Source organism: Paenibacillus sp. plas6 (assembly GCF_057221655.1).
Window position 1 is genome coordinate 3582716 of sequence record NZ_CM170151.1, and the last position, 115343, is coordinate 3698058.

General features: G+C 40.0%; 104 protein-coding genes and 2 pseudogenes (2 of these 106 running past the window's edge). 74 read left to right on the plus strand and 32 right to left on the minus strand.

Translation table 11 applies throughout. The features are described from left to right. On the plus strand, positions 1-1017 hold the end of the coding sequence (locus AC2TDL_RS15725; protein ID WP_484697015.1) for a hypothetical protein. Its footprint begins 2400 nt before the window's first position; the window shows 1017 of its 3417 coding nt (coding positions 2401-3417); its start codon lies beyond the left edge, outside the window; the stop codon is at positions 1015-1017. A 140-nt stretch (positions 1018-1157) separates the two neighbouring features. On the opposite strand, the gene AC2TDL_RS15730 is transcribed toward AC2TDL_RS15725, so the two are convergent. Beyond that, the gene (locus AC2TDL_RS15730) at positions 1158-1547 is read right to left on the minus strand and encodes a cupredoxin domain-containing protein (RefSeq protein ID WP_484697016.1); all 390 of its coding nucleotides are present in this window, start codon (positions 1545-1547) and stop codon (positions 1158-1160) included. Positions 1548-1737: 190 nt separating this feature from the next. Continuing rightward, complete coding sequence (locus AC2TDL_RS15735; RefSeq protein ID WP_484697017.1) at positions 1738-2094, minus strand: phage holin family protein; 357 nt, start codon at positions 2092-2094, stop codon at positions 1738-1740. A 209-nt stretch (positions 2095-2303) separates the two neighbouring features. Here AC2TDL_RS15735 and AC2TDL_RS15740 point away from each other — a divergent pair, with 209 nt between their 5' ends. The 21 genes from AC2TDL_RS15740 (at position 2304) to AC2TDL_RS15840 (ending at position 22757) form a co-directional block, all read left to right on the plus strand. Continuing rightward, the gene (locus AC2TDL_RS15740) at positions 2304-4664 is read left to right on the plus strand and encodes an endonuclease MutS2 (RefSeq protein ID WP_484697018.1); all 2361 of its coding nucleotides are present in this window, start codon (positions 2304-2306) and stop codon (positions 4662-4664) included. A 26-nt stretch (positions 4665-4690) separates the two neighbouring features. Then, positions 4691-5113: a DUF350 domain-containing protein gene (locus AC2TDL_RS15745; protein WP_484697019.1), complete on the plus strand. Its 423-nt coding sequence runs from the start codon at positions 4691-4693 to the stop codon at positions 5111-5113. A gap of 179 nt (positions 5114-5292) precedes the next feature. Next, the gene (locus tag AC2TDL_RS15750) at positions 5293-5820 is read left to right on the plus strand and encodes a hypothetical protein (protein WP_484697020.1); all 528 of its coding nucleotides are present in this window, start codon (positions 5293-5295) and stop codon (positions 5818-5820) included. 251 nt (positions 5821-6071) lie between these two features. Further along, positions 6072-7361, plus strand: coding sequence for an MFS transporter (locus AC2TDL_RS15755; RefSeq protein ID WP_484697021.1), 1290 nt, complete (start codon positions 6072-6074; stop codon positions 7359-7361). Between the two features lie 5 nt (positions 7362-7366). Then, positions 7367-8287, plus strand: a complete 921-nt coding sequence (cysK, locus tag AC2TDL_RS15760) for a cysteine synthase A (protein WP_484697022.1) — start codon at positions 7367-7369, stop codon at positions 8285-8287. Positions 8288-8416: 129 nt separating this feature from the next. Next, on the plus strand, positions 8417-8629 hold the full coding sequence (locus AC2TDL_RS15765; RefSeq protein WP_484697023.1) for a hypothetical protein: 213 nt from the start codon (positions 8417-8419) through the stop codon (positions 8627-8629). A gap of 29 nt (positions 8630-8658) precedes the next feature. Further along, positions 8659-9042: a spore coat protein gene (locus tag AC2TDL_RS15770; RefSeq protein ID WP_484697024.1), complete on the plus strand. Its 384-nt coding sequence runs from the start codon at positions 8659-8661 to the stop codon at positions 9040-9042. Positions 9043-9333: 291 nt separating this feature from the next. Further along, a complete protein-coding gene (locus AC2TDL_RS15775; RefSeq protein ID WP_484697025.1) occupies positions 9334-9834 on the plus strand; it encodes an Lrp/AsnC family transcriptional regulator in 501 nt (166 codons plus the stop codon). Positions 9835-9849: 15 nt separating this feature from the next. After that, positions 9850-11067, plus strand: a complete 1218-nt coding sequence (locus AC2TDL_RS15780) for an aminotransferase class I/II-fold pyridoxal phosphate-dependent enzyme (RefSeq protein WP_484697026.1) — start codon at positions 9850-9852, stop codon at positions 11065-11067. A 152-nt stretch (positions 11068-11219) separates the two neighbouring features. Next, complete coding sequence (locus AC2TDL_RS15785) at positions 11220-11792, plus strand: cob(I)yrinic acid a,c-diamide adenosyltransferase (protein ID WP_484697027.1); 573 nt, start codon at positions 11220-11222, stop codon at positions 11790-11792. Next, on the plus strand, positions 11792-12886 hold the full coding sequence (locus tag AC2TDL_RS15790; RefSeq protein WP_484697028.1) for an RluA family pseudouridine synthase: 1095 nt from the start codon (positions 11792-11794) through the stop codon (positions 12884-12886). Before AC2TDL_RS15785 ends, AC2TDL_RS15790 begins: the two co-directional genes overlap by 1 nt. After that, positions 12879-13238: an arsenate reductase family protein gene (locus AC2TDL_RS15795; RefSeq protein ID WP_484697029.1), complete on the plus strand. Its 360-nt coding sequence runs from the start codon at positions 12879-12881 to the stop codon at positions 13236-13238. The genes AC2TDL_RS15790 and AC2TDL_RS15795 overlap by 8 nt, the downstream gene beginning before the upstream one ends. 4 nt (positions 13239-13242) lie before the next feature. After that, positions 13243-14472: an aminotransferase class I/II-fold pyridoxal phosphate-dependent enzyme gene (locus AC2TDL_RS15800; protein WP_484697030.1), complete on the plus strand. Its 1230-nt coding sequence runs from the start codon at positions 13243-13245 to the stop codon at positions 14470-14472. Positions 14473-14687: 215 nt separating this feature from the next. Then, complete coding sequence (gene exaC, locus AC2TDL_RS15805) at positions 14688-16208, plus strand: acetaldehyde dehydrogenase ExaC (protein WP_484697031.1); 1521 nt, start codon at positions 14688-14690, stop codon at positions 16206-16208. A gap of 74 nt (positions 16209-16282) precedes the next feature. Continuing rightward, entirely contained in the window at positions 16283-16609 is a 327-nt protein-coding gene (locus AC2TDL_RS15810; RefSeq protein ID WP_484697032.1) for a DUF779 domain-containing protein, read from the plus strand. Between the two features lie 171 nt (positions 16610-16780). Next, positions 16781-17674 carry a 5'-3' exonuclease gene (locus AC2TDL_RS15815; protein ID WP_484697033.1) on the plus strand — a complete coding sequence of 298 codons (894 nt, stop codon included), beginning with the start codon at positions 16781-16783 and terminating at the stop codon, positions 17672-17674. A 174-nt stretch (positions 17675-17848) separates the two neighbouring features. Then, complete coding sequence (locus AC2TDL_RS15820; protein WP_484697034.1) at positions 17849-18307, plus strand: chemotaxis protein CheX; 459 nt, start codon at positions 17849-17851, stop codon at positions 18305-18307. Positions 18308-18447: 140 nt separating this feature from the next. Next, positions 18448-19227 (plus strand): SDR family NAD(P)-dependent oxidoreductase, encoded by a 780-nt coding sequence (locus AC2TDL_RS15825; RefSeq protein WP_484701223.1) that lies wholly within the window; start codon positions 18448-18450, stop codon positions 19225-19227. A 30-nt stretch (positions 19228-19257) separates the two neighbouring features. Further along, entirely contained in the window at positions 19258-20736 is a 1479-nt protein-coding gene (locus AC2TDL_RS15830; protein WP_484697035.1) for a DEAD/DEAH box helicase, read from the plus strand. A gap of 12 nt (positions 20737-20748) precedes the next feature. After that, entirely contained in the window at positions 20749-21513 is a 765-nt protein-coding gene (locus tag AC2TDL_RS15835; protein ID WP_484697036.1) for an ABC transporter ATP-binding protein, read from the plus strand. Then, the gene (locus AC2TDL_RS15840; protein WP_484697037.1) at positions 21513-22757 is read left to right on the plus strand and encodes an ABC transporter permease; all 1245 of its coding nucleotides are present in this window, start codon (positions 21513-21515) and stop codon (positions 22755-22757) included. Before AC2TDL_RS15835 ends, AC2TDL_RS15840 begins: the two co-directional genes overlap by 1 nt. Before the next feature lie 119 nt (positions 22758-22876). On the opposite strand, the gene AC2TDL_RS15845 is transcribed toward AC2TDL_RS15840, so the two are convergent. Then, positions 22877-24184, minus strand: a complete 1308-nt coding sequence (locus tag AC2TDL_RS15845; RefSeq protein ID WP_484701226.1) for an aminotransferase class I/II-fold pyridoxal phosphate-dependent enzyme — start codon at positions 24182-24184, stop codon at positions 22877-22879. 312 nt (positions 24185-24496) lie between these two features. Here AC2TDL_RS15845 and AC2TDL_RS15850 point away from each other — a divergent pair, with 312 nt between their 5' ends. After that, entirely contained in the window at positions 24497-25282 is a 786-nt protein-coding gene (locus AC2TDL_RS15850) for a helix-turn-helix domain-containing protein (protein ID WP_484697038.1), read from the plus strand. 103 nt (positions 25283-25385) lie between these two features. On the opposite strand, the gene AC2TDL_RS15855 is transcribed toward AC2TDL_RS15850, so the two are convergent. From AC2TDL_RS15855 to AC2TDL_RS15885, 7 genes are all read right to left on the minus strand, one after another. Next, positions 25386-26171 (minus strand): phosphatidylserine decarboxylase, encoded by a 786-nt coding sequence (locus AC2TDL_RS15855; protein WP_484697039.1) that lies wholly within the window; start codon positions 26169-26171, stop codon positions 25386-25388. A gap of 133 nt (positions 26172-26304) precedes the next feature. After that, positions 26305-27408 carry a YheC/YheD family endospore coat-associated protein gene (locus AC2TDL_RS15860; RefSeq protein WP_484697040.1) on the minus strand — a complete coding sequence of 368 codons (1104 nt, stop codon included), beginning with the start codon at positions 27406-27408 and terminating at the stop codon, positions 26305-26307. Beyond that, complete coding sequence (locus AC2TDL_RS15865; protein WP_484697041.1) at positions 27368-27859, minus strand: GNAT family N-acetyltransferase; 492 nt, start codon at positions 27857-27859, stop codon at positions 27368-27370. Before AC2TDL_RS15865 ends, AC2TDL_RS15860 begins: the two co-directional genes overlap by 41 nt. A 31-nt stretch (positions 27860-27890) precedes the next feature. Next, a complete protein-coding gene (locus AC2TDL_RS15870) occupies positions 27891-29030 on the minus strand; it encodes a YheC/YheD family endospore coat-associated protein (RefSeq protein WP_484697042.1) in 1140 nt (379 codons plus the stop codon). Beyond that, complete coding sequence (locus tag AC2TDL_RS15875) at positions 29027-30403, minus strand: YheC/YheD family endospore coat-associated protein (RefSeq protein WP_484697043.1); 1377 nt, start codon at positions 30401-30403, stop codon at positions 29027-29029. The genes AC2TDL_RS15870 and AC2TDL_RS15875 overlap by 4 nt, the downstream gene beginning before the upstream one ends. Before the next feature lie 59 nt (positions 30404-30462). Continuing rightward, positions 30463-31596 (minus strand): YheC/YheD family endospore coat-associated protein, encoded by a 1134-nt coding sequence (locus tag AC2TDL_RS15880; protein WP_484697044.1) that lies wholly within the window; start codon positions 31594-31596, stop codon positions 30463-30465. Continuing rightward, positions 31562-32989 carry a YheC/YheD family endospore coat-associated protein gene (locus tag AC2TDL_RS15885; protein WP_484697045.1) on the minus strand — a complete coding sequence of 476 codons (1428 nt, stop codon included), beginning with the start codon at positions 32987-32989 and terminating at the stop codon, positions 31562-31564. Before AC2TDL_RS15885 ends, AC2TDL_RS15880 begins: the two co-directional genes overlap by 35 nt. Before the next feature lie 167 nt (positions 32990-33156). On the opposite strand from AC2TDL_RS15885, the gene AC2TDL_RS15890 reads away from it, so the two are divergent. Together AC2TDL_RS15890 and AC2TDL_RS15895 are read left to right on the plus strand one after the other, a co-directional pair. Then, a complete protein-coding gene (locus AC2TDL_RS15890) occupies positions 33157-33471 on the plus strand; it encodes a hypothetical protein (RefSeq protein WP_484697046.1) in 315 nt (104 codons plus the stop codon). A gap of 187 nt (positions 33472-33658) precedes the next feature. Then, positions 33659-35026, plus strand: coding sequence for a DRTGG domain-containing protein (locus AC2TDL_RS15895; RefSeq protein WP_484697047.1), 1368 nt, complete (start codon positions 33659-33661; stop codon positions 35024-35026). Position 35027: 1 nt separating this feature from the next. On the opposite strand, the gene AC2TDL_RS15900 is transcribed toward AC2TDL_RS15895, so the two are convergent. After that, positions 35028-35306 carry a YtpI family protein gene (locus tag AC2TDL_RS15900; RefSeq protein WP_484697048.1) on the minus strand — a complete coding sequence of 93 codons (279 nt, stop codon included), beginning with the start codon at positions 35304-35306 and terminating at the stop codon, positions 35028-35030. 108 nt (positions 35307-35414) lie between these two features. Between AC2TDL_RS15900 and AC2TDL_RS15905 the strand changes: the two genes are divergently transcribed. Continuing rightward, complete coding sequence (locus tag AC2TDL_RS15905; protein WP_484697049.1) at positions 35415-36176, plus strand: SDR family NAD(P)-dependent oxidoreductase; 762 nt, start codon at positions 35415-35417, stop codon at positions 36174-36176. Between the two features lie 286 nt (positions 36177-36462). Here the strand turns inward: AC2TDL_RS15905 and AC2TDL_RS15910 are convergent, their stop codons facing one another. Continuing rightward, on the minus strand, positions 36463-36975 hold the full coding sequence (locus AC2TDL_RS15910; protein WP_484701228.1) for a sporulation membrane protein YtrI: 513 nt from the start codon (positions 36973-36975) through the stop codon (positions 36463-36465). Next, the gene (locus AC2TDL_RS15915; protein WP_484697050.1) at positions 36975-37304 is read right to left on the minus strand and encodes a YtrH family sporulation protein; all 330 of its coding nucleotides are present in this window, start codon (positions 37302-37304) and stop codon (positions 36975-36977) included. The genes AC2TDL_RS15910 and AC2TDL_RS15915 overlap by 1 nt, the downstream gene beginning before the upstream one ends. Before the next feature lie 187 nt (positions 37305-37491). Between AC2TDL_RS15915 and AC2TDL_RS15920 the strand changes: the two genes are divergently transcribed. The 5 genes from AC2TDL_RS15920 (at position 37492) to pyk (ending at position 45204) form a co-directional block, all read left to right on the plus strand. Next, positions 37492-41127 (plus strand): DNA polymerase III subunit alpha, encoded by a 3636-nt coding sequence (locus AC2TDL_RS15920; RefSeq protein ID WP_484697051.1) that lies wholly within the window; start codon positions 37492-37494, stop codon positions 41125-41127. Positions 41128-41290: 163 nt separating this feature from the next. After that, the gene (locus AC2TDL_RS15925) at positions 41291-41479 is read left to right on the plus strand and encodes a glutamate decarboxylase (RefSeq protein ID WP_484697052.1); all 189 of its coding nucleotides are present in this window, start codon (positions 41291-41293) and stop codon (positions 41477-41479) included. A gap of 37 nt (positions 41480-41516) precedes the next feature. Next, a complete protein-coding gene (accD, locus tag AC2TDL_RS15930) occupies positions 41517-42383 on the plus strand; it encodes an acetyl-CoA carboxylase, carboxyltransferase subunit beta (RefSeq protein WP_484697053.1) in 867 nt (288 codons plus the stop codon). Beyond that, the gene (locus AC2TDL_RS15935) at positions 42376-43356 is read left to right on the plus strand and encodes an acetyl-CoA carboxylase carboxyltransferase subunit alpha (protein WP_484697054.1); all 981 of its coding nucleotides are present in this window, start codon (positions 42376-42378) and stop codon (positions 43354-43356) included. Before accD ends, AC2TDL_RS15935 begins: the two co-directional genes overlap by 8 nt. A 93-nt stretch (positions 43357-43449) precedes the next feature. Next, the gene (pyk, locus tag AC2TDL_RS15940) at positions 43450-45204 is read left to right on the plus strand and encodes a pyruvate kinase (RefSeq protein WP_484697055.1); all 1755 of its coding nucleotides are present in this window, start codon (positions 43450-43452) and stop codon (positions 45202-45204) included. Between the two features lie 220 nt (positions 45205-45424). On the opposite strand, the gene AC2TDL_RS15945 is transcribed toward pyk, so the two are convergent. After that, a complete protein-coding gene (locus AC2TDL_RS15945; protein ID WP_484696305.1) occupies positions 45425-46618 on the minus strand; it encodes an IS256 family transposase in 1194 nt (397 codons plus the stop codon). Between the two features lie 168 nt (positions 46619-46786). Here AC2TDL_RS15945 and AC2TDL_RS15950 point away from each other — a divergent pair, with 168 nt between their 5' ends. The 12 genes and pseudogenes from AC2TDL_RS15950 to AC2TDL_RS16005 all read left to right on the plus strand — a co-directional run bounded on the left by AC2TDL_RS15950 (position 46787) and on the right by AC2TDL_RS16005 (position 62284). Continuing rightward, on the plus strand, positions 46787-48550 hold the full coding sequence (locus AC2TDL_RS15950) for an extracellular solute-binding protein (RefSeq protein WP_484697056.1): 1764 nt from the start codon (positions 46787-46789) through the stop codon (positions 48548-48550). Positions 48551-49100: 550 nt separating this feature from the next. Continuing rightward, on the plus strand, positions 49101-49571 hold the full coding sequence (locus tag AC2TDL_RS15955; RefSeq protein ID WP_484697057.1) for an acyl-CoA thioesterase: 471 nt from the start codon (positions 49101-49103) through the stop codon (positions 49569-49571). 127 nt (positions 49572-49698) lie between these two features. Further along, positions 49699-50088, plus strand: a complete 390-nt coding sequence (locus AC2TDL_RS15960; protein ID WP_484697058.1) for an FxsA family protein — start codon at positions 49699-49701, stop codon at positions 50086-50088. Between the two features lie 69 nt (positions 50089-50157). Beyond that, positions 50158-52257: an RNA degradosome polyphosphate kinase gene (locus AC2TDL_RS15965; protein ID WP_484697059.1), complete on the plus strand. Its 2100-nt coding sequence runs from the start codon at positions 50158-50160 to the stop codon at positions 52255-52257. Positions 52258-52414: 157 nt separating this feature from the next. After that, positions 52415-54208 (plus strand): histidine kinase, encoded by a 1794-nt coding sequence (locus AC2TDL_RS15970; protein ID WP_484697060.1) that lies wholly within the window; start codon positions 52415-52417, stop codon positions 54206-54208. A gap of 7 nt (positions 54209-54215) precedes the next feature. Further along, the gene (locus AC2TDL_RS15975; RefSeq protein WP_484697061.1) at positions 54216-55814 is read left to right on the plus strand and encodes a response regulator transcription factor; all 1599 of its coding nucleotides are present in this window, start codon (positions 54216-54218) and stop codon (positions 55812-55814) included. Positions 55815-55959: 145 nt separating this feature from the next. Further along, a complete protein-coding gene (locus AC2TDL_RS15980) occupies positions 55960-56649 on the plus strand; it encodes a helix-turn-helix domain-containing protein (RefSeq protein ID WP_484696083.1) in 690 nt (229 codons plus the stop codon). Positions 56650-56669: 20 nt separating this feature from the next. Next, positions 56670-57539, plus strand: a pseudogene (locus AC2TDL_RS15985) (IS3 family transposase); the annotation flags it as partial. Between the two features lie 211 nt (positions 57540-57750). Further along, positions 57751-59046, plus strand: a complete 1296-nt coding sequence (locus AC2TDL_RS15990; RefSeq protein WP_484697062.1) for an ABC transporter substrate-binding protein — start codon at positions 57751-57753, stop codon at positions 59044-59046. Positions 59047-59117: 71 nt separating this feature from the next. Then, positions 59118-60029, plus strand: coding sequence for a carbohydrate ABC transporter permease (locus AC2TDL_RS15995; RefSeq protein ID WP_484697063.1), 912 nt, complete (start codon positions 59118-59120; stop codon positions 60027-60029). Between the two features lie 13 nt (positions 60030-60042). Next, entirely contained in the window at positions 60043-60873 is an 831-nt protein-coding gene (locus AC2TDL_RS16000; protein ID WP_484697064.1) for a carbohydrate ABC transporter permease, read from the plus strand. A gap of 142 nt (positions 60874-61015) precedes the next feature. Next, positions 61016-62284, plus strand: coding sequence for an ABC transporter substrate-binding protein (locus tag AC2TDL_RS16005; protein ID WP_484697065.1), 1269 nt, complete (start codon positions 61016-61018; stop codon positions 62282-62284). A gap of 68 nt (positions 62285-62352) precedes the next feature. Here the strand turns inward: AC2TDL_RS16005 and AC2TDL_RS16010 are convergent, their stop codons facing one another. Further along, on the minus strand, positions 62353-63879 hold the full coding sequence (locus AC2TDL_RS16010) for a Ppx/GppA phosphatase family protein (protein ID WP_484697066.1): 1527 nt from the start codon (positions 63877-63879) through the stop codon (positions 62353-62355). A gap of 284 nt (positions 63880-64163) precedes the next feature. On the opposite strand from AC2TDL_RS16010, the gene AC2TDL_RS16015 reads away from it, so the two are divergent. From AC2TDL_RS16015 to AC2TDL_RS16040, 6 genes are all read left to right on the plus strand, one after another. Continuing rightward, on the plus strand, positions 64164-65276 hold the full coding sequence (locus tag AC2TDL_RS16015) for a citrate/2-methylcitrate synthase (protein ID WP_484697067.1): 1113 nt from the start codon (positions 64164-64166) through the stop codon (positions 65274-65276). 62 nt (positions 65277-65338) lie between these two features. Beyond that, entirely contained in the window at positions 65339-66637 is a 1299-nt protein-coding gene (icd, locus tag AC2TDL_RS16020; protein ID WP_484697068.1) for an NADP-dependent isocitrate dehydrogenase, read from the plus strand. Positions 66638-66716: 79 nt separating this feature from the next. Beyond that, positions 66717-68879, plus strand: coding sequence for a DNA helicase RecQ (recQ, locus tag AC2TDL_RS16025; protein ID WP_484697069.1), 2163 nt, complete (start codon positions 66717-66719; stop codon positions 68877-68879). A 37-nt stretch (positions 68880-68916) separates the two neighbouring features. After that, positions 68917-69873 carry a sugar kinase gene (locus AC2TDL_RS16030; RefSeq protein WP_484697070.1) on the plus strand — a complete coding sequence of 319 codons (957 nt, stop codon included), beginning with the start codon at positions 68917-68919 and terminating at the stop codon, positions 69871-69873. Positions 69874-69918: 45 nt separating this feature from the next. After that, positions 69919-70971, plus strand: coding sequence for a type 2 isopentenyl-diphosphate Delta-isomerase (gene fni, locus AC2TDL_RS16035; protein WP_484697071.1), 1053 nt, complete (start codon positions 69919-69921; stop codon positions 70969-70971). Positions 70972-70992: 21 nt separating this feature from the next. Further along, entirely contained in the window at positions 70993-72021 is a 1029-nt protein-coding gene (locus AC2TDL_RS16040; protein WP_484697072.1) for an MBL fold metallo-hydrolase, read from the plus strand. Between the two features lie 117 nt (positions 72022-72138). On the opposite strand, the gene AC2TDL_RS16045 is transcribed toward AC2TDL_RS16040, so the two are convergent. Next, positions 72139-72678, minus strand: coding sequence for a phosphatidylglycerophosphatase A family protein (locus AC2TDL_RS16045; protein WP_484701230.1), 540 nt, complete (start codon positions 72676-72678; stop codon positions 72139-72141). A 124-nt stretch (positions 72679-72802) separates the two neighbouring features. On the opposite strand from AC2TDL_RS16045, the gene AC2TDL_RS16050 reads away from it, so the two are divergent. The 3 genes from AC2TDL_RS16050 to AC2TDL_RS16060 all read left to right on the plus strand — a co-directional run bounded on the left by AC2TDL_RS16050 (position 72803) and on the right by AC2TDL_RS16060 (position 75453). Beyond that, positions 72803-73855, plus strand: coding sequence for a GerMN domain-containing protein (locus tag AC2TDL_RS16050; protein WP_484697073.1), 1053 nt, complete (start codon positions 72803-72805; stop codon positions 73853-73855). Positions 73856-74067: 212 nt separating this feature from the next. Continuing rightward, the gene (rph, locus tag AC2TDL_RS16055; RefSeq protein WP_484697074.1) at positions 74068-74814 is read left to right on the plus strand and encodes a ribonuclease PH; all 747 of its coding nucleotides are present in this window, start codon (positions 74068-74070) and stop codon (positions 74812-74814) included. Next, complete coding sequence (locus AC2TDL_RS16060) at positions 74815-75453, plus strand: XTP/dITP diphosphatase (RefSeq protein ID WP_484697075.1); 639 nt, start codon at positions 74815-74817, stop codon at positions 75451-75453. It abuts the gene before it with no gap. A 190-nt stretch (positions 75454-75643) separates the two neighbouring features. Here the strand turns inward: AC2TDL_RS16060 and asnB are convergent, their stop codons facing one another. Then, positions 75644-77488 carry an asparagine synthase (glutamine-hydrolyzing) gene (gene asnB, locus AC2TDL_RS16065; protein ID WP_484701232.1) on the minus strand — a complete coding sequence of 615 codons (1845 nt, stop codon included), beginning with the start codon at positions 77486-77488 and terminating at the stop codon, positions 75644-75646. Positions 77489-77723: 235 nt separating this feature from the next. Between asnB and AC2TDL_RS16070 the strand changes: the two genes are divergently transcribed. After that, entirely contained in the window at positions 77724-78068 is a 345-nt protein-coding gene (locus tag AC2TDL_RS16070) for a hypothetical protein (RefSeq protein WP_484697076.1), read from the plus strand. A gap of 126 nt (positions 78069-78194) precedes the next feature. Continuing rightward, entirely contained in the window at positions 78195-78782 is a 588-nt protein-coding gene (locus AC2TDL_RS16075) for a P-loop nucleotide/nucleoside kinase family protein (RefSeq protein WP_484697077.1), read from the plus strand. Positions 78783-78881: 99 nt separating this feature from the next. Here AC2TDL_RS16075 and AC2TDL_RS16080 read toward each other — a convergent pair whose 3' ends face one another. Further along, on the minus strand, positions 78882-79532 hold the full coding sequence (locus tag AC2TDL_RS16080; protein ID WP_484697078.1) for a pyridoxamine 5'-phosphate oxidase family protein: 651 nt from the start codon (positions 79530-79532) through the stop codon (positions 78882-78884). Between the two features lie 111 nt (positions 79533-79643). Here AC2TDL_RS16080 and pdxR point away from each other — a divergent pair, with 111 nt between their 5' ends. Beyond that, positions 79644-81146, plus strand: coding sequence for a MocR-like pyridoxine biosynthesis transcription factor PdxR (gene pdxR / locus AC2TDL_RS16085; RefSeq protein WP_484697079.1), 1503 nt, complete (start codon positions 79644-79646; stop codon positions 81144-81146). Between the two features lie 18 nt (positions 81147-81164). After that, positions 81165-81296, plus strand: coding sequence for a hypothetical protein (locus AC2TDL_RS16090; protein WP_484697080.1), 132 nt, complete (start codon positions 81165-81167; stop codon positions 81294-81296). 153 nt (positions 81297-81449) lie between these two features. Here AC2TDL_RS16090 and AC2TDL_RS16095 read toward each other — a convergent pair whose 3' ends face one another. The 3 genes from AC2TDL_RS16095 to AC2TDL_RS16105 are packed head-to-tail and all read right to left on the minus strand — an operon-like array spanning position 81450 to position 84641. Then, positions 81450-82532 carry an ABC transporter permease gene (locus tag AC2TDL_RS16095; RefSeq protein WP_484697081.1) on the minus strand — a complete coding sequence of 361 codons (1083 nt, stop codon included), beginning with the start codon at positions 82530-82532 and terminating at the stop codon, positions 81450-81452. Beyond that, entirely contained in the window at positions 82510-83481 is a 972-nt protein-coding gene (locus AC2TDL_RS16100; protein WP_484697082.1) for an ABC transporter ATP-binding protein, read from the minus strand. Before AC2TDL_RS16100 ends, AC2TDL_RS16095 begins: the two co-directional genes overlap by 23 nt. 2 nt (positions 83482-83483) lie before the next feature. Beyond that, on the minus strand, positions 83484-84641 hold the full coding sequence (locus tag AC2TDL_RS16105; RefSeq protein WP_484697083.1) for a COG1470 family protein: 1158 nt from the start codon (positions 84639-84641) through the stop codon (positions 83484-83486). A 266-nt stretch (positions 84642-84907) separates the two neighbouring features. Here AC2TDL_RS16105 and AC2TDL_RS16110 point away from each other — a divergent pair, with 266 nt between their 5' ends. The 3 genes from AC2TDL_RS16110 to AC2TDL_RS16120 all read left to right on the plus strand — a co-directional run bounded on the left by AC2TDL_RS16110 (position 84908) and on the right by AC2TDL_RS16120 (position 86793). Next, entirely contained in the window at positions 84908-85528 is a 621-nt protein-coding gene (locus AC2TDL_RS16110; protein WP_484697084.1) for an RNA polymerase sigma factor, read from the plus strand. Further along, the gene (locus AC2TDL_RS16115; protein WP_484697085.1) at positions 85512-86327 is read left to right on the plus strand and encodes an anti-sigma factor domain-containing protein; all 816 of its coding nucleotides are present in this window, start codon (positions 85512-85514) and stop codon (positions 86325-86327) included. The genes AC2TDL_RS16110 and AC2TDL_RS16115 overlap by 17 nt, the downstream gene beginning before the upstream one ends. A 133-nt stretch (positions 86328-86460) precedes the next feature. Continuing rightward, the gene (locus tag AC2TDL_RS16120; protein ID WP_484697086.1) at positions 86461-86793 is read left to right on the plus strand and encodes a YolD-like family protein; all 333 of its coding nucleotides are present in this window, start codon (positions 86461-86463) and stop codon (positions 86791-86793) included. A gap of 80 nt (positions 86794-86873) precedes the next feature. Here the strand turns inward: AC2TDL_RS16120 and AC2TDL_RS16125 are convergent, their stop codons facing one another. Both AC2TDL_RS16125 and AC2TDL_RS16130 read right to left on the minus strand, forming a co-directional pair. Then, positions 86874-87395, minus strand: a complete 522-nt coding sequence (locus AC2TDL_RS16125; RefSeq protein ID WP_484697087.1) for a methylated-DNA--[protein]-cysteine S-methyltransferase — start codon at positions 87393-87395, stop codon at positions 86874-86876. 52 nt (positions 87396-87447) lie between these two features. Then, positions 87448-87600, minus strand: a complete 153-nt coding sequence (locus AC2TDL_RS16130) for a hypothetical protein (protein WP_484697088.1) — start codon at positions 87598-87600, stop codon at positions 87448-87450. 223 nt (positions 87601-87823) lie between these two features. Between AC2TDL_RS16130 and AC2TDL_RS16135 the strand changes: the two genes are divergently transcribed. Both AC2TDL_RS16135 and AC2TDL_RS16140 read left to right on the plus strand, forming a co-directional pair. After that, positions 87824-88018, plus strand: coding sequence for a hypothetical protein (locus tag AC2TDL_RS16135; protein ID WP_484697089.1), 195 nt, complete (start codon positions 87824-87826; stop codon positions 88016-88018). Beyond that, positions 88003-88230, plus strand: coding sequence for a hypothetical protein (locus tag AC2TDL_RS16140; protein ID WP_484697090.1), 228 nt, complete (start codon positions 88003-88005; stop codon positions 88228-88230). Before AC2TDL_RS16135 ends, AC2TDL_RS16140 begins: the two co-directional genes overlap by 16 nt. Positions 88231-88248: 18 nt before the next feature. Here the strand turns inward: AC2TDL_RS16140 and AC2TDL_RS16145 are convergent, their stop codons facing one another. Both AC2TDL_RS16145 and AC2TDL_RS16150 read right to left on the minus strand, forming a co-directional pair. Beyond that, on the minus strand, positions 88249-89052 hold the full coding sequence (locus tag AC2TDL_RS16145; RefSeq protein ID WP_484697091.1) for a cytochrome c oxidase assembly protein: 804 nt from the start codon (positions 89050-89052) through the stop codon (positions 88249-88251). 8 nt (positions 89053-89060) lie between these two features. Next, positions 89061-89534 carry a DUF2243 domain-containing protein gene (locus AC2TDL_RS16150; RefSeq protein WP_484701234.1) on the minus strand — a complete coding sequence of 158 codons (474 nt, stop codon included), beginning with the start codon at positions 89532-89534 and terminating at the stop codon, positions 89061-89063. 147 nt (positions 89535-89681) lie between these two features. Between AC2TDL_RS16150 and AC2TDL_RS16155 the strand changes: the two genes are divergently transcribed. Beyond that, entirely contained in the window at positions 89682-90875 is a 1194-nt protein-coding gene (locus tag AC2TDL_RS16155; protein WP_484697092.1) for an MFS transporter, read from the plus strand. Positions 90876-90962: 87 nt separating this feature from the next. Here AC2TDL_RS16155 and AC2TDL_RS16160 read toward each other — a convergent pair whose 3' ends face one another. From AC2TDL_RS16160 to AC2TDL_RS16170, 3 genes are all read right to left on the minus strand, one after another. Continuing rightward, positions 90963-91460 (minus strand): hypothetical protein, encoded by a 498-nt coding sequence (locus tag AC2TDL_RS16160; RefSeq protein WP_484697093.1) that lies wholly within the window; start codon positions 91458-91460, stop codon positions 90963-90965. Between the two features lie 207 nt (positions 91461-91667). Further along, positions 91668-92234 carry an HAD family hydrolase gene (locus tag AC2TDL_RS16165; RefSeq protein ID WP_484697094.1) on the minus strand — a complete coding sequence of 189 codons (567 nt, stop codon included), beginning with the start codon at positions 92232-92234 and terminating at the stop codon, positions 91668-91670. Between the two features lie 109 nt (positions 92235-92343). Next, a complete protein-coding gene (locus AC2TDL_RS16170) occupies positions 92344-94581 on the minus strand; it encodes a glycoside hydrolase family 88/105 protein (RefSeq protein ID WP_484697095.1) in 2238 nt (745 codons plus the stop codon). A 284-nt stretch (positions 94582-94865) separates the two neighbouring features. On the opposite strand from AC2TDL_RS16170, the gene AC2TDL_RS16175 reads away from it, so the two are divergent. The 7 genes from AC2TDL_RS16175 to AC2TDL_RS16205 all read left to right on the plus strand — a co-directional run bounded on the left by AC2TDL_RS16175 (position 94866) and on the right by AC2TDL_RS16205 (position 103221). Next, positions 94866-95876 carry a LacI family DNA-binding transcriptional regulator gene (locus AC2TDL_RS16175; RefSeq protein WP_484697096.1) on the plus strand — a complete coding sequence of 337 codons (1011 nt, stop codon included), beginning with the start codon at positions 94866-94868 and terminating at the stop codon, positions 95874-95876. 161 nt (positions 95877-96037) lie between these two features. Further along, the gene (gene iolD, locus AC2TDL_RS16180; RefSeq protein WP_484697097.1) at positions 96038-97900 is read left to right on the plus strand and encodes a 3D-(3,5/4)-trihydroxycyclohexane-1,2-dione acylhydrolase (decyclizing); all 1863 of its coding nucleotides are present in this window, start codon (positions 96038-96040) and stop codon (positions 97898-97900) included. 14 nt (positions 97901-97914) lie between these two features. After that, positions 97915-98799, plus strand: coding sequence for a myo-inosose-2 dehydratase (gene iolE, locus AC2TDL_RS16185; protein WP_484697098.1), 885 nt, complete (start codon positions 97915-97917; stop codon positions 98797-98799). A gap of 62 nt (positions 98800-98861) precedes the next feature. Then, positions 98862-99872, plus strand: a complete 1011-nt coding sequence (gene iolG / locus AC2TDL_RS16190; protein ID WP_484697099.1) for an inositol 2-dehydrogenase — start codon at positions 98862-98864, stop codon at positions 99870-99872. Between the two features lie 12 nt (positions 99873-99884). Then, a complete protein-coding gene (iolB, locus tag AC2TDL_RS16195; RefSeq protein ID WP_484697100.1) occupies positions 99885-100712 on the plus strand; it encodes a 5-deoxy-glucuronate isomerase in 828 nt (275 codons plus the stop codon). Positions 100713-100715: 3 nt separating this feature from the next. Further along, complete coding sequence (gene iolC / locus AC2TDL_RS16200) at positions 100716-101705, plus strand: 5-dehydro-2-deoxygluconokinase (protein ID WP_484697101.1); 990 nt, start codon at positions 100716-100718, stop codon at positions 101703-101705. A 61-nt stretch (positions 101706-101766) separates the two neighbouring features. Beyond that, on the plus strand, positions 101767-103221 hold the full coding sequence (locus AC2TDL_RS16205; protein WP_484701236.1) for a CoA-acylating methylmalonate-semialdehyde dehydrogenase: 1455 nt from the start codon (positions 101767-101769) through the stop codon (positions 103219-103221). A gap of 209 nt (positions 103222-103430) precedes the next feature. Here AC2TDL_RS16205 and bglS read toward each other — a convergent pair whose 3' ends face one another. After that, positions 103431-104147 carry a beta-glucanase gene (bglS, locus tag AC2TDL_RS16210; protein WP_484697102.1) on the minus strand — a complete coding sequence of 239 codons (717 nt, stop codon included), beginning with the start codon at positions 104145-104147 and terminating at the stop codon, positions 103431-103433. Positions 104148-104570: 423 nt separating this feature from the next. Here bglS and AC2TDL_RS16215 point away from each other — a divergent pair. Both AC2TDL_RS16215 and AC2TDL_RS16220 read left to right on the plus strand, forming a co-directional pair. Next, a pseudogene (locus tag AC2TDL_RS16215) lies at positions 104571-104958 on the plus strand (transposase); the annotation flags it as partial. A gap of 282 nt (positions 104959-105240) precedes the next feature. After that, entirely contained in the window at positions 105241-107802 is a 2562-nt protein-coding gene (locus AC2TDL_RS16220) for a carbohydrate-binding domain-containing protein (protein WP_484697103.1), read from the plus strand. A gap of 206 nt (positions 107803-108008) precedes the next feature. Here AC2TDL_RS16220 and AC2TDL_RS16225 read toward each other — a convergent pair whose 3' ends face one another. Beyond that, positions 108009-108365, minus strand: a complete 357-nt coding sequence (locus AC2TDL_RS16225; RefSeq protein ID WP_484697104.1) for a hypothetical protein — start codon at positions 108363-108365, stop codon at positions 108009-108011. A 284-nt stretch (positions 108366-108649) separates the two neighbouring features. Between AC2TDL_RS16225 and AC2TDL_RS16230 the strand changes: the two genes are divergently transcribed. Both AC2TDL_RS16230 and moaA read left to right on the plus strand, forming a co-directional pair. Beyond that, positions 108650-110689: a methyl-accepting chemotaxis protein gene (locus AC2TDL_RS16230; protein WP_484697105.1), complete on the plus strand. Its 2040-nt coding sequence runs from the start codon at positions 108650-108652 to the stop codon at positions 110687-110689. Between the two features lie 223 nt (positions 110690-110912). After that, positions 110913-111926 (plus strand): GTP 3',8-cyclase MoaA, encoded by a 1014-nt coding sequence (moaA, locus tag AC2TDL_RS16235; RefSeq protein ID WP_484697106.1) that lies wholly within the window; start codon positions 110913-110915, stop codon positions 111924-111926. A gap of 42 nt (positions 111927-111968) precedes the next feature. Here the strand turns inward: moaA and AC2TDL_RS16240 are convergent, their stop codons facing one another. Then, positions 111969-112244, minus strand: coding sequence for a hypothetical protein (locus tag AC2TDL_RS16240; RefSeq protein ID WP_484697107.1), 276 nt, complete (start codon positions 112242-112244; stop codon positions 111969-111971). 382 nt (positions 112245-112626) lie between these two features. Next, positions 112627-114651 (minus strand): methyl-accepting chemotaxis protein, encoded by a 2025-nt coding sequence (locus AC2TDL_RS16245; protein ID WP_484697108.1) that lies wholly within the window; start codon positions 114649-114651, stop codon positions 112627-112629. A 413-nt stretch (positions 114652-115064) separates the two neighbouring features. Here AC2TDL_RS16245 and AC2TDL_RS16250 point away from each other — a divergent pair, with 413 nt between their 5' ends. Beyond that, positions 115065-115343 carry the 5' portion of an IS30 family transposase gene (locus tag AC2TDL_RS16250; RefSeq protein ID WP_484696043.1) on the plus strand. Its footprint extends 681 nt past the window's final position, so only the first 279 of its 960 coding nucleotides appear in the window; its start codon is at positions 115065-115067; the stop codon falls past the right edge of the window.

Below are 115343 nucleotides of genomic sequence, written 5' to 3' on the forward strand. Positions count from 1 at the left end.
CGTGACTTGGAGGAACTGCGTCAGCAGCGTGATCAAGCCTTGCAGCAGTATGAGCAGCTTCAGCAGGTGCATGAGCAAAAACTTAAAGCTTATGAGGACGAGCTAGCTCAGCTTGAGCAAAATAGTCAGCAAAAGCTTAAGCAGCAACAGGAAATGTTTGAAAACGAGCAGCAATTAACGATGCAGTTAATTGAGGAATTGGAAGATAATATTAAGCAATATGAAAGCAAAGCAAAAGAGCTTTCGCTTAAAATATCAGAGCTGGATGCTAAGCTATTGGAACAAGTTGCAGAACGTGAGGAGCTAATCAAGCATAATCAACAGCTAGAGGAGCAACTTGTCCAAGCGAAAGAGCAATATCAGCATTTTGAAGGTAAGCTGCAAGCAATTGTTGAGCAAAAAACGAAGCTTGAGCAGGAGCTTGAAGTTTATATTGAAATTGAAAAAGAACAAGAGGATAAGCTTGCACAACATCAAGCGGCGCTGCAAAGCTTGGAAGCTCAATACAAGTCAGAAATTGAAAAGCTTGATTCTCAATTAAAAGAAGCATTGGCTCGCAATGAGCAGCTACACAAAAAGCAGCTTGATGATGCCGCAAAAGCAGAAGAGCTATTGCAGCTGTTAGAAATGCATGCAGCGCAAGAACGATTGGCAATTAATCAAAATAATATTGCGCAAGAAAAGATAGCAAAACTAGAGCAAAGTTTGTTAGATGTTGAACAATTAAGCAATGAGCAGAAGCAAGAGCTGGCACAGCTTGAAGAAGAGCTTAAAGAGTTGAAGCTTCAAGTGAAGGAATATGAACAGCAAGCTGCAATATATGAACAACAGTTGTTGGCGCTGCAAGAGGCTGCAGCTGCAGCTCAGCAAGAGCAGTCTGCAGTTGATCTTGAACAGTTACAACAGCTACAAGATGAACTGCAAAATGTTAAGCAACAGTATGAGCAGTTGAAGCGGGAATACTCCAAGCTGCAAACTGAATATAACGAATGGATCGAATTAATTGAGCAGAGTTAACAATTAGTTTCTAAGTATTGTTAAACTAATTCGTTCTGCATTAGTAAAAAAGAAGGATGTCAGAACAACAGCGTCTTGCTGAGCGTTCTTGACATCCTTCACTGCTTTACACCATCTTATTATTTCTTACTGCTTAACTATTAAACAACGACAAGTTTTGATATCATCGTACGATGACCAGATCCGCATGGTACAGAGCAACGAATCGTATAAGTTCCAGGCTCTGAAATCGTTACAGCAGTTGGTTTGCCATTAATAATATTGTTGTAGTCAGTGCCAACAATTTCGATTCCGTGAACACCCTCAATAGAGTTGATGTTTACTTGGATCTCCTCACCTGCACGAATCGCATAATATTCTTTATCAAACTTCCAGTTAGATGCTACAATTTCCAACTCGCCTGAAACAATTTCATCCTCAGAAACTTGGATAGGCTCTTCAACGTTGTTATTTTTGTTGTTGCTTGTACCACAAGCGATCAAAACAGTCATCAATGCAAAGGTCAAAAAAAGAACTAGCCATTTCTTCATAAAATAACCCCTTTTGTTGTATACTCTCTAAAATTGTATACTATTCGTAGATGAGTTACCAGTGAATAGCCTATGACAAAGTAATGAACATTTACTGAGAAATAGGAAAGAGGCAACGTGATCAGTCCTATAAGAGTGACTGCCTGTTACCTCTTTAAAAGTGAAACATATTGTTTGCAACGAAAAATGTTTATTTTTTACGATCAGCAGCTTCGTATGGATTTCCAATCGGAATAAACAAGTCAATAATTCCGATTACAAGTGCGGCCAGAATGGCTCCAAGTATAGTAACTTCAACGCCACCAACGATGAATTGAGCAATCCAGATAACTAACGCACTAATTAAAAAGCCAACTATTCCTCGACCAAACGGTGTGACCTTTTTACCAAATATACCTTCAACAATCCAGCCTAACGCTGCGATGACTAGAGCAAGTACTAAAGCACTCCAAAAGCCACCTACTGAGAATTGAGGAACTAACCAACCCACTAGCATAAGCACTAATGCTGATACGATAAATCGCACAACATGTCCTAGAAAGTTCATACAATTACCTCCATGACATTAATGTAGTACATCGAAAATGTACTGAAAAATCTACATTCAGTATTGCCAAATCGCAAAAATATATGTATGGGATAGTACAAGAAGTAAAACTTTAAGCTATAATAAAAAAGCAAGAGGCTGCTTCTTTACGATGAACTATTCATACGCAGCAAATCAAGGATTAATGATAAGTTTAAGGAGTGTTATTGTTGGATTCAAAAGTATTGACAACTCTTGAGTACTCTAAAATTATAGATTGGTTAAAGCAACATGCCGCTACTTCAATTGGAAAATTTAAAGCAGAAGAGCTTACTCCTTCAACTGAGCTTGAGCAGGTAAAAGCTTTACTTCGCTTAACTGATGAAGCTTATGCTGCGGAACGATTAAAAGGAGCAGCGCCTTTTGGAGGAATTTTCGATATAACTTCAGCTTTGCATCGTGCGCGCATTCATGCAACTTTAAATGCAACAGAGTTGCTTGAAGTTGCCTCAACATCACGTGGAGCTCGACGCGTAAAGCGTTATATTGAGCAAGTACATGAGGAGCATGAGATTCCGTCGTTACTTTCTTTTTCCGAGCAGATTAGTGAACATCGTTCGTTGGAGGAAGAGATCTTCTCCTGTATAGACGATCAAGGGGAAGTGATGGATAGTGCCAGTACCGAGCTGGCAACGATTCGTCGTGAAATTCGCAATGGAGAAAGCAGAATTCGTGAAAAACTGGAGTCCATGATACGTTCTAGCTCTGTGCAAAAAATGCTGCAGGAAGTGATTATTACGCTACGTAATGATCGATTCGTTATTCCTGTGAAGGCCGAATACCGTTCAAGCTTTGGCGGGATTGTTCACGACCAGTCGAGCTCAGGAGCAACTTTATTTATTGAGCCAGAAGTAATCGTAACAATGAATAATCGTCTGCGAGAGCTGCGTGTGCAGGAAGTGAAGGAAATTGAAAAAATCTTGCAGCGTTTAACTGCACTTGTTACTGATTGCGTTGATGATTTTTTATATGATCAAGAGCTTATTGCTCAAATAGACTTTGCCTTCGCTAAAGCTGGACTGGCACGCCAACTAAAGGCAGTTTTGCCTAAAATGAATGATCGCGGCTACATAAAAATTAAACGCGGTCGCCATCCATTAATCGATCCTAAGAAGGTTGTACCGCTTGACATTGAGCTTGGTAATCAATATAACTCGATTATTATTACAGGACCCAATACGGGTGGTAAAACCGTCTCGCTAAAAACGGTTGGTTTGCTTAGTTTAATGGCAATGTCTGGTTTATTTATTCCCGCTGAGGAAGGCAGCCAGCTTTGTGTATTTGATAATATTTTTGCTGATATTGGTGATGAGCAAAGTATTGAACAAAGCTTAAGTACCTTCTCCAGTCATATGACTAACATCATTCGGATTTTACAGCAAATGACTTCTAAAAGTTTAGTTTTGCTCGATGAGCTTGGAGCAGGAACTGATCCAGCAGAGGGCTCGGCATTAGCTATCGCCATTCTTGAGCATATTCTTACTCAAGAGTGCAGAGTAATTGCAACGACTCATTATTCAGAATTAAAGGCTTATGCATATAATCGAAAAGGAGTTATTAATGCCAGCATGGAATTTGATATAGCGACATTAAGCCCGACATATCGTTTGCTTGTCGGAATTCCTGGACGAAGTAATGCCTTTGCAATCGCAGAGCGTTTAGGGCTTTCTCCAAAAATTATTGAGCGTGCAAGAGGCGAGGTCAGTGATGAGGATATCAAGGTGGAAAGCATGATTGCTTCTTTGGAGCAAAATCGAATTTCTGCAGAATCTGATCGAGAAATTGCCCAAAAATTGCGACTTGAGCTTGAGCAGCAACGTATAAAATATGAGCGCGAGTTGCAGAAATTTGAGGAGCAAAAAAGAAAGCTATTGGAAAAAGCACAGGCGGATGCTGATGCTGCGATTAATAAGGCTCGTAAGGAAGCAGAGGAAATTATTGCTGATCTTCGTAAGCTGGCAATGGAAGAAGCAACTTCTATTAAAGAGCATAAGTTAATTGAGGCGAAGCGTAAGCTAGATGAAGCTCAACCAGAGCTTGCTGTAAAACCAAAAGCACCTCGCACAGGGAAAAAGCAAAAAATTGTTCCTGGTGATGAGGTTAAAGTATATAGCTTAAATTCTAAAGGCCATGTCGTTGAGCTGCATGGCGATGAAGCTACGGTTCAGCTAGGGATTATGAGGATGAAAGTTAAGCTGGATGATCTAGAGGTATTACAAAGTAAGCCGCAGCAACCGCAACAGCTACAAAAACAAGCTGCAACTGTTAAGCGCACAAAAGATGATAGCGTTAAAATGGAGCTTGATTTAAGAGGTGAATCTCTCGAGGAAGCGCTAATTGAGGTTGACCGCTTTATTGATGAATCTTATCTTGCAGGCATGGGTCAGGTGTACATTATTCACGGGAAAGGTACAGGTGTGCTGCGTTCCGGCATTAGGCAATATTTACAGCGTCACAGTCTTGTAAAATCATTCCGTGACGGTGAATATGGTGAAGGAGGAAATGGCGTTACGGTAGCACAATTGAAATAACCGTGTGCAAGAAGTGAGGGGAAACGATGAATCCACAAATCGAGTGGTTGCTGGACAATGAATATTTGGCATCGGTTGTATATGTGTCCGTTGCGATATTAACATTAATTGTTTTTTTATCGATTTTTGAGCTTGTGACGCGTTATCGCTGCTGGCATGAAATCAAAAGAGGTAATTTGGCAGTTGCGATGGCAACAGGCGGAAAAATATTTGGTATTTGCAATATTTTCCGGTTTTCGATTTCGATTAACAGCTCAATTTATGAACAATTAGTATGGGCAATGTTTGGATTTGTTATTTTGCTCGTTGCTTACTTTTTGTTTGAGTTTTTAACGCCAATTTTTAAAATTGATGAAGAGCTAGCGAACGATAATCGAGCGGTTGGCTTTATTGCAATGCTAATATCCATTTCACTATCTTATGTTATCGGAGCGACGATATTAATTTGATGTATGTAGGGCGGTGTGCTTGCTTTGAAGTATTTACCGAAAGTATTAGCTTTAGTAGCATTTTTGTTTTTTGCACTAGGGATCATTTATGTGATGAATATGGAATAAATTGATTGGATTAAAATGGAATTAAAGGATTTAGTAAAATTCTTGTTCGTAATCTAGAAAGGACGTTAATAATGAAAGAACTAAAAACTGTTTGTCCATGGTGTGAAACTGAAATTATTTGGGACGAGGAAGTTGGACCTGAGCAATATTGTCCATATTGCGATAACGAATTAAGTAATTATCGCACGATCGAAATTGACGGTAGCTATTTAGATGGGGAAGACGATGAAGATGATGAGGAAGCTCATCATAATCATGATGACCATGATCATAACGATGATTGGGAGGAAGATTCAAGCATTCTTCGCTCTACTCGAGAAATCGCTGCGAATAGTCAAATCCAACGATTACTTGATGAGCAATTCGAAATGCCGGAATGCACAAACTGTCGTGAATATATGATTGAAGTAGGAGAACAAACGATTTCAGGTAAAGATCAGTTTGTTCCAGTGAAAGTGCCCAATTCCACTAAGCTGCTTATACCTGAAACAATGAAAGTAGTATGGTATGTATGCCCATCCTGCTATCGCACAGACAGCTATCTAAGCGTACAAGATCGCAAGCATATGCTTGATGCATTGGCGGAAGAGAACGAATAAGAAGGGCAGTCTGAAAACACACTCCAGCGAAGCGAATATAGGTGTCTGGAATAAGCCCTCAAAGGTAATTAAGCAAGCAGTCGGCTTTAAAAAGCGGAAAAAAGACACTATATTTGCGTAGCGCTGAAAAAGCGGTAAGAAAGAACTATATTTGCGAAGCTCCCTATTACTGGAATAATGTATAAGGTATGCGCAATCTAGGCTAAGGGTAACTTATTGTGAGTGATAAAAATTGAAGAGGAGCGATTGACATGCAAAAGACGTTAGATCGACAAACTTGGCTCCTGCTCGCAATCTATGGTTCCTTCGGCTTTGCCAATGCTTTATCAGGAACATTTATTCCTGTGTACTTATGGAAAGCAAGCGGCACTTATTTAACGGTTGCACTATTTGCCTTAGCTCAATACAGCTTTTCCGGTCTCACTTTTTACTTATGTGGCAAATGGATCAAAGAAGGAAATAAGCTAAACTGCCTGCGAGTAGGGTGCCTACTCTCGGGCGTTTTTTATTGCATCGTGCTTTGGTTGAAGCAATCAGCTAGCGAGCTGTCATTTCCACTAGGGATGCTGAACGGTGTAGGTTTAGGATGCTATTGGGTGGCATATAACCTTGTTTATTTTGAAATTACCGAGCCTGATACTCGCGACCGATTTAATGGTTTGCAGGGCTTATTAAGTTCAGGGGTAGGGATTATTGCTCCATGGCTTTCTGGACTGCTAATCAGTTTGCTTGCGGGTGAGCAAGGATATATGTATATTTTTACTGCTTCCCTTTGTATCTTTGCTTGTTGCGGGCTAATTAGCTTGTTTATTCATAAACGGCCACCGCAAGGTTATTATGATTGGCTTTATCCAATTAAGCAATGGAAAGAGCGGTCAAAGCAAAGCAAAGAATGGCGTCTAGCTTTTGCTGCTATAACTGCACAAGGTATTCGCGAAGGTGTGTTTATGTTTTTAATCAATCTAATTGTCTTTATTGCGACAAGTAATGAGGCAAAGGTAGGGAACTATACGTTTATTACATCTTTAACCTCGCTTTTCAGCTTTTGGCTTTGTGGTCGTTTATTAAAGCCGCAAAATCGCAGTATTGTCATGTTGATTGGTGCTCTATGTTTAACAGTATTTCTTGTACCGTTTTTTTGGCAAATTAATTATACAATGCTGCTTATATTTGGGATTGGCACAGCATTGTTATTTCCGCTCTACATTATTCCGATCACGTCAAAAATTTTTGATATGATTGGGGCGAGCAAGCAATCCGTCGAGCGCCGTGAGGAGTTAATTATTTTTCGTGAAATCGCGTTAACGCTCGGTCGAGTAATAGGATTAATTCCTTTTTTTATTTACATTTTATGGATCAATACAGAATCTGGCTTAGTTTGGTTGTTGCTGATCGTTGGTTCTGCGCCGCTTGTAGCGTGGTTATTTATGCGTAAATTGTTTGTTATTCAGCATAAACGTTTTGATGAGCAAGACAAGCGATTGGATGAGCAGGCTGCACCAAAAAGAAATATTCAAGCTAAGCCGCAAACAGAGGTGTAATGAAAATGGTAAAAGTAGTAAATAGCGTATTGGAGCTAGTTGGTGATACACCAGCCGTTGCGCTGCAAAAGATCGTACCAGATGATTGTGCGGAAGTGCTAGTGAAATTAGAGTATATGAATCCGAGCGGGAGTGTTAAGGATCGTGCAGCCTATAACCTAATTGCAGAAGCAGAACGGCAAGGCTTACTTAAGCCAGGAGCAACCATCATTGAACCAACTAGCGGCAATACTGGGATTGGCTTAGCGATGAATGCTGCAGCAAAAGGTTATCGCTTAATCTTAGTAATGCCGGATAATATGACTAAGGAAAGAATTGCTCTGTTAAAAGCATATGGTGCAGAGGTTGTACTTACGGAGGCATCCAAACGAATGCCGGGGGCAATTGCTAAAGCTATAGAGCTGCATGATGAAATTCCTAATTCATTTATTCCAAATCAATTTACTAATGAAGCTAACCCCGATATTCATCGGAAAACAACTGCACTTGAGATTTACGAGCAATGCAACGGCAAATTAGATGGTTTTGTCGCTTCGGCAGGCACAGGCGGAACCATTACAGGTACAAGTGAAGTGCTTAAGCAAAAGCTTCCGTCCCTTTACGTCGCAGTGGTAGAGCCAAAAGGTTCACCCGTGCTGTCTGGTGGTCAGCCTGGTCCACATAAACTAGTAGGAACAAGTCCTGGCTTTATTCCTGAAATTTTAAATACTGCGATTTATGATGAAATTATTACTGTAGCTGATGATGATGCCATTGACACAATGCGTCGTTTAGCAAGAGAAGAAGGGCTGCTCCTAGGTCCGTCATCTGGTGCTACTGTATGGGCGGCAATTGAACTTGGTAAACGATTAGGAAAAGGGAAAAGAGTGCTTTGTATTGCGCCAGACACTGGAGAACGCTATTTAAGCATGAATCTATTTACTTAACGAGATGATATTGCCTGTATAGCTGCTTACTCCAAGAAGCATACTATTGGGGTAGCTACTGCTTCTTACTAGCGTTATGTTTTTATGTTTTAATGCAGAGCTACGTAAAAACTCTGAGGAGGAAGTTCAATGCAAGCGATGACGAACAAAGAGCTTGAGTATTTGATCGACTCAATGTCCAACGAAGATATGCAGATCAAACTCTGTGCGGCTGCGATCGCAGAAGCAACTAATCCAGAAATTAAAGACTACTGTGAATCAATGCTTAAAACACACCAAGCAAACTATGCTACGTTGCTTCAAGCTCTAGAGCAGCATCAATCCGTTGCTCCAACGAACTAACAACTTATGAAACGGAGGCTTTGCACGCTATGGCAAATGCAACATTAAAACTAACGCAGGATGATTTAGTTAGTGCTATACTGGGAGATCTAAAGCGCATGGTGCGTGAATATGCAACTGCTGCAACAGAATCAACTTGTCCTCAAACTCGTAAAATGTTTACTGACCTGCTAATTAGCACCTTGACGTTGCAGGGTGAGTTATTTACAGTGATGTCGAAAAACAATATGTATGAGCAAGCAAGCGTTGCTCCGCTTAAAGAAATTACTAAGCAAATTCAATCGTACACGTCTATGCAGATGCAAACGGCAAATTGGCTGCAGCAAGGTATTCAGCAAGGTGTCTTGCACGGTATTTCTTCAACTCCGCAAGGCATTCCAACTAATTATCAGCAGCAGCAGCCGATCCAATAAAAAGCTAGAAGCTATGGTTAAATAGCCTAATGATTTAGGAGGGTATTATGTTCAACTTTTGAGCATAATATCCTCTTTTTCATTTTTCAGTTTAGGAGCAAAAGCTTCTAAACCTTTTGAAACGTAAAAGCCTTACCAAATATTGAATACGCTACGCATTGCCAACATTTCAATTTCAATCATGCGTCTTTTTATATGTCACTTTTTTGGCTTTGCAGGATTACTATATTAGGTGTAAAATAACGTACATAGCGTTATGCTATGCCACAAATAGTGGGAAGGGGTTATTTCATGACAGGTATATCGGATTTTCAATTAAAAGTACTGGCGCTATTACAAGAAGACGCCAGAATGCAACCAGAGGTACTGGCCACAATGCTAGACGCCTCGGTGGAAGAAGTAAAAGCCGCCATTGAAGAAATGGAAAAAAATCATGTAATTATTAAATATGCGACAATTGTAAACTGGAGTAAGATGCATGATGAGAAAGTAACGGCCTTAATCGAGGTGCAAATTACACCTGAACGAGGACGTGGCTTTGACAGAATTGCAGAGTCCATTTATTTATATCCGGAAGTAAAATCATTGTATCTCATGTCTGGAGCCTACGATTTACAGGTAGAAATCGAAGGCGATAGCTTGAAGGAAGTCGCTTCTTTTGTATCAAATAAATTATCAACAATTGAAGCGGTATTATCGACAAAAACATACTTTATTCTAAAAAAATATAAACAGGATGGCATTATCTTCGAAGAAACTGAAAGTGATCATCGAATGATGGTGTCACCTTAAGAAGGGTGAAATAGGATGACGATTGATTCATCACAACAATCATCCGTATCTGTGCCAACACGTCAAATGTCCGATTATTTAAATCCCAAGGTACGCGATATAAAGCCTTCGGGAATTCGTCGATTTTTCGACCTTGTTAGCACACGCAAGGATGTCATTACGTTGGGAGTGGGAGAACCTGACTTTGTTACTCCTTGGCATGTTCGTGAAGCAGCAGTTATGTCTTTGGAGCGGGGAAAAACCCAATACACTTCCAATGCTGGATTGCCACAATTAAGAGAAGCAATTTGCGATTATTTATATTCTAGCTTCAATGTGCAGTATGATGCTGCCAATGAAGTAATTGTAACGATAGGCGGTAGTGAAGCGATTGATTTAGCATTGCGCGCTTTAATTTCTCCAGGGGATGAGATTTTAGTGCCTGAGCCATGCTATATTTCATATTCACCTATTACAACGATTAGTGGCGGGGTACCTGTTGGTATTGAAACCTTTGCAAAAGATAACTTTAAGCTTACCGCGGAATCTTTACGCAAAGCAATTACCCCGCGTTCAAAAATTTTAATTTTATGTTACCCAAGCAATCCGACTGGCGGCATAATGACTTATGAGGATTGGTTGCCGATTGCTAAAATAGTCGAAGAGAACGATTTAATTGTTATTAGTGATGAAATTTATGCTGAGTTAACGTATGGAACGAAGCATGTAAGTTTTGCTTCAATTCCGGGAATGAAAGATCGCACGATTCTTGTTAGCGGTTTTGCTAAAGCGTTTGCGATGACTGGTTGGCGGTTAGGTTATGCTTGCGGACATCCAGATCTTATTGCTGCCATGCTTAAAATTCATCAGTATACCGTGATGTGTGCACCGACAATGAGTCAATACGCAGCGCTTGAAGCGTTAACAAACGGTCTTGAAGAAAAAGATAAAATGATTGAATCATATAATCAGCGTCGTCGTCTTGTTGTGCAAGGATTAAAGGATGCTGGGTTAGAGTGTCATGAACCACAAGGTGCGTTTTACGCATTCCCTTCAATAAAATCTACAGGTTTAACAAGCGAGCAGTTTGCACAGCGACTATTAGAAGAAGCCAGTGTTGCTGCAGTTCCTGGAGATGCATTTGGACTTGGCGGCGAGGGACATTTGCGTTGCTCCTATGCAACGAGTGTCGCAAATTTAACGGAGGCAATTGAACGAATTGGTCAATTTGTTCATAAGCTGAAGCAAGGCTAATCCATTGGATTTTATAGCTCGTCTTTAAATCCGACCAAGCTGTCGAATCGGCAGAAATTATTTCTAATATTGAGCAGGACGGAAACTTTACCACTTCCGTCCTGTTTTTATTTATAATAAGAGATATTGTTTAAGTATAAGGAGGGATTGGGATGAGACTATATACTCGTGGTGGAGATAAAGGGGATACAAGTGTAATCGGCGGCAGGGTAGCAAAAAATGATGCTAAAATAGAAGCATATGGCACGATCGATGAATTAAATAGTTTTGTCGGATTAGCTGCTGCTAAGGCTGAAAGACATGAGGAAACGAAAGCGTTGAGCGAGCAGTTGTATGTTATTATGCAAGAATTATTTGACGCAGGGTCTGATTTGGCATATGCAAATCCTGATCATCCATTTAAGCTTCAGATGGATGTTGTAGAGCGTTTAGAACGCTGGATTGATGAGCATGATGAGGCTGCACCAGAGCTAGCAAAATTTATATTGCCTGGAGGTTCTGAATTATCGGCTGCACTTCATGTTTGCCGAACTGTATGCCGAAGAGCTGAGCGTCGCACAGTAACTTTAGCCCAGCAAGAAAGCATCAATGAAGCGGTTCTTATTTATTTGAATCGCCTTTCCGATTATTTTTTTGCTGCAGCACGTATTGCTAACGTTCATTTAGGTGTTGAGGATACCGTTTATGAACGTAGTGCCAACGTTTTTAAGGGAAGAGGAAAGTAATGTCAGAGCGTATTCCATGGACTGGAAGAGTAGTAAAGCATCTTCAGGATGGTAAGCCGAGTAAGCAATTTGGAACAGAGGAAAATAAGGAACTGCTTGAGCAATATTACCCACCAATGACGGTTGTTGCAACGGAGCAGGATGAGGGAAAAACGATTCGTGAAGTGCTTGAGCAGGCGTTTGGTGTATCTAGTAAGCTGCTAGCTGCAGCAAGAAAAACTGAATACGGCTTAACGATAAATGAGGAGCGGGTCTATATTTCTGCGCCTGTTAAAGCAGGAGAAGTCGTTCGACTGCGATTGCTGCGTGAGGAATCCGAAGATATTTTGCCGCAACCGATGGAGTTAAATATCGTGTATGAAGATGACTATTTGCTTATTGTCAATAAGCCTGCCGGTCAAGTCGTTCATCCTACTCATGGTCATTATACGAATACGTTAGCAAATGGAGTGGTTGCTTACTGGCAAAGTAAAGGAGAGCGGTATCGTTTTCGTCCGATTCATCGTCTTGATGAAGAAACATCAGGACTTGTTGTTATTGCTAAGAACGGCTATGTTCATCAACAACTGTCCGAACAATTGCAAAAAGGGATGGTGGACAAGCGTTACGTAGCTTTTGTATACGGTGTTCCTCAGCAACTACATGGAATGATTGAAGCGCCGATAGCACGTGATCCAGCTCAGCCGCATTTGCGAACGATACTAGAAGATGGAGCTTATGCAAAAACAGAATATTGGACCGAAAATAGCTTTACCATTAAAATGATAACAGGCGAAAGTCATGGATTGGTTGATGATCAAGCCAAAGAAATTAAAGTTAGTTTGATCCGACTTAAGTTATATACAGGCAGGACCCACCAAATTCGTGTACATATGAGCAGCATTGGTCATCCATTAATCGGAGATAAGCTATATTTGAAGAAGGAAATCCAATCTGAGCATCTGGAACGCCTTATAGATAGGCATGCGCTTCATGCAGAACAAATTGCGTTTTACCATCCGATTAGTAAAAATTATATGTTATGGTCAGCACCGCTGCCTATTGATATGCAAAACCTAAAGTCTTTTTTACAGGGAGAAGAGAAAAATGAGTAAATTAACGATATATGAATATCCAAAATGCAGTACTTGTCGTAATGCTGTAAAGTTTCTAAAGGAGCTGGGCAGAGACTTAGAGCAACGTCATATTATAGAATCTCCGCCAACTGTGGATGAGTTAAAGCAATTAGTGGCGCAAAGCGGCTTAGAACTTAAAAAATTTTTTAATACATCTGGTGACTTATATCGTTCAATGGGCTTAAAAGATAAGCTGGCAAACATGAGTGAAGAAGAGCAGTTAGAACTGCTTTCCCAGCATGGTAAGTTAATTAAACGACCAATCGTAACAGATGGCAGTAAGGTCACAGTTGGGTTTAAAGCAGAGACGTATCAGGAAGTGTGGGGATAAAATCGTGGTAAAGTTACTTTCGCAGCTAGGCTCATCTATTTTTGCTGAGGTTGCAGAGTGGAAACGCAATGCTGTCAGCAAAGGGATTGATGTCATTGATCTTGGAATCGGCAGTCCTGATCGGCCACCTTCATTAAAGGTAAGGGAGGCATTAGCAAGTTTTGCTCTTCGAGAGGATCAATATGCTTATCCTGCATTAAAAAGCGGTTTGCCATTTCGACAGAAGGCTGCTGAATGGATGAAGTATCGTTTCGGCGTAGAGCTTGACCCTGCGCTTGAAATTTGCACATTAGCAGGCTCACAAGATGGCTTAGCGCATCTTGCAATGGCAATTGCTGAACGTGGTTCAATCGCCATCGTCCCAGACCCAGGATATCCGATTTATTCTGCCTCTCTTGCATTGGCAGGAGTTGAGCCATATTTTTTACCGCTTGTAGAGGAAAATAATTATTTGCCGCAGCTTGATAATATTCCCGAGGATGTACTGCGTCGTGCTTCTTTTTTGCTGCTAAATTACCCAAACAATCCAATTACAGCCGTTGCCGATTACAGCTTTTTTGAAAAGTTGGTCGCTTTCGCGAAAGAAAAAAATTTGCTTATTGTTCATGACCTAGCATATTCTGAAATGGGTTATGATGGCTTTAATCCGCCGAGCATTTTGCAAGTTCCAGGCGCAAAGGAAGTTGCTGTTGAGTTTCATTCACTTTCAAAAAGTTTTAATATGGCAGGCTGCAGAATCGGCTTTTTGGTAGGTCAACAGGCTGCAGTAGCAGCGCTAACGACATTAAAGGCGAACATTGACTATGGAGTGTTTGATCCGATCCAAGAAGCAGGCATCGTTGCGCTTGATGAAGCAATGTACGATGAGCAGTTTGTTAAAGCAAATGATGTGTATCAGTCTAGACGCGATCTGTTTATTCCTGCTTTACATGAGCAGGGCTGGGCTGTTGCAGCGCCAAAAGCAACAATGTTTGTATGGGCTAAGCTGCCTAAACTGAAGCTGGAGTATCCTAATGTTTCGACTCTTTCAAATGAGCCTCAAGAACAGCCAAGCAGCTCTCGTTTATTTGCTAAGCGCTGCTTAGAAGAGACTGGTGTTGTTGTCATTCCAGGAGATGCCTTTGGCAAGCAAGGGGAAGGCTATGTAAGAATTGCTTTAGTGGAAAATGAAGCTCGTTTGCTGGAAGCGGCTAAGCGATTAGGACAGTTTGTAAGCAAATATAAAATAGAATAGTAGTGCGTATGCCGCAGATGTCGTCAGTTAGCACAGTATGCTGCTTATTAAATGGATATATTGTCATTGCCACCTTAAAGGTGGCTCTTTTTTATTGGCTTAAAATAATTTCCATAAATTTCGTCATAATTACTCTATTGGATGAGCATAATACACTATAAAATTCAACAATATAACTTTGTATTTGAAGTAAAAACATTGGAGGAATTTTAACGATGATCTATGCTAATCCAAATACTGAGGGTTCGCTTGTACATTTTAAAGAGCGTTACGAAAACTTTATAGGAGGAGAATGGGTACCTCCCGTAAAGGGGCAATATTTAGAAGTAAAATCTCCTTTAACAGGTAAAAAGTTTACAGAGGTGCCTCGTTCGACAATCGAAGATATTGAGCTTGCATTAGATGCTGCTTATGCGGCAAAGGATGCCTGGGCACACTCCTCTGTTGCCTATCGTGCAAACATTCTAAATAAAATTGCAAATCGAATCGAAGAAAATTTAGAGAAAATTGCAGTAGCTGAAACTTGGGATAACGGGAAAGCAGTACGAGAGACATTAAATGCTGATATTCCGCTTGTCGTCGATCATTTCCGCTACTTTGCTGGTGCGATCCGTGCACAACAAGGCGGAATTTCTGAGATTGATGATGATACAGTAGCCTATCATTTTCACGAGCCAATTGGCGTTGTAGGTCAAATAATTCCGTGGAACTTCCCGCTTTTGATGGCAGCTTGGAAGATTGCTCCTGCGCTTGCAGCAGGAAATGTAATCGTAATGAAGCCAGCAGAGCAAACACCAGCCTCGATGATGATTTTACTTGAATTAATTCAAGATATTTTGCCTAAAGGAGTCCTTAACATCGTCAATGGATTAGGGGCTGAAACTGGTAAAGACCTAGCTACGAATCCGCGCATTAATAAAGTAGCATTCACAGGTTCGACAGCAGTAGGTCGATTAATTATGCAATATGCTACTGAAAATATTATTCCAGTAACTCTTGAGCTGGGCGGAAAATCGCCAAATATTTTCTTCCCTGATGTGATGGAGCAGGATGATGAATTTTTGGACAAAGCAATTGAAGGTTTAGTAATGTTTGCTTTGAACTCTGGTGAAATATGTACATGTCCTTCACGTGCGTTAATTCATGAGGATATATATGAGCCGTTTATGGAACGTGCATTAGAGCGTGTAAAAGCGATTCGCATGGGCAACCCATTAGATACGGAGACGATGATGGGAGCACAGGCATCACAGCAGCAATTGGATAAAATTATGTCTTATATTAAAATCGGTCAAGAAGAAGGAGCTCAAATCTTAATCGGCGGCGAGCAAAAAATTCTTGATGGTGATCTAAAGGGCGGTTATTATGTAAGCCCAACAGTGTTTAAAGGTACAAATAATATGCGCATTTTCCAGGAGGAAATTTTTGGGCCAGTATTATCGGTAACAACATTTAAAACATTCGAGGAAGCAATTCAAATCGCCAACGATACAATTTTCGGTTTAGGTGCAGGTGTTTGGTCACGTAATATGGATCAAGTATATCGTGCAGTGCGAGGTATCCAAGCTGGCCGTGTATGGACGAACACATATCATCAATATCCAGCTCACGCAGCATTTGGCGGATATAAGCAATCAGGTATTGGTCGAGAAAACCATTTGATGATGTTAGAGCATTATCAGCAAACTAAATGTATGCTCGTAAGTTATAAGCAATCACCAATTGGTTTCTTCTAAGAAAATAAGCATTATTAATTATAATTTAGAAAAGCCTCCGTCCTTATGGCGGAGGTTTTTTTGGAGGCGTTCTAATGGAAAAATTAGTAGCTACTGACAGAGCTATTGAAATTGTAGAGTTGTTAAAAGAGAAGTATGGAAATATTTTATTTGAGCAGTCATCAGGCTGCTGCGATGGTACTGTGCCGATGTGTTTTCCTGCTGATGGACATTATATTAGCAGTAACAAGATTAAAGTTGGAGAAATTTCGGGCGTTCCTTATTATATCGACAAAAATCAAGATGAATATTTAAGAAATATGCAAATTATCGTAGATGTGGTAGAAGAAAGAGGAGCCTCATTTTCACTTGAAAGTACACTAGGTGTAGGATTTATTATGCATTCTCGGATGTTGGAGTAGGGTGAGAATGGACATCTTTGCTAAGTTCAACACCAATTCCAAGAGATGCCTTTGGCAAGCTAAGGGAAGATTATGATAGAATAGCGTTAGTGGAAAAAGAAGCTTGACTGTTTGGGGATTTTGCAGCGCTTTTAACAGTTTTGAAATAAAGCTAAGATGGGAGAATAGAAAATGAGCGACAAACGTCGATATTTACTAGTGGACGGGATGGCGATATTATTTCGCGCATATTTTGCCACTTCCTTTACAGGGAAAATTAGAAGGACCAGCAGCGGTATACCTGTAAATGGTGTGCATGGCTTTGTTCGTTACTTTGTTGATGCGATATCTACTTATAAGCCAACCCATGTAATTTGCTGCTGGGATATGGGCTCCAGCACTTTCCGTACTGAGCAATATGCAGACTATAAAGGCAATCGACCTGAGGCGCCTGAGGACTTGGTTCCACAATTTGATCTTGTGAAAGAAGTTGTTAGCAGCTTTGGTGTGCCGAATGTAGGAGTTGTTGGATACGAAGCTGATGATTGCATGGGAACATTGGCAGCACAGCTTGGCAAGCAGGATGAGGTTATCATTGTCACTGGGGATCATGATATGCTGCAGCTAGTCGATAAGCAAGTATATGTGGCAATTATGAAAAAAGGAATCGGCAACTATCAGTTATATACATTAGAAAGCTTATTTGAAGAACGAGGCTTAACACCGGCGCAGATTATAGATGTTAAAGGATTAATGGGGGACACCGCAGATAACTACCCTGGCGTAAAAGGCATTGGCGAGAAAACCGCATACAAGCTTATTCAACAATTTGGATCTATCGATGGACTTTTGCAAAATTTAGATCAGCTTTCACCAACGATCAAAAAGAAAATTGAAGATAATTTAGAGATGCTTCATTTATCGCGTAAGCTTGCCACCATTTATTGTGAGGCGCCAATTGCAGAGTTAGATGAAGAGAGCTGCAGATTATGTGTTAATAGGGAGAAAGTACTTAACAAATTTACTGAATTAGAGTTCGGAAGTTTGAGTAAACTAGTCGATAGTTTGCATGCTACAGCAGTATAAGTTGTTTTATGGAATAGTTAGTAATGTGATTCAAGGACTAAGTTCATAAAATGTTAATAGTTTAATATAACCAAAGTAATAAATTACTAAAAAAATAGTATACTTGGCCTAACCAATATTGTATAATACAAGTTATAAGGTGTCGAACGTTGAATTTACAGAGGGAGGTCAAGTATGAAGGCTGAATACATTAATCCATTCTTAGAATCCGCACAAACTGTTATCGAGCAGGTCATACAAATTCGTCCCTCGAAAGGGAATGTATCTATTAAGGATATTAAATTAGTCGAGGAAAGTCTATGGATTCATATTGGTGTGAATGGCCAAATGAATGGAAATGTGATTTTCGGATTAAAAGAGGATGTAGCATTGAAAATTATCTCAGCAATGATGGGGGGATATGCTGTATCTGAGCTTGATGAAATGGGAAAAAGCGCAATTTCAGAATTAAGTAATATGATTAGCGGCAATGCTAGTACGATCTTGTTTAATCAAGGGATGTCGGTAGATATTACACCGCCACGTATAGTTGAAATGGCACAAGCGGCTGGCTTTGAAAATTCAAAAGCAATAACAGTACCGCTAATTATGGATACTATTGGTACATTAGATATTCAAGTTATCGTATCTTAATAGAAATGCACTTAAAGCTCCTGCGGGAGCTTTTTTCATAGTAGAGATTAACTGCTGCCTGGCGAACATTCGGCTAGAATGGTGCTTGTAGCAGTTTTTTTTGCTTCTCGACGAGGAATGAAGTACACTGTTGAAGGGTGATGCTATTGTTATCAAATAAAGTTATCCTTATCACTGGGGCATCAAGCGGTATAGGCGCTTTATTAGCGATTGAAGCTGCAAAGCAGGGAGCAATCCCAGTATTAACGGGAAGAAATGAGCAAAAGCTGAAGCAAATTGTTCACAAAATTGAGGGGACTGCCTCTTATTATGTAATGGATGTAGCGGATGCCAAGCAAATCGAAGCTGTTGTACAGCAGGCTGTAAATACATACGGGAGAATTGATATACTTATTAATAATGCAGGATTTGGACTTTTTTCACATATTGATGAACTTAGCTTAACACAATTTGAGAAAATGATGGATACGAATTTCATGGGGGTTGTTCGCTGTACGAAAGCTGTCCTGCCAATCATGAAAGCAAATGGTGAAGGGCATATTGTAAATGTAGCATCTATGGCAGGGATGATCGGATCAGCAAAATCGACGGCTTATTCAGCGACAAAACATGCCGTGCTTGGCTTTACAAACTCGCTGCGTATGGAGCTTAGAGGAAGTAACATTGCTGTCTCATCCGTTAATCCAGGACCGATTGCTACTGGATTTTTTAATATTGCGGATCCGACAGGCAATTACGTACGTAATATAAGTTGGTTTATGATGAAGCCGGAATATGTTGTTCGCAAGATAATACGTTTGCTGCATACGAGACGTGCAGAGCTGAATCTTCCTTTACTTGCGGCAATAGGAATAAAATTGTACAACTTATGTCCTAGATTTATTGATAAATTGGCCGGAAAATGGTTGAATAAAAAATAGTTATTTAAAACGAAAAGGAATGAAAGCAGAATGTCTAAACCTACATGGTCGGAGTTAGGAATTAATGAGCAATTAATAAAAACTTTGCTTGAGCAAGGAATTCAAGAACCTACAGAAGTACAGCAGCAAGCAATCGTTAAGCTGTTGGCTGGAACGGATATTGCTGTGAAATCTCATACAGGCAGTGGAAAAACGTTGGCTTTCTTATTGCCAGTGTTGCAAAATATCGATTCAACTGATAAACATGTACAAGCTGTTGTACTCGCTCCAACTCAGGAGCTGGCAATGCAAATTGTGCGTGTTGCTGAAACCTATGCTGCTCCGCTAGGAATTAAAGTACAGCAATTAATCGGCGGGGCTGCAGTGAAGAGACAAATAGAAAAACTTAAACTTAACCCACAGCTTGTAATTGGTACGCCTGGTCGCATGAACGAGCTAGTCAAGTTAAAGAAGCTTAAGCTTCATGCTGTAAAGTATTTAATTATTGACGAGGCAGACCAAACTTTTGAGCTAGGTAATCCTGCAGATATTGAAAATTTATTATTCTCGATTAATAAAAAGCGGATTACTGCATTTTTCTCTGCAACGTATCCGTCAACAATGGCACGTTATGAAGGTCGCTGGATGAAGCAGCCTCAAAAACTTGATCTCTCAGGAGAGCAAAAGGTTGCTGACACGATAGAACATTATTATGTTGTTTGTGATAAGCGCTCAAAGCTGGAATATACACGTCGTATATTACGAACAGTAGATGCTAGTCCTGCCCTGCTGTTTATTAACGATACGAATCAAATTGCCAACTGGGAAGCAAAGTTGAAATATGAAGGCTTCAAAATTGAAGCATTATATGGAGATGCTGACAAACAGCGACGTGCCAATACTCTTTCTGCGTTTCGTGAAGGTAAACTGGAAGCAATTATATCTACAGACGTAGCTGCACGCGGGATTGATATTATTGATCTTCCTTTAGTCATTCAAATCGAGCCAGCAATCGATGCCGATCATTATGTGCATCGTGCAGGTCGTACTGGTCGTATGGGTAGGCAAGGCTTAGTTATTTCAATTATTTCACCGCAAGAAAGATTTATTATAGAAAAATTTGCAAAGCAGCTTGGTATTGAAATTGAAGAGCGCAGGTTGTTTAGAGGAAAATTATTAACAGAAGAGCAAATCTCTGAGGCGGTTAAATATATTCCTAATGAAGCCAAGGGAATGAAATCGAAGGTAAGCAGTTCTTCTCAAACAACAACTGCTGCAAAGGACAAGCTATCAACTGCGAAAAGTGTAAATAAGAATGATAACAGGCCTTCCAGCAAATCCGCTAATCGGGTTGAATCTGGACAAAAAGTTAAGGCAGATTCCGCTTCTTACAAGCAAGCGGGCAGTGTGAAAAATGATAAAAATAAGAAGACTTCACCACCGAAGAAGGCTTCGGCTATCAAAAAACAAAACAGCAAAAATAAAGGTGCACCTAAATGGTTGAAGGAAAAGTGGCAGCAAAAGGAGTAGAGAGGTGGCGTTATGAAAACAGTACTGCGTGTTGAACATTTAAGTGGAGGATATAGTCCTAATCGCTCGATTATTCATGAACTGAATTTTGAAATTAAAGCAGGGGAAATGATTGGTTTAATCGGCGTAAATGGTGCAGGAAAGAGTACGACGATTAAGCATATTTTAGGATTAATGACACCTCATCAAGGTCGAATTGAAATTAATGGGTTAACATTAAAAGATGATGTGGAGCGTTATCGCAGCGGTTACACCTATGTTCCAGAAACACCAATACTGTTTGAGGAGTTAACTGTCGAGGAGCACTTACGCTTAACTGCGATGGCGTATGGCGTTCCACAGCAGCAATATGAGGAACAATCAGAACAACTGTTGGAACGTTTTCATATGACAAAAAAGCGCAAAGCTCTAACTGCCCATCTTTCCAAAGGAATGAAGCAGAAGGTAATGATTATGAGTGCTCTACTGGCAAAACCTTCTCTTTTTATAATTGATGAACCATTTTTAGGTCTTGATCCGCTTGCAATCCGTTCGCTGCTGCAGGAGTTAGTGGAAGTTAAGAAAAACGGCTCAGCTATCTTAATGAGCTCACATATCCTTGCCACGATTGAGCATTATTGTGATCGTTTTATTATGCTAAATCAAGGCAGAATAGTAGCGCAAGGTACGCTTGAGCAGATGTTGCAGCAAGCTAGTGATAATGTGCAAAATCAAAATAAAGCAATAAACGATCTAGAGGAAGCCTTCTATGCTTTGCTTAATGGAGGAGAGACTTAATGGCAGAGCAAAGCGTTATTGTTGAATTATGGCATACAAGAAAACGAAACTTTATAAAGGAAATCATTCCTTATATCCGCTATATGGCACAAAGTGGGTTTCCTGCTTTTTTGGCGTTAGTCGGCATAATGAGCATCATTCAATATGTCTCACTAATTAATAATGTTCCGCCTAGTTTGCCGATTGCTTGGATAGGTGCTATTGTATTGACACCGTTTCTGGCATATAGCCCATTGCGTACTTATTTAAAACATCCAGATCTCGTCTTTTTGATGCCAGCTGAAGGTCAGCTAATGCCTTATCTTAAGCTATCGCTTAAGCGCTCATTGCGAAATAGTCTATTGTTTCTAGCGGCGATTGTCCTCATCTTTTGGCCGCTCTATCGACAAAGTGAGGGATACATCGGTATATGGTTTGCAGTCGTTCTGTTATTACTTAAACCGTTAAATGTATATTTTGCTTGGCAGGAACGTTGCTTAAATTGGAATATAACGCGGGTGTACACACGTATGCTGCGTTGGTTGCTAATGTTTATTGTTGTATTATCATGGCTTAAGCATCGCTCCTTAGCGATTGAAATCATATTGACGATAAGCGTTGTTGGCTTGCTTTCAGTTATCTATAAGCGTTTAGGGAAATTTGCTTTTCCTTGGCAACGTTTAATTGATGAAGAGAAAGCAACACTTCGTCGCCTGTTTTCGTTCTTTAATTGGTTTATTGATGTTCAAGGTGGTCCGCCGACTGTAAAAACACGGCGCTATTTGTCTTGGCTTATAAAATTAATTGGCTATTCGCAAACAAACACATTTAGTTATTTGCATTTAATAACATTTGTTCGTACAGAGATTGGCGGAATTAGTATTCGCCTGCTTTTCCTTGGCGGGTTAGTTAATTATTTAGCGGCTTCTGCCCGAGGTCTAGAGGGCTGGGGAGTAGTTGTTTCCTATGTTATTTTTGCGCTTTTACTCTCCTTTCAAATTAGTACGTTGCGAAAAACTCATCGTCACGCAATTTGGCGAGATATTTTTCCATTGCAAATCCAACATCAACATAAACAAATGATTAGGATTGAACGGTTTCTTAATTATATCTTGCTAATATTGCTACTGCTGCCAACAATTCCGATGTGGCGAGACGGCACGGCTCAATTATTGACGATGCTAGCTTTTTTAGCGATTTATCCATTATGGCGAGGAAGAATGCTTGCAACCCGCTTAAAAAAGGAATATGAGGATGATTTATAGGTTTTTATATACACAAAAAGGATTCTCTTTTAATATTTTTTGTGTACAGCTGAGTAAAAAAAGGAGCTTCCGGTAGAAAGTAACTGGAAGCTCCTTTTTATAATTCAATAATTTATTGATTAAGCTTGGTTGCTTACTGTTTTTACAGCTTCATAAATAGAGTCAAACAGCTCCTCTAGTTGATCAGCTTCAATGCAGGAGAAAGCAACTCGCAAGTCAGTTTCACCAAGTGCAATTGTACCGATGCCATAATGCTCCAACAGATGTAGACGAACCGCATCAGCAGAAACATTTTTAAGCTTCAGACACATAAAGTAACCAGAGTTGAAAGGATAGTAAGGTAATGTATCTCCGTAACGGCCGCTATCCAATAGCTCTTTTACAATGTTAGCGCGTTTCTTCATTATTTCAAACTTTTCAGCTTTTTGCGCCTCAAATTCAGGAGATTTTAGCGCATGTAGCACGAACGTTTGTGAAGGATGAGGACCACTAGAAATCGTTGAACGAATGATCCCAAGAGTTTTTTGCTCAAGCGCAGCTAATGTTGCACTTGAAGGCGAAGCATACGTAATAAATCCAACCCGGAATCCCCATACATATTCCTCTTTCGTAGCTCCATCGACCTTAATTGCAAGCACATTTGAATGCAAATCTGCAAGCTTACTGAATAAGGATTCCTTCATGGAGTCTTCAAAAAATAATCCAAAGTATGCATCATCCGTAACAGCAACAACTTTGATGCCTTGCTCGGCTGCTTCTTTAATTGCCGCTACAATCGCTTCACCATCTTGTACGCTTGGTGTAAAGCCAGTTGGATTGTTCGGGAAGTTTAGGATAACAATCGCTTTACCGATTTCTTTTTGGGCAAGCAAAGCTTGCTTTAATCCCTCGCTGTTAAAACGAAGTTCATCATTATATAATGGGTATTCTACAATTTTTGCATTGCGGCGAATCCCGAAAGTAAGTTCATAGTTTTCCCAGTTTTTATCTGGAATGATGACAGGGTCACCAACCTCAGCGAATAAGTCTGCAACGATGCTAAGACCATGTGTTAACGCATTTGTAACGATAGGATTACTAAACTGTGACTTAATAGTTGCAAGTGAAGGATTATCCTTCAGCATCTTTTCGCGCCAAGCGCTGCGTAGCTCTGGCTTACCTGCTGGTGGTGCATATTCATAGATGTCTTTAGGATTGTAAGCACTAAGCGTGTTTTGAATTACATCAAGATGCATCGGAACGCCATTTTCAGTTGCAATCCCAATTGTCGCATTGTATTTTTTTGCTTTAGCTTTTGCTTCAGCCGATTGGCTTAGAATCCCTTCCTTTGGAAAATAAATGTTTTTTCCAAGATTAGACAACATGTCGTAGACAGCAGGACTTTCTTGCTGTAGCGTCTCATTTAATTGTTGAGCTAATGGGTTCATGGATTTCATTCCATCCTTCCGAAAATCAATCATAATTAATAGGTTAGTGCAGTCGCCCATAATTATACCATTAATCGCTTCGCCATACTATTGAATAATTAAATAATTTTCTTTTTTGACTTATTATTTGTAGTTTGTAGTTTTTTTCTGTTGAACCTTTACACAGATTAATTATAATGGAGTATATGGGGACATTTTTTTTTGTACAATTTGTATACTTGATTTTGGGATTTAATACAATGTTAATTAAGACGACATGTCGTGATAATTTATCTGCGATAGATTTTTAGATAGTTTGAGGAGGGTTCATCAATGCTTGATATTTCGCCAGATAAGCTGATATTAAAGCCTGCATTTGCAAAGATTGTTTGTGAACCAGGTTGGAGATGGGCAAGACGTGAAAAGCCGATGCCAAACTTTGATTTATTTTATGTATGGAGCGGTGAAGGCGATGTCGAGGTTAATGGCGTGCATCATGAGGTAGGCCCAGGAAGCTGTTTTTTATTTCGCCCGGGTGATTTTACAAGCGCTACGCATAATCCGCAAAAACCGCTTGTGTTGACTTATATTCATTTTGCTACAGAAGAGCCAGTGGAAGTGATTCCTAAACGTTATCGTGTACTACAAGATACTGTTGATTTTGAGTTCTTATTGTCTCGTTATGTTCGTTTATTTTTAATTCAAACCTATGCTGCTGAAGAGGAAGCAAAGCTTGTGCTTAAGCAAATTATGATTCATTTGCTTCGTGCAGATTTTCAAACCCCAACTGAAAAGAAAGCAAGCAATCAGTTAACCGAAGCAATACATGAGGTAGCGAATTTTATTAGACAAAATCCAAGCGTACAGCATCGAGTCGAGGACTTAGCGATGCGCGCTCAGCTTTCACCGCGTTATTTCTCAATGAAATTCCGAGAGGTATTAGGCGTTTCAGTTCAGACTTATATGATTCAAACACGTATTAATCGGGCACAATATCTTCTGACACATGCAGGTATGAATGTAACTGAGGTTGCTGATGCTCTAGGATATCGTGATATTTTCTTCTTCAGCCGACAATTTAAACAGTATACAGGGAAAAACCCATCTGAAATTCGCTGATATGAAATTCACTGGTAGAAATAAAGCAGCAATGGCATGCACTTAATAAGATAAGATAAGTTAAGTGATGCGCTATTGCTGCTCTTTATTTTTAAATATTTATTTAGGAAGTAAAAACCCCTAGCGCCTGTCCTACACGGACTTTTGTACCAGGCTTGAGATTTTCATTTGGTTGAAAGCTATTGCTTTCTGTAAGCAAGACCACGGTGGAACCGAAGGCAAAGTAAGCTAGCTCCTCGCCGCGTTCAAGTTGAATTTTGCTAGTATTTACGTATTTAATGCTGCTTACATTCAAAGCTCCAACTTTTACTGCAGCAATAACATGTTTTTTATATTGAATATACGTGATTAAACGTTCGTTACGACTAAGCACTAATTTCATATGTTTTAAACCAAAAGTGTTAACAGGATAGACTTTACCAGGCAAATGTACCTTATGTATGATCTTTCCTTCAACTGGTGCGTGAATTCGGTGATAATCTGTAGGACTTAAATAAAGTACGAAATAATGACCATGCTGATATGCTTTACTTCGCTGTTCATCGGCAAGCAGATCGGCTATAGAGTAATCTTGACCTTTAACATTAAGGATGGTTCCGTCTTGGATTGCCCCACAGCTTGCGATAACCGCATCAACAGGCGATACCATTGCATTTTCAGCTTTATCAATTTGACGCATATTAGGCTTTAGGCGTCGTGTAAAAAATTCATTTAAGGTTCGATATTGATTAACTGGTTTTTCTGCTTCATCAACATTAATTTTATAGCTGTTTATAAACGTAGGGATGAAATAGCGACTTAATGGTGTTTGAGCGAAGGCTCCAGTCAGCTTAGAAATCCACTTACGCGAGCTAAGCTCCGTCATGGATCGAAGTAGCCAGAGTTTCATTAATGTTCTCCCTTTCTAAAAATAACTTAAGACGTACTAGCATAAGTCTGCCATATCTGTAGCTTCTTTTCAATAAAAAAAGCCAGCTAGCTCGGATATGCTTGGAGCTGTGCCGACTTATCTTTTTTTAGTTTTATGGAGAGCGATTTACCAAATACTTCGCATACTCGATTGGTCTGCGAATAGCTTGCAGATATCGTTCATGGTCACCAATTTCACGAAAAACCTCGCGAGATGGTTTTGGATTTAATTCAATAATCCATATTTTACCTTGTCGATCGATTGCAATATCAATTGCAATTTCACAAAGCGTATAATTGTTATGCTCAAGGTAGTTGGCAATATTAAGTGATAATGTATTAATTTCCTCTTGTACTTGGGCAAGATTAACATTAGGAGATACAAACTGTTCGATAAGCTGTTGCATGGCTACTGCAGAACCGCCGCCGTGCAGGTTTGCAGTAATACTGCGTTCAGCTCCAATTCTGCCAGCTCCTCCTGTAACGCTCCATTGACCATAACCATCTTTTTGCACAAGGATACGATAATCATGTACTCTGCCATTCTCCAAAGTTAGCGGAATTCCTTGTTGAATTAAATAAGAGGCAGAATGGACATTCCATTTATTCATAAATGAACGAATTGCAGAGACTGATAACATGCGTGGATTAATGATCCTTCGGTTATGATTACGTCCTTCAATCTTAACAGTTAGTGGTGATTTTTTTTCGATGCGGAGAATTCCTCGTCCTCCAGTGCCATTCACGGGTTTTACGTATACAATAGGATACTGCTTTAGCATTTTTAATAAATCAGCGTGCTGAGTATATTGAATTGTATAAGGAAGGTATGGTTTAATATACGGCGATTCATTTAATTTCTGATATATTATCCATTTATTTCCAAATTTGTGATTCAAATATTGAATATGAGGAAAACGTTCTTTAAATTTACGTAGTTCTTTCATACGAAATGTCTTTTGGATTCTGGAGCGATCGAACACAAGCTGCGGAATTGGCAGCCATTTTCGAAGCCAGCGTTTGCTTTTTATATCAAATACATGGGCTCTTATCATTTGATCAGCATAATTGATATCCTCTGTTGCAGGAGTGAAAACAACTATGGAAATATCTAGCTTAGCTGCCTCAATTGTCATCTGCTCATATATTTTACGTTCCTCGAGCAAACCTTGATTGTTAAGATATAGTGTTAGTATTCCTAATTGCTGTCGAGGCATGAACGGGTCTCCTTTCAAATCGAAGCGTAGTTTTTCCAGTAGGCCCTTTAAACATTGCAACGGCATGGAGTTGATTTTTAAAGCACATTGCTAAGCTAGCAACGTTGTCAATAGCAACCTGACAGGAAAAGTTGGGAGAGGCTTCAATTAAAGCCTCCATGATTTTGCTGCCAACTCCTCTACCTCGTGCATCAGAGTGTACGACAACAATACAGTGACCACTTCCGTCAGCGATTGTGTAGCCAACGCCGAGTAATGCACCTTGTTCTGTATAGGTATAGACAACAGCAGGAGGGAGCTCCTCCACCTGCGGATTAAGCTGTTCATTGGCTAGAGCACGCAGACTATGAAGTGCAGCTAATGTAATTCGTTTTTCTCCATAGCGAGTAATAAAGTTTAAGATTCGTGCTCTTTGTTTGTTCCATGCTTGTGAAGTAAGCCGACGAAGCATGAGCATCCACCTCCAACTCAATACCACTTATCTATGAATTGATCAGGTAGTGGCTATATTGAAAAATTCGTTGCAGCGACTTTTGTCTAATATGCGGCTCATCAAATTTCATTGGCTTGGAATTTGCCTCGAAAAACCAAATATCTCCTTTTTTATCTACTCCTATATCCATAGACATTTCACCTAGACGATATTTGGATTGCTTTTCGATTTGTGTGGCAATCGTCACCGCTGCTTTAGAAGCTTTTTCTACTATAGTATGAGACTCTTTTGAGCTGAATGCGTAGGAGAGTAATTTAATCGGATCATCAATTCGTCCGCCTCTAGGCACATGTGTTGTAATACTTGTACCGCCTGCAACTCTTGCTCCTAGTCCTGTTAATTCCCACTCGCCATTACTATTTTTTTGGATTAGCGCTCGTAGGTCAAATTTATGGGAACGATAGGTCGCAAGCGTAATTCCTTGTTGCACAATATAAGGATTATTATCCATTTCTTCGCTAATTCTTGCCCATAGCTTTTTGAAGTTAACGCAATTGTAGGTTATCGAGCTTTGCTTTTCTTGTATATTTAAGCGATAAGGCAGTGAGCTATTGGGCTTATAAGAGACGGTCATAATGCCTTTACCTGCTTTACCGCTTTCGGGCTTCAAATATAAAAAATGATGATCATTAAGCATTTTTTCTAAAACCTTAGCGCTGCTTAATCGTTGTGTTTTTGGCAAAAAAACTTTAGTCGTTGATGACGCCTTGAGCCATTTGAATAATTGCCATTTATTAAAAAAATACGGATTAAACATCGTAATGCGAGAGTCACTTTGACAAGCAGCAAGCTTTCTCCGAACTTTTCGTGTTCGCTCGATTTCGCGATTAGGAATACGGTTATAAATAATATCTGGAAGTGGCATTGCACGCCGTCTCCAGCTTTTTGAAGGTCTATGATAAACATAGCCTAGCTGATGTGGTTGATTTAGTAATAGATTTTCTACAGGCAAAACATATACAGTAAATCCCGCCTGTGTACCGGTATTAATAAGATCGATAAAGTTATTACGATTCCCTCTAATTTTTCCTTTTTCATCCAAAGAGGTTAAAATCGCAAACACTTTATCTTTACTTTTTGTTGCCGCCACTTCAGATGCAGTTAACTGCTCCATTGTTGCTCCGCTCATGAAACACTACCTCCTTGAAAACGACTAAGATATAGACAATGGTCAAGTAAATAGTTTAATGAGCGTTTACCTTCATTTTTTAATTCAGGATGCTTAAAGATGGAGCGACCTGGTTTAGCATTTGCTTCAAACATCCAAACCTTACCGTCTTTGTCAATACCAATGTCGAGGCCAAGCTCTCCTAGCAGATAAGGATAATTACGCTCAATTGCCTCTGAGAGCATTATTGAAATAGCCTTTGCTTGCTCTAGTATCACTTCTGCTCGATGACCAAAAGCATGACTTAACGCTTGCTCAGGAGTTAACAATGTTCCACCATTCTTCATATGAGTAGTAACACTGCCTCGGCCTGCCTTCTTGGCGCCAATGCCAACAGGCTGCCATCGATTGTTTCCATCTTTGTGCATATGAAAACGAAAGTCTACAGGACACTTATCAATTTCGATAAGCCGAATACCTTGCTGTGCGACATAATTTTTCAATCCTGATCCATGTTTTATAGCTAATGTTCGATAAAGTTTGTCAAAACTTTGAAATTTTAGAAGAGAGTTCGTTCCATTATTGCGGTAGCGCACAAAATATCCTTTTTGTGGAAGGTGAGTAATGCGATATATGCCATATCCTAAGCTTCCAGTGCTAGGTTTAAAGTAAATGAAAGAATATTTTTTTAACAACTCTTTCATTTGCTCAGGAGAGGGATTTGGGATCGATTCAGGGATATGTGCTAGTGCATTTAGGTCGTTTTTTAACAGTTGATAAACATCAGCTTTGTTGAGAAAACTCCAATTGAAAATCGGTATTCCTTCGGCAACAAAGCGCTCGCGTAGCTTTGTCATTTCCTCGCCAATTTCTGCGCGACGATTAGGCAAGCGATTATAGATTACGTCTGGGAAAGCAACAACTCGTCGATACCAGCCTCCTTGCGAGTTAAGAAAATAGCCGTTAATCGTTTTGTTATGCCAGTTAATATCATGAGGTGTAAAACCGAACGTATATGCTTTGTTATGACCAGCTTTAATCACCTGCTTAACGAGAGACGAGCGAGAGCTAAATGGAGAGCTTTCTCCAGTATGATAACTATCGGTTAATACACCGATCAGCGGTCCTAATTGAATCTCATTATTTCCATGGTTGAACAGATGAATGGTTCCGCTGGAAGGAACTTTTATATGATTACGAATACCCATCGGCAAATATAGATGGTTTCCTTGTCGTTTCGAAGTTTTTAGTGTAGCTGTTATTTTTTCTTGGCCTAGACGTATATGAATTGGTCTACTCGTAGTAAGATTTAGCTCATGAATAAGATGTGTAGAAGCAAATACTACTTGATTTGGCTGCTGTAAGAAGTGGATATTACAAGTAATAAGACTCATCGTGTACCTCCTGATAAATAAGAGCGATAGGTTGTAATGTCCCCGTCGCCTGTTTTTTTCTATATTACTTTTTGCTTTAGTGTTTGGCTTTGCTGCAAATATAAGGCATACTGCAATGGTCGTTCATGTGCTAGTAAGGTCAGCTCATTTCCAGTAAGACTAAATGCCTGTCGTCCAGGCTTGCTATTACATTCTAGTAACCAAATGCTTCCCTGCGGAGTGATGCCAAAATCTAGTGCAAGCTCGCCAAAACGGCCAAAATGACCTTCAATTTCTGTAACTGTTTGCCCACTTATCATATGGATTTGTTGCAGTAAACGTTCGGCTTTATAGCTGCCCATTTTTGCTGTGAGTAAAGGTAGTGGATGACTAGCCTCACCACCACCATGAAGATTGGAGGTTAGTCCTTGGCTAAAGCCTATTCTTGCAATGCTTCCTGTAAGCTGCCATTGACCACTTTGATCTTTTTGCATGAGCACGCGTATATCAAATGGCTTTCCATCCTCACCTGTAAGCTCAAGATATGGTTGAATGAGATAGTTCATATCTTTTTTGAAACGATATAGCCATTTCAGAAGGTTTATTTCGTTACAAAATTCAATGCGAAAGCTTTCATTATGCATATTTCGCCCTCGTACCTCATATTGCTCTAGTACAAGGTTGTGATGGATATGAACGATCCCTCTGCCCTGCATACCTGATGTCGGCTTAAGCACAATTCCTTGCGGATAGAGCTTGAGCCATTTCGAGATACAGGAAAGTGATTGGAGAGATTCAGTATAAGGGAGATAAGGGATTAGCCCTTCTACTGAATTTAATGCTTCATAGACGAGTAATTTATTTGGTAGATTATTATTTATCGTTAAATACGGTTTTTTATTTTTAAGCTCCATGAGCATACGCTCACAGCTTAGCTTTTGCTTAGTGCTCGTAAAAAAGCAACGATCATAAATGACATCAGGCAATGAAACCGTTTCTCTTTGCCACTGGTCACCATGCAAACGATAGCCAAATAGTTTTTGTCCACTCCATTCACTGCTGGAGAATACAAAGAGATCGATATTATAAAGTGGAGCAAGTTTAGCCAATTGTGTATAGAACCTTGGCTCTTGCAATCCACGATAATTTTCTCCATAGCCATTATTTAATTTTTCGATTTTAGCGACGAGAATGCCTAATTTTAGATTCATCATTAGGACGTCTCCCTTCTTGGAAGCCGGTTAAATACTTGGTATATGCCAGTAGCATACGCACAGAGGGTCTAATTTTTCGTTTGTTCGTTGAAGTGCTACTTATTTTAGAAGGCTTTGAGTTAACCTCAAGCAACCAAACCTTCCCTTGTACATCAACAGCTAAATCAATCCCAAGCTCAGCAAAATGCTCATCTAGTTGTTCGCCTATCGCAGTAGCTATTTGAATAGCGGCAGTTTTTAAAGTTTGAAAAAGTTCTTTATGATTAATTTGTTCATCTAAATTAGTTTTTGGTAAGGTAGCCATTACTGAATTTATTGAGCCTCCCTTGGCAATGTTGGCCACGAATTGGTCATTGCCTGCTGTGCGGGCAACAATAGACGTGATGCTCCATTGTCCCTGTCCGTTTTTTTGCACAAGTGCGCGAAAATCAACAGGTCTTTTGCCGTTTTGAATAAGAAACAATCCCTGTTGTAACTGGTATTTTTGTTTTCGCAGCTTTGTACGAAGCCCAGCATAAAGAGACTTTAGCGAACTGAATTTATAGATTTGTGCTGAGTTGTTTGCTCGCTCTAACCCATAATAGCCATTAGACAGCGTTGTAACTCGATAAATACCACGCCCCATGCTGCCATGAATCGGCTTAATGTAAACAACTGAATGCATATTAAGCATTTCCTCCAGTTGCTTAAAGTCTGTAAAAAGCTGAGAGTCAGGCAATAGATTAGAAAGTAAGGGGTGTTCCTCTAATAGTTCAAAAACTTCATGTTTGTCAAGGAAGCGTTCATTAAAAAGAGCTATATTGTAAAAATGGGCTGTTTCGTGAATTAATTTTTGTACGATTGCTTGTTTTTCTGCTTTACGTGAAGGAAGACGATTATAGATGACCTCAGCTAATGGCAAATAGACTTTGCGCCACTCTTCATCTAATACCCAGCCAGAAATTAAGGTGCCGTGTCTTTTAAGTGCTTCTGGTGTAAAAAAATAGACAAATGCGCCTTGCTGATTACATATTTCTGCTAATTCATAGCAAAAGGAGCTAATCGAGCCAAATGGTTTTTCGGCATCATCTGGGGTTTCTTTATTAATCAGAACTGCAAGCAAAGGACCGAGTTTTAATCTTACATTGGCTTTATCGTAATGAAGTGCTAACTTTAACTCCAATTTTGTTAATGGAATTGCAAGCTGTTGGGCAAGACGTGAATGCATAGTCAGTTCTGATTTGTCAGATGATGGGATAATTTTAATTGTTTGCTTATATATGCCAAATTGCAGGCTAATATGCTGTGCTTGCGGTATTTCAAGCTTCTTCATCACATCCTCACCTAACAAGATGGTGTCAGGTTGGATCGATTGAACGACATGGATGGGGACAATAGGTTCAGATTTCAGCATACTTGAGCTCCTTTCGGCACAGCTCCGTAATAAAAAAGAGCATTGAATGCTGTATCATATGTAAGGCTTGCAAAGTTGGTGAAACAGTTTAAAGACATAAGCGGATTGTATCTAGCATAGTCTATAAATAATTAAAAACTTGTACATAAATGGGAGGACGGATGATAATGAAGCGTAAAATATTGCCATTTATTAATTTGGGATTAGCAGTCGTTATGTTATTTTTTGCTTTGCCAAAGTTAGGTGCTTCAACTGAACCGTTTGCTAATGCATTTTGGATAATATGGACTGCATTTGCGGCTTTAGCGATTGCTGCTAACGGAAATATTATTTTAATGAGTGAAGAAAAGCGTCAAAGATTATTGGAGATTAAACGTCATCGTGCGCTTCGCTTTGAGCGCAAATTAGCGAATATCGGCTCTAAGACAACCGCGAAGCGAAATAAGCAAAGTGCAAAAGAAAGAGTTAATGAAAGCGCCTAGAGATTGGTACAAGTTATGCCGACATAAACTTATTAATACGATATGCAAAGCTAAAGCGTCTGAGAGCAATCTTAGACGTTTTTTCTTTATATCCCTTTCATTTGTTCTACTTATGCGGATGACGTACAATAGATTTTAGAGTTTTAGATTTATGCTGTTCTGTTTTTATAAAGAAAGGAAGATTGTTATGGAACGCTCTCACGATAACGAGCAAGCTTCGTCACTAGAGACAATGACAAAGCATGATATGATAATCAATTATATTCAAAACTTGCCGATTGGTACGCGAATTTCCGTGCGAGCGATTGCCAAAGAGCTTGAAGTTAGTGAAGGGACTGCATATAAAGCTTTTAAGGATGCCGAGGCAGCAGGACTTGTGCAAACGAAGGAACGAATTGGCACTGTTCGTATTGACCGTAAGCGAAGAGAGGCGATGGAGCAACTAACCTTTCGTGAAGTGGCGGAAATTGTTGATGGCAAGCTGCACGGAGGAGTTGAAGGGATCGAAAAGACGCTGCAAAAGTTTGTTATCGGGGCGATGGAGCTTGAAGCGATGCTTAGCTATATTGGACAATCCTCGTTATTAATTGTCGGTAATCGTAAAAATGTGCATCGCAGAGCACTAGAGCGAGGAGCGGGCATCCTTATAACTGGGGGATTTGAACCAGAGGAAGATGTTATCGAGCTTGCTAACCAAATGAAACTGCCAATTATGTCTACTCGACACGATACTTTTACGGTTGCCTCGATGATTAACCGTGCGATGTATGATCGACTTATTCGACGTAAAATCATTTTGCTAGAAGATATTGTTACCTTTACGAAGCCAGCCGACGTCATGTATGTTGGACAGACTGTTGCTCAATATTATGAGTTATTTCGTGAAACAGGCTCAGGGCGCTATCCAGTGCTAGATGAACGCGGACGTGTTGTCGGTATGATGACAGCAAAGGATGCGGCTGGCATGGACGGTGAAGTGCCGATAGAAAAAGTGATGAGTAAGCATCCGATTACTGCTGCTCCGAACATTACAGTTACTTCGGCAGTACATACAATGGCGCTGGAAGGTATTGATCTGTTGCCAATTGTAGATCGTCATCGCAAGCTGCTTGCTACGGTAACAAGACAAGAGGTGCTTGATGCGATGCGTTTTGCAGGTAAGCAACCTGAAAGTGGAGAAACGTTTGAAGAGTTGATTTGGACGGGATTTGTTTCACATTCGGAGCAAAATCAAGAGGATGTCAGCGTTATTTATTGTGGAAAGATTACTCCACAGATGTCAGGGCCTTTAGGAATGGCATCTGAGGGATTACTTAGCACATTGATGACGCAGGCGGCGCGAAATATGGTGCGAGAAATGAATAAGCGCGACTTTTTGTTGGATAATGTGAACACATATTTTCTTCACCCTATTCCAATCGAGCGGGAAATTAAAATCATTGTCAAACCACTGGAGCTAAGTCGTATGGTCACAAAAATTGAGGTTAATATTATGGACCATAACGAACTAGCCGCCAAAACGATTTTGGCGGCACAAATGATCGACCCGTATTAAGTTAAGCCTTGTTTTGCTGTTCTTTGTTGCGGTAGAAGCTAAGATTGCGTAAACCTGCAAACAGGTTAAACAAACCGAGCAGAAGAAATATAGCGCCTAATATAATTCTTAGTGTAGATTCGTTGGAATAGAGGAGCTGTATTGCAGAAATGAAAATTAGCATGGCGCCCATACTAATGTTCAACTTTCCAGTTAAAACGCCTTTAGTAATCGGCTCCTTTGCTTGTTTAGAACGAATACTGAAATAGATTGAGAAAATTAGACTAACAAAAATTAACATTGAAATAATGCTAGAAATCGTCGATTCCATCATTATGTATCCTTTCTATATCTGTTGTTAACGTAAATTATAGCATATTTTATTTTGATTGCTAGGAGGAGAAAAGGAATGAGTTTACAGCAACGTTTTGCAGAACAATCCCTGTTGATTACAGGAGCCGGAGCAGGAATAGGCAAGCAGCTAGCACTAAGCTATGCCGAGCAAGGTGGATTCATTATTGCTGTTGATCGATCTGAAGATAAACTTGCAGAGTTAGAGGCGCAGTTCAAAGCGCAAGGCTATGCAGGACTGACATATCGAGCTGATATTAGTGATCCTCAGCAAATTTCAGCGATGATGGAGGCTGTTAGTACACAGCATGGCAAGTTAGACATTTTAATAAATAACGCAGGACTAGGCATTTGGAAATCTCCTTTTGATTTGCAACTTGATGAATGGGATTATGTAATTAATACTAATTTGCGAGGAACATTTTTATGCTCCAGAGAAGCTGCTAAGCTAATGCGCGGTAATGAACGCGGAGGCAGTATTATCAACATTTCATCGACACGTGCGTTAATGTCAGAGCCAAATTCTGAGGCATATGCTGCATCAAAAGGCGGGATATTAGCGTTGACTCATGCTATGGCTGTATCGCTTGGCAAGGAACGGATAAGAGTTAATGCGATCTGTCCTGGCTGGATTGAAACAGGCGATTACAGTCAATTGCGTGAAATTGATCACGAGCAACATCCAGCCCTAAGGGTTGGCAATCCACAGGACATTGTCAAAGCATGTTTTTACTTAAGCGATCCTGAAAATGACTTTGTTACTGGCACGCATTTAGTTGTAGATGGCGGAATGACAAAACGAATGATCTACGAGGAATAAGCTTTATAGCTTTGAAGCTTGTTAAGCTATAAAAAATATACAGCGTAGGAAAGTAAGCACTGGAGAATGAAGCAGTGTTGAAAAACTACCAGTGGAGGAAAGCAAGCTCTGGAGAGCGCAGAGTGACGCCTTTAAACCTGATGCTAACAACCTATAATTTATTAAGAAGCATCAGGTTTAAAAAGCGTCCGTAAGAGCTTGCTATTCCGTAGCGCTGCAAAAGCGTCCGCAAGAGCATACAGTTCCGTAGCGCTGCAAAGCATCCGCAAAATATGCAATTCCGTTTCTACGATGGAGGCGGTGTATATTTACGTACCGTCATCCATACCTGCAAAGTGTTATCGACCAGCAGCACAGTTTTTAGCTCAATCGTATAGTCTTGATTAAATATATTGCGGTACACTTTTTTCTCTAATATTTTTCTAGCAAACTGAGCATTTGTGTCAATATCATAAATACTTTGACCAATTAAAATTGATAAATCCTCTCTTACTTGCTTTATTAACTCATTTTGCGTAAGTGAATCAAGCTTTGGTCTATTTTCCTCATTGCTCTCTTCTTCGATTCTTAACTTCAGGCTTTTAATCACCGTATGCTGACTTTTATATTGCGCGAGATTTTGGATGTCCTGCTCATATTGAACAAGCTTGCTTTGCAGTTCAAGTCGTTCGTGATAATATGCTTCAAACTGCACAAGATGCAAAGCGTTGAGCACAATCGCCCCTACAATCGCACCAATTAGAAATGCGCCGCTCATACTTAAATAATGGATAAACCGATCAAATTGCGGAAGGCGCATCACGTCACCGCTCCTTTGCAGATTAGCTTCACTAATTCAGTCGCGGTATGAGCGCCAAGAAAGGCGAAAATAATAAAACATACCTGTTGAATTGCTGGAGAAATTTGCCCAGCGCTTATATTGCTCTCTATTACACGTACAGGATCGATCGAGCCGCCAATAGCAGCTACAATTGCCCATATTTTTAAGCGTACTGCGGTATCTAATATTACAGTAGCTGGCGGTAGCAGCATAAATACAGCACCAACACCTGCTACTAATGAGCCTCCTAGCACAATGCCAAAGGCGATAAAAAAGTCTAATCCGGCCTTCGATAAAAACTCATTCATCTGAAGTACCCTCCATACAAAGAATCATTATGTTTCATTGTATGGGCGTGTCCATTAGGAATATGATAAAATAATATGAAACTTAACCATTTTAATTTGAAATTAATAGATATCGTTTCATAGCTTAACAGAGCTTGAATTTGCTAACGTCTAAGGCGGCGAAAACGCAGGGAGGGAGTGATAATGAATGAGTAATATTGCTGAGCAATTTGTCCATCTTCATGTCCATAGTGAATATAGCTTGTTAGATGGCGCAGCTCGTATACAGGAGCTTGTGCAAACGGCTGCGAGTAAGGGAATGAAGGCACTAGCTCTTACTGATCATGGCGTGATGTATGGAGCGATTGCCTTTTACAAAGCTTGCAAGGAGCATGGGATTAAGCCAATCATAGGCTGTGAAATTTACTATACGGCTGGGTCTCGCTTTGAAAAGGGGAGTCGTAAGGACAATCCGATTTATCATCTAATCTTACTTGCAATGAATGAGCAGGGCTACCGCAATTTGATGAAAATCGTGTCAATTGCTCAATTGGAAGGGAATCATTATCGCCCACGTGCTGATAAGGAAACGTTGGCTGCCTATAACGAAGGAATTATTTGCTTAAGTGCCTGCTTAGGCGGGGAAGTTAATCAAAAGCTGTTGCACGGTACTTGGGATGAAGCTGTGGCGGCAGCACTAAGCTACAAAGAAATTTTCGGTGATCGATTTTATTTGGAATTGCAGGATCATGGCTTGCTTGATCAGAAGCGTGCTGGTTCGATGATGATAGAACTGTCAGAGCAACTGCAAATCCCGCTTGTTGCCACTAATGACGTACACTACGTGGAAAAACAGGATGCGGAGATGCAAGAGGTGCTTATTTGTATTGGGACTGGCAAAACGTTAAATGATGACGATCGCTTAAAAATGGAAACTGATCAAATGTATTTAAAAAGCGGCGAGGAGATGCTAGAGCGCTTTGTTCATGTGCCGCAAGCTATTGCAAATACGGCACGTATCGCTGAGCGTTGTCAGCTTGAATTATCATTAGGAAGAGTGAAATTGCCTCAGTTTGCTCCGTTGCCGCATGCAGCCACTTCTGCTGGCTATCTTAAAGCACTGTGTGAGGAAGGGCTTATCCGTCGTTATGGAAATTCGGAGCGCTGGATAAATGAGGCAGAGTTTCGCGAGCATATACAGAAGCGGCTTTCTTATGAGCTTTCCGTTATCGAGCGGATGGGCTACAGCGATTATTTCTTAATTGTTTGGGATTTTATTCGTTTTGCCAAAGAGAGAAAAATTGCTGTAGGTCCTGGTCGCGGTTCTAGCGCAGGAAGTCTTGTTGCCTTTGTGCTAAATATTACTGACGTTGACCCGATTAAATACAATTTAATTTTTGAGCGTTTTCTTAACCCGGAGCGGGTTAGTATGCCTGATATAGATATTGATTTTGATGATGAACGTCGCGACGAAGTTATTCAATATGTCGCTGCTAAATATGGCGAGGATCATGTTGCGCAAATTATTACGTTTGGAACAATGGCTGCCAAAGCGGCGATCCGTGATGTCGGTCGCGTGTTGAATGTTTCATTTCAAGAGGTGGATCGAACGGCTAAGTTAATTCCTTCCGGTCCAGGAGTCACTTTAAAACATGCGCTTGCTATAAATGAGCAGTTGCAGGCTGTATATGCCCAAAGTTCAAATGTAAGGCAAATGCTTGAGATGGCATTAAAAGTTGAAGGAATGCCGCGACATGCTTCGACGCATGCTGCCGGCGTTGTTATCTCTTCACAGCCTTTAACGGAGTTTACCCCTTTACAGCATGGCAGCGAGGGAATGACATTAACGCAATACTCGATGGAACATTTAGAGTCAATCGGGTTGCTGAAAATGGATTTTCTTGGATTACGCACGTTATCGATTCTTGAGCGTGCCCATCGCTGGGTAGAGCAATTGGAAGGAACAGTTATCGATTTTACTACGATAGCTGATAATGATCCGCTGACCTATGAATTGCTAGGCAGGGGAGAAACAACAGGAGTGTTTCAGCTTGAATCAGCGGGGATGCGGCGAGTGCTGAAAGAGATGAAACCGAACGTATTTGAAGATATTGTATCTGTCCTTGCGTTATACCGTCCAGGTCCGATGGAATTTATACCGAAGTACATAGATGCAAAGCATGGGAAAATAAGTGTTGAATTTCCGCACGACGCACTTCGGCATATTTTGCAGGATACTTACGGTATTATAGTATATCAAGAGCAAATTATGCAGATTGCTTCCCATATGGCTGGCTTTACATTAGGTGAAGCAGATTTGCTTAGACGAGCTGTTTCTAAGAAAAAGCGAGAGGTGCTCGATGAGGAGCGCGCTCATTTTGTAAAGGGCAGCTTGCGTATGGGCTATGATGAAGCAAGTGCCAATACGGTGTACGATATGATCGTGCGCTTTGCAGATTATGGTTTTCCGCGAGCCCATGCCGTAGCGTATGCTGTGCTTGCATTTCGTACCGCTTGGTTTAAAGCGCATTATCCAGCCGTATTTATGGCATCAATGCTGGCTTCTGTAGCTGGAAACTTGCAAAAAACTGCACAGTATGTGGATGAATGTCGGCGAATGGGAATCAAAGTTTTGCCGCCTTCCATCAATGAAAGTGAAAGCAATTTTACACCTACAGCAGAAGGAGTGCGTTTTGGTCTTTCGGCGATTAAGAACGTAGGTACACAGGCGATCGAGTCTATTCTTGCTGCACGAAAACAAGGAAAGTTTAAAAGCATGATTGATTTTTGCAAACGAGTAGATTTAAGAGTAGTTAACAAACGTGTGCTAGAATCATTGATTTTAGCAGGAGCAATGGATGGACTAGATGGACATCGAGCACAATTAAATGCTGCATTAGATGATTTTCTTGATGCTGTTTCTAAGTGGAAAAAGGAGCGTGATGAGCTTCAGCTTGAATTATTTGGCTTTGAGGTCATCCAAAACTGGGATGTCGAGCTGCCGAATATTCGTGAGTTTACGAAGCAGGAGCAACTGGAACATGAATATGAGCTGCTAGGCATGTATTTATCAGGACATCCGCTTGATGAACTGCAGCAAGCGTTAGCAGATGCGAATCTTGATCAGTTTATTGATTTGTATGAACTTGAAGATGGTAGCTTTGCAGTTGTTCCCGCCCGCTTTGTTTCATTAAGACCACATACGAGTAAAAGCGGTAATAAAATGGCGTTTGCAGAAGTCGAAGATAAGCTTGTGCGGTTAGAAGCGGTCATTTTTCCTAAGGTGTGGAGCAATTATGGAAATCATCTAGGCAAGGACAAGCTAGCGTTGTTGCTTGTTGAGCTGCAAAAGGCAGAGGATGAAATTAAGCTTATTATTCAAGAAGTTGCACTTGCTCAAGAAGGAAAGTTTGAACAACTGCTGCCAGTTGCGCAACAGTTGATGAAAGCCGCCAAATGGCGTAATCAAGGGCTTCATCGTGCTGCTAGAAATACGGCGGTAACACAGCGCGTAAATAAGGCTGCACAATCTGTGACAATGCCGAAAAACACAACGTCAACAGCTTTAGAAGCAGATGGGTTCACTGCAAAAGAGCAGCAGGATTCAATGCTTGATCAGCGAAAAGTATTTATTAAATTAGCTAAGCCAATGCAAGAGCAGCATACATTAACGAGCTTACAGAAAATTTTATTATCACATAAAGGCAACCAGCAAACCTTATTGTTCTATGAAGGGACGAGGGAAGTTGTAGCTCTTAGTAAGCAATATTACGTCAGCTACAGTGAGCGTTTGGTTGCAGAAGTGGAACAATTACTTGGAAAAGGCACAATTGCAATCAAGTAAAGGGATGGAAGTGGAATTTGGATTAAAGGGAAAAAAGCGGCAATATCATTTGCCCGATTGTCTCTTATTATGTTATCATGAGTTCATCTATGACCGTTGACGGGTAGAGTAGCAATAACTAACTAGAGAGATGCTAAAGTGATGTAGTAGGAGGTAGTACCCCATGTGGACTGTATTCTATATAGCTCCATCAGAGCGTGCGGCAGAGAACATAAAGAATAAGCTAACCCAAGAAGGATTTCTTGTTAAAATCCGCCCTGTCAATTTGTCTAAACAGCAGTTTGAAATTCTGGTTCCATCTGGCGAATTAGAAGAGATTCGAGAGGTATTTGACACCATTATTCGCCTTTAAGTCAGAGGCTTGAATTGTGTCCAAAGAGGTGTAAAACGTGCAAATAAAAGATCTTTTTTCTAAGAAAAAATATGCCACGATTCCAACGGAGCGTCCAAAGCGTGAAGTTCCAGAAGGATTAATGAACAAATGCAGCAAATGCGGAAATATTCAATATAGTAAAGAACTAGAAAAGAACTTAAAGGTTTGCTCTTCGTGCGGCTATCATGGTCGTTTAAACGCGCGTGAGCGAATCGCTATGACTCTAGATGACGGCAGTTTTGTAGAATATGATAAAACGATGGAATCCGTCGATCCTTTGAATTTTCCTGGTTATAAAGCTAAGCTTGAGCAGCAAAAAGCGAAATCTAAGCTTTATGATTCAGTAGTTACAGGTGAAGGAACAATTGGTGGATTTCCTGTCATTATCGCAGTAATGAGCTTTGACTTCTTTACTGGAAGTTTAGGTTCTGTAGCCGGTGAAAAAATTACGCGTGCAATAGAAGCTGCGCATCAAAAAAAGTTGCCACTCATTATTTTCTCCACTTCAGGCGGTGCGAGAATGCAAGAAAGTATACTTAGCTTAATGCAGATGGCAAAAACAAGTGCAGCCTTAGCTAAGTTTCAAGGTGATGGCGGCCTATTTATTTCGGTATTTACAGATCCGACAACTGGCGGTGTTTCTGCAAGTTTTGCTAGCTTAGGAGATTATAATCTTGCTGAACCAGGCGCATTAATAGGCTTTGCCGGTCGTATCGTAATCGAACAAACGATTCGTCAAAAGCTTCCGGACAATTTCCAAACAGCAGAATTCAATTTACAGCACGGTCAGCTTGATAAAGTTGTCCATCGTAAGGACATGCGTACAATGCTTACGAAGCTGCTAGATATGCATGTCGTAAAGGAGGTTGCTTCGAATGAGTGAGCTACCATTTGAAAAACCGCTGAATGAGCTTCGTAACAAAATTAAAGAGCTTAAAAGCTTAAGTGATGGAAAAGGTCTTGACTTTTCAGAGGAGATTGCGAGACTTGAGGAACGCTGTAAAGAATTAGAGAATAGCATGTATCGCGATCTGACTGCTGCCCAAAAAATGCAGCTAGCTCGACACCATCAGCGTCCTACCTCGTTAGATTTTATTAATGAAATTTTTACTGATTTTATAGAATTGCACGGTGATCGCTTGTTTGCTGATGATTTGGCGATCGTCGGTGGACTTGCCAAATTCAACGGTATTCCTGTAACCGTAATCGGTCATCAGCGCGGGAAAGATATGCGCGATAATATCGCTCGTTTCTTCGGTAGTCCTCACCCGGAGGGCTTCCGTAAAGCGCTGCGTTTGATGCAACAGGCAAACAAATTTAAACGACCAATTATTACGTTTATTGATACGAAAGGCGCTTATCCTGGTAATACTGCGGAAGAGCGCGGACAGTCTGAAGCGATTGCGCGCAATTTGCGCGAAATGGCAGGCTTTGGTGTGCCAATTATTTGTGTTGTAATCGGCGAAGGAGGTAGCGGCGGTGCTCTTGCGTTGGGCGTCGGTAACCGCGTCTTAATGCTGGAAAATGCAATTTATTCCGTAATATCGCCAAATGGTGCAGCATCGATTCTTTGGAAGGATGCTTCGCGTGCAGATGAAGCTGCTGAAGCGATGAAAATTACAGCACAGGATTTGATGGAATTGGATATTATTGAGGAAATTATTCCCGAGCCGCAAGGTGGTGCTCACCGAAATCAAGCTGAACAAGCAGAATCTATTAAGCAAGCTATTGCAAGACATCTGGCTGAATTAATGAAAATGACGCCTGAGCAGCTAATTGAGGACCGCTATCAAAAATTTAGAAAAATTGGTCATTTTCGTATGGCAGAAGCAGAAGCTGGTCAAGCTATAGAATAACGTAGTTTTCTGTTGCATTGAATTGCTAAAAACGATAAAATTATAGATTGTGTTATAGTTATGAATTTCAGGCATTAAACGGAGGAACCTATCATGCGTAAAACTAAAATCGTTTGTACAATTGGACCATCTAGTGAATCGTTAGAGAATACGAAAAAGCTTATTAAAGCTGGAATGAACGTAGCTCGTTTGAATTTTTCTCACGGTGACTATGAGGAGCAAGGCAATCGAATTAAAAATATTAAAGCGGCGAATAAGGAGCTTGGCACATCAGTAGCAATTTTGCTTGATACAAAAGGTCCAGAAATTCGTCTTGGCAAGCTAAAGGAAGAACCAATTGAGCTTGTTCAAGGGGAAGCCATTACACTTACAACAGAAGATATTCTTGGTGATCGCAACCGAATTCCTGTAACGTACAGTAATCTTCCTAATGATTTATCAGTTGGTTCAACAGTACTAATCGATGATGGTTTAATAGGCTTGAAGGTTGAAAGCATCGAAGGTACAGAGATTCATTGTCGTATTATTAACAGTGGTCCGATTAAAGGTAAAAAAGGTGTAAACGTACCAGGCGTTAAAATTTCTTTGCCAGGTATTACTGAGAAAGACCGTAATGATATTATTTTTGGTATCGAACAAGGTATCGATTATATTGCTGCTTCATTTGTGCGTAAAGCAAGTGACGTTCTTGAGATTCGTGAGCTTCTTGAAAAGCACAACGCTACACATATTCAAATTATTTCTAAAATTGAAAACCAAGAAGGCGTAGATAACTTAGATGAAATTCTAGAAGTTTCTGACGGCTTAATGGTTGCACGTGGTGACCTTGGCGTAGAGATTCCTGCAGAAGAAGTGCCACTAGTGCAAAAATTAATGATTAAAAAATGTAACCTAGCTGGAAAACCAGTTATTACAGCTACACAAATGCTTGATTCCATGCAACGTAATCCACGTCCAACTCGTGCAGAAGCGAGCGACGTAGCCAATGCGATTTTTGATGGTACAGATGCAATTATGCTATCTGGTGAAACTGCTGCTGGTAAATATCCAGTTGAGTCAGTTGAAACAATGTCTCGTATCGCACAACGTGCAGAAGAAGCGCTTGAATATCGTGATATTTTCATTAAACAAGCTAGCGCTCAACAAAATTCTGTAACTGAAGCGATTAGCCAAGCGGTAGCTAATGCAGCGCTTGATTTGAATGCAAAGGCAATTGTAACATCTACTCATAGTGGATTTACGGCGCGTGTAGTTTCTAAATACCGTCCAAAAGCTCCAATTATCGCAGTTACTCCAGTAGATCAAGTAATGCGCAGCTTAGCACTTTGCTGGGGAGTATTCCCAGTGAAGGGACCTGAAGCGAAAACAACAGATGAAATGTTTGAAGTCGCAGTGCAAGAAGGTCTGAACACAGGCTGGCTATCTCTTGGTGATACAGTTGTCATTACAGCAGGTGTCCCTGTTGGACGAGCTGGTACAACAAACTTGATGAAAATTCATCATATTGGTGAGTTGCTGGCAACTGGTCAAGGTGTTGGTAGTCAAAACGTTACTGGTAAAATCGTAATTGCACGTACTGCTGAGGAAGCAAATGCAAAAGTAAAAGAAGGCGATATTCTTGTAACAGTGGCTACTGATAAAGAAATGATGCCTGCTTTTGAACTTGCGGCTGCCGTTATTACTGAACAAGGCGGTATTACTAGCCATGCTGCAGTGTGCGGTATTAACCTTGGTATTCCTGTTATTTTAGGCGTTGCAAATGCAACTGAAATTCTTAAAGATGGTATGGAAGTAACCATTTACGCTGAAACAGGTTATATTTACTCTGGACAATCTAAAGTACTATAATTAATACATTAACTATAGAGCTTCAAAGCATAAAGCGACGGTGCTAAATACCGTCGCTTTTTTAGTTCTCAGATTGTTGCAGTGACACATACATGCCATGGACCAACTAGACTCATAGAATCATAGAAGAAAGGAATCTTAATGATAAATCTATTAAGTGCTGGAAAAAAGAGTTAGTGTCAAATATAGTTCGCAAAAAGCATCAGTACCTCAAATGGGTTTATGCAGCAAGCAATCGTTTTTCTTGAATCTGTTGAATAATCTTAGGATGAATGTAGGAACGTCCACTGGACCATTCCTCACTGTACTCAATGAGATAGCTTGTTACTAAGCGAATGTAGGAATCCTGGTTGGGAAATACACCAACCACACGCGTACGTCTTCGTATCTCTTTGTTTAAGCGTTCAAGTAGGTTGGTAGAGGATATTTTACGACTGTCCATTTCTTCAAAGTGGAAGAATTGCAGGGTATCCTCAAGTCCTTCCTCTAACGTTTGAATCGCAGCAGGATACTGTTTTTCCTCCGTATCCATGAGATGCTCAGCGTAAGATAAAGCAGTTTGGTAATCAGGTTGTAACCAGATTTGTTTTAGTCTAGCAGCAAATCTCTCTTTGTCACGACTTGGAATATGCGCTAAGACATTGCGCATCATATGAACTTTACAACGTTGCCAAGAACAACCAAGGAATGACTCACGAATGGCTTTAGAGAGCCCCTTGTGAGCATCACTTACGACAAGCCAAACGTCTTGTAGCCCTCTAGCTTTTAGTCCTTCAAAGAGCGTTTTGTAGGTCGCTTCGGACTCTTCCAGCATCGGTTCAATCGCTAAGATCTCACGTTTACCTTCTAGATCCATGCCGATGACAACCTGCACAGCCATGTTTACGACACGATGCCCATCACGAATTTTCTCATACAAGGCATCGACCCACAGCACAGGATATGTGTCGGCTAATTGACGGTTGCGGAAGGCTTCTACTTGCTCGTTGAGCTCTTTGGTAATATGAGAGACTTGACTAGCTGAAATGGATTCAATGCCTAATGAGCTTGCAAGCTTCTTGATCTTGCGCGTGGATACGCCTTGAATATAGGCTTCCTGAATCACTTGAAGCAAGGCGGTTTCTGAACGTGATTTCTCTGTGACAAAGAACGGCACATAGCCTCCTTTCCGCAACTTCGGAACAAAGAGATACATCGTACCCATACGCGTGTCAAAACGACGCACACGGTAGCCTGATCGGTAAGCCTCTCTGCTATCTGTGCGCTCAGATTTTTGAGCTTGTACTTTCGCTGTAACTTCTGCTTCCATGAGTTGCTCACATAGCCATTGTAGCATCGATAACATCGGGTCCTGCTCCGACATAAATTGCAATAGCATTTGTTCTAAGTTTCCATTAAAATGAGGGTAGGTCATCGGTTATCTCTCCTTCTGGTTTGCTCGACACTTACCAATTCGGAGGTACCGATGACTTTTCCTTTTTTATATTTGCGAACTTAATTGTACGTTATCAAAAAAGAACAAAACTTTTGGTATAATCATAAAAGATTAGAATATTATGTAAATTTTGCGAGGGGTTTTGATATGAAAAAGTGGAAATCTCGAATAATGACATTAGGAATAGTTTTTGTTCTTTCTTCTTCACTCTATGCGTTACCTAGTTCAGCAGCTAGTACCAAGATTGCTCAGCAAACGCAAGTGATTTTTAATGGCGAGCTGATTGAGTTCGAACCGACTCCTTTTATCCAGAGGGGTGTAACAATGGCTCCTGCAAAAACATTGTTAGAACTACTTGGATATAAGGTCTATTGGGATGAGCAAAAGGAACAGCTACTTGCATATAAGCAAGGCAGAGAGCTGATTTTGCAAGTCGGTCAGCAGCAAGCGACTGTTAACGGTGTTGGGACACAGCTTCCTTCGCCAGCCGTGATTGTGCAAAATCAACTATTTATCCCGTTACGCTTTATTGCTGAATTAGATAAAGCCGTTGTAAAATGGGATTCACGCAATCGAGCAGTAACCATTGAACATATTGAGCCAATAAAGATTAGTATTACACTTCCATTTCAGCAGACAGATGGGGAGCAAGAGTTGCAAGAGCAATTTGAAAAGTTTACAGGACAGTTTGAACAAGACCATAACGTTAATATTGATTTGATTTTTGTACCAAATACGAACTATCAGGACAAATTAAACCTGATGATCGCTGCAGGAGAAAGAATTGATTTGGCTTATATGCCTAATCCTTACATATATCAGCCTCAGTTATTCCAAGCGATTACGAAGAATTTAGAAAGTGAGCTATCAAAGTATCCAATGTTAAGTAAGCTTCCTGAGCAAAGTATAGAGCAGTTAAAGCGAGCATTCAATGGTGTTTATGGTGTGCCAAAGCTAGCATCAAATGTTGATGGCATTTTTCCAGTTTTAAATCAAGCATGGTTAGATGCATTGGGCTTAGCTCAGCCAACAACGATGGATGAACTATATATTGTTTTACAGCAATTTGCTCAATATGCTCCTGATGCTATCAATAAAAAAGATACTTATGGATTAACAGGTTACATCGGTACTGAGGATTTAGGATCTTTAGCTTGGGTTGAGCATGTCTTTAATGAAACACCATCTCGCTATGAACGACAGGGAGATAAAATTGTTGATTTAGCATTGCAAAAAGGAACTCGGGATGCTTTAAGTTGGTTGCAAAAGGCATATGCTGAAGGTTTACTTGATCCTTCCTTTACTACCCATTCAAAGGATGAAGCATTAAACGTATACAAGGAAGGCAAAGCAGGAGTTGCAGCAATGACGTTTGCTGATGCTGCACGTTTAACAACATTCGACTTAAAAGTCTCACCTTTAGTCGCCTTGCAGCATAGTGCAACTGCTAAAAAGGTAACAGCAACAAGCTTACCTTACAACGGAATTTATTATATTAGTAGAAATTCGAATGAAACAAATACAGCTGCATCATTAGAAGTGTTAGACGCATTATACGCGCTTGCGAACGATAGCAATGCTGATGTGAAGCAACGAGCTGTAGCTAAAGAGCTTGTTGGTTCACCGACAATAGAGTTGACAGAAGCAGACAATCAAACCAAAGCCTCCTTTGCCAGCATAGAAAAAGCGCGCAGCGAAATTGCTACAAAACCATTGCTTGAGGCCGAATTGCATTACAAACTTACTCGTGAACAGCTGGAACAAAAAACTATACTGGATGAGCAAATGACAGAAGTTAAAATAAAAGTCATCAAAGGAGAATACACACTAAACGATTGGGATAACTTTATAGCTAAACTAGCGACAGACAGTGATTATATCGCCATTATGGAGGCATTTAACCGCAAGTAACCAGATCCCGCTAATAAGTGACCAAGCAGTGCAAGGCAATAAAGCCAATGCACTGCTTGTTTTTTTGCATCAAGGCCCCACCAGCGAAGCCCAACCTCCTCAAAAATCGACTTATTCCGCAAGGAATGCGGAGCATTTTTGAGTAGGAGGGCGAAGCGCTGAGATAGGTAGAAGCAACGAAGCGAGTACTAAAAAATCTCCAGTGCTGCAACTCCTATAACTCCAGCGAAGCCCAACCTTCTCAAAAATCGACTTATTCCGTAAGGAATGCGGAGCATTTTTGAGTAGGAGGGCGAAGCGCTGAAATAGGTAGAAGCAACGAAGCGAGTGCTAAAAAATCTCCCGTGCTGCAACTCCCATAATAACACCAGCGAAGCCCAACCTCCTCAAAAATCGACTTATTCCGTAAGGAATGTGGAGCATTTTTGAGAAGGTAGGGCGAAGCGCTGAATGTGGAGCATTTTGAGGAGGTTGGGCAAAGCTCCCAACATTGCACAGCCATAAGCAACTTGATTATAATCGTAATAAGAAGCAAAAAAGGAGAGTTAATATGAATAATAAGTGGTACGTTCATCCGATTCGCGTAAGATACCAAGAAACCGATCAAATGGGAGTTGTTTTTCACGGAAATTATGTAACCTGGTTCGAAATTGGACGTACTGAATGGATAAGAAATTTTGGCATTACCTATTCAGATATTGAGCAAAAAGGGTTGCTCTTACCTGTTATCGATCTCGAAGTAAGCTATGTGCTGCCTGCAAAATACGACGATACAGTGATTATATGTACGAGAATGAAGGAGTTTTCACAATTGCGGATGGAATTTGAATCACAGGTTAGACGTGTAACAGCGGAGCATTTTGTTACAACACAATATGATGCTGTGGAGCAATTACCTGGCGAGTTGCTTGTATACGGTGGAACGAAGCATGTTTGGGTAAATCAAGACTTCCGTCCGACAAGACTTGGGAAAGTTTATCCAGAGTTAATGGAAATACTAAGTAATTCAGAAATGAAATGACTTGGAATGATAACGAGCAATAATAATATAATGAACCAAACCGTAAAGCCAGCCTGTCTAGCTCGAATAATGCCTTATTTCAGTTTATTCTGAGCATGCCAGGAGGGCAAAGAAAGGTGTGAAACACATGAAAAAATGGCTGCCTGCAATCATTATTTTATACCCGCTACTTGAAATTTGGGGGATTTTACTGGTCGGTGACTGGATAGGAGGATGGAATACGTTCTCGCTCATTATTTTACTTAGTTGTATTGGTGCATTTGCCGCAATTTCAGAAGCAAGAAAAGTATTAGCACAAGCGAGAATGCAAATGGAGCGGGGACAAATTCCAGGTCGATCTTTAGTGAATGGCGTCTGTGTGCTAGTCGGCGGTTTATTACTCGTTATCCCTGGTTTTTTCTCTGATATTATCGGGATATTACTGCTTATACCTTATACGCGTCGTATATTTGAAGGCATTATTCTTAAGTGGATAGAAGCAGCAATGAACAGTGGCAGATTCATGATTCGCTTTTAATTATTCGAGTATAGTTTAACAGTTACATGCACCAGTCTTTTTAACGACTGCTGCATAGGGGGAAAACGTATGTCGAAGACGATATCACCATATATAAATCGGGATTTAAGTTGGGTTGAATTTAATCGCAGAGTGCTCCAGGAGGCACAGGATGAGGAAAATCCTTTACTTGAACGCGCTAAATTTTTAGGAATTGTCTCAAGTAATTTAGATGAATTTATGAGCGTTCGAGTAGCTGGCATTCACGATCAAATTCGTGCAGGGCTCTCGAAAACAGATTTTACAGGATATTCTCCAGCTGGCTTATGGAAGAGGTTGTTAAAGCGCACGAAAGATATGGTAACTGAACAATATCGCACTTATCGTGAGGTTATTAAATGCTTGCAAAAGGAAGATATTGTAATAAAACAATTTTCTGATCTAACAGCTACAGCACAACGAGCGATGGAGGAGTATTATAACGAAATTGTCTTCCCGGTCATAACACCAATGGCAGTCGATCAAAGTCGACCATTTCCACATGTACATACGCTGGAGCTTTATCTTGCGGTAACGCTTGGTAAGGAAGGTGATGATCAGGAAGATGAGCCGTTATTTGCGATTATCCAAATTCCTTCTATATTGCCGCGCTGTGTACCAGTACCTGGTCGCAGTAATCGCAAAAAGCAGGAATTTATATTGCTTGAAGATATTATTACTGCTTTTATTGACACCTTATTTGCTGGCTATAAGGTATATTCCGTTAGTCCGTTTCGTTTAACGCGCAATTCGGATTTATCGATTGATGAAGAAGGCGCTGAAGATTTATTAGAGGAAATTGAAAAAGAGCTGCGTCGGAGAAAATGGGGAGCGCCAGTCCGCTTAGAGGTGGAAGAAGATATTGATCCGTATGCATTGCAGATCCTTAAGGAAGAGCTTGAAATTGATGATGGGTTGTTTATGATAGATGGTCCGCTTGATTTAAGATTTTTAATTAAGTTGTCAAATGAGGTTATTGGTCATGAGCAACTGCGCTATAAAAAATTTGACCCTCATTACCCGAAGGAGTTTGATCAAGATAAAGATATAATGGATGTTATTGCAGAGCGGGACGTGCTGCTCTACCATCCATATGAATCGTTTGAGCCGGTAAATGAATTTGTATGGGAGGCTGCTCAAGATCCGAATGTACTGGCCATAAAAATGACGCTATATCGCGTTAGCGGACAGTCGCAATTAGTAAAAGCGTTGGAATTTGCTGCCGCTGCGGGCAAGCAGGTAACAGTCATTGTCGAGCTAAAGGCGCGCTTTGACGAAGAAAATAATATTGCTTGGGCGAAGCGCTTAGAAAAAGCTGGCTGTCATGTTGTCTATGGCTTAGTAGGTTTAAAAATCCATGCCAAGCTGCTGCTGGTTGTAAGACGTGAAAAAAACGGCTTAAAGCGATATGTGCATGTTGGAACTGGAAACTATAATGAAAATACAGCTAAGCTGTATACAGATATTGGGCTAATGACAAGTAATGATATTATCGGAGCGGATACGTCAACGTTATTTAATGAAATTACAGGCTATTCTGCGCCACGTAATTGGGAAGCTTTAGCGGTAGCGCCATCGGGTTTGAAGAACAAGCTGCTGGAACTAATTGAACGTGAAATTGAGTATGCGCGTGCAGGAAAACAGGCTAAAATTATCGCCAAAGTGAATAGCTTATCTAATCAAGAGATGATCGATAAGTTATATAAAGCTTCGCAGGCTGGAGTGCAAATTCAATTAATTGTTCGAGGAGTTTGTTCGTTAAGACCAGGAGTTCCCGGCTTAAGTGAAAATATAAAAGTGATTAGCATAGTTGACCGGTATTTAGAGCATTCTCGCATCGTTTATTTTTGGAACGATGGCAATGAGGAAGTCTATTTATCTAGTGCTGATTGGATGACACGAAATTTAGAAAAACGTGTGGAACTGTTATGCCCAGTATTTGATAATAGGCTAAAAGGAATTTTAATCGGCTTACTAAATTTAAGCTTAGCAGATACGGTGAAGGCTAGGGTGCTTAAAGTTAATGGGCAGTATGAATATCTAAAAGATGTTAAAAATCAAAGTAGTGGCTTCCGCAGTCAATTTGAGGCACAAAAGGTTGAACGCTGGAAATACAGTCAAGTCAGTCATGCTTTAATAACGAACAAATGATAAGCGATTCAAGCAGGTTAGGGTTGTTATGATCCGAAAAACAATGATCATAACAGCCTTTTTTGTATTTATTTTATCTTTTAATTCTGTCACAGCCCTTTACTTTTATAGAGAGAACAGAGTATAGTCATATTTACAGTGGAGGTGAAGGATTGCTGTGATAAGGCGCAAAAAAATGATTAGCATCAAAACGAAGCTGCTATTGTTAATGCTTGTTCTAGTAATTATTCCTCTAGTTATTATGTTTTTTAATTCCTTTTATTCTTCACAGCAATTGTTGGAAAGAAAATATACAGAGCTGCTGCAAGAGCTATCCGCTCAATTAAATATGAGAGTGGAGGAATTTTTAGAGGAAACGAAAAAGATTTCTCTAGTTACAAGTTATGGAATAAATAGTTATATTTCAGTGGTAGATCAAGGAATTTCACCAGTGCATAATTATTTATTAAATGATACGAAGCAGAATGAAAATCAAGCTATTCAATTGCTGCTGAATTATATTCGACTTAAAAATGATATTTTCTCTATTTATGTATACAATTTAAATGGCGGAAATGATTTGCTGAATAGCACAAAAAATACGATTAACTATGATTACAATCCGCGTGATGAAGCGTGGTTTCAGCAGTTTTTAGCATCGGATGATATAATGAGAAATACTTCTAGCTTAATTGATAAGCAAATTAAAGAAGAAAATCATTGGGCAATTCTCCATCTGCGAAAAATTTTCGATATGAATAATGGCAAGCTTTTAGGAGTAATGGTTATTAGCATCGATATCGATTTTATTCATCGCTTAAATAACTCAGTAAATAAAGCGAATGCGCTTACTTATACCATTGTTGATAATAATCAACAGATTGTATATGCAAACCAAACTCAATGGATTAAGCAGCCAATTAATGATTTATTGCCGTTAGATGATGAATTTGTCCATAGCAAGAATCAAAATACAATAATTCATATTGATGGAAAACAGCAAATTATTGTTAGTACTCCGTTAGAATCGTTAAATTGGACAAGCTTTATTTATATGCCGGTCGATGAAATGGTGCTTGAAGGTAAATGGTTTATTAAAAATGCAATAATTCTTGCAATCGGTTTACTTTTATTTTCAATTATAAGCTCAGTATATCTTACGTCGATTATTACTAGACCAATTAAGCGTTTAATGAGCAATATCGTTCTTGTTGAAAAAGGTAAGTTTGATAATTTAGCGAAAGTGAACTCCAATGATGAAATCGGTATTCTTGCCCTTCGATTTGAACAGATGTCAAGCGAGCTAAAGCAGCTTGTTGAGCGCATTTATCAGGAGGAGCAAGAAAAGAAAGAGGCGGAAATTAGAGCATTACAGGCACAAATTAATCCTCATTTTTTATATAACACATTAAATTCAGTAAAGTGGATTGCCTCTATGCAGCGTTCGGACAAAATTGTGGAAATGACAGAGGCATTAATTGGTCTGTTACGTTATTCATCACAAACGAGCAGTCCGCTTGTTAGGTTGGAGGATGAGTTAAAGTCCATCGACAACTATTTAGCGATTCAAAAGGTAAGATATTTTAATAAATTTGATGTCTATTATGATGTAAATGAACAGTTATTAGATGTATTAATTCCTAAGCTCGTCCTGCAGCCGATGGTGGAAAATGCTATCTTTCATGGCTTAGCAGATGTTGACTACGAGGGATTCATAGAAATTAAAGTTAGCGAAAATGAAAAAGGAGATGTGCAAATTACAATAGCGGATAACGGTCGCGGTATGGATGAAATTACTGCCCAACGATTAGAAGAGAAATTAATGAGTGTTCAAACCTCTGATGATCATATAGGCGTAAAAAATGTACACTCTCGTATTCAACATTACTATGGGCATCGTTATGGCTTAAGCTTTAAAAGTGAGCTAGGAAAAGGCAGTCAATTTACGATCATTATTCCAAAAAACAGGTGATAGACGTATGATTAGCGTAATTATTGTTGATGATGAGCTATTAATGAGAATTGGACTAAAGTCGATGATTGATTGGGAAGAGCATGGATTTAAAATAGTAGCCGAAGCAACAAATGGTGAGGAAGCGCTGCAACTGATCGATAAATATAATCCTGATCTGGTCATTACGGATATTGTTATGCCAATTGTTGATGGGTTGAACTTAATCCGCAAAGCGCAACAAACCCATCCAAATTGCATGTTTATCATATTAAGCTGTATGGATGAATTTAAATATGCCAAGGAAGCAATTCGCTTAGGAGCACTTGATTATTTAATTAAAAGTGATCTAAAGCATGATCAATTATTTGAGGCTTTAGAAAAAGTTAAAAATAAAAAAATGTTGCAGCAAAGTCAGTCCAATACGAAGCTGTTAAACGGTCATTTTTATGAGAGTATTGGATATTTAAAGGAAAACTTCTTCAAGGAACTGTTAAGCGGCTTTGTTCATGAATCAGAAATCATTAATCGTGCTAAGCAGGTACAGTTTCAGGTCATCGATGGACCAATGTGTTTAGTAAAGTTTAGTATTAATCAATTTCATCATATTCGGCAAAAGTATGTTGAACAGGATGAAAAGTTACTCCGTTATTCCATTGTTAATATTTTAGAGGAAGTTATCCCACGCAAGTATAAACGAGAAATTGTGATTCAAAATTCGGCACATTATTTCTGCTTGCTGAGTATGGAATTATTTGATAATGTAAAGCAGCTTGATTCTATTTTTCGCAAAGTAAAATTAACCATTAAAGAGTTTCTAAAAATAGATCTAGGAATTACGGTTAGCCCAATTATTGAAAAGTTATTTGATATTCGCTGCGCATATCAGAAAATCGAAGATGCGCTGGAAGAGCATTTCTTTACGGATGATTCGACAATTATTTATGTCAACTGTGAAACGGATAAAGGAAAAACACCGCGTCTAGAAAGCTACTCCCTCAGCAATGAGTGGCTTTCTAAGCTACGTGAATGTATTGAGCTAAGAGACGAAAAAGCTTATGACTTGCTAGAGGACATTCGTCAGTCGCTGATAACCGAAAACGTTTCTGAACAGGGCGTGCGAAAAGTCTATTTGTCATTGTTTAGCTTAATTACTTCTTGCTTCCCGATGCTGCCAGATGTTCAGGAAGGTGATTTATCCCCGTATGAACAGCTTTTGAATGCTGATAAATTGAGCTCAATTCATCAAATGGTAGTTCAATATTTGGAGTTGCTTCAAGAGTATAATAAGTCAAAAATGGTGGAAGCAACGAGCTATAGTGAGCAAGCTAAAAAAATATTACAGGCGCAGTTTCACAATGATATATCGCTGCAATCGGTGGCAAAGGAGCTAAATGTTAATCCCTCTTACTTAAGCCGAGTTTTTAAGCAGGAAACGGGAGATACGTTCGTTAATGCCTTAACGAAGATTAGAATTGATCATGCACAGAAGCTGCTGCGCAATAGTAACTTAAAAATCTATGATATTTCGGCACAATGCGGCTATCAAAATACTGCTTATTTCAGTAAGCTGTTTAAAAAAGTTACAGGCTTTTCACCTGAGGAATTTAGAGTGCAATGTCTTTAATCATTCCTTGAAATGAACAAAAAAGGGCTAAAGTAAAAATAAGAATAGAAAAAGTAATGAAAAGACGTGCAAATTTTGATATGCTCCCCTCAAAGTAGACACCTGAAATAACAAAAATCAGGACTACTTTTGAGGGGAGTTTTCTATGAGTAGAAAAGGAAAAGGAATTAGCTATGAACTAAAATTAGAGGCAGTAGAAAAATATCTCCGTGGACAAGGAAGTCTACGAAGTATTGCACGTGAATACGGAATCGGGAAAACTACTTTTCGGCAGTGGATCGCGAATTATGAATCCATGGGTCCATCAGGACTTCTCACTACGAATACAAACAAACGATATATTGCAGGGTTGAAAACCGCAGCGGTCCAAGCATATCTTCGTGGAGAAGGAAGTCTGGAGGAGATTTGCAAGAAATTTAAAATCCGTAGTAGAACACAGCTTCGCAACTGGATCACGTTGTATAATAATGGTCATATAGATCGATGGGAAAAAAGCCAAGGGAGAGGGTTCTATATGACCAAGGGACGAGCTACCACATTGGACGAGCGAATCGAAATGGTAAGCTTCTGCTTAGCTAAAGGCAAAGACTATGGCTTAACCATGGAGAAGTACAACGTATCCTATCAACAGATTTATAGCTGGGTACGTAAATACGAAGAACGAGGTGTAGATGGACTCATTGACAGGCGGGGGAAACGTAAAACGCTAGACGAAATGAGTGAAGTCGAACGGTTACAGGCAGAGAATAAAATGCTTAGAGCCGAAATCGAACGAAAGGAAATGGAGAATGCGATCTTAAAAAAGCTTCAGGAAATCGAAAGGAGGCGGTACTAAGCGGAGTACGCCAGGAAAAGCTTTACCTAGTTGTAAAAGAGCTTCATGAACAAGAAGGATATCCGATCGCAAAGATTTGCGAGTTCCTGGACTTAAACAGATCATCCTACTACAAATGGCTACGCCGCGAAAAAAGTGCTCGGGAGCGAGAGAATGAAGACTTGCTCCACAAGCTTGGGGCTATCTACGCAGAAGTTTATGGGATATATGGATATAGGCGACTGACAGATGAACTGAACGCAAGGTACGAGACCCAGTACAACTACAAGCGAATTTACCGCCTGACTCAGCTAGCTGGCATCAAAGCGGTGATCCGGAGAAAGCGTCCACATTACCAGCGTTTCACACCAGAGGTTACGGCAGAAAACATATTGAATCGAGACTTTACGGCTGAGAAACTAAATGAGAAATGGTTAGCTGATGTCACAGAATTCAAGTATGGCAATAACGAAAAATTGTATTTAAGTGCGATTCTCGATCTGAAGGATAACAGCATTATCTCCTTTGCCATGGGCAAGAGCAATAATAACCGACTAGTATTCGACACCTTTGACTTAGCCGTATCCAGATACCCTGATGCACGCCCCATCTTTCATAGCGACAGGGGATTTCAGTATACCAGCAAACAATTTAAAGCCAGATTAGACAAGGCGGGGATGGCGCAGAGCATGTCGCGTGTAGGTCGTTGTATCGATAACGGCCCAATGGAAGGGTTCTGGGGCATCCTCAAATGTGAGATGTACTACCTGAACGGACATTTTGAGAATTACGAAAGCCTTGCTAAGGCAATTGAGGACTACATACACTTTTACAATTACAAGCGTAGACAGAAAAGGTTAAACAAGCTGCCTCCGATGACCTACCGTCAGCAGCTTGAAAATGCAGCATAAAAATGGACCCCGTAATTAACGGAGTCCAGACATTACGATTTTTGTTATTTCTACTGTCTACTTGACAGGGAGCAGTTCATTTGATGCGCGTCTTTTCTGTTTTGAAAGCGGTAAAAAAAACAATATGTTTCGTAAAGTTAGTTAATTTTCTAAGGCTCCTATAATGTTTAAGATAAAAATGTAACACAAATCTTTTTAGGGGGCATGGAAAATGAAAAAGAAATTATTTTCGATGTGGACACTTGTATTGGCACTGTTAGTAGTTATTACTGGTTGCTCTGGCAATTCCGGAAACAGCAATACAAGTAGCAGCAATGCTCAAAATTCAGGCAACAGCTCCGGCAGCGACAAGCAAGTTACACTGAACTATGCATTGTGGGATTCCAATCAAGCAAAAGGCCTGCGCGTCATTGCTGATGAATTTGAAGCAGAAAACCCTAACATTAAAATTAATATTTCAGTGTCAGGGTGGGGCGATTATTGGACAATGCTTGAAGCAAGTGCAACTGGCGGCTCCTTACCTGATGTGTTCTGGATGCATTCGAATGAAATCTATCGCTATGCATCAAATGGTTTACTTTATGATGTGACTGAGCTTGCTGCTAACAGCGAGATGGTTGAAATGGATAAGTTTCCAGAAGGACTTGTAAACCTTTATCAATTTGACGGTAAACAATTTGCGATTCCGAAAGACTATGACACAATCGGTCTTTGGTATAACAAAAAATTATTTGATGAAGCAAACTTGAGCTATCCTGACGAAACTTGGACTTGGGATGATTTATACAATGCTGCGAAAACGCTTACTAAAGACGGAGTTTACGGTATATTAACACCTTTATCTAACCAAGAAGGCTACTATAACTTCGTTTATCAAAATGGCGGAACAATCATTACAGATGATAAACGTTCAGGATATGACGATCCAAAAACGATTGAAGCATTGGAATATTATATTAATTTTGTAAGAGAAGGATTATCTCCAGAAATTTATAGCGATGGTGAAGCAGTAGATTCAATTAAAAATGGATTAGCAGCTATGGGGATTTTCGGTTCTTGGCAATTGTCAGGCTTTAATGAAAGTGACTTTATGAAAGAAAACTTCGATGTAGCAGTATTACCTAAAAAAGAAAAACAAGCGTCAATCTTTAATGGTTTAGGTCATGCAATTGCTCATAACACTAAATATCCTGAAGAAGCATGGAAGTTTGTAGAGTATTTAAGCTCCAAAAAAGGTCAAGATCGTCAAGCTGAGCTAGGTATTGCAATCTCAGCATATAAAGGCTCTGATGATTTATGGGTGTCATCTAATACAAACTTTAATGTTAAAGCATTTATCGATATGGTTGATTATGCAGTAATTCGTCCTTATTCTAATACAACTGTAGTTTGGGAAGATAAAACGAAAGAAGCTTTGAAACATGCGTTCACAGGCGCGAAAACGGTGGAAGAAGTTGCGCTAGATGCAGCTAAAGTAATGAATGAAAGCCTGAGCACTGAAAAATAGTTAAAGCTAGATTACAGTCGAGGTGGTTTACATTTAAGCAAATCACCTCGACTTTATAGGAGATGAAAACGATGAGCAAAAGAGTTAACACGAAATTCTCCAAGGCGACGCTAAATGAATGGTTCTGGGGTTGGTTTTTAATTTTGCCAACTATCGCAGGATTAATTATCTTAAACATCATACCTATCTTTCAAACATTGTATTTAAGCTTTTTTAAATCAGGTGATTTCGGCAAAGGAAATATATTCGTAGGATTCGATAACTATGTACGTTTATTTAACGATCAACAAGTTTGGTACGCTGTTGGCAATACGTTGCTTTATGCAGTTATGGTTGTGCCAATCAGTATTGTTATCTCACTTGTAGTAGCAGTAATGCTAAATGGAAATATAAAAGGGAAATCAATCTATCGTACCATTTATTTTATTCCGATGATTGCTGCGCCAGCTGCAGTAACAATGGTATGGAGATGGCTATATAATTCAAACTTCGGCTTAATTAACGTTATTTTGCAAAAACTAGGCTTTGATAAAGTGGAGTGGACGGTAAATCCTAACATTGCTTTAATTTCAATTGCAATTATTGGGATATGGAGTGTTATTGGATATAATATGGTTCTATTTTTAGCAGGCTTGCAGGAGATTCCGCATGACTATTATGAAGCTGCGGCGATTGATGGAGCGAACAAAATCCGTCAGTTTTTTGTAATCACTGTGCCATTAGTAACACCAACTTTGTTCTTCGTATTAGTAACCTCAATCATTCAAGCTTTGCAAGTATTTGACGTTATTTATATGATGATCGATGTATCTAATCCAGCTTATGAACGTACCGTTTCCTTAGTATATTTGTTCTATAATAATTCCTTTAAGTATATGGATCGCGGTTACGGTTCGGCAATTGTTATGCTTCTATTATTAATTATTATGATCATTACTGTGATTCAAACTAAGACACAGAAAAAATGGGTTAACTATATGTAAAGGGGGAGAAACGATGCGAGAAAGCAAGCTACGGAATAAGCTCATAGTACATGTTATTCTAATCATTGGTGCGGCTCTTATGATCCTGCCCTTTTTATGGATGGTATTAACCTCGTTCAAAAGTGTCTCAGAATCAACATCAATGAATCCATTTGTATTTTTTCCAACGGTGTGGCGCTATGAAAACTATATGAAGGTGTTTGAGCAGAACGACTTTGTGATCCTATATTTCAACACAATAATGATGATGCTTTTCAGGGTAGCAGCTGCGGCATTATTTAGTACAATGGCAGCTTATGCCTTTGCCAGACTGAATTTCCCAGGAAAAAATATTGGCTTTGGTCTTGTATTGTTCCAAATGATGGTGCCGACGCAAATTTTCATCATTCCGCAATATTTAATGATAGATGCGATGGGAATGAGAAATACGATATTTGCCCTAGTTTTCCCAGGACTCGTCAGTGCATTTGGTACTTTCTTATTGCGCCAATTCTTTATAGGGTTGCCGAAAGAACTTGAAGAAGCGGCAAAATTGGATGGCTGCAATATCGGTCAAACCTTCTTGTTTGTTATGCTGCCGTTGGCACGCTCCGGGGCAGTGGCATTAGGTATCTTCACAGCATTGTTTGCCTTTAAAGATCTGATGTGGCCAATGATTGTCAATACGAATGCAGAGGCATCGACTTTATCTTCAGCTTTGGCAAGAATTCAAAGTGCATACTCTGTTAATTATCCTGAATTAATGGCAGCTGCAGTAATTGCTATTTTGCCAATGCTTATCATTTATTTAATCTTTCAAAAACAATTTATTCAAGGGATTGCTACTTCTGGCGGTAAACTGTAAGCTTGATTATCGCAAGGAAAGATGCAGCTGCAGTCGTAATAAAGAGCGTATATGCGATATACGCTCTTTATTTAATTCATATGTATGCGCTGCCCTTTGCCATGTTATGATATAGACAAGCTGAAATAAAGGGGAATTCACTATGATGAAAAGATTGAACTGCACATTTTCTATATTGGTTCTCATATTACTAATCGGATGCAGCAACAACTTACAAAATGAGCCAGTAGAAAGCCTTGAACAGGATTCAGTAACGCTTACTTATGTAAGCTACTTATTAAATGATGCTCAGGCTGGTTCTATTTATAGGGATATCATAAGTGAATTTGAAGAGCAAAATCCTGGGGTTCGAATTAAGAATGAATTTATTCAAAATACGCATTATACAAATCAAGTGAAAATAAAATTGCTTGGCGGTGAGCAGATTGACGTCTTTGATCTATGGTCACCTAGTTTATTTGAAGAATTAAGGAATCTTGATCCTAATATTTATTTAAGCTATAGTGACACGGAATTTTTATCAAACTTTTTGCCGCAAACATTGGAGCCTGTGACTCGCAATGGCAAAGTTTACGCTGTGCCTGAAGTAATGCATACAGACGGCTTATTATTTAATGAAGCGATGTTTGAAAAATATGGCTGGAACATACCTAAGACGTGGGAAGAATTTATTCATCTTTGTAATACGATAAAAGAGCAGGGAATTATTCCAATTGCCATTGATGGAGAATGGGACACTTCGCAATTTTTCTGGGGCTCGATGATGACAAATAATGGAGCAGATGAGACTTGGACGAGAAAGCTGGAGAACGGAATAATTTCAATTCGTGATCCTATTTTTATAGATTCTATTCAAAAACAGCGTGAACTGATCGAAAAGGAATTTGTGCCTAAGGATTGGTTTAAATTAAAAAATGAGCAGGCGAAAAGTTTAATTTTTCAAGAAAAAGCAGCAATGATTATTACAGGGACTTGGAATATTATTAGTTTTTTGAATCAAAATCCAGATATGAAAATCGGATTTATGCTCGTTCCAGGCGAGCAGCAAACGATTCCTAATCTAAATGTCGGTGGCTATCGAGTAATTCATTCGAAAACGGAATACCCAGAGGAAGCAGAGAAATTCGTGAAATTTATGAACAGTAAGCAAACGCTGCAAAAAATTGCAGATCGCTCATTAGCTGTTTCTTCATTAAAAGAAGCTCAAATAGAAAATGAGATTGTCGCCAAAATTGCTGACGTCATTACGAATGAGCAAACGAAGCTCTATTGGCCTCATACGGTTTCAACAGAAACTTTACAAGTCAAAATATTAGAAGAGGTTAATCAATATTTAATGAATGGTGATTTGGAAAAAACTCTTGCGGAAATAGATAAAGCTATTGAACAGGCACGTATGAACCGTCAGTAATTAGCTAAGCCTTTAATAAAGGGAGCAAAGCAAGCTCTGCGCAAGTTGACTTACTTTACTCCCGTTTTTTACTTCGCAAGCTGTAGTTGCAGCACTGGCTTTAATCCCCATTGCTTTTTGAAATCATTAGCCAGTTCCTCTACTTTATGAACTTCAAGCTCTAAATCAGTATGAGCATCTGTTACTGTAATCAGCAACTGCCCATCGCTTTTGTTAAGCTGCAATTGCTTAATGCTTTGCGTTTCACTGCGATCGAGTGCTACGGCGAGCTGGAGCAAGCTGCCTAAGCGATAAACGATTTCTAACTCATAGCTCGTAATAAGCTGAGTATAGTGCTTAAGTTCAGCCTTTGCTTTACTTTTGCTGCGAAATGATGCAATTGCCGCAACTAGCAATATTTCTTTATGCGTTAAGCCATTCAAATGAGAATGGATAATAAGGTAGAACGTATGTTGAGCGAAATTATAGTATTCTATAGTCGCTCCTATTCGATATAGTTTAGCAGCTGTATTGAGATAAAGAGCAAAAAGCTCCTTGCCTTGATTATCCTCAACTAAAAAATTAAGCAGCTCATTAACTAGTCTAGTAATATGGTCGATATGAGCTCTTGGCACAACAGTATGAAGTGATAATATGTTTTCAACACTATAAGCTAATGGATTGTCATGCTGCGGCTGCTCGGGGAAAAATAGCTTATGGAATACCCCGTCACGCAATCCAGCTCCGCAAATTAAATAATGGGTAGCTTGAATATATTGAAAAACGGTTGTCATAATGGCAAGACCAGGAACAATGACATCAACACGATCCTTGCTTAGTCCTGGCACTTTTTTTCGTTTATCTTGAGGCAATCCGCGAAGCTCCTCGAACAGCATTTGTACATTTTCATTTGTCAGCGGATAGTTATGTGTTTGCGCAAATGGATAATCGATTGAGGCTTGATGTATTTTTCCAAGTGCACGGGCTGTTCCTCCTACCGCAATTAACGGAAGATGTGGAAAGCGCGAAATCCATTCATGCTCAGACAGTGACTTTAATATTTCTTGCTTTAACTCATTGAATGCTTCATTCGTTAATCCTTGCTTACTGTCATACTTTTTATTTAGATTGACACAGCCAAATGAAAAGGAGAAGCTATGCACGATTTTACGATCTAAAAATAGCGTTAGCTCGGAGGAGCCACCGCCTATATCAAGTAAAAATCCATTTTGTACGGATAAGGAATTAATCATGCCCAAAAAGCCGTATTCAGCCTCTTCTTGTCCTGTTAAAATACGAATCTTCAACGAAGTATGCAATTCTACTTGTTGAAGTATTTCTTCCTGATTCGTAGCATTGCGTATCGCAGCTGTTGCAATAGGAACGAGAGCATCAAGCTGGTATTGCTTAGCGAGCAATTGAAAGATAGACAGCGTTTCAATTAATGCTTGGATTCCTTCCGGGCTTAATTCGCCACGTTCATTTATTTTGCTGCTTAAGCGGGCTGAGCGCTTGCTACCGTCTACGACTCGATAGGCGCCATGCTCCGTTTTTTCATAGATAACAAGACGAATTGAGTTCGAGCCGATATCAATAATGCCATATCGTTGAGACATTTTATTCCTCCAGTATGTAATCTTGTTCAATAGTTTATCATAATTTTTCGAAACTTTTTAACTTTTTACAGCGAAAAGCGACATTTCTTTTTTCTATATGTTAATTTATGCTATAATAAACGAGCTATCTTTGCTGATACATTTTATCAATGAAGGCGATAAAGCATTTCTATCTTTGCTTATGTTCACTTTTTTGACAAAATCCTATATCATTGAATTTGGATGAGTTTAGATAAGTCTTTTTATATTGATATTAAAATTTTAATAAAAAAGGAGAGGGAACGATGACGGCAACAAAAGGTCTTGAAGGTATTGTAGCAGCGCAATCCTCTATCAGTTCCATTATTGATGGAGTTTTAACATACCGTGGGATTAACATTGATGAGCTTGCTGAGAAAGCTTCATTTGAAGAAGTTGCTTATTTATTATGGTATGGAAAGTTACCTAACCGTGCAGAGCTTGCGGATTTGCAACAGAAGATTGATCAGTATGCTGCGCTTCCTAGTGAAGTTATTGAAGCTATCAAACTATTTCCTAAAGATACTAATTCAATGGCTGCGCTTCGTACAGCAGTATCTTGCCTTTCTCTTTATGATCCACTTAGTGGTGATTCATCTCCTGAAGCGAACCAACTGAAAGCGATTAAATTGCATGCCCAGCTTCCAACTGTTGTTGCAGCATTTTCTCGCATTCGCCAAGGTTTAGAGCCTATTGCACCGAAAAAAGGCGTTTCAATCGCACATAATTTCTTATATATGCTTACTGGGGAAGAACCTGAACCTGTTGCTGTCAAAGCTTTAGATCAAGCACTAGTGTTACATGCTGATCATGAGCTGAATGCATCAACGTTTGCAGCTCGAGTAACAGTAGCGACTTTATCTGACATATATTCTGGTGTGACGTCTGCCATCGGTGCCTTGAAAGGACCACTTCATGGCGGCGCAAATGAAGCTGTTATGATTATGCTTGAGGAGATTGGCTCTAAGGATAATGTAACTGCTTATATAGATAATGCTTTAGCAAATAAAGTGAAAATTATGGGCTTTGGTCATCGCGTATATAAAAACGGTGATCCTCGCGCCAAGCATTTGCAAAAAATGTCCTACGAGCTTAGCAAGCTGAAAGGCAATCTAGAACTATATGAAATGTCCACACTTATTGAGGAGCTTGTTACAAGTCGCAAAGGATTAAAGCCTAATGTTGACTTCTACTCCGCTTCTGTGTACACTGCTTTAAAAATTCCGCGTGATTTATTTACGCCGCTTTTTGCAATTAGCCGTGTAGTTGGTTGGACTGCTCATATTCTAGAGCAATATGAAAATAATCGTTTAATTCGTCCGCGTGCAGAGTATATTGGACCTGTTCAAGCAAAATATATTCCACTTGAAGAACGTTAAGCGATTACACATTGTTTAAAATGTTTGTTACATTTTTGTTAATATAAGGAGGATTTTTTTACATGTCACTATTTGAAAAATATGCAATGCCAACTGAAGGTGAAAAAATTACTATTGATAACGGGAAACTACAAGTTCCTAATCAACCGATTATTCCATTTATCGAGGGCGATGGAACTGGTCGTGATATTTGGAAAGCATCAAAACGTGTACTAGATGCTGCAGTTGAGAAAGCATATAACGGTGAGAAAAAAATTGCTTGGTACGAAGTGTTTGCTGGTGAAAAAGCATTCAACACATTTGGCGAATGGCTTCCTAATGACACTTTAACTGCAATTCGTGAATATATCGTTGCAATTAAAGGACCTCTTACTACTCCAATCGGCGGTGGTATTCGTTCACTAAACGTTGCTCTTCGTCAAGAGCTAGACCTATATACTTGCTTGCGTCCTGTACGTTACTTTAAAGGAGTACCTTCTCCAGTAAAACGTCCTGATCTTGTAGATATGGTTATTTTCCGTGAAAACACTGAGGACATTTATGCTGGTATTGAGTATCAATCAGGTACTGAAGCTGTTAAGAAAGTAATCGAATTCCTTCAAAAAGAAATGGGCGTTAACAAAATTCGCTTCCCAGAAACTTCTGGTATCGGTATTAAACCAGTTTCTTCTGAAGGCTCTAAACGTTTAGTACGTGCAGCTATCGAATATGCTATCAAACATGGCAGAAAATCTGTAACACTTGTTCATAAAGGTAACATTATGAAGTTTACAGAAGGCGCATTTAAAAACTGGGGCTACGAAGTAGCAGAGCAAGAATTTGCAGATAAAACATTTACTTGGGGTCAATACGATCGCATTAAAGAAGCTGAAGGCGTAGAAGCTGCTAACAAAGCTCAAGACGAAGCAATTAAAGCAGGCAAAATTATTATTAAAGATGCAATTGCTGACATCGCATTGCAACAAGTATTGACTCGTCCAACTGATTTTGATGTTATCGCAACACTTAACTTAAATGGTGACTACCTATCCGATGCACTAGCTGCACAAGTTGGTGGTATCGGTATCGCTCCAGGTGCAAACATCAACTACTTGACTGGACATGCAATTTTTGAAGCTACGCATGGTACAGCTCCTAAATATGCAGATAAAGACGTTGTTAACCCTGGTTCTGTTATTCTTTCTGGCGTAATGTTGCTTGAGCATCTTGGCTGGCAAGAAGCTGCTAACCTAATTTACAACGGTATGGAAACTGCAATTAATAACAAAACAGTTACTTACGATTTTGCTCGTCTAATGGAAGGCGCAACTGAAGTTAAATGTTCTGAGTTCGCTGACGAAATCATTAAGCACCTTGCTTAATAAACTTCTTAAGTACGAATATGCTTGAACTACAAAGAGAGCCCACTAGCGGCTCTCTTTGTACATATAGGAGGAACGGATGATTCAAGCTCAGCAGTTATTGAAAAAAATATATGGCTATGATGAATTCCGTCCAGGGCAGTCCAATATTATTCATAGTCTTATGCAGGGACAAGACACGCTGGCGATATTGCCTACTGGTGGCGGTAAGTCAATTTGCTATCAAATCCCTGCTATGTTGCTAACAGGAACAACGCTTGTCATTTCACCGCTTATTTCATTAATGAAGGATCAGGTTGATGCATTGCAAAGATTAGGTGTTGCGGCAGCGTATTTAAATAGCTCGCTTACTGCAGAGCAATATCGCACTACGCTTAGAGCAGCATTTAACGGTGAGTATAAGCTGCTATATATAGCACCTGAACGCTTTGATGCTCCAATGTTTCAACAGCTTACTGAGCATTTGCATATTCCGCTAATAGCAATTGACGAAGCGCATTGTATATCGCAATGGGGGCATGATTTTCGTCCTAGTTATCGTCAGCTTGCATTAGCGATTAGTAAGCTGGAGAATCGTCCAATTGTTGCTGCTTTTACTGCTACAGCAACAAAGGAAGTAGCTGATGATATTATTGCAAGCCTTGCTTTGCATAATCCAGCTACCTATGTTACAGGCTTTGCTCGTCCGAATTTATCGTTATCGGTTGTGACGGGAGTAGATAAGTTTAGCTTTCTCGTAAAATTTTTGCAGCAGCGTACCAATCAATCTGGAATCATCTATGCAGCAACACGTAAAGAATGCGAAAACGTACATGCGCGAATTAGCCAGTTAGGCTATCAAGCTGAGCTGTATCATGGCGGATTATCAGATCAAGCGAGAGCCGAGGCGCAGGAAAGGTTTCGCTTTGATGAAAGCAAAATCATTGTTGCTACCAATGCCTTCGGCATGGGGATAGATAAGCCGAATGTACGTTATGTGCTGCATTGGCAAATGCCTAGTGATTTGGAATCTTATTATCAGGAAGCGGGAAGAGCTGGTCGTGATGGCGAGGAAAGTGAATGTGTCCTATTGTTTGAAGCCAGTGATCTCCATATTCATCGTTACCTAATCGAGCAAGGCTTGGGCGACGAAGCTCGTAAAGCGGTGCAAACTGCGAAGCTGCATACGATGATGAGCTATTGCCGCACTGATCAATGTCTCCAGCAATACATCGTAGATTATTTTGGAGAACGTGCCGTGGAACCATGCGGTAAATGCAGCAGCTGTCTTGATACAAGCGAAATCGTGGATCGAACGCAGGATGCACTAATGGCGATCTCTTGTGTTGCTCGCATGCGCGGTCGCTTTGGGGTAACGATGGTCGCCAAAGTATTAAAGGGTTCATCAGATAAGCGGCTATTAGCAGCAGGGCTTAATTGCTTATCGACTTATGGCTTAATGAAGCAATATGCGGAAAAGGATATTGTCGATTGGTTAAATTGGCTCGTAGCAGAGCAATATTTGCAGCTTAGTGAGGGACAGTATCCAGTTGTAACTCTTGCTGAACGAGCGCGTCTTGTCATTGAAGGCAAAGAGCAGGTACGGCAGCGGCGTCGCAGCTCAGTTAAGCAAGTGATTAGCAATACTTCACAGGATGCTTCGCCTATTTTTGCTGCGCTTAAGGAATGGCGCAGAGCACAAGCTGCAGAGGAACGAATACCGCCATTTATGATCTGCTCAGATGCGACATTAAGGCTAATTGCTGAAGCGCAGCCAAGCTCGCTGGAAGAGCTGATGGAAGTGAAAGGAATCGGTCAAGCAAAAACGTTAAAGTATGGTGAGGCAATTTTAGCTGAAGTAAAGCGCTTTATGAAGTCGAGTGAAGGAGAAAAATCGACAGCTAATGCTCATTCTACTGAAGGTTATAGCAGAGGAGCTTCTGTCGATAAAGAGCAAGAGGAACATAAGCTGCCAAGCTATATGTATTCCTATCAGGCATTTGTTGCTGGTGAGCCAGTTGAAAAAATAAGCGCTCAACGTGGTTTGAAAAAACAAACTGTGGAAAATCACATTTTGCAAGCTATTGAAGCTGGAGAGCCGATTGACTGGTCGATGATTTTTAATAACGAAATTGAAGAGCTAGTGCTGCAGGCTTTAAATGTAGTAGATGCAAGCTTGCTGCGCAATGTAAAGGAAGTATTGCCGGAGTTCATAACGTATTTTCAAATACGAGCTGTGCTTTTGAAGAAAACACGTATTTAGCGATGTTCATTATTCGTTGATAATGGGGGATTTCGTTATGTCAAAACAATCACCACAAGTAATTACATTTGGCGAAACGATGACATTGTTTCTGCCAACAAATCAGCAATCACTTGAACGTTCGGATACGCTGCAACAGCGTTTTGGCGGGGCAGAAAGTAATGTTGCAATTGGACTAGCACGTTTAGGTGTTAATGTTGGTTGGTTTAGTGTAATGGGCACGGAGCCGCTTGGCAGACGCATTGTGAAAACGATTCGCGGTGAAGGTGTCGATGTGTCGCGTGTTATTTACAGTGACAATGCGCCTACTGGCATTATGCTGCGTGAGCAAGTAAGCGGAAAAAATGTTGTTCACTATATGCGTAAAGGATCAGCAGCAAGCACAATGACTCCAGAGCAGCTAGATGCAAACTATATTCAAGGAGCGGAAATACTACATATTACCGGGATTACTCCTGCCTTAAGCGAAAGCTGCAAGGAAACTGTTTTTCGTGCGATTGAGCTAGCTAAGCAGGCAGGTGTGAAGATTTGCTTTGATCCCAATTTGCGCTTAAAGCTGTGGAGTTTAGAGCAAGCGCGTGAAGTTATTTTTGCAATTGCGAAGGATGCAGATTACTTTTTGCCAGGCTGGGATGAGTTGAAACTGCTTTATGATACGGATAATGTTGAGGAAATCAGCAATTCCCTAAATGAGTTAAAAGCCATCAGCATTGTAAAAGGCAGAGATAGCAGCAATGTTATTTACCAAAATGGTCAGCAAACGGAGATTCCATTTGAACTAGTTGACAACGTAGTTGATACAGTTGGTGCAGGTGACGCCTTCTGTGCTGGTTTCCTTGCAGGTATTTGCAAAGGTTACAGCTTGGAGGAAGCAGTTCGAATGGCGAGTATTAATGGTGCACTGGCTGTACAAACTTATGGTGATTGGGAAGCCCTTCCCGATTGGGAGCTATTGCAACAGCATTTGCATGCAAAGGCTTGGATTGAACGTTAAAGTTATTGCAGCTACATGGCATTTGCCGAAATAAAGGAGCGTCTTATGAAATTATTTGAGCATGATGCTGGGCACCAAACAGTCAAACGCAAAGATGAGCATATTAGCATTTGTCTTGAGCAATCGGTGCAAGGTCAAGGGATTACAACAGGATTAGAGAAGTGGAGATTTAAGCATCTGGCCCTTCCTGAAATTAACTTTAATGATATTAGCTTAGCGACGAAGATGTTTGGCAAGGCAGTTGCAACACCACTGCTCATCAGTTCCATGACGGGTGGTACGGAATTGGCTAATCGGATTAACCGAACATTGGCAGCTGCTGCTGAGCGCAGAGGTTGGGTACTTGGATTAGGATCAATGCGTGTAGCGATCGAACAGCCACAGCTTGCAGCAGCTTTTAATCTTCGCCAATATGCACCGTCTATTCCGATTATCGCTAACCTTGGCTTAGTCAGCTTAAATTATGGCATCAGTATTGAAGATTGTAAGCGCACCGTTGAAATTGCTGATGCAGACGCTCTTGTATTTCACTTGAACAGCATGCAGGAAGTATTTCAAGCAGAAGGCGATACGAACTTTGCAGGGCTACTTAGAAAGCTTGAAGCAGTCATTAGTCAGCTTCATGTACCTGTAGGAGTAAAGGAAGTAGGCTGGGGTATTGACGCTTGTGTTCGCGATCAATTGCTTTCTGTAGGTGTACAATTTATTGATGTAGCGGGTGCTGGTGGAACATCATGGAGTCAAGTTGAGCATTATCGTACGAGCTCAGCGATTCAACGACAGGCAGCTCTAAGCTTTGCTGACTGGGGAATATCAACCGCAGACTGCTTACTTGAGCTAAAAAATGGGATGCAGCAAAGTTTGCTGATTGGCAGCGGCGGCTTGCAAAACGGCGTTGATGCAGCAAAGGTGCTTGCACTTGGTGCAGATGCAGCAGGTTTTGGGCGTACGCTGCTGTCTCATGCAGCGAAAGATAATGGACAAAGTGTTGAAGAACGAATGGCGATAATAGAATATGAGCTGCGCGCGGCGATGTTTGGCATTGGGGTTCAAACGGTCGCTGAGCTAAAACGCACAGAACGGCTCATTCGTCAATAATCTATAGAAGTGGAGATTAGGATGACCGCTAATTATAGAGAAGGAAAGCAGAATCTAGATTCATATTGGACAAGGATTACAAATTCGATCATTCAAGTACGTGTACCTGTTCCGTTCTCCTTGCGCTGGGTTAACAGCTATATTTTACAGGAGAAAGAGGGCACATTTACAATTGTAGACCCCGGACTTCATACGTTAGAAGCTGAAGAAGCGTGGAATTCGGTGATGTCAGAGCTGTCGCTTAACTGGGAGGACTGCTCTGCTATTGTTGTCACGCATCAACATCCCGATCATTATGGCTTAGCTGGTTATGTGCAGCAGCTCAGTAAGGCGCCAGTCTATATGACGAGGGAGGCAAAAGCTTATACAGAGAAGTTATGGGGAGATGGCAAGGAGCAATTTCATCAGGACATGCTTAAGCTTTTAGCAGAGCATGGCACGCCGCAAGAAATTGTGGAGGCTATCATTGATAATTTGCATAGTTTTCAAGCTAAAGTAGAACCCCAGCCTGATGTAACCTATGTTACAGCAGGAGAGAGAGTAGATGCTGGAAATTACTCTTGGCAGCTTATACATACTGAGGGGCATGCGTATGGCGGGATTATGCTCTATAATTTCGAGCATAGGTTTTTAATATGCGGGGATCAAGTATTGCCGCATATAACACCGCATGTTGGTGTGGTTGCAGGTGAAGAGCGGCCAGTGCTTGCGCAATTTCTTCATCATTTACAAGATATTCGCAAGCTAGAGGTAGAGCTGGTGTTGCCTGGTCATCGTCAGCCATTTGCTGAATTTAGAGAACGGATCGATGCGATTTTAGCACATCATACTCGTCGCTTAGAGAGTCTGGAGCAATACATTGCCCAACATGGTCCGCAGCATGCCTTTCACTGCTGTGAGTGGATGTTTGGTAAGTATTTACGCAATAATCCTCATAATATGCGTTTTGCCTTGACTGAGGTAATTGCACATTTGCAATATTTACAGCAGCAAGGATTAGTCCGAGAGCAAGTCGCTACGGATGAAACGATTTATTATGCAATGATTTAAGTATAACGATAAGTGAAGCGAAAATAAGCCTGTGCAAAGGAGCATAGGCTTATTTTTATTTCATAATATAATTTTGCTACGAAGCCCTTATTGTTAACACTGAAAAAGCTTTGAACATTAATCTAGCGGTGGAGTTGTAATTCCTTCACGCTCTGCTTGCTTACGATGAGCTAGACGACTGGCAGCGGATGCTGCGATAGCTCCAACAATGTCATCAAGGAACGTATGTGTATTTATTCCATCTTTTTTGTTAAGCTTTACGAGAATACCAGGCTTTACTTTGTCAATGTAGCCGAAGTTTGTTAAACCAATACTGCCGTATACGTTGACGATAGATAGTGCTAATATTTCATCACAGCCATACAAGCCTTCGTCATTTTCAATCATAGCTTGCAGCGGCTGTAGCAGTTGCTTTTTCTCTGCTAAAATATCTAGCTGAACCCCTGTTAATATTGCATTTTGTACTTCACGCTTCGATAAAACTGCCTCAACATGATGAACACATTCTTGAACTGTAAGATTTTCCGTATATTTTTCCTGTAAAAAATAAACGAGTTCAGCGATGTCCGTGATCGTTACACCGCGTTGTTCTAAAACTTGATAGGTTGCTTTTGCTACCTCTTGACTGTTCAAACTATATTTCAACTCTTCAGACATCATTCATTCCTCCATACATTTTTCTGGACAAAACTGGTCTAAAAATTTGAAGGGCTCGTATACATATTACTACAAAAGACAAGTTGTACAAAGTTTTTAAACAATATAGAGGAGGATTTATACGATGATAGCAAAAACATGGTTACGTTCAACTGCAATAATGGGGGCATTGGTCATTCCGATAATGCTAACTGGATGTGGTTTATTTTCTAAGTCGGTGTCGGAACCAATTGATCCTCCGCAAACAGAGGTTAGTGAGGAGGAAGATCAGCAAACAAGCAGTTGGTTAGACCAATCTCAGGATGCTGAACAATATGTCGTATATTTGCAGGATAGAAATGGTTATTTAGCCCCAATATCTTTGCCTATGTCTATTGCAGAAGGTGAAGAGGTAGCTGTTAAGCTGCTTGAAGTTATGGTTGACGGCGGTACTTATGCTAGCTCATTGCCGCTTGATTTCCGTGCAATGCTTCCACAAGGCACTGAAATTCTCGGTTATCAGTTCGATTCTGAAACAGGCATCGCAACCGTTAATTTATCAGAGCCTTTTGTAAACTATAATAGTACAGATGAGCGCGCTATTGTTGAAGCCATTACATGGACATTAACTTCGCTTGATGATGTCAAAGGAGTTAATATTCAAGTTAATGGCGAAAAGCTTGAAGAAATGCCTATTGCGTCATATCCATTAGATCAGCCGCTAACTCGTTCGATTGGTATTAATATCGAGCTTGCCGAAGGAGTTAATTATTCGAAAGCAGCCCCAGTTACCCTTTACTTCTCTGCAGATACCATTGACGGAGAACAATATTTTGTTCCAGTTACACGAATGATTGAACGCACTGACTCAATGGAAATCGCTGCATTGGAAGAGCTTATTGCTGGTCCATTGAATACGAAGGCATTGTCTCCTGTTATTTTGCCAAATGTAGAGGTAACAGGAATTGAGGAATATGATGGTGTTGTTCATGTTGATTTGAAAGACGATTCCTATGAGCCAGGTGTATTTGTTCCTTCTGAGCTATTAAAAGCAGTTGTTTTAGCCGTTGCCGACAATACTGGAGTGCCTACTGTTCAAATTCGTGTAAATGGTGATGTAAATATTTTTGATGAAAATAATACATCCTATAGTCAGCCAGTTACGAAGCCGCTCCATGTCAATGCATTAAAGATGTAGCTTACTAAATTAAATTAGAAGTTTGAAGGTGGGATTTCAAGCGTTTGCTTGGAATCCCTTGCTTGTTTCTCACAAGTTTGCGATACAACAAAATAATGCAATTGCTAAACGGCTTTGATACAATAGATTAGGTTAAAATACATATAGCCGTTGCACTCCTTTGTAGCGGTTGTTAAGACATAGTATAAGTTATAGCTTTAGGAGGCAATTACATGATAAGAAATGATGGTCGTCAACCGAATCAATTGCGTGAGGTGACGATTACAACGAATGTAAATAAACATGCTGAAGGCTCTGTACTTATCCAATTTGGCGATACGAAAGTGATTTGTACCGCAACCGTAGAGGAGCGAGTACCGCCTTTTATGAAAGGCCAAGGCAAAGGCTGGATTACTGCTGAATATTCGATGTTGCCAAGAGCGACGTATATTCGAAATCAACGAGAATCCAGTCGCGGCAAGCTTACAGGCAGAACGATGGAGATTCAGCGCCTAATCGGAAGAGCTTTGCGCTCTGTTGTTGATTTACAAGCACTAGGCGAACGTACAATTACGTTAGACTGTGATGTGTTGCAAGCCGATGGTGGCACACGGACAACATCGATTACTGGAGCTTTTGTCGCTCTATGCCTAGCGATTGAACATATAGCAAAAACTCATCCATTTCAAAAATATCCCATTACAGATTATTTGGCATCGGTAAGTGTCGGGATTATTGATAATACTCCGATGCTTGATTTGAACTATGTTGAGGATTCCTCAGCAAAAGTAGATATGAATGTTGTAATGACCGGCAACGGCAAATTTGTTGAATTACAGGGCACAGGCGAGGAATCACCATTTTCTCGTACAGAGCTCCAAGAGTTACTTGCCTTAGCTGAGCAAGGCATTGCACAGTTAATCGCTGCGCAGAAGGAAGCTTTGGGTGCTGTCTGCGAACGAATTCGGGGTGAGCAATAGATGAAAACGATCGTAGTTGCTACGAAAAATGCCGGTAAGGTAAAGGAATTTGCCCATGCGTTTGTTAAGCTTGGCATCGAAGTAAAAAGCTTGTTGGATTATCCTGCTATTCCTGACATTGTAGAGGATGGCGATAGCTTTATTGCTAACGCTAAACTAAAAGCAAAAGCAGCAGCAGAAGCACTTCATATCCCAGTATTAGCAGACGACTCTGGATTAACAGTTGATGCATTAAACGGTGAGCCGGGCATATATTCAGCACGTTATGCAGGAGCATCTGCCAGTGATGCGCAAAATAATGAAAAACTGCTTGCAGAGCTGAAAAAGGTTGGTGCTAACATAAATAATGAGCAGTTAGCAGATGGTAGCAAATTGTTAAGTAAGGCGCAATTTCGCTGTGCCCTTGCATTATATATTCCTGACAAAGAAAAGTTTATAATTGCTGAAGGTCAAGTGGATGGCATCATTATCGATCGTCCTCGTGGTGATGGCGGCTTCGGCTATGATCCGTTGTTCTATGTGCCACAGCTGGAATGCAGTATGGCTGAGCTAAGCAAGGAAGAAAAAGGAAAAATCAGCCATCGCGGTGAAGCACTTAAAAAACTATTGCCAGACGTAGAACGTGTATTGAATGAATAAGTAGTATATAAAAGTATATTGGCTAGAGTTTAAGGCTAGCAATTGAAGGGATAATAGGTTGTGGCTGCATTTTGCTTGAAGTCATGTTGCAGGGCCATTTATTCCTCTTTTGCTAGCCTGTATTTGCACTTTATTTTTAACTACATATCTAATATATATCTAAAATTCACCGTCACTGTAATGTTTAGAGTTATACAATTCGCACTTTATAGTGCGTTAGCCAAATATTGATTTGCACTAAATAAGCATATAACTGCGGACCTGACATTAGCTGGCCAAACCAAGGAACTAATGAGGATGATTGCTCAGATTTAAGCAGCTCTTCGATTTTGTCACGTTTAACAATTTGAAAGAGCGGGGCAGAATCGTCACTCATAACTTGCTCCATCAGCTCCGTCACCGCTGCTAAATAGTTTGGATTATGCGTTTTCGGATACGGACTTTTTTTGCGGGTAATAATTTCATCAGGCAAGATACCTTTTAATGCTTTACGTAAAATTCCTTTTTCCCGATCTCCAGAAGTTTTATATTCCCAAGGGATGTTAAATACATAGTCGACTAGGCGATGATCACAAAATGGCACACGCACCTCTAAGCCAGCAGCCATACTCATCCGATCTTTGCGATCCAGCAAGGTCGGCATAAAGCGGGTTATATTTAAGTAAGACATTTGGCGAATTGATTGTAACTGCTCACTTTCACCGCTTAGCACGGGAACTTCTGCTTTTGCCTCCTCAAATCGTTGCTTTACATATTGCTCAGGAGCAATCCAATCTTGAATATCGTCCTCAATTAATGAACTGCGAAATTTTGTTGCTAATGACCACGGAAAAGTGTCGGCCTCTAAAGTTTCTTTTTTATGGAACCATGGATAGCCGCCGAAAACTTCATCTGCAGCCTCACCAGAAATCGCGACTGTCGCATTTTTCTTTATTGCTCGGCAAAATAATAGGAGAGACGAGTCTATATCTGCCATTCCTGGCAAATCGCGTGCCAGTGTTGCATCTTTTAGAGCGGAAACTAGCTCAGGAGTATCGAATTTTAAATAATGATGTATAGTGGAAAGCTTCTTTGTCATAAGCTCAATAAAAGGAGCGTCAGAATTAGGCTGAAATGCATGGGCTTTGAAATGCTTGTCATTGTCCACATAATCAATGGAATAGGTATGAAGTGGGCTAGCTGCCGCTTCACGGTAATATTGTACTGCTAATGCTGTTAAAGCACTGGAATCTAATCCGCCTGATAGCAGCGTGCAAATTGGTACATCACTAATCATTTGCCGATTCATTGTATCTTGCAGCAATTCCCGTACATGTTCAACTGTTTCATCAAGACTGTGCTCATGCTCACGACTTTGCAGCTGCCAATACGTACGTATTTTAATTCCTTCTCTTGAAATAGTCATCAATTGTCCAGGCTTAAGCTCTGCAAAATTTTCATAAATGCCATGTCCAGGCGTGCGAGCTGGACCAACGACTAATATTTCAGCAAGTCCTTCTCGTCCAATAATAGGCTCGGCGATAGGATTAGCAAGTATCGCTTTTAGCTCAGAGCCGAACAAGAACTGTCCATCCTTTTCATAATAAAAAAATGGCTTTACACCAAGTCGATCACGGGCAGCGAATAACTCTTCGCGAGTTACATCCCATATTGCAAATGCGAAGATACCGTTCAGCTTATCAACACATTCTTTTCCCCAATGCATATAGCTTACGAGTAGCACCTCGGTATCGCATGTCGTTGTAAACATCCACCCGCAAGCTTCTAGCTCTGCTCTTAGCTCGATTGCATTGTAGATTTCACCGTTATAGACGATAACAAATTGATCGTTGCCGCGATAGCGCACCATTGGCTGCGCTCCATTGCTCGGATCCATTACAGCAAGTCTTCGATGACCTAAAGCGCAATGTGGTGATAACCATGTACCTCCTGCATCTGGTCCTCTTGCTGTTAACGTTTCTGTCATTGCTTCAAGTGTATTGCTATGCTGCAATAAATTTTGCCGCCAATTTATCCATCCTGTTATGCCACACATCACCATCAATCCTCTCTAAAGTCGCTTTACCGTCACATATAATAACGTATATTCTTAAATACAACTAAAATTGTCTGTCCATAACATAGAAAAGGGACTACAAATTGTATTATTATTTGCATTTTTTTCATAGTGTAACGGATGAGGTCTAATAATTTGGACAATATTGGGTATATTAAATGTGGCAAAATTCACATTATTTGCAGTTAGTTTAAACATTTTAGGAGGAAACAATATGAATTATCAAAATTTTGAGGGTGATCAACAGACTGATCGTCAAACCTACTATGTGGATATACATGGTAAGCAAGTACTTCGAGAACAAGGAGCAGCAGCTTATGATTTAGAAATTTATGCAAGCGAAGCTGAAGTAAAGCAAATCGAAATGCAATTTCGCAAGCTCGATGAGCATGACGAGTCTACGGCAAAGGGGATGATGATGTTTAGTTTTCGAGGCGGGGAAAAGATTGGTGATATGAACGATAGTTATGATTTAGAAATGAAAAGACTCTTTCAAATGCTGTATCAATGTGGAACTGAGAAGACAAAACAACATATTGAAAGTATGAATATATTGTAGGTTTATAACTCACTGTCAGTTTGTTTATAGCTGACTGTGCCTGTAAAGCTTGCAACTTGGTATACAATTTTCTATAGTATAAGAAGTAATAATCTTTGAACTTACATATAGATGGAGGCTTTTAAGTTGCAAAAATTAGTATTTTTCGTTGGGGTTGCAGGTACAGGTAAAACTACGGTTGCTCGCCTGCTTAGTAAGGAGTTGCCAGCAGCATTTTTAGATCGTGATACCGTTGGTGGTCGCTTTGTAGAAGCGATTTTGGAAATGAAAGGTTTAGATAAAAACGACCGTGACTCACAGTTTTATAAAGAAAATTTGCGGGATCTTGAGTATGATACTACTAAGGATATTTGTATCGAAAATTTAGCTGCTGGTCAAAATGTATTTATGATTTCTCCATTTACTGCAGAGCTGCGTAATAAACAGTGGTTGGAGGATGTTATTGCTGCGGCTGGTTTGACAAAAGAGCAAGTTGATGTCAAAGTTATCGTAGTTACATTGCAAGACATTGAATTGCAGCATCAACGTATTGTTAATCGTCAAACAGAGCGTGATCGCTGGAAGCTTGATAACTGGAAAGATTTTGAGAAGCGGGTTGATTTCGTACCGCAAATTAACTGGGATATTCCACAAAGCTCAATCCTTATTTTTGACAACAGTGGTGAGCTAACTGAAGAGAAAAGACAACAGCTCGTTAATTTTGTATTAAATTAATGTTTGCTCTGTTCATTTAAGATTGTGCTTAAGGCGGATTCAGACAACAAATGATGAATCCGCCTTATTATATTTGTTTAAGTGAATAAGAGATAAGCATTATGGGATTTGCATATTTTTTGCTGCACTACTTTGGGCATGCGGACAATAACGATACATTAGCTGGACTGTTTGCTTGTCCTGTTCTTGTCCACGTTCAAGCAATTGCTCACTGATGTTGCTTAACTTTTGCTCACTCCAATTTTGTCCAAATTTAAATTTAGCAGTCATTTGATCAATTGTAATTCGTACAATAGCTGTCGCCTTTACATGTCCGACATAGCCTTCGTGCTCAAGGCTAATTGGTTCATAACCTCCTTCAGGCTGCAATTTTTCCATTAATTTCGTTAAAACATCACATTTTTCTTGTAAATCTTCAACAACTTCAGCTTTTCCTGAAATATAAACCGATTTGAAAAATACCGTTGCTGGACAGGCATAGACGGGATCTGACATATATGAAGGGATAAGCGAGTATTCTTTGGCAATAGCGAAGCTGACATTTGGATTTTGCTTAATTGTTTTCATTTTTTCGCCAGCCTTGCTCCCATGTAAATAAATTGCATCATTAAAAAAGACATAGTTAATTGGAGTGATCCCTGGATAATCGCCCTGCTTCCACGTAGCGAGAAAGCCATAGTTCATTTCACGCAAAAACTGCACGACATCTTCATATTTTTCTTCACCAATTAAAAATTCTTTTCTTCTCATCTGTTTCACCTCAATGCATCGTTATAGCCATATTGTAGATAGTAAATTGACAGGAAAAAAGAACCAGTTATAATCAATTTTGATGTACCAGTTAGTGGGAGGAGAGAAAAGTTGGAGTTGTATATCCAATTGGAGCAATATATTGCTAATTACCGTTATAAAAGTGCTGCGTTATTTCAAGCATTGCGTGAAATGATTTTACAGGGAAACTTAAAGCCTGACAGCTTACTCCCATCAACTAGACAATTGGCTCAGCAATACGGCTTATCGCGTGGAACGGTGAATGCCGTATACGATATGCTGCTGTCACAGGGTTATATTTATACGAAAGCAGGAAGTGGAACTTATGTTGCAGATGTACAGCAGAAGGTTGCGGAGCAGAAGCCGCAGCATGCAGAGGGGCTTGAGCTATCACGATGGGGAAAGAGAATTCAGCAACTTGCATTGCCTGTACAACGTGAACCTGCGTCTGCACAGAAAGCAGCAATGAGCGGAGCGGAAGATATTATTGAATTTAGTCTTGGTAAAGTAGGGCTTGATCATTTTCCTATGAAGGAATGGAATCGTTATTTGTACGAGCAGACGCGTGAGCAATATAGTTATGAGCTGCGTGATGCTTATTCAAGTGATGGTCATGATGAGCTAAAAAAAGCAATTGCTAGACAAGTACTAAAAGATCGCGGCATTGTTGCTAATCCAGAGCAAATTATGATTGTTAACGGTTCGCAGCAGGCGATTACATTGCTCGCACAATTAATGATGAATGAAGGCGACTATGCTGCAATGGAAGATCCTCATTATGTTGGAGCACGGCATGCGCTGGAATCGGTTGGGGCTATTATTCATACCTATCCTGTAGATGAGCAAGGGATATGCTTTACTCCTTCCAATACTTTGCATTCCTCATATAAGCTTATTTTAGTTACACCAAGTCGACAATTTCCTACTGGTGCCATTCTCAATCTTGAGCGAAGGTTGCAGCTGCTAGAGTGGGCAGAACAATTTAATAGTTACATCCTAGAAGATGATTATGATAGTGAGTTTCGCTATATCGGTAGAGCAATTGAGCCAATGAAATCGTTAGATAGAAAAGATAGAGTCATTTATCTTGGTACTTTTTCACGGACGATGCTGCAAGATTTACGAATTGGTTATGCTATTCTGCCAGCTCGTTTAGTAACGCCTTTTCGTCAAGCGAAAATGGTATATGAGCGGCATCCCAGCTCGATTATTCAACAGCGTGCTTTAGCAGCCTTTATGAATTCTGGACAATATGATCGTCATTTGCGCAGAGTGAAACGATTGTATCGCAGACGTGCCGAGTTAATGCAAGATTTACTTGCTCAGCATTTATCCGATATTTTGATGGCTAAGCCATTGCAGGCTGGACTGCATATCTATGCGGTATGGCGGCAAAGTGAGCAGTTGTTTGATGCATTTTTGCAATCCTGCGGCGAGCAAGGTGTAAGTGTGGTTGATGCTCGTAAATATGGAATGACTAGCATTCAGCCAGCCATTTGTCTAGGATTTGCTCATTTGTCAGAAAGGCAGATTGAAGAAGGCGTGCGCCGCTTGCGTCAAGCTTGGACATCTGTAAAGGTTATACCTAATTAAATTAGAGGAGGGCTCTTTGTGGCTACTGGTTTTGGGTTGATGGGCATGCTAGTATTGCTTCTTGGTTTTTTAGGAATAGTATCGATTGCTGCAATAATTGTAATTGTGGTCATTGTTATTCGCAAGCTGATGAACAAAAATGATCAATAGATAGTAGTCAGAGAATAGTCTAAAATGCAAGAAAATGTCTTGCTTAAGTTAATCCTGCAGGATCGTTTGCTGAACGCAGAGCTTTTCATCTATAAATTAAGCCCAAGCCTGCTAGTATAAAGCAGCGTCTTGGGCGCATTATGGCAAGTGCAATTAACGTGCTCTAATTTCTTGACGCATAAATAGATAATAGGATAGTCCAAAGCAAATGGCTGTTAAGGCAAGCAATGCAGTAAGTTGCGGCCAGACAAGCAGGATGCTTTGCCCAAGTGCTAAAGGACTATCTATTGCAAGTGTTACTTGCTCCATCGTTAATGCCCCGAGCGAGCGAACATTAGGCATAAGCAAAGTCGTTGTAATATCGCTGAATAGCTCTGCTGGTGACAAATTTGATAGAAAGTCAAGTTGATTATAATAACGCAAAATATCATCTGTTGTGCCATTTTGATCTGGCAATAATGCTTTAGCCAATAAATTAATAATGATCCCGTAGAAAACTGTGAAGAAGATCCAAATGGCTATTGCAGATAATGCACTTGTTGCAGCTTGCTTAAAGCGGGTTGAGAAAAGAATAGACAAATTCAACCAAAAACCTACATAAACAACGGCTGTAAGCAAGAAGCAAATTACCCGCAAAAATTCCTCTGGTGTCGGTGGATAACCGATCACAATTAAGCTCATCCCCATCACAAGAAAGCCTAATGCGAAAATAACGACTGTCACGAGCATTAGTGAAGAGACAAATTTTGCTTTAAGAAAATCATCGCGATAAAGCGGCTGTGACATTAATCGGCTTAAAGTTCCTTTACTGCGCTCAGTATTTACAGCATCAAATCCTAATGCAATTCCCATTAACGGTCCTAAAAAAGCGACAAACTGTGTGAACTGTGGGATGCTTCCATCAGATAACGTAAAGATTTTTAAGAACAAGAAGCCTTCCACCGATGCTGAACTGGACTGTGCCTGCAATGCAGTAATGGCTGAATAAATAGAGCCAATACATGCCAGCACAATAATTGCAAGTAAAATTGTAAAGCGCCAAGACGTAATATGATCACCAAATTCCTTTTGCACCATTACCCAAAATGCTCTATTCGAAGCCTGTTTATAGGCTGCATTGCGACTTTTAACTTGCTCAGATGGACGTTGAGCAAAGGGACTATCTTGCTGTTTACGCTCTTTATCCCAAAAGCGCAATGATTGAATTGATGAGCTAAGCTTTCCCTGCAGCTTCACGTGTCTCTCCTCCTTCAAAGTAGCGATGGTAAATATCGTCTAGTCCATAGACACGTCGTTGAATCATATAAAGTTGAGCATGCTGCGACGCAATTTTTGCGATGTCTGGGGTAATATCCTCGCTACAAATAATTTGCACTAGCTCAGAGGAAGTTTTCACTTCAGTTGAATGAACGTGCAAAACTTGCTCAATTTCTTCAAGCTTTTGCTTTAATGTATTTGTTAGACGGTCCACTTCTAATTGGATAGTTACCGTTTTATCCTCATTTAATGCTGCTGACAGTTCCTCAATATTGCCGCAGGCAACAAGCTTTCCTTGCACAAAAAGACCAACTCGGTCACATACTTGTTGTACTTGATGCAGATGATGGGAGCTTAATAAAACTGTAATTTTTTCTTCTCGGCTTAAGGTAGAGATTAGCTCTAACAGCTCGCGCACCCCTTCTGGGTCAATTCCTAATGTTGGTTCATCCAAAATAATAATTTGTGGCTGCTTAATTAGTACGTCAGCCAGTCCTAGTCGTTGACGCATACCGCGTGAAAAGGCGCTTACTTTTTTATAGGCGGCATGCTCGAGGCCGACGCGTTGCAACAGCTGCTCTGCACGCTGTTTCGCTTCTTTTACGGGAATTCCATTTAAGCGAGCAGTATAAACGATATTATCGATCGCTGTACGATCCTCATAGAAACCAATGTCATCAGGCATATAACCAACCTTAGATTTAATGGCAAGTGCGTCATAATGCGGATCGTAGCCAAGAACTTTTACCTGACCATCACTGCGCTCAGTTAGACCAAGCATCATCAAAATGGTCGTTGTTTTGCCGGCGCCATTTGGTCCGAGCAGTCCAAACACTTCACCGCGATAAAGCGTTAGATTAAGTGAGTCAACAGCAGTAAAGTTATTATAGCGCTTTGTCAAATTAATTAGCTCAATGACGGGTTCCACGATTATCTCCTCCCATAACGACGGAACAAGCCATAGATAGCTGCTAATACCGCAACAATAATTGCAACTCCAATCCAACCCCAAAGTACGGATGATTTTACCGTCGCGCGAATCGAAACATCGGCTGATTTTTGACTTGTACTTGCAGAGATGCTCATTGCATAATCGCCTGGCAATGCTTCTTCACTAGAGGTGATAACAGCTTGCACCGAGGCAGTTTTACCTGGCTCTAAGCTTGATATGGTTTTTGGCTCAAATTGAGCTTGCCAGTTAGACGGTGTAATAGAAGATAAACTAATGTCCTCCAATGTAGCTGTACCAGTATTTTCAACAATTAATTCAATGGTTTTGCTGCCGCCAGCTCGAATTGAAGTGCTTAAACGCTCGTCACTTGTTTTTAATGAGATACCGTATGAACCAATAATTGAAACATTAATTGCCGATTCAGCTTGAGTAGCGTTGTTATATGCAGCAATTGGAATATTATAGTCTCCTGCAGCTACTCCTTCAGGCGCAGTCACTTGAATGTTTAAGGTTTGAGTAGCATTAGGCTCAAGTGTAATGGATGAGATATAGTTGCTATTCGATTGAAATCTAACTTCCCATCCATTCTGTGGTGATGCTGCTAGTGCATAAGTTTGCTCCTCAGCAGTGTGGTTGCGAAGTGTTGCGGAGAATGTAAAGCTGGAGCCCGCATAGCCTTCCATATTATCTTGCTCAATTTCAAAATTGGAGTTATATGTGCCTTTTTCAGCGACAACGACACTAAGATTAAGTGAAGCGTCCCCCGCAGTAACAGTAAACTGATATTCTCCTTTATCCACCTGCAAAGGAACATCAAGTTGCAGGTTTAGCGTTTGATAATCTCCTGCTTTAACAGCGATTTGTTGTACTTTTTTACCACCAGTAGTCAGTTCATAATCCCAATCTTTATGCTTTGTTGTAAAGCCGAGATTTGCAATTTGAGTGGATTGAGTTAAGTTAATAAGTTCAATAGAATAGCTAAGAGAATCCCCTGGAGCTGCCGTTAGCTGCCTATAAGCTGTATACAGCTCTAGATTGGTTGCAGCCTTGGCAGGTTTAGAAGATGCAACAAAGCCAGTCAATAGAATTGCGATAGATAGTGCCAGCATCATTGCTTGGCGGCATGCTTTTCGCATGCAAATCCCCCCTGTCAAAAGTTGTTTTCAACTAGTCTATACGACAGGAAAAGGCGACTTGGATTTATTCTTTTTCATATTTTTTTAATTTTTTTGTAATAGAATCAATTTCATAATAGCGATAATTATGAAATCGTTGAGTGATTATTTTTTTTGTTTTAAGATACGAGTAGAATTGTTGCTCGTGTTCTAATCTAAGTAAAGGAGGAAGCCGTTACAGGAAAAGGCTGTAACAAATAGCGATTTCGTGCTGTAACGGATGTGAAATGCTTGATGATAAGCAATATAGTATTGAGCTATTGCAGTCTATTCGTGAAGGCTCTGTTGAAGCCTTTAATGAGCTGTATCGACATTATGTTCCGCTCGTCATGCATATTGCTTTAAAAATTGTAAATGATCGCATGGAAGCAGAGGAAGTTTGTCATGATGTGTTTTTAGAAGTATTGCGCAAGTCGCAGCATTACGACAGCAGCCGCGGCTCGCTTGATGCATGGATTGCGATTATCGCACGCAGTCGCAGTAAAGATTTTGTACGGAAAAAACATCGCCGCGCGTATGTTGCAGCTATATTTGACCATAATACGGAGCTTTCAGATGAAGTGACAGCAGTTGAGGCCGCTTCACCAGAGGCTGCTGCAATGTCGAAGATTGAGCAAGAGCTGCTTCGTGAAGCGCTGAATGAGCTGCCCACTGCACAGCAAAGGGCGATTTATGCAGCTTATTTTAAAGAAAAAACACATCAGGAAATGGCGAACGATTGGAAGGTTCCTTTAGGCACGGTGAAGTCGTGGCTGCGTTATGGGATAGGGAATTTACGTAAGCAGCTTGAGAAAAAAGGATGGCATACAGTGAATGAAAGGAGTGATGCTTATGAGCAACGCCACTGAACAACATGACCAATGTAAAAATGGCTATCGTGAAGAGCAATGGATTGATTTTATTTTAAATCATTTGCCAGTTGCTAAGCGTCAACAGCTTGAGCAGCATCTTCCTGGCTGTATAGCTTGTCGTCAATTAGTAGAGCAATGGGGGGAATTGCTTGGCGATCTAAATGAAGCAACTAATGAAACTGCCTCGCATACTTTAGCAACGCAAAAGCTTGAAGCAGCAAGCAATCCAGCGCATGAGTTATCAGAGAAAAAACTTCGTTCATTGCAATGTCATGTCAAAAAACAAGCAGCTTGGCGTCAATTGCTCCATAAAACTAAGCAGCATAAAATAGCTCTTAGCTCTGCCGCTGCTGTTTTACTGCTAGTTTTTACTTTTATCCATTTTCGGCTATTTTCCGCTAATTCGGATCGACATCTTGACCAATATGTTCAGCATTATGAGCCTGCAGCAATATCCTTTGTCAAGGGAGAGAATAGTGCGCGTTATCGGGTCGAAGCTGCTGAAGGACAAGCGAGCAGTGGCTATATATGGCTTAAACAAGATTGGAGCGAGGCGTTTTTATGGCTGGAAAATTTGCAGCAAATCGGTTTGAATGATTATCAGGCTTGGGCGATTTCAGGTGATCAGGCGAGCAGTCTTGGCATCATTCAACTGGTCGGTACAGAAGGGCATCTCTATATTAGTCCTCCAGCTCCATTACATCCTGCTGATTTTATTACGCTGACTGTAGAGCCTAAAGGTGGCAGTAAAGCACCGACCTCCAAGCCAATTGTGCTAATTGTGAAGCAAAAATAGATTAGAAGCTGTTCAGTTTGTCGATGTTGAATGACTTTCTGGACAGCTTTTTTATCTTGAGCATGAATATTTTTTATGATACTGTAATATAATAGAACGTATGTTCGTGAATTACAGCAGGAGGAGAAACAGCATGAAAATTAATAAATTAACCCCAAACCAAAACTTATTATGGGAGTCGTCGAAAATGATGCTGCCAGAGCATCGAAAAGCGTTACAGCAATATAATCAATCACTTAAAATACGGGAGAAAATTGTGCTTGATGAGCAGCAGCAGGAGGAGATTAACAGATTGCTGCAGCAGTCATTACAGCAGAAGGTACCGCTAATCGTTAATTTATATGATCGCTATGAGCAGCTTCGAATAACAGGGAGAGTGGAGCGAATTGACGTACAGCTTCAACGTTTTAAGCTAAACGGTCAATGGTTTTCTTTAGCGGATGTGGAGCGGGTGGAGCGAGGTTAAGCTATGTATATTGGCTTCAACAATTTCAAGCTAGCTAACCAAACCTCGCAAAAATGATAAGCATAACAACTAGCGCAGCTTTAACTGATTTGCTGCTCTAATTGCAATAGCTTGCTTTTCATGTCAATTCCGCCACGATAACCGGTTAATGTGCCATTTTTACCAATGACACGATGACAAGGAATGACAATAAGCAGTGGATTTGCGCCAATTGCAGCACCAACTGCTCGGACAGCAGACGGTTTGCCAATTGCTTCAGCAATTTGCGAGTAAGTATAGGTTTGTCCGTATGGAATGGAAAACAAGGCTTGCCAAACTGCTTCTTGAAAAGCAGTTCCTTTATACCAGATTGGCATTGAAAAGGCAGTTAAGCTGCCTTGCCAGTAAGCAATGAGGTCATTGGCAAAGGGCTCAAGCTGCTTATCGTTACGAATAAAAAGAGGGGAATCGAAGGTAGCATTTCCCCATCGCTCTAGTTCTGCCCATGAACCGTGGTTAGAGCCAATAAAGCATAAACCTTGCGTTGTCGCGGCAAGATGAATTTTCCAATCCTCGTAATAAACAATGGACCAATATATGGTGGGCATAAAAGCTTTTTTCATAAGACCTCCAATGCGGAAAAAGGCTGCTGATAGTATTAGATAAACGTTGTTGTTAGTTCAGCAGCGCTTTTATTAAACGAACAGCTAAGCGTGGAACGTATACAAGCAGTTCAAGCAACACATCTAGAAAAAAGAGATCAGAATCATGCTGCTTTCTAGCTTTGCGTTCTTGGGCAAATCGTTTATTTTTACGCTTGCGTAACAATTTATCATCACCTCAGATATGAAAACTAATTAAGGCTTTCAAGTTAAGTTTTCCCTGTAAGTTAAGCAATGTGCAGCAGTAAGTAAAATGCACCATAAAACACGTAACAATATGTAATACGTCAAAAAGCATAAGCGGATGCTAAAAAGTGAGGTTCAGGTAAAATTTTTTTAAGATTGAAACAGAACAAATGTTCGTATATAATAAAAGAGGGTGATTAGTGATGAAACAATACATTGGAAAACTGGTGCAATTAATATATATCGACAGTAAAAAGCAAATCTCCATTCGTAATGTGCATATCATTGCCGTAGGAGAGCATAAACTACTTGGGTATTGCCTGCAGGCGAAAGGAATACGCAGCTTTACAAAGGCTGGAATTATTGATATGGAGGTAATCCAATGGAAAGCAAGCTAAGGGATCAAGGAACGATTAGCGAAATGCTGCATCAAGCGATGGAGCTGCGAATTCCTGTATCGATTGCATTGTCAGACTCTATAGAGGAGCTTCGTGTCATAGGTATTATCGAAGGGATAAGTGAGCAATTTGGCAAATTCAAAGTAGAAGATGACTGGTTTTTTATTGATGATATTGAAGGAATTGAACTAATGTATGCTCAGCATCAATAAACAGCAATATTACAAGGCTCACAGTGTCTTCATGCCCATTTTGACTTTATATGGATTAGTTTGTTGATACCATTGCCAGCAAAATATAAACACTATAATGGCATCAATCACATCCCCGCCATAATACATGAGTAATCCGCCCAGCTTTGCTTCCCCTTGCTCAACTCCAAGCGGAGGAGCTAAATAAATATATTTTGCTAATAGGTTATGGGCAGCAGTAGCGAGTAGAAATACAATTGCTCGATAACGAAAGCTGTAATGCTGCGGTGCCGGATCAATATAAATTAGTGATACAGTAAAGACGTAGCCTGCTAAAAAAATATGCAGATGAATAAGCCAATGCAATAGCGAGTTTTGCTGCATGATGTAGAATAAATTCGACCGATAGAGCAGCCACAGGCCCCCAATATTTAAAATGCTGGCTATAGCAGGGTGCGCAACTAAAGAGAATGGCGGGCGATGTAAAAGCTTAACGAATCTCCGCGCCGCTTTTACATGAATAGTTCGCAATAGAAGCGTAAGCGGTGCTGCAAGCACAATAAGAAGTGGACCAAGCATGCCAAGCAAAAGATGGACAATCATATGAATTGCAAAATTAGAATGAGCTAAATGGGCTAATGGACCGACACAGCTTATCGCTACACAAAACGCTCCTAACGCAAAGCATAAATAGCGATGAAAGGGCCATTTTCGCAGATGCCGATAGGAGTTTGAGACAATAGCGAACCCAATATATAGGCAAGTCAAAAGTAGTGCTATAAAGAAAGTAAGAACATCAAGCTTAGCAAAATGAACAGGATCGTTAGAAATATGATTGATCATTGGCTGCCTCACACAACAGTAGTTTTCTTTTTCGCTATTACGAAAAATATGAAGCCAGAAATGAGCAATAGAACTGCAATGATATTCCAAACTAAATCATAGATAATTACGTTATCGACGTAACGAATTTGATGAATACGCATTAGCTTATGCTGAATTGTACCGTCGTAAAGCTGAAAAGCTCCTGCCCCAACTAGCAATCCTGCTAACCATATCATCTTTAGGAATATGTTATGTCTTTTTAAATTAGCTAACCAAAACAATCCGCCAATTGTTGCAAACCAGCTAAAGGCGTGAAGAAATCCATCTGAGATTAAGCCAATTTCGGTAGTTGATTTATCATAAAAATGATGCCAGTGCAAGATTTGATGAAATATAGTTTCATCAATAAACAAGACAGCTCCTAAACCAAAGAGCAATCCAGACCAAAAATTAGCTCGGATACGCTTGATTGTACTCCATCTGCTAGTGACTGTGACCATTGACAGTAATATTCCCTTCTTCACTTCTTGTAGTTTAACAATTGCTTTAAACAATTGCATCTTTATTATCGCCATTTCAGCATAAGGTCAAACATTTTGCTATACTTAAGATTAGTCGAAGTGAAAATGACAACTAGGAGGAGTAAAGTGGCTACATTTATACTAATTATAATTTATTTAGCATTTATTAGCCTTGGCTTGCCTGATTCTTTACTTGGCAGTGCTTGGCCAGCAATGAGTAAAGATTTAGCGTTGCCGCTTGACTCGGCAGGTTATATTTCTATTGCTACCTCAGCATCTACTATTATATCTAGCTTATTTAGTGGGTATGTCATAGAAAGAGTCGGTACTGGACGTCTTACATTAATAAGTGCAGCTTTAACTTCTGCATCTTTATTTGGAATAGCCTATGCTCCCAATATCGGATGGCTGATTGTGCTTGCTATTCCGCTTGGTTTAGGAGGAGGAGCAGTAGATTCAGGCTTAAATAACTATGTTGCAAAGCATTATAAAGCACATCATATGAACTGGTTACACTCATTTTGGGGTGTTGGAGCAACACTAGGTCCAATTATTTTAGCTAGTTATTTAACAGATTCGTTGGAGTGGAGAAAGGGTTATTTTACAATAGCACTGATGCAAGCGACATTAGCAATAATTCTTCTTATTACACTACCAATATGGAGTAAATTAGCTAAAACTGTGCATGTCGATAAAAAATCAGTTGAGCAACAATCTATTAAGGATGCGGCAAGCGGCTCAAATGTATTCAAATTAAAAGGATTTAAAGAAACGATCGCTGCATTTTTATTTTATTGTGCGGCTGAAGCTACGGTCGGTTTATGGGGAGCAAGTTACTTAGTGAATAGTAAAGATATATCTGCCGATAGAGCTGCGGAATGGGTCGCGTTATATTATGCAGGAATTACAGTAGGACGTTTTATTACAGGGTTTGTCACCTTTAAAATGAGTAATTTAGCGATAATTCGCACTGGTCAAATTACCGCATTAGTTGGAGGGGTATTTATTGTATTTCCAGTGCCTGAGCAGTTAATTTTGGCAGGATTTATTCTAATTGGTTTAGGCTTAGCTCCGATCTTTCCTAGCCTAATCCATGAAACACCTAATCGCTTTGGTGAGCAAAATTCAGCTAAAATTATAGGCTACCAAATGGCTATGGCATATACAGGAGTTGCTTTTTTACCTCCGCTTTTTGGTTTTATTGCAGCTAAAACATCAATCTCAATTTTCTCGGTCGTGATTGTATTTTTTATTGCCGCAATGTTCTTACTCGTAGAGAAGGTTAATTTCGGACTGCAATTAAATGAGAAAAATAACTAGTTGTAATGCACGAAAATAAAAAGGAGAATGTCTGAAAAAATAGCGCCAGACGTTACTCCTTTTTTTGCTATAAGCATTGTGATTGAACTAGCATTTATAAGCGAGGATGCTAGCAGATGGGAAGGAACCAAATGTAAATGTAGGCCAAATCCAGCCAACGGTATTACCCAGAGGATTAGCGGATGTGACAAACATTAAGAAGACTTGCCCATTTCTTAACAAAATAATTGTCCATCTGTTATCGCAGCCTGCTGCAAATGTGGCAGCACCGCTTTGTTGTAATAAGGTTTGAGCCTGTGCAGGATTTTGCGATGCTGTTTGGAACAGATTAACAATATTTTGCGGCGGTGGTGGAGGTGTGGAGCCGCCAGGTCCAGGACCAGGGCCAGGAGGGAATCCGCCGCCAGGTGAGAAACCTCCAGAACCTGGAAAACCACCTGGAGCTGGTGGGAATGGGAAAAAGCCACCTGGAGGAAAGCCGCCGCCAGGGAAAACAGGACCTGGAAATCCAGGTATTGGACGCCGCGCTTGATAGCCGCTATTACATGGATAATTTGAACCATCAGATGAGTCGTTATTATGCATTATAAACCTCCTCATATTAGTTAGCCTTGCAGTAAATTAGTCAAAACAATATATGTGATAAGGAAATAATAGGTGCAAATATCATGGAATAATGGGGGAGGTTTAGATACAGGAATGAACAAAAAACGCCTGATCCCCTTAATAATACAGGGATTCAGGCGATTGCTAGTAATATGCTAGTGATAAAAGGATAACTAGTTATAATTTCTAAACCAGTTTTTTCGCAGGTTTAATAGGCAAGCCATGCTCTAATCTAGCATTAAGCTCCTCGGCTAACGGAATGAGATCCATTGGTGTAGCAATAGTATAATCAGGAACCTCAGTTTCGTCTGCAGGTATTTTACTATAACGAGAAGTCCAGCTCATATGAACGCTTGTTATGCCCATAAGATTGGCTCCTTTAATATCGCGGCTTAAATTGTTGCCGACCATAATAATTCTGCCAATATCCTCATCGGTTAGCTCTAAAGAGCCCATCGCAGCTTTAAACATTCGCGGACTTGGCTTTAATGCTCTCACTTGCTCGGAATAAGTTAATGAAGTGAAGCAATCGTATATCCCGTGTTGCGTAAAAGCGTTTTTGAATGATTGAGCTAGTCCGTCAGCTACAATTGCTAATGTAAAGCCTCGCTTGTGCAGTTCCTTTACCATTGTATCAGCGCCAGGAATAACTTCAACTGATAAGACAAGTTCAGTATCTCCTTCATATACTTCCGTAGCCTCATTCATTAATGTATCCCCGCTATCAAGAAAGATAATTAGCTTTTTGCTCATAATATACCTCCTAGTCAAATTTTATTGTTTCAAAAGATACTTATTTCCGAACTAAGAGCATTTTCCAACGTGCAAGCCATAATGTTATAAATCAACGCCTAAGATGAGTTTACTTTCTAACAGACTCCTCTGCGTATTGACGCAGGCATTGTATTTCTACACCTGCTAGCATCATAATTCCAATTCCGTGGTTATCGTTAACGACTGTACGTAAGTCATACATATAGTAATCTGGAGCGAAGGAATAACGAGAGCCGCTGCACACCTTATAAACTGCACCATGTCGATCGATTGCTAAAGTCGTTAATCCGTCCCATGCTTTTTCTACAATAGTGCGATAATACTGAGCTTGATCTAACCAGCCATAGCGAATTCCACGGGCAATGCCATAAATAAACATTGCAGTGCAGGAGGCTTCAAGATAGCTGTTATGCTCATTAATTACTTGATGCCATAAGCCTGATTCATGCTGATGCTTTACAAGACCTTCTACAAATTTGCGAAAGAAGTCAATTAATGTTTCATAATGTTGATGATTAGGCGGCAGTACAGCTAAAAGCTCACTTAGTGAAAATAATACCCAGCCGTTGCCGCGTCCCCACGGCACTCTAGTTGCTTTATTATATTTAAAGTCATATACATGAGACATCAACTGCTCATCTTCCATAAATAAATAAGAGCGATAGAGCACAAATTGCTGTGCAGCCAAATCTAGCGCATCAGGCCGATTAAATAAGCGTGAATAACGAACAAGAAATGGGGTGCTCATATATAAATCATCTGCCCAAATCGTATTAGCAAAATATTCTCCTTCATTTTTACGATAGAAGGCACCATCTTCCTTGCGTTCTAGCTTATTCATAATAAAATCAGCGATATGATGAGCAATAATTGCAGCATTTTCATCACGCGTAGTTTCATAGGATTGAAGCATTGCTGAACCAAAGGAGCCGCAATTATCTAGCATTTTCATTAATACAAGCTGATGATTAATGCTTGGAAAGCCATAACGTTCAAAATCCCAAAGTGAGTAATTATACCAATCCGTACAAATGGTAATATGGGCAAACGCATATTGACGAATATCATCTCGATTTAACATATCAGCAGTCCGCTGCAAACCGTACATTGTAACGCCCAGCGGGTAATCCCAACGAGCAAAGTTGCTCATTGTACCAACTGTCCACTTATTGCTTAACATAGCATTCTCATAATATGGACGGACGACGTAATCAGGTGCATCAAGCTGCCAGTAAAACAATTGACCATCAATTTCAATTAGCTGATGGGGCTTAAAGCTTTTATCTTCTAAAATCGGTGCGCTGCTGGAAAACGGACCTAAATAGAGCCATTCTCCCTTATGACCAAGCAACGAAATAGGGCATTTAAGGCGGAGCTCTTGCTGATTATCATCTAATAGCTTAAGCTCAAAGCCCCAACCTTCACTTGAGCTTGCTGACCAAACGAAAAGCTGTTGAACACGGGCAGCAGTTAACGCTACTGACAGCTTATATTGACCAGCTTGCTTTGCTGAAATGACAAGCTGCTCATTTAGCCAAACTTTGGTCGGACCGTTAGCATTAAGTTTTATATCTACCGTATCAGAATGAAGCGGACGCTCAAAGCAACTTCTTGCATAAGCGGCAAAATTATTCTCTTTCTCAGTTTGCTGTGAAAAAATGCGAGTTAGGTTACGCTCGCTTGCTTCGGCTGGGGTCCAAGCTGTACGCGGATACCAGTGAAGACCTGTCTCTGTTTCTGACGCAGTCCAGTTAGGAAGCTGCCCATCAGCAAATAATGGCGACTGACAAGGCTCGGAGTATACCCAACCTGCTTGACCTTCACGTTCAGCGAATGGTGATAGAACTTGCAAAATTCTCACTTTAGCTTCCTCTGCACCAAAATAACAGCCAAAGCCGGCTACCGTTTTACGGGCTTCAATAAATAATGTGTTCCAGCCCTTTGTTAAAGTTAATGGAATGATAGCGTTACCATTTTGCAGCAGCTCTTCGACTACTGAAGAGCGATAAATCTCTTTCTCATTGTGGTAGAGCTTAATCGGTCCTAATGGATAAAGTTCAGTATTGAGCGAGCGCTCTTCATCACTCCATACGAGACAGAAGGCATATACATAGCTCCCATTAGGCGCTTTTTCATATCGCTGCGTAAAGTCTAATGCATATAAGCCTTGAGCATTTTGCATAATTCCCGCTGTTGAAAAGGCACGGTTAATAAAAGGAATTGGAGGATTAGCGCCAATATAACGATTGGCTACAAGTTCTAAAATTGCAGTATTATCAGTTCCAAGATTGTATTTTGAGCTTTCCTTCCATTCAAAATCTAGCATGAAGCGACTCCTCTCGTTGTATTGTCACTAAAATACTAAATAAAGATTACCAAGGATTTGTGAAAAAGCATCTATAAATTAAGACAAAGATGGTTAAGCGCTTACCTTATATTGTAAGAGCTAAATGCAAGTTAAGCAATAACTATTTTCAAATAATAAACATTTGGAGTAAGATAGGATATTAAGAGATGACAATTAACATCATTGTAACGTAAGCAGCGATGGATGACGTCGTAATTGATCGTAATTGGAAGCAAATTTTTATTTTTTAAGGGGAAAGAATTATGAAAGTTACAATATATGATGTAGCCGCACGTGCTGGAGTATCCATTGCTACTGTCTCAAAAGTATTAAATAATACCGGTCGAATTAGTGAAAAAACAAGAAAGCTTGTTTTGCAAGTGATAGAGGAGCTGGATTATCAGCCAAGTACAGTAGCGTCTGCCTTATCAGGGAAAAGCACGTATACGATAGGACTTACATTGCCGGATCTAGCCAATCCATATTTCGCAGAAATTGCGCGATCGATTGAGAACCAAGGCCGTAAATATGGGTTTAATGTTTTTATTTGCAGCACGGATAATGAGCCTGAAAAGGAAGAAGAGTTTTATCAGCTTTTTATGAAAAAGCGGGTTGACGGGATTATTATGGTTTCGCGTGACAAGCAAAATGATATAGTAAAAAAAATCGTCAGCGATAAAATTCCGCTTGTGATGATTGCTAGAGAATTTCATACTGCTCCGATAACTTCAGTTATGGTTGATGATTATTTAGGCGGATTACAAGCAGGTCAACATTTATTGGCGCTAGGGCATCAACGAATCGCAGTCATTGCAGAGCATTTATCAGAGCTTGGCAGTAAAGAACGGCTGCGCGGCTGCAGTGATGCAATGCTTGATGCAGGAATCGAGATTGATGAAAAGCTTGTTATCGAGGGCGGATATACGCTTGAATCTGGTAAACAAGCGATGCATGCTTTACTAGCGATCGATCCAAACATTACTGCAGTATTTGCCTGCAACGATATATTAGCGATTGGGGCTATTCAAGCAATTCGTGAGGCGGGAATGCAAGTGCCAGGTGATATATCCGTTGTTGGCTACGACAATACGATTTTAGCTACCATTATCGATCCGCCATTAACTACAGTTGCCCAACCAATGGTTGAAATCGGTGAACGTTCTGTTAACTCATTAGTCGAGCAAATTCAAAGCAAACAATTGGTTAGACAGCGAGTTGTATTAATGCCTGATTTAATCGTACGCCGCTCTACAGACAAAGCAGCAAAAAAATAAAAGAACCAGCTATTTTTTCTTTCACCACTTAATAAAAATGAGTGTGTAAGGGAAAATAGCTTTTTTTTGTGTTGACATGAAGAATGACTATGCGTTACATTTAAGTTAAGGGTAAGCGCTTAACCATCGTTTTTCCTATTTTATTAAGGTGAGGTGTGGTAATGAAGACGGTTAGACTTACAATGGCGCAAGCGTTAGTGAAGTTTCTGCATCAGCAATATGTTGAGCTGGACGGTGCAGAATATAAGTTTTTTGCTGGAATAATGGGTATATTCGGGCATGGCAATGTCACAGGGATCGGTCAAGCCTTAGATCAGGAGCGTGACGGTTTGCCTTTTATTCAAGGGAAAAATGAACAAGGAATGGCTCACGCAGCGATCGCCTACGCGAAGCAAAGTAATCGCCTTTCCACCTATGCTTGTACTTCATCGATAGGTCCTGGTGCATTAAATATGGTAACTGCAGCAGGTGTGGCAACTGTCAACAGAATACCGTTGCTATTACTGCCTGGTGATATTTTCGCAAGTCGCGCTCCAGACCCTGTTTTACAGCAAATCGAATATCCAATGGATTATACCGTGTCTGCAAATGATGCGTTTAAACCTGTCAGCAAGTACTGGGATCGGATTCAGCGCCCAGAACAATTAATCTCCTCTTTAACTCATGCAATGCGTGTATTAGTAGATCCTGCTGAAACAGGAGCAGTGACGCTTTGTCTACCGCAAGATGTTCAGTGCGAGGCATACGATTATCCAGCTTCAATGTTTGAAAAAGTAGTGCATCGAATTGATCGGCTTGCACCAGCAAATGCTGCGATTGCTGATGCTGTACAATTAATTAAGCAAGCTAAGAAGCCATTAATCATTGCTGGCGGTGGAGCGCATTATTCACAGGCTTTAGAAGAACTTCAACAACTGGCGGAGCTTTGCCATATCCCAGTTGCAGAAACACAGGCAGGGAAAAGCGCAATGAGCTGGAAACATCCAATGGCTGTAGGAGGGGTTGGCGTAACTGGTACCGAGGCAGCTAACATATTAGCAGCAGAAGCGGATGTCATTATTGCAGTTGGTACGCGTTTAGCTGATTTTTCAACTGCCTCGAAAACAGCTTTCCAACATCCAAACGTTAAATTTGTTAATATAAATGTTTCTCGATTAGATGCAGTAAAATCTACGGGAGTTTGTGTCGTAGGGGATGCTCGTTTAACGCTGCAACATCTTATAGCAGAATTGAAAGCGATTTCTTATCGTTCAGCATATGAGCCTAATTATATATCATCACTGCAGCAATCATGGAATACCGAGGTTGAACGGTTATATGATGCGGAATCAGAGCTAGGCTTAGTGCAAACAGCGGTGCTTGGCGAGGTGAATCGCTTTATCGAGGAAGATGCGATTATTGTCTGTGCCGCAGGAAGTATGCCTGGGGATTTACATCGAGTGTGGCGTACCACTCAGCCAAAAACCTATCATCTAGAATATGGCTTCTCTTGTATGGGATATGAAGTGAGCGGCGCCTTTGGCGTAAAGCTAGCAGCGCCTAATCAGGAGGTATATGCACTAGTAGGAGATGGAAGCTATTTAATGCTGCATTCTGAGCTGCTTACTAGCATTCAGGAGGGAGTAAAAATCACGATTATACTGCTTGATAATCATGGCTTCCAATGTATTCATAATTTGCAGCGCAGTCATGGCAGCAATAGCTTCGGCAATGAATTCCGTGCCCGCAGTGAGAACGGCATGCTTGAAGGCGACTATCTCTCAATTGACTTCGCCGCGCATGCACGCAGCATGGGGGCGGTTGCTTATACAGCGACAACAAAAGAGGAGTTGCGTGAAGCATTGAAACAAGCGAAGCAGCAAACGAAAACAACGTTAATCCATATTCCTGTTTTACCTGGAACAGGCACACAAAACTATCGCTCTTGGTGGCAAGTAGGCGTAGCCGAAGTATCAACACAGCCAGCAGTACGGAAGTCATACGAAGAATATAAGGAGCAGGTTAAAAATATTAAACAGCTCTAAGTTAGGGGGATATTATGGCAATTTCCTTTGGTATATCAGCGATTAACTGGGTGAATGAGGATATTTTATCATTGGGTGATCATTATACAGCAGATCAAGTTTTATCGGATATGTCTAGTCTTGGCTTCAAAGGAACGGAATTTTGTCGCAAGTTTCCTAGAGATGTAGCAAAATTAAAGGCTTTGCTTGACAGCTATGGGATGGTACTTAGCTCGCAATGGAATTCAGTGAACTTTAGCGATGAAAGCAAAAAAGCAGCATCACTTCAAACGTTCAAAAAAAGTGTAGATTTTCTTGCAGCAATGGGCTGTAAGCATGTAGTGACCTGCGAAAGTGGAAATCAGTTTGAGGATTTAACAAGCAATAAGGTAACGGTTGAAGAGCTTACTGATGCTCAGTGGGCGTCCTTAATCGATGGTTTACATCAAGCAGGACAATACTGCAGGGATAAAGGGATGAAGCTTGTTTACCATTATCATGGGGAAACCGTGATAGAGAAGCCGCATCAAATTGATCGCTTAATGGCTGAAACAAACCCAGAGCTTGTTCATCTGCTATATGATACAGGTCATGCTTATTACGGCGGTTATGATCCGCTAACGCTGCTGCAAAAGTATTATGACCGTATTGCTTATATTCATTTGAAAGATATTCGCCAAGCTCAACTCGATGAACTTAGAGCATCAGGGCTTCGCTTTAGAACAGGTGTGCAAAGAGGAGTATTTACGGTGCCTGGCGATGGCTGTATTTCATTTGCTCCAATAGCAGATGAGCTAATCAAACGAGGCTATAATGGCTGGATTATTATTGAAGCAGAGCAGGATCCTGAGGTAGCTAATCCAGTAACTTATGCACAAAAGGCAATCAAGCATTTACAAGAAATCGGACTGATGAAATAACGTATCTTTCTAAAGTTAAATGAGCGCAATCATTATTTCATTCTATTAAATAGGAGAGACTTATGACAGCGAAAATTGGAGTAGGTATCGTCGGGTTAGGACGAATCGGAAAACTGCACGCAGAGCATATTCAGCGACATAATAGCTTTGAATTAATAGGCTTCTCTGATGTGTTCTTAAACGATAGTTTGAAGGAGTGGGGGAAAGATCTTGCTATCGTATCAAACGACTATATGGACCTAATTAAAGATGAGCGAGTGCAGGCTATCTTTATCTGTTCACCCACGAATACACATATTGAAATTATTAAGCAGGCAGCATCTCATAAAAAGCATATTTTTTGCGAGAAGCCTGTCAGCTTCCACTATGAGGATACAAAAGAAATTTTGGAGCTAGTTGATAAATCAGGCGTTATCTTTCAAGTAGGCTTTAATCGTAGATTCGATCATAACTTTAGCAAAGTTAAAGAACATATTGTTAACGGCGAGATCGGACAGACGCAAGTAGTGAAAATTACGTCACGCGATCCAGCACCGCCGCCTGCAAGCTATATTGAGGCATCAGGCGGAATGTTTATGGATATGAGCATTCATGACTTTGATATGGCGCGCTTCTTATCTGGCAGTGAGGTTGAAACGGTATACGCAGAAGGAGCTGTATTAGTCGATCCGCAAATTGGTCAGCTCGGTGATATAGACACTGCAATCATTACCCTGAAATTTACGAATGGTGTGCTTGGCGTTATTGATAACTGCCGCAAAGCAGTGTACGGATATGACCAACGTGTTGAAGTATTAGGCGATCTTGGCTGTGTGAGTGCAGAAAATGATGTACCGACTACAGTTAAAATTAGCACGAAGGAAAAAATTTCAACTGATCATCCAAAATATTTCTTCCTTGATCGCTACATCGATTCGTATATCAGTGAAATTAATGACTTTGCAAACAGCATTAAAAACGGAGTGAAACCATCAGTTTCTTTATACGATGGGCTTCAGGCGGAACGAATTGCCTTTGCTGCAAAAAAATCATTGTTAGAACGTCGAGTCGTTCATATGAACGAGGTAGAATAGGAGGTTGCCGGGATGAGTTCATTAATTGTTCCTTCTACGAGTACAACGGGTTTAACTGTGCAGGTGACACCTCAGTCGGCTGGATGGAGCTATGTTGGCTTTGAAGTATATAAGCTAGCGAGCAATGAGCAATTAAATTATGAAACGGTGGACCAAGAGGTTGCTGTTGTTGTCATGAGCGGTATTGTCTCCTTCAAAACAGCTACTAATGAGTGGAAAAATGTTGGCAAGCGAATGAGTGTATTTGAGCAAATTCCTCCTTATTTGCTCTATGTTCCGCCATTAGATGTAATTGAAGTGGTAGCTCATACGGATGCAGAGCTTGCATTTTGCAAAGCTCCAGCTAAAGGTGAACTTGCAGCTCGCTTAATTACACCTGAGCAAATTAATGTTGAGGTGCGCGGTAAAGGAAGTGCGGAGCGCTACATTCATAATCTGTTGCCTGAATCAGAGCCTGCGGAATCATTGCTAGTTGTAGAGGTTTTTACCCCAGAAGGTCACTGGTCAAGTTATCCGCCTCATAAACATGATGAGCTGGACTTACCGCATCAATCTCTGCTAGAAGAAACTTATTATCATAAGGTTTCACCAGAGCATGGCTTTGTTATTCAGCATGTGTATACCGATGATCGCTCCTTAGATGAGTTAATGACGGTGAAAAATGATCAGGTCGTTTTAGTGCCAAAGGGATATCATCCTGTGTCTGCTCCTCCTGGTTATCGCAGCTATTACTTAAATGTAATGGCTGGACCAGTGCGTACATGGAAATTCCATAATGACAAGGCTCATGAATGGATTTTTGATACATGGAAAAGTGATGCAGAAAAGGAGGAGAAATAAGAGATGCTAGCATTTGACCAGAGCAAGCCGCTAGATTTTATTGCATTAGGGCGCTTATGTATCGATTTAAATGCGAATGAAATTCATCGTCCGATGGAAGAAACGGTCACCTTTACAAAGTATGTTGGCGGCTCACCAGCAAACATCACCATAGCTGCTGCCCGACTTGGCTTGAATACAGGGTTTATCGGACGAATTTCCGATGATCAGCATGGCAGATTTATACGCAATTATTTAATAAAAAATGAGATCGACACATCACATGTTATAACTAATGAAAGCTATTCAGTGACTGGACTGGCATTTACTGAAATTAAGTCACCAACGGATTGCAGCATTCTAATGTATCGTGATAACGTTGCAGATTTAAAGCTTGAACCAAAAGATATTGATGAAGATTATATTAAAAGCGCTAAGGCATTATTAATTTCAGGAACTGCACTAGCAGCGAGCCCATCGCGTGAAGCAGCATTAAAGGCGGTAGAGCTTGCCAAGCGAAACGGCGTCATTGTTATGTTTGATATTGATTATCGGGCATACACTTGGGCTTCAAAGGAAGAAGCGGGCATTTATGCCAGTTTAATTGCGGAAAAAAGCGATGTTATCTTCGGTGGCAGAGAAGAATTTCAGTTAATGGAAATTATGCTTGGACGTGAAGCTGATGATCAGCAAATTGCTGCAAGATGGCTAGATAAAGGAGCGAAGCTTGTTGTTATAAAGCATGGCGGGGATGGTTCAGTTGTGTATACCGCAAGCGGGGAGCAGTACGTCGGAAAAATTTATCCTGCTAATGTAGTTAAAACATTTGGTGCAGGGGATTCCTATGCGGGTGCATTTATTTATGGTCTGCTCACTGGTGCAGATATTCCAACCTGCCAGAAGTGGGGAGCAGCGGCTGCATCAATTGTTGTAGCAAGTCATAGCTGCTCAGATGCAATGCCAAGGTTTTCGCAAATAGAGGAGCTGATTGCTCAGCATGAACAACAGGGATAGCTGATTAGCCTACTAGAGACTTAATGCGGTTGAAACAGAAGAGATAGAAGTGAAGGGAGAAATGGAGATGTCGGTTCAACAAATTCAAAACTTTATTAATGGCAATTGGGTAGATTCACAAAGCGCTCGTCGCGAGGATGTCCCAAATCCCGCGACAGGCGTGACCATTGCAACGGTGCCTCATTCTACGCGCGAGGAAGTTAAGGAAGCGATTGCCGCAGCAAAAGCTGCTTTTCCAGCATGGAGAAATACAGCAGTTCCTCGTCGTGCGAGAATCTTATTTAAATATCAGCAGCTGCTTGTTGAACATTGGGAAGAACTTGCCAAGCTAATTACAATCGAAAATGGAAAAAGTTATTCCGAAGCATACGGAGAGGTGCAGCGCGGGATCGAATGTGTAGAATTTGCAGCAGGCGCGCCAAGCTTAATGATGGGCAGCGTATTGCCAGATATTGCAACGGGTCTGGAATCTGGCTTTTATCGTTATCCGCTTGGGGTAGTTGGCGGAATTACTCCGTTTAATTTCCCGATGATGGTGCCATGCTGGATGTTCCCGCTCGCGATTGCATGCGGCAATACATTTGTTTTGAAACCATCAGAGCGTACGCCAATTTTATCAAATCGTTTAGCCGAACTAATTACAGAAGCGGGCTTGCCTGCAGGAGTACTAAACATTGTGCATGGATCGCATGATGTTGTTAATGAGCTTTTAGAAAATGAAGACGTAAACGCGATTTCCTTTGTTGGTTCACAGCCAGTTGCAGAATATGTCTATAAAACTGCTGCCGCACATGGCAAACGCGTTCAAGCTTTAGCAGGGGCTAAAAACCATGCAATCGTTATGCCAGATGCTGACCTCGATCTTGCAGTTAAAGAAATTATTAATGCATCATTTGGTTCAGCAGGCGAACGTTGTATGGCAACCTCTGTCGTAGTTACGGTTGGCGATGTTGCTGAGCCATTAATTGAGCGATTAGTTGAAGCAGCGAAAAATATTACGATTGGCGACGGTAGTGAAGGCAATTACTTCCTTGGACCAGTTATTCGTCAAAGTCATAAGGAGAGAACATTAGGCTATATTCAATCAGCGATTGACGAAGGAGCCGATTTGCTGCTTGATGGTCGTGAAGCAGTTGCGAATATGGATAAAGGTTATTTCGTTGGGCCAACAATTTTCGATCGGGTTACAAATGAAATGAAAATTTGGCGTGATGAAGTATTTGCACCTGTATTATCGATTGTTCGTGTTGATACGTTAGAAGAAGCAATCGCACTGGCAAACAAATCAGAATTTGCCAACGGCAGCGTGCTGTATACCAATAGTTTAAAAGCAATGCGCATTTACCGTGAAAATATTGACGCAGGGATGCTCGGTATTAATGTTGGCGTTCCAGCACCAATGGCTTTCTTCCCATTCTCTGGCTACAAAAAATCATTTTATGGAGATTTACATGCCAATGGTAAAGACGGCGTAGAATTTTACACAAGAAAGAAAATGGTTGTTGCTAGATACTAGAGTGTTAGGTTTGAAACTGCACAAAGCTATGATATGAATCCCCCTTGATATATTATATATAGAAATAAAATTAGAGGCTGGAACAAAACTCGGCCAAATGAAAGAAAACTCCTGGTGCTCCACAAAAGTAGAGTGCCAGGAGTTCATTTTTTAAATAAAAAGAGCAAACGGTGAAATCTATCTCACTCAATAGATTTGAAAACTCATCGTTAATTACTTGTATATCTTACGTAATCATAGTATGCATAAAGTGGATTTGCTCCGTTATAAGTTCCTGTCCAACCATCTACGCCAGTTGCATTCCATAAATTAACCATAATTCTGCCTGGTGTTGATGGAATATTTGAATATGCAGTATGTTTTAAAACACCATCTACGTACCATTTGATATATCCTGGTTGCCAATCAAATGCGTAAGTATGATATGCTTGTGAAGCATCGAATCCTAAGTCTACGACGTGTTCATGTCCACCTACGCCATTTGTATAGTAGTTGAACTGAACTTTTGTCGTATCTTTACCTAAGAATTCAATATCGATTTCATCCCATTGTGTACCATCGGATGGGCCCGTGTAGGTGAAGAAAGAGGATACTACACCTGGATTTTTAGCTGGTTTCATACGAACTTCGTAATATCCATAGCCAAACTTATAATTGGTTCGGAATTCTCCACAATCAAACTTGTTGTATGAAGGACTTGTAATTGCTAGTCTTAACTCGCCTCCACTTGTGAAAGAGACGTTGTTGGCACGCCATGTACAGTTAAACATTCCGCCATTGGACCATCCATCTGCTTTGTGCCATGCATCAGTATTGTGGTAATTGAATGGTTCATAAAAAACAGTTGCTGCAAACACAGAGCCAGTAAGTAGAATCGCCATGGTGACTGCTGCAACGATGCCTGAAATCCAAGTTTTTCTCTTCATCGATGAACCCTCCTTAAATAAAATTAATTACATAATTAGCATAATTTGTTTATTATGATGGGTAAATGACAATGATTTAGCTATTATAATAAAAAACTAATAACCTGCTAATGGTTAACTTTATATTTGGCTTTTAATATTAAAAATAATAGCAAGTTAACAAGAGAGTTAAATTCGTACATGAGGATTAAGAAAATACGAAATTCTTATTAACTATAGGAATAAATAAATCTACTAAATTAAATAATTGCTATAAAAGTTAATTGTTTGATATTGAATAGTAGATTTATTGATAGAGAAAAAGTCTAATCAACTGTACAACGAGTTATTGAAACAAAAGAGCATTCCAGAGCTTGAACATGAGCAAGAACTCTCTACGGAAAACTTATTGGAGCTCGCAAAACACCTCGATCGTGTGGTTGAAAGCTATACAAGCTCAAAGCCGATCCATTTCAAACGAGTAACTGGCACTACGATGCTGAGAAAGATGGTTATATTTGTCCGAACGGCATGCACGAAGGCAGGAGAAGGAAGAAACCGACAACTGATGATCAATGCACGTTGGGAACAACAAAAAACTTATGTAAGAGAGCAGCTTTTAGGAGAAAAAACAGGTGAGCTCTACCGTTAACGAAAAATTGACGTTGAGCCAGTTTTTGAATTCTTGAAGGCTAATTTAGGTTTCACTCGTTTTTCGGTTCGTGGAAAATGGAAGGTGGAACTTGAGATTGGACTAGCCTTAATGGCAGTAAATTTTAGAAAATATGTGCTACGAACGGATCATGGAACTAAAAAACAGAGCCCAAAATGAGCAAACGGTGAAATCTTTGAGCAGATTTCACCGTTTGCTTGTTACTGGGCAATGCTTATATTTTTACATCGAAGCTGAAGATGTGCTGAAAATAGTACGTTTTAATATAATTTTTAATCTTGGTTTCAGATTTCGTCATTACATTTAGAAAAAGAGAAAGGAGAAAGGATGAAATTTAGGAGTGGATTAGAACGGCCTATACATTTGCTTGCTTTTAAAAGTATAGGAAATACGTAAAGCCAAATAACTTATAAGATTAATTGATATTGGAGTGAATAAGAAATGAAACATAACCCATGGATTTATCGTGTCTCAATTGCAATCATTGTATGTGTATTAATTATTGCAGGAACATGGTTTAGTTCATCCAATGCTTCGAATGTATCAATAGTAGCAAAAGCAGATGGAAGGCCTCTTACCGTGACATTTGCTAAAGATGATATGGATTCCTACTGGAACTCACAGACTGCAACAAAGATTCATTTTAGCGACGCCGGGATTCAAGTATCAGGAAATGGCACAATGCTAGAAGATAATGTAGTAACTATTTTGTATGGCGGAGTTTATGAATTATCAGGCTCAATGAATGATGGTCAGTTGCTTATAAAATCAAATAATTCTAGAACTGTTCACCTAGTGTTCAATGGCATAAATTTAACAAGTGAAAATAGTGCCCCAATCTATATTAATCAAGCAGAAAAAACAATCATTACGTTAGCAGAAGGAAGCGAAAATATATTGACGGACGGTTCTAGTTACTTGCTCGAGGGAGCAGAGGATGATAAGCCTGCAACAATTTTTAGTAAAGATGATCTAGTATTTAATGGCACAGGAAAGTTAACCATTAAAGGAAATACCAGTCACGGTATCGTAAGTAAAGATGATTTAGTTTTTATTTCAGGAATTTATGATATTGAAGCAGTAGAGGACGGAATTCGCGGACGAGACTCTATTGCAATTAAAGACGGTAGCTTCACCATTCATGCACAAAATGACGGCTTGAAATCCAACAACGATTTAGATGAGGACAAGGGTTATATTTATATCGAAAATGGACAGTTTAATATAACTTCCGGTCATGACGGAATTCAGGGCTTTAGCAATGTTGTATTGCTGGATGGGGAGTATCAAATTGTTGCTAATGGAGGTTATGTTAACGGACCTGAAAGAAGCGAAGAAATGATGGGTATGCCAGGCGGGGGTATGCGAGGCGGGATGCCATTTAGCTTCGATGAATCAATGATGCAAAGCATGCTGGAACAATTTAAAAATGATGACGGTACCTTTACCCTTCCAGATGGTTCAACGGTAACTGAAGATGAAGCAGAAGAGATGATTAAACAATTTAGTCAACGATTTGCTGACGGACAAAATACGACTGAGCCATCTTTGCCAACAGGCGATGTCAATAGTCAGGGGATAGCTCCAGCACAGCCAAATGGCGAAGCAAGCAGTCAAGGTGCGCCGCCAGCGATGCCAAATGGCGAAGCAAGCAGTCAAGGTGCGCCGCCAGCACAGCCAATAGGAGAAGCAAGCAGCCAAAATAAGGCACCGACAACGTTAACTGAAACGATTGACCAAATGAATCAATCAATTAATGATGATGCGAACGAAGAAACAACTGGTGTTACAGAAAGCGACAGTTATAAAGGAATTAAATCAGATGGCGCGATTTGGATTGAGAATGGGGTTTACAATTTGGATACGGCGGATGATGCCATCCATTCTGGTGCTGCGCTTACTATATTACAAGGTGATTTTACAATCTCTACTGGAGATGATGCGCTTCACAGTGAAACTGACTTAATTTTGTATGATGGTGAATTCAATATTCTGAACGGCTATGAAGGTATCGAGGGCGTTCATGTAACAATTTATGATGGCAATTATACAATTAACGTAACAGACGATGGAATTAATACAGCTTCTGGTACAGCAGAAGAATTTCCAATGATGAACTTTAACATGAATCAGAATTTTAACAATTCATCTAACAGATCTGAATCAGAGGACACACAAACTGCCGATAATCGTGCAATTAGTGTAAATACTGGCGAAACGATGAGAGGAAGCGGTCAAAGACCACAACGACCAGATCAACAAACGTTCTCCCAAGCATCGGATGAAAACGGTGAAGTAAACAATTCAGCTGAGACAAACGGACAGTCAACAATGAATAACTTCCCTGGCAGAGGTCCAGGAGGTGGCGGTATGGGCGGAGGGATGATGGAATCCTCTGATGGCAGCTCTTTAAATATTTACGGTGGCAATATCATCATTTATTCAAGTGGCGATGGAATAGACTCAAATGGAGATATAACCATTTACGGTGGTAATATTGTGGCAGTAACCGATTCAGATATTGGTGGTGACGGCGGTATTGATATAAGCGGTTCTTTGAAAATACTTGGCGGTACCATTCTTGGTGCTGGACCGTTTGAAGCCAAACCTATTGAAGAATCTACCCAAGCATCGCTATACTATAGTGCTTCAGAAAAAGCTGAAGAAGGATCAACGATTGAAATTTATGAAGGAGAAACTTTAATTTATTCTGTCACGCTGGATAGTAAATTCTCAAATGTGTTGTTTAGCAGCGATAAGTTAAAAGCTGATGCAAACTACACATTGAAAATTAATGATAACGCTCAGGAGCTAACTGCACAAATTAGTCCGGAAGGTGCCGGTACGATGGGCTTTGGTGGCGGAGGAGGCTTCCCAGGTGGAGGTTTCGGTCAAGGTATAGGAGGCTTTGGACGAGGTCAAAGAGATGCCGCCGAAGCTAATACAGATTCTAGTGCAGAATCAAACACAGACTCTGCTGAGAATTCTAGTACAACGAACTAATGTTAAGTGTATAAAGCTCCGAGCGGAGAAAGTAAACGACTGGAAACGACAGCGTTCCGCATTTAAAGCCTGTTGCTACCCTAATCTATTCATAGTAACAGGCTTTAAAAAGCGGGTGAAAAACGGTTAATCCGAAACATGTAAATCGAAGACGTTTATTCCCAAACGACGAAAGCTAACAACTATTTCTAGAAAAAAAGAATTGGTCAATTTTTAAGCTCTAAATCGACTACTTCAGCATTAGTTAAGCCAGCATTTCTAGCAAGTCGTGATAATTGCATTTTTAAAACACTGTTTTCTTTAATTTTGAAAAAGATTTTATTGAAGCCGCTTGTTTTATATAGTCCCATAACCCTCTTTAAATCTTCTGCCAGCTCAGGAGTTACGACCTGCATATCGACACAATCCACTTCTAGTGTATATTCTGCTGCATTAATAGAATTCATTGTGGCATGATAATCGTTAATGAAAACAGAAGAATCTTCTAAAGTCATTCTACCTTTTACGGAAATAAATACTACTTTACTCACTGTGTTTACTTGAATGTTTGTTTTTTTTTTCATATATATTCCCCTTAAATAATTGAATTAATAACAAAACATTTAAATAATTATTATGAATGTAATAATAACACCTAGCTTTAAATATACAAAGGTAGATTAAGTAATAAAATGAAAACGCTGTATTAAAGATTGGTTCTCTCATATATTTCCAAAAATAATACGATAAATAATATTCATATATGATGTTGAAGAACCGATACAAGAGAATGGGGTCAGATCAATAAACTAATTATTTATTAAGCCCACTGACAGCAATGAATAGACACAGAGAGGAAGAGACAGAAATGGGCAAAGCAAGAAAACAAAATACTTTAAAAGCAATCTGGGATTATTTTCATTCAGTAAAAGCGCGATTAAGCTTTTCTTTATTGGTGATATTAATAATCCCAAGCACATTAATCGGGGTCTTCTCTTATCAAACAGCAGCAAATCAAGTTGAAAAGCAAATGATTGATAAAGCAGAGACGAGTATGACTTTGCTTAATGGAGTAATCAATCAATTTATTATGGCGAAACAGCAGGAAATAGATATGTTAGCGCATACATTAAATGGAGGCATGATTAAGGTTAAACCTGGTTCGAATGTTGGTATTAGCAGTGAAGCTACTAAAACATTGGATACGTTTAAAAATAGTCATGCAGAGGTTTCTCTTGCTTACATAGGAACTGAGGACGGCGTTTATATCAATTCACCTTCCAATTTATTGAATCCAGCAGATTTTGATCCGCGAGTTAGATCTTGGTATATTGCTGCTATGGAGAATAAAGGAACTCCTATTGTGACATCGATCTATGAATCTAAAGCTACTAATTCTCTTGTTATTACAATCGCTGAAGCTACAGCTGATAATAAAGGAGTAGTTGCGCTTAACGTAGAGTTGGATCAAATTAAAGAGATAGCAAAATCTATTACGATTGGTAATCAAGGATATGCATATGTCATTGATGCTGAGCGCAATTTTATTTATCATCCTGAAAAAGAAATTGGTTCGCAAGCTCCAGACACTCCTCAATTTAATCGGTTATTTGAGGAGGATAACGGTACGTTTGAGTACAAAAATGATGAGACAAAAAGCTATAGGGAAGTAGTTTTTTTAACAAATGAACTTACAGGCTGGAAGCTTGTCGGAGTGTTTGATAAATCTGAGTTTGGAGAAACGGCATCTCCTATTCTGCGTACAATGCTTATTGTTTTAATTATTTCGATTGTTGCAGGATGCTTAATTTCGTATACTGTACTTCGTTCAATTATTCGACCGATGAATAGAATTCTTGCAGCTACAGAGAAAATAAGTTCTGGAGATTTAACTGAAGAAATCGTTAATCATCGCAAGGATGAATTTGGCATTTTGAATAATAGCTTTAATAAGATGGTTCGCTCTATACGTTCAATATTGTCAAATGTTAATGAGACATCGACTCAAGTTGCTGCTTCATCTGAGCAGTTAAGCGCGAGCTCAGAGCAAACTACAAGAGCTACTGAGCAAATTTCAGAACATGCGCAAAGTATGGCTGAAGGCGCAGAGAGTCAAGTTCAACAAGTTAACCATTCACTTGCAACGGGAACGAAATTAGTTGAGCGTTCGCAACATATAGCTTTAAGCGTAAATGAATTAAGAGAAAAGGCAACAACTGCTACTGAGCATTCGGAAATTGGCGGACAAACTGTAAAATCGGCTGTCTATCAGATGAATTCTATCTATAAAAATGTAGGCTCATTGTCATCCGACATCGAGCAGCTTGGCGTACGCTCTACAGAAATAAGCAATATCGTCAACGTCATTAAGGATATTTCTGGACAAACTGGCCTGCTTGCACTAAATGCAGCTATCGAAGCGGCTAGAGCAGGGGAACAAGGACGCGGTTTTGCAGTCGTTGCAGATGAAGTTCGTAAGCTTGCCGTCCAGTCAGAAGAAGGAACAAAACAAATTGAACAGCTAATATCAACGATTCAAAAAGAAATTAATATGGTGGTAACTTCTGTAAAGGCTGCAGCTTCGGAAACAGAGCAAGGTATTCAAATCATTCATCAAACTGGTGAAAAATTTGATGAAATTCGTAAAGCGATACTGCAAATTACTGAGCAAATTGAGGCTGTTTCAGAGCAATCTCATTTGATTTCAACGGATATTGAAGTTATGTCAGGTGCAATGAATAATATTTCAGATGTGTCTGTTGAAACTTCGAGCTCAACACAAAATGTAGCAGCGGCTGCTGAGCAAACACTAGCCTCAATGGAGGAAATTTCCTCATCCGCTGGAGCATTAGCTAAGCTGGCCGAGGAGTTACAAGATTTAATTAGTGAATTTAAGCTTTACAAATAAATCTTTGATTTTGGCATTCAGCATGTCGCTATTTCGACTGCTGGATGCTTTTTTTGATTGATGGTTTCTGTAATGATAAATGTTGACGCGGAGCGTTATCTCGTATTACCATGTGATATGCCTATCTTTTATATGAAGGGCTAGATGGCATAATAAGTCTTACAAATGAAGATAAACTTTACGCTGCACAACAGACCAGATTAGATGAAAGAAGTGAACTAAAATGACGACACCAGTACGAGACAAGCTTCATAGACCATTGCGTGACTTGCGGTTGTCAGTAACAGATCGCTGTAATTTTCGCTGCATTTATTGCATGCCGAAAGAAGTCTTCGGCGATGATTATTCATTTTTACCGCAACAAGAGCTGTTATCGTACGAAGAATTTATAAGACTGGTCAACATTTTTGTGAAGTTAGGCGTAAAGAAAATTAGAATTACAGGCGGCGAACCGCTATTACGTAAAGATTTACATGTACTTATTAAAGGAATCCGTGCAATAGCAGGGGTAGAAGATATTGCCTTAACAACGAATGGACTTTTACTGCATAAGTATGCCAAGCAATTGTTTGCTGCGGGGTTAAGAAGACTCAATATTAGTTTAGATGCGCTGGACAGAGAAGTTTTTGGATATATGAATGGCAGAGGCATTGATTCAGCACTTATATTAAAAAATATTGATTATGCCAAGCAACTTGGCTTTGAGGTCAAAGTTAATATGGTGGTGCAAAAGGGACTAAATGATGAAGAAATCATACCGATGGCGTCCTATTTCAAAGATCGCGATATAACTTTACGATTTATTGAATTTATGGATGTTGGCAACGATAACGGTTGGAGTTTTAAACGAGTAGTGACAAAGCAAGAAATGCTTGATTTGCTGCAGCAGGAATATGTATTAAAGCCAGAAGCGCAAAGTTATTACGGCGAAGTTGCTAAATATTATCGTTATAACGATAGTAAAGCACGGCTAGGCTTTATTACCTCAGTTTCTGAATCGTTTTGCTCCACTTGTACGCGTGCCAGAATATCCTCTGAAGGAAAAATGTATAATTGCTTATTCGCAAGCAATGGCTTTGATCTGCGAGCTTTGCTGCGCGGTGGCAAATCAGATGATGAGCTGCAGGCAGCTATTTCACAATATTGGCTTGACCGTACAGATCGTTATTCTGATGAGCGTACAGAGTTTACTGCTAACAATCGGAAGAAGATAGGAATGTCATATATTGGCGGATAATTAAAATATAGCGAGCGGTTAAGCTCGCTTTTTATGTTATAGTTAAAAATTCTCGACAATGTCTTTATATTTATTAAATTCTTCTTCTGACATATCACCGTTAATTTGTAACAGTACTTTGCCAGAAGCAGCAGTCCAACTAAAAAATAGAGCAGACGCTTTTCCTATTTCGTCATAGTACATTTTCATTTCTTCTAAATCTTCCTTATTATCATAAATAAAAACACGGCCGCTTTTCTCTTCGCCAAGCGATGGGAGATAGAAAATTACTGCATCCTTTGCTTTCATTGGAGCAATACCGTAATCATCTTTTGTCATAGCTCTAGCATTTTCTGCTTCTAAGCCATACTCTTTAAAAGACTGAATAACATCATTTGCGGTTATTTCAGATTTGGAATTTGATCCGCACGCAGTTAGCAGTACTAGAAACGATATTAAGATAAGTGCAACGGTTTTTTCATAAAACGACTCCTTCTTCCAAATTTTGATAAAAACACAAAGTTAATATTAACATAATATTGAAAAATATGCCACAAGAAAAATTTGATTTATTCATATCTGTATTATGTAATTGATATGTAAGTCTTCTAGATTCAAAATACGATTTTGCCATGCAATGGTTTTAAAAGAAATTAGGGATAGCAGTATGTTTATTGCATATTGCTATCCCTGTTTAGGTTTAACTCAAGTATTTAAGTTACTATTTATTTACCTTGAATTTCATAACTAACTCTTGCAAGTTTTCAGCCATAGAAGCTAAGTTTGCGGCAGAAGAAGCAATTTCTTCCATAGAAGATAGTGTTTGCTCAGCAGCAGCAGCAACATTTTGAGATGAGGACAATGTTTCTACTGACACATCTGAAATGGTGTTTAAAGCAGTTTTCATTAAACCAGTTTCCTCAGTTACTGATTTAGATTCTGCAGTCAGAATGTGCATTTGATCAGTAATTTGATTAATCGCTTGTTGTATGTTGACAAATTGCTCTCCAGTTTCATGAATAACACGAATACCGTTTCCAGTTTCCGTTGTTGTTGCCTGTACGGAGGCAATGATCTTATTAATCTCTGTTTGAATTGTACTAATCAGAACTTCGATTTGTTTTGTAGCCACTTCTGATTGCTCCGCTAATTTACGTACTTCAGCTGCGACCACTGCAAAGCCGCGTCCTTGTTCTCCAGCTCTTGCAGCTTCAATTGCAGCATTTAAAGCAAGCAATCCAGTTTGACCAGAAATATCTTTAATTAATGTAATAATATTTCCGATCTCCGCAGATTTATCACCAAGCATATTAATATCTGCTGCCAGTGATTGTACATTAACTTGAATAGAATTCATCTGATTTACGGCTGTGTGGATTGATTCACCGCCGATTTCAGAATAAGTTGTAGCAGCCAACGCTTTATCTTCCAATTCATTTATGCTAGAAGCAATCTTATTTGAAATATTAGCAAGCTCGGTGCTCGTAGATAACGATTGATTGACTTTATTTACTTGTTGTTCAGCGCCATCTGCCATTTCTTGTGAATGAATCGTAATTTGCTCTACTGCTTTTGTCGTTTGTTCAGAGCTAGCAGTTAGTTCTTCCGATGAAGTTGCTACTTGATTAGATGTATCAATGACATTATGAATAATTGACCGGAAAGATTCTAACATTTGATTAAAACTTTTACTTAACTCGCCTAACTCATCGCTTCGATTTAATTGAATATTCTCAGTTAAATCTCCATTTCCGACTTTTTTGGTTGCAGTTATTATTACATTTAGCGGTTTTAATAATGAGCGCAATACTAATAAAATAATAATAATACCGACAATAACAGAAGCAGTTACAACGATAATTGTTATTTTTTTAATTGGATTGGCAGAATCAGCAAACTCAGAAGTGAGAAAACTGCCTACAATTTTCCAACCAGTATATTCATTCGTTGTATAGACTAATTCTTTATTTTTTCCTTCATATTCATAAACAAAGCGCCCGTTTACGTCTGAATAGATTGCTCTATTTTGCGGATTATCATCTGCTTGAGAACCAATTTCTTTAGTAGGATGATAAACAACAGTTCTATTTTCTCCATAAATATAGGCATAACCTGCGTTGCCTATTGTAATTGATTCACTTATTTCTCTAATTTGGCCTAAATCTAGATTAATCCCAACTACTCCTTTACCGTCTGGAGTAGTTCTTGTGATGGAGATGATCGGAGTATTTGTCACTAGAGAAGTATATACATTTGTAATAATAACTTCTCCTTTGTTTTCCATTGCTAGTTTATACCAATCTCTAGTGCGAGGATCAAAATCAGCGTCAACTTTTAAATGGGAAGGCAAATTTAAAAAAGTTCCTTTTTCCGTTCCGATAAATGCGAGTGTAATTTCAGGGTGATTATTAAGAAAGTTACCTAATATTCTTGAAGCCTCTAGACCTGCTCCGAAGCTAGAGCCAGGCTCAGATTTGACCATATTGGAATTTAATGACTGAGCGATTGTATTTAATTCCTGAATTTTAGCTTTAATGAGTTGATTAATTACATTGTTAAGCAAATAAACATCACTTTCAGCTTTAGCAATCATCTGATCTTGAACTTGATTTTTAGCAGCGATAAAAGAAGAGGTACCAATTAATATACTCGGTACTAATAGTACAAATAAAAAAGAAAGTGACAATCGCATTTTTACTGTGCCCAGCTTACTAATAAAGCTCATCTTGCTAGTAATCTTACTCATATTTACTTTCCTTTCTTAGATGTAATTGGAGCTCGTTTACATAAAGATCTGATTATCAATATTCTTCTATGTATTACCAACTAAATGTTAAAGTATCGTTAATGAGAAAAGTTATTGCTAGACGACAGTTCACATTTAACAATTTTACTTTGTGATAGTTAGTTTGAATTTTCAGTGAGGAAAATTTAAGGAGAATACTTATAAAAAATGATAATCTTTATTCGTGTTCAAGCTCTTAATAATTCTCTTGTCCTCTTATGTTCGATGATAAGTGCTATTGTTAAGGGCAGAGTATTTGAAAATTATTTTTGTGAGATAGATTGTAATATGAAGTGCGACACCTAAAAAAATAACCCATGACGAAAACTCGTGTAGAATGAAGTTACCACACACCATCTACAAGGAGGCTCGTCATGAGCTATACACATCTTACCATAAACGAGCGTATAAAAATAGAAACATTATTTCATTTAGGCTGGAGTGCGAGAGCCATTGCACAGCAGATCAAACGCCATCATTCTACGGTGTCTCGTGAGCTTCATCGTTTGAATACCTCGTCTTCTGCTTATGAGGCTAGCGATGCGCAAGCAGATTACCAGCGCAAACGCATGCAAAGCAAGCCTAAAGGGAAGTGGACGAAAGAAAGAGAACATTACCTTACTCAAACCTTGGCTGCAACGTGGTCCCCAGAA

Bases quoted from the DNA above. Each gene is read 5' to 3' on its own strand.
- AC2TDL_RS15855 (WP_484697039.1), bottom strand. From the start codon at position 26,171: ATGAAACTCTGGCTACTTCGATCCATGACGGAGCTTAGCTCGCGTAAG.
- AC2TDL_RS16225 (WP_484697104.1), bottom strand. From the start codon at position 108,365: ATGAAAAAAAAAACAAACATTCAAGTAAACACAGTGAGTAAAGTAGTA.
- AC2TDL_RS16070 (WP_484697076.1), top strand. From the start codon at position 77,724: ATGAATTATCAAAATTTTGAGGGTGATCAACAGACTGATCGTCAAACC.
- AC2TDL_RS16135 (WP_484697089.1), top strand. From the start codon at position 87,824: ATGAAACAATACATTGGAAAACTGGTGCAATTAATATATATCGACAGT.
- bglS (WP_484697102.1), bottom strand. From the start codon at position 104,147: ATGAAGAGAAAAACTTGGATTTCAGGCATCGTTGCAGCAGTCACCATG.
- AC2TDL_RS15785 (WP_484697027.1), top strand. From the start codon at position 11,220: ATGAGACTATATACTCGTGGTGGAGATAAAGGGGATACAAGTGTAATC.
- AC2TDL_RS16045 (WP_484701230.1), bottom strand. From the start codon at position 72,678: ATGTCTGAAGAGTTGAAATATAGTTTGAACAGTCAAGAGGTAGCAAAA.
- iolB (WP_484697100.1), top strand. From the start codon at position 99,885: ATGAGTTCATTAATTGTTCCTTCTACGAGTACAACGGGTTTAACTGTG.
- cysK (WP_484697022.1), top strand. From the start codon at position 7,367: ATGGTAAAAGTAGTAAATAGCGTATTGGAGCTAGTTGGTGATACACCA.
- AC2TDL_RS16040 (WP_484697072.1), top strand. From the start codon at position 70,993: ATGACCGCTAATTATAGAGAAGGAAAGCAGAATCTAGATTCATATTGG.
- AC2TDL_RS16105 (WP_484697083.1), bottom strand. From the start codon at position 84,641: ATGCGAAAAGCATGCCGCCAAGCAATGATGCTGGCACTATCTATCGCA.
- AC2TDL_RS16160 (WP_484697093.1), bottom strand. From the start codon at position 91,460: ATGCATAATAACGACTCATCTGATGGTTCAAATTATCCATGTAATAGC.
- AC2TDL_RS16110 (WP_484697084.1), top strand. From the start codon at position 84,908: ATGCTTGATGATAAGCAATATAGTATTGAGCTATTGCAGTCTATTCGT.
- AC2TDL_RS15850 (WP_484697038.1), top strand. From the start codon at position 24,497: ATGCTTGATATTTCGCCAGATAAGCTGATATTAAAGCCTGCATTTGCA.
- AC2TDL_RS16150 (WP_484701234.1), bottom strand. From the start codon at position 89,534: ATGGTCACAGTCACTAGCAGATGGAGTACAATCAAGCGTATCCGAGCT.
- AC2TDL_RS16010 (WP_484697066.1), bottom strand. From the start codon at position 63,879: ATGTCTCAACGATATGGCATTATTGATATCGGCTCGAACTCAATTCGT.
- AC2TDL_RS16060 (WP_484697075.1), top strand. From the start codon at position 74,815: ATGAAAACGATCGTAGTTGCTACGAAAAATGCCGGTAAGGTAAAGGAA.
- AC2TDL_RS16220 (WP_484697103.1), top strand. From the start codon at position 105,241: ATGAAACATAACCCATGGATTTATCGTGTCTCAATTGCAATCATTGTA.
- AC2TDL_RS15995 (WP_484697063.1), top strand. From the start codon at position 59,118: ATGAGCAAAAGAGTTAACACGAAATTCTCCAAGGCGACGCTAAATGAA.
- AC2TDL_RS15795 (WP_484697029.1), top strand. From the start codon at position 12,879: ATGAGTAAATTAACGATATATGAATATCCAAAATGCAGTACTTGTCGT.
- AC2TDL_RS15905 (WP_484697049.1), top strand. From the start codon at position 35,415: ATGAGTTTACAGCAACGTTTTGCAGAACAATCCCTGTTGATTACAGGA.
- AC2TDL_RS15755 (WP_484697021.1), top strand. From the start codon at position 6,072: ATGCAAAAGACGTTAGATCGACAAACTTGGCTCCTGCTCGCAATCTAT.
- AC2TDL_RS15845 (WP_484701226.1), bottom strand. From the start codon at position 24,184: ATGAACCCATTAGCTCAACAATTAAATGAGACGCTACAGCAAGAAAGT.
- AC2TDL_RS15875 (WP_484697043.1), bottom strand. From the start codon at position 30,403: ATGAGTCTTATTACTTGTAATATCCACTTCTTACAGCAGCCAAATCAA.
- AC2TDL_RS15780 (WP_484697026.1), top strand. From the start codon at position 9,850: ATGACGATTGATTCATCACAACAATCATCCGTATCTGTGCCAACACGT.
- AC2TDL_RS15960 (WP_484697058.1), top strand. From the start codon at position 49,699: ATGAAAAAATGGCTGCCTGCAATCATTATTTTATACCCGCTACTTGAA.
- asnB (WP_484701232.1), bottom strand. From the start codon at position 77,488: ATGTGTGGCATAACAGGATGGATAAATTGGCGGCAAAATTTATTGCAG.
- AC2TDL_RS15915 (WP_484697050.1), bottom strand. From the start codon at position 37,304: ATGAATGAGTTTTTATCGAAGGCCGGATTAGACTTTTTTATCGCCTTT.
- AC2TDL_RS15920 (WP_484697051.1), top strand. From the start codon at position 37,492: ATGAGTAATATTGCTGAGCAATTTGTCCATCTTCATGTCCATAGTGAA.
- AC2TDL_RS16145 (WP_484697091.1), bottom strand. From the start codon at position 89,052: ATGATCAATCATATTTCTAACGATCCTGTTCATTTTGCTAAGCTTGAT.
- AC2TDL_RS15945 (WP_484696305.1), bottom strand. From the start codon at position 46,618: ATGACCTACCCTCATTTTAATGGAAACTTAGAACAAATGCTATTGCAA.
- AC2TDL_RS15835 (WP_484697036.1), top strand. From the start codon at position 20,749: ATGAAAACAGTACTGCGTGTTGAACATTTAAGTGGAGGATATAGTCCT.
- AC2TDL_RS15885 (WP_484697045.1), bottom strand. From the start codon at position 32,989: ATGCTGAAATCTGAACCTATTGTCCCCATCCATGTCGTTCAATCGATC.
- AC2TDL_RS15950 (WP_484697056.1), top strand. From the start codon at position 46,787: ATGAAAAAGTGGAAATCTCGAATAATGACATTAGGAATAGTTTTTGTT.
- iolD (WP_484697097.1), top strand. From the start codon at position 96,038: ATGAAGACGGTTAGACTTACAATGGCGCAAGCGTTAGTGAAGTTTCTG.
- AC2TDL_RS15820 (WP_484697034.1), top strand. From the start codon at position 17,849: ATGAAGGCTGAATACATTAATCCATTCTTAGAATCCGCACAAACTGTT.
- AC2TDL_RS15975 (WP_484697061.1), top strand. From the start codon at position 54,216: ATGATTAGCGTAATTATTGTTGATGATGAGCTATTAATGAGAATTGGA.
- AC2TDL_RS15840 (WP_484697037.1), top strand. From the start codon at position 21,513: ATGGCAGAGCAAAGCGTTATTGTTGAATTATGGCATACAAGAAAACGA.
- AC2TDL_RS15775 (WP_484697025.1), top strand. From the start codon at position 9,334: ATGACAGGTATATCGGATTTTCAATTAAAAGTACTGGCGCTATTACAA.
- AC2TDL_RS16240 (WP_484697107.1), bottom strand. From the start codon at position 112,244: ATGACAAAAGATGATTACGGTATTGCTCCAATGAAAGCAAAGGATGCA.
- AC2TDL_RS16015 (WP_484697067.1), top strand. From the start codon at position 64,164: ATGACGGCAACAAAAGGTCTTGAAGGTATTGTAGCAGCGCAATCCTCT.
- AC2TDL_RS16030 (WP_484697070.1), top strand. From the start codon at position 68,917: ATGTCAAAACAATCACCACAAGTAATTACATTTGGCGAAACGATGACA.
- AC2TDL_RS15990 (WP_484697062.1), top strand. From the start codon at position 57,751: ATGAAAAAGAAATTATTTTCGATGTGGACACTTGTATTGGCACTGTTA.
- AC2TDL_RS16140 (WP_484697090.1), top strand. From the start codon at position 88,003: ATGGAAAGCAAGCTAAGGGATCAAGGAACGATTAGCGAAATGCTGCAT.
- iolG (WP_484697099.1), top strand. From the start codon at position 98,862: ATGACAGCGAAAATTGGAGTAGGTATCGTCGGGTTAGGACGAATCGGA.
- AC2TDL_RS15825 (WP_484701223.1), top strand. From the start codon at position 18,448: ATGCTATTGTTATCAAATAAAGTTATCCTTATCACTGGGGCATCAAGC.
- AC2TDL_RS15890 (WP_484697046.1), top strand. From the start codon at position 33,157: ATGAAGCGTAAAATATTGCCATTTATTAATTTGGGATTAGCAGTCGTT.
- AC2TDL_RS16230 (WP_484697105.1), top strand. From the start codon at position 108,650: ATGGGCAAAGCAAGAAAACAAAATACTTTAAAAGCAATCTGGGATTAT.
- AC2TDL_RS16165 (WP_484697094.1), bottom strand. From the start codon at position 92,234: ATGAGCAAAAAGCTAATTATCTTTCTTGATAGCGGGGATACATTAATG.
- iolE (WP_484697098.1), top strand. From the start codon at position 97,915: ATGGCAATTTCCTTTGGTATATCAGCGATTAACTGGGTGAATGAGGAT.
- AC2TDL_RS15770 (WP_484697024.1), top strand. From the start codon at position 8,659: ATGGCAAATGCAACATTAAAACTAACGCAGGATGATTTAGTTAGTGCT.
- iolC (WP_484697101.1), top strand. From the start codon at position 100,716: ATGCTAGCATTTGACCAGAGCAAGCCGCTAGATTTTATTGCATTAGGG.
- AC2TDL_RS15745 (WP_484697019.1), top strand. From the start codon at position 4,691: ATGAATCCACAAATCGAGTGGTTGCTGGACAATGAATATTTGGCATCG.
- AC2TDL_RS16205 (WP_484701236.1), top strand. From the start codon at position 101,767: ATGGAGATGTCGGTTCAACAAATTCAAAACTTTATTAATGGCAATTGG.
- AC2TDL_RS16245 (WP_484697108.1), bottom strand. From the start codon at position 114,651: ATGAGTAAGATTACTAGCAAGATGAGCTTTATTAGTAAGCTGGGCACA.
- rph (WP_484697074.1), top strand. From the start codon at position 74,068: ATGATAAGAAATGATGGTCGTCAACCGAATCAATTGCGTGAGGTGACG.
- AC2TDL_RS16000 (WP_484697064.1), top strand. From the start codon at position 60,043: ATGCGAGAAAGCAAGCTACGGAATAAGCTCATAGTACATGTTATTCTA.
- AC2TDL_RS16175 (WP_484697096.1), top strand. From the start codon at position 94,866: ATGAAAGTTACAATATATGATGTAGCCGCACGTGCTGGAGTATCCATT.
- AC2TDL_RS15830 (WP_484697035.1), top strand. From the start codon at position 19,258: ATGTCTAAACCTACATGGTCGGAGTTAGGAATTAATGAGCAATTAATA.
- moaA (WP_484697106.1), top strand. From the start codon at position 110,913: ATGACGACACCAGTACGAGACAAGCTTCATAGACCATTGCGTGACTTG.
- AC2TDL_RS15910 (WP_484701228.1), bottom strand. From the start codon at position 36,975: ATGCGCCTTCCGCAATTTGATCGGTTTATCCATTATTTAAGTATGAGC.
- AC2TDL_RS15765 (WP_484697023.1), top strand. From the start codon at position 8,417: ATGCAAGCGATGACGAACAAAGAGCTTGAGTATTTGATCGACTCAATG.
- AC2TDL_RS16120 (WP_484697086.1), top strand. From the start codon at position 86,461: ATGAAAATTAATAAATTAACCCCAAACCAAAACTTATTATGGGAGTCG.
- AC2TDL_RS16005 (WP_484697065.1), top strand. From the start codon at position 61,016: ATGATGAAAAGATTGAACTGCACATTTTCTATATTGGTTCTCATATTA.
- recQ (WP_484697069.1), top strand. From the start codon at position 66,717: ATGATTCAAGCTCAGCAGTTATTGAAAAAAATATATGGCTATGATGAA.
- AC2TDL_RS16170 (WP_484697095.1), bottom strand. From the start codon at position 94,581: ATGCTAGATTTTGAATGGAAGGAAAGCTCAAAATACAATCTTGGAACT.
- AC2TDL_RS15895 (WP_484697047.1), top strand. From the start codon at position 33,659: ATGGAACGCTCTCACGATAACGAGCAAGCTTCGTCACTAGAGACAATG.
- AC2TDL_RS15865 (WP_484697041.1), bottom strand. From the start codon at position 27,859: ATGCTTCGTCGGCTTACTTCACAAGCATGGAACAAACAAAGAGCACGA.
- AC2TDL_RS16080 (WP_484697078.1), bottom strand. From the start codon at position 79,532: ATGAGAAGAAAAGAATTTTTAATTGGTGAAGAAAAATATGAAGATGTC.
- AC2TDL_RS15730 (WP_484697016.1), bottom strand. From the start codon at position 1,547: ATGAAGAAATGGCTAGTTCTTTTTTTGACCTTTGCATTGATGACTGTT.
- AC2TDL_RS15935 (WP_484697054.1), top strand. From the start codon at position 42,376: ATGAGTGAGCTACCATTTGAAAAACCGCTGAATGAGCTTCGTAACAAA.
- exaC (WP_484697031.1), top strand. From the start codon at position 14,688: ATGATCTATGCTAATCCAAATACTGAGGGTTCGCTTGTACATTTTAAA.
- AC2TDL_RS16050 (WP_484697073.1), top strand. From the start codon at position 72,803: ATGATAGCAAAAACATGGTTACGTTCAACTGCAATAATGGGGGCATTG.
- pyk (WP_484697055.1), top strand. From the start codon at position 43,450: ATGCGTAAAACTAAAATCGTTTGTACAATTGGACCATCTAGTGAATCG.
- AC2TDL_RS16125 (WP_484697087.1), bottom strand. From the start codon at position 87,395: ATGAAAAAAGCTTTTATGCCCACCATATATTGGTCCATTGTTTATTAC.
- AC2TDL_RS15880 (WP_484697044.1), bottom strand. From the start codon at position 31,596: ATGATGAATCTAAAATTAGGCATTCTCGTCGCTAAAATCGAAAAATTA.
- AC2TDL_RS15815 (WP_484697033.1), top strand. From the start codon at position 16,781: ATGAGCGACAAACGTCGATATTTACTAGTGGACGGGATGGCGATATTA.
- AC2TDL_RS15900 (WP_484697048.1), bottom strand. From the start codon at position 35,306: ATGTTAATTTTTGTTAGTCTAATTTTCTCAATCTATTTCAGTATTCGT.
- AC2TDL_RS15965 (WP_484697059.1), top strand. From the start codon at position 50,158: ATGTCGAAGACGATATCACCATATATAAATCGGGATTTAAGTTGGGTT.
- AC2TDL_RS16115 (WP_484697085.1), top strand. From the start codon at position 85,512: ATGAGCAACGCCACTGAACAACATGACCAATGTAAAAATGGCTATCGT.
- icd (WP_484697068.1), top strand. From the start codon at position 65,339: ATGTCACTATTTGAAAAATATGCAATGCCAACTGAAGGTGAAAAAATT.
- AC2TDL_RS15955 (WP_484697057.1), top strand. From the start codon at position 49,101: ATGAATAATAAGTGGTACGTTCATCCGATTCGCGTAAGATACCAAGAA.
- fni (WP_484697071.1), top strand. From the start codon at position 69,919: ATGAAATTATTTGAGCATGATGCTGGGCACCAAACAGTCAAACGCAAA.
- AC2TDL_RS15925 (WP_484697052.1), top strand. From the start codon at position 41,291: ATGTGGACTGTATTCTATATAGCTCCATCAGAGCGTGCGGCAGAGAAC.
- AC2TDL_RS15980 (WP_484696083.1), top strand. From the start codon at position 55,960: ATGAGTAGAAAAGGAAAAGGAATTAGCTATGAACTAAAATTAGAGGCA.
- AC2TDL_RS15860 (WP_484697040.1), bottom strand. From the start codon at position 27,408: ATGCCTCGACAGCAATTAGGAATACTAACACTATATCTTAACAATCAA.
- AC2TDL_RS15810 (WP_484697032.1), top strand. From the start codon at position 16,283: ATGGAAAAATTAGTAGCTACTGACAGAGCTATTGAAATTGTAGAGTTG.
- AC2TDL_RS15735 (WP_484697017.1), bottom strand. From the start codon at position 2,094: ATGAACTTTCTAGGACATGTTGTGCGATTTATCGTATCAGCATTAGTG.
- AC2TDL_RS15750 (WP_484697020.1), top strand. From the start codon at position 5,293: ATGAAAGAACTAAAAACTGTTTGTCCATGGTGTGAAACTGAAATTATT.
- AC2TDL_RS15790 (WP_484697028.1), top strand. From the start codon at position 11,792: ATGTCAGAGCGTATTCCATGGACTGGAAGAGTAGTAAAGCATCTTCAG.
- AC2TDL_RS15870 (WP_484697042.1), bottom strand. From the start codon at position 29,030: ATGAGCGGAGCAACAATGGAGCAGTTAACTGCATCTGAAGTGGCGGCA.